Genomic DNA, 115343 nt, shown 5'->3' with positions numbered 1-115343 from the left:
TTCTTTTCAATTTCCGTGTTTTCCGTGACTTCCGTGGTTAGTTGATTTTGCAGGCTAATGCCTCAGCGCTCGATCGAGGTCGGCCCAGAGATCGTCCACCCCTTCGATGCCCACCGACAATCGCATCAGACGATCATCGATGCCGAGCGCCTCGCGCTTTTCGGCTGTGAGCTTGGCATGACTGGTCTTCGATGGCTGCGATACGGTCGATTCCACCCCGCCCAGGCTGACAGCCGGGCGAATCAGTTCGAGCCGATCGAGAAAGCCGTCCGGGTCGATTGAATCGTCCAGGCTGAAGCTGAGCATGCCGCCGAAGCGGCTCATCTGCCGGGCGGCAACTTCGTGACCCGGATGCCCGGCCAGGCCGGGATAGCGCACTTCCTTGATGCGGGAATCACGGTCCAGTCGACCGGCCAGTTCGGCCGCATTCTCCGAGGCCCGCTCTACCCGCACGGCCAGGGTCTTGATCGAGCGCTCCAGCACAGCCAGGTCCTGGCCGTTGAGCGTGGCGCCCAGGCGAACGATGTTGGGGTGGATCCGGTCGATCAGTTCGCACGAGCCGGCGAGGGCGCCGCAGAGAAGGTCCGAATGGCCGCCCAGATACTTGGTGGCCGAGTGCATCACCAGGTCGAAACCGTGTTCGATCGGGCGCTGCAGGATCGGTGTGGCAAAGGTGTTGTCGATAAAACTCACGACGCCGCGTTCGCGTGCGATCGAAGCCGTCCAAGCCAGGTCGACGATCGACAGCAACGGGTTGGTGGGAGACTCGACCATCAGTAGCCGCGTGTGTTCTTCGAACAGGCCGGCCAGCGCATCCGGCTCGCCGTTCCACGTAGTGAATCGCATGCCCATCGGCTCGAGCAGGCCTTCGATGAGGTCGGTCGTGCCGCCGTAGAGCCCGTCGAGAATCACGGCATGGTCGCCAGGCTGGATCAGGCTCAGGAACACGGCGCTGATCGCGCCCATGCCTGAGGCGGTGACGCGGGCGGCCTCGGCTCCCTCGAGTGCCGCGATCTTGCCGGCGGCGACCTCGTGGTTGAGCGCGTTGACGTAACGCGGGTAGCGCACGCCTTCCTGGCGATAGTCGAAGGCGGTGCTGGTCACGATCGGGGTATTGAGCCCGAAGCGGCTATCGCCATGCTGCTCGCCGGCATGGACGCAGGCGGTGTCAATCGAGGATGTGCGGGTCATGGTGTCGAACGACTGGGGTTGCCGGCACTATAGCCAGGGGAGGAAACGAACGGGCTGGGGTACGGTGCTTAAGCACCGTACCCTCGAGTGCTGCTTACTTCCCGCCGCGCAGGGCCATGATGAGACCGACGACCAGCGCCGCACCGCCACCGAGCAGATACCAGGTGGTCTCGTCGGTAAAGCGGCCGGTGAAGGTCTCGTGCATTTCTTCCGTGAACGAGCCGGTGGCCTGCAGGCCGAAGAACAACAGTCCGCCGCCGATGATGATGAGGACGATGCCAATGATCCGATTCGTGCTCATGGGTTACTCCCTGTGATCCTGGAGGCTCTGAGCATAGTCCCGCAGTGCCTCGCTGTACAGTGCGCGGCAATCCTCGGCAACGTCAGTACTTGACGGTACAGCCGTACGGACGCGTGGTTGTCTGCGAAACTTCCTCGCCGGCCGCCAGTTCCTCGAGCGCGACCACCACGTACTGCGTGGCATCGGGGATATCGTCCTGGTCGGCGCTGGGAATGGAGTCGATGCCGCCCATGTAGCGCAGGATGCCGTCTTCGTCGATGATGTACATATGCGGCGTCACGCGGGCGTCGTAGGCGCGGCCCATGTCGCCGGACTCGTCGATCAGAACGGCGTCGGGATAGGCATCGCGCGATTCGGTCAGCTGGTCGGCCTTTTCGGGGCTGACGTGGCCCTGGGAGCCGGGCTTCGATGAGATAACGCTCAGCCAGACCACGTCGTGCTCGTCGCGCGCAATACGCTGCTGCTCCTGCATGTTGCCGGCCCCGTAGTGCTTGGCCACGAAGGGGCATTCATGGTTGGTCCACTCGAGTATCACCTTCTCGCCCGCATAGTCCGACAGCGAGTGCACGTTGCCCTGGGTGTCGACCACGCTGAAGTCAGGAGCAGGCTCGCCGATCTGCGGTGCGGCGACGACCGCGGCGGAGGCCAGCAGCACCAGGGCTGCGGTGAACAACTGGATGCTTCGATGGAACATGTAACTTTCTCCTGATTGGTGGAAAAGTAGATTTCATAGCGCTTCGATGGCGTTGATGACCAGGCCGGGGCTCAGCACCTGCGGCAACACCCTGGGCTCCCCGCCGTCGTGCGGGTACAGCACGTAAAGCGGCACGCCGTTGCGATCGAATTCTGACAGATAGTCGGTGATGGTCTCGTTGCGCCGGGTCCAGTCGCCCTTCATGTAGACCACATCGTTCGTCTCGAGTGCCTGGCGTACGGCATCGGTGCTTAGCGCCACGCCCTCGTTGACCAGGCAAGTCACGCACCAGTCGGCGGTCATGTTGACCAGCACCGCGCGCTCGGGATCGTTGCGCAGTTCGGCCAGCCGTTCCGGCGAATAATCCTCCCACCAGGCGTTCTCCACAGTCTCGGGCGATTCCTGCAGGCGAACACCGGCGCCCAGGGCCGCCACTGAGGCCACCAGGCCGAGTGCAACGGCTGTGTGGCGGATGCTGGCCATGGTGGTCGAGCCGGCGCGCCGACCGCCGAGCCAGAGCACGAAGGCCAGTACAACCAGTCCGGTGAGCACGGCAGCCAGGCCATTGGCACCGACCTGTCGGCCCAACACCCACAGCAGCCAGACTACGGCCAGGTAGAGCGGGAAGGCCATCAATTGCTTGAAGGTTTCCATCCAGGGGCCAGGTTTCGGCAGCCTTCTCGCCAGGCCTGGCGAGAAACTCAGCACCAGCATCGGCAGGGCCAGACCGAAGCCGAGCGCGAGAAAGACGGTCATGGCCAGGGGCCAGGGCATCAACACGGCCGCACCCAATGCGGCTCCCATGAACGGTGCGGTGCAGGGGCTGGCCACGATGCAGGCCAGAACGCCGGTAAAGAAAGATCCGGAAACGCCCGAGCGCTCGGTCAATTCCTGCCCGGCACCCATCAGGCGGTTGCCGAAACTGAAAACGCCCGACAGCGACAGGCCCAGAGCGAACAGTACGTAGACGAGCACGCCAACCACCCAGGGCGACTGCAGCTGGAAGCCCCAGCCGATGGCCTCGCCGCCGGCGCGCAGAGCCAGTAGCGCGCCGGCGAGCACGGCAAAGCTCAGTACCACGCCGGCGGTGTAGGCCAGTCCATGGGCGCGCTGATCGTGCCCGGCACCGGCCACGAAACTCATCGCCTTGATCGAAAGAACCGGGAACACGCAGGGCATCAGGTTGAGCAGCACGCCGCCGGCCAATGCCAGCAGCAGCGCCAGGCTCAAGCCGATTGGCGGTTCGGTACCGGACGACACGGCCGCGCCAGTGCTCTGCAGTGAATCGGCCTCGGCGCTCACCTCGAAGGCCCGGCCGGATTGCTGATCGACGAACACCACCGGCATGGATTCCGGCACCTCGGCCAGGTAGGGCGACAAGGGCTGGCCGGCCTGCAGTACGCCCTCCGCCTGGGCCGTTTCCGCCGGCTGGGCGTGGTCCACCATGTTCTCGGCGCCGACAAAAACCGCCCAATCGTCCGACGCCGGCAGCGCTCCGGACGCCACCTGAATCGCAAGCTGCCCGCCGCTGGTATCGAAGCGTGCCGGCCAGTCCACGATCTCGGGTCGGCGCTGGTCGGCCCAGGCGAAAAGCTCGGCGACGGCATCGTTCGGATCGGGTGGCTCGGCGCGAACCGGCAGGGTCATCGACAGTTCGGCTTCGCCGGGAATGCAGATTTCCTCGCACACCAGCCATTCCGCGGCCAGGGAGACGGGGAATTCACCTCCCGCTTCGAGCGATGGCGGTGGAGTGATGGTGACCGGCAGGAGGTGTTCCCCGCTGTAGCCGTAATTGACCAGGTGGCCCAGGGGTACGCGTTCGGGATAGGGCCAGTGAATGCCAGAGGCGCGAGCGCCCCCCGGCAGCGTCCATTCCATCTCGGTCGCGAGTCCCGAGTCGCCGGGGTTCTTCCAGTAGGTATGCCAGTGTGCATCGGGCAGCATGCGCAGGCCGACCCGGAACGGCTCGCCGGGCTGGACGTGCGTGACCTCGCTGACCAGCTCGACCTCGATATGCGGTTGCTGCACCGGCCCCGGTTGGGCCCAGGCCACGGCGGAAAGCGCCAACAGCAGCAGGACGCTCAACGGGCGGGAAATGCAGTGGTTGTTCATGACCGGCGATGATGCCATCGAAGGGTGGACCGGATGTGGACTCCTTATCGCTGACAACGTGGACAGAAAAAAGTGCTGCGCTGGCCGACCACTTCCCGCCGAACGGGCTCGCCGCAGCCGGGGCAGGAATCACCTTCGCGCCCGTAGACATTCAATGATTGGCCGAAATAGCCGGGCGTACCGTCGCCCACGGTGAAGTCCCTGAGCGAGGTGCCGCCCAGTTCGATCGCGTCAGCCAGGGTGCGACGGATGGTGCCGGCCAGAAGCTGGTAGCGCGCCAGGCTGATCCGTCCCGCCGGCCGGCGCGGGTGGATGCCGGCGGCGTACAGGGCCTCGGAGGCATAGATGTTGCCCACGCCGACGACCGTCTTGGCGTCCATGATGAACAGCTTGACGGACGCCTTGCGGCCACGGCTGAGACGCCACAGCCGCTCGCCGTCGAATTCATCGCCGAGTGGTTCGGGACCCAGCGTGGCCAGGCGCGGATGCTCGAGCGGATCCTCCCCGCCCCACAACAGGGCGCCGAAACGGCGCGGATCGGTAAAGCGGATCAAGTGGCCTCCTTCGATCTGCAGGTCGACATGATCGTGCGCACCCGGCGCGGGCGGATCTTCCCAGCCGCGAAACGAGCCCGACATGCCCAGGTGCCACAACAACGAACCGGACTCCAGTCGCCAGATCAGCCACTTGGCGCGCCGTTCCAGCGCCGTGATCGTCTGCCCGGTGATGGCGTTGACCTCGGCAGGAACGGGCCAGCGCAACCGGCGCTGCCGGATCGCCACCTGGGCGATCTGTCGCCCCTCGACCAAGGGACTCAGGCCGCGGCGTGTGGTCTCGACTTCCGGCAACTCGGGCATGGGCCTATTATGATGGCAGCAGGCTCACAACTGTTTGCGAAGGAGGTTCGACATGTCGATCGAACTCGTCCGGGGCAATATCGCGAACCAGCCCGATCTGGATGCCGTGGTCAACGCTGCCAACGCGCAATTGATGCCCGGCGGCGGCGTGGCCGGCGCCTTGCACAGCGCCGCCGGCCCGCAGCTGGCCGAGGCCTGTCGGCCGATGGCGCCGATTCATCCCGGCGAGGCGGTCATCACCGAAGCCTTCGACCTGCCCAACCGCTGGGTCATTCACGTCCTCGGCCCGCGCTATGGACTTGATGAGCCGGCCGCCCGCCTGTTGGCCGACGGCTACCGCAATGCCTTACGCCTGGCCGAGGAAAACGACATCAAGTCGATCGGGTTTCCGGCGCTGTCGGCCGGGGCCTTCGGTTATCCGCTGGAAGAGGCGGCGCGGATTGCATTTGAGACGGTGAGTGCGCACGCGCCCTCCGACTTGCTCGTTCGTTTTGTTTTGTTTGATCAGCGGGCGCTTGAAGTTTTTCAGCGATTGGCGGAGTGATGGTCACTCCTGGCTGCCGCTAGGATGTGCGTTGCTGCCGCCGCGGCTGGCGGCTTCGACAAGTCAAAGGCGGTTTCGCCCGGCTTGCTTCGCAAGCTCTTTGGGCGAGTAACTTTTGTCAGTCGCGACAAAAGTCACCAAAAACGCTCTTAGAAGACGCGGGTGTTCCGCAGGACCAGATATCTCCCGGGCTTAACGGAGATACCGCTTTTGCCTTCGCGATGGCTCGGTCGTGAAACATGGTGTCTTCGATAAGGCCTGGGCGTAGCCCGCACGCAGATTGCACGGCCTCGATCGGGGCTGGCTTCGGTTGAGGATGGGACAGCGGTCGGGGTGGAACGCCATTCGAAGTCGTAGTGCCAGATGCGGGCCGCGCCAAGCGTAATCGTGAGCCAGCATGTTCCTCAGCCGGGCCAGAGCAATGCCCCAGTCACAGTCCGTGAAGCCGCTCCGCGGCGAGGTTTTCGAGGCGTAACCGCCTGCTTTTAAGCGCGTTTTTTGGTGACTTTTTTCGCGCGGGAAAAAAGTTACCCGCCATCAGCCTGCGAAGCAGGCGGGCGGAACCGCCTTTGAAGTGTCGAGGCCACCACGGCGACCCGTGGCATTAGCCAACCCTGTGGCAGTGACCATGATGAACCCCCGCAATCAGCCCGCGACGCGGGCACCCTGGCGCCCCTGCGCCAAAAAAGAAAAGGCCCGGCGGTGCCGGGCCTTTCTCAGAGTACAGGGACGCGCCTCGCGTCACTCCCCGACGCCGGTCAACTCCGTGTTGTATTCACCACCACCCATCTGGGCCGGCAGTTCGCCCTGCACGCGCAAGACCTTGCGAGGGGTCTCGGTGGTGACCCACAGGGTCATGTCGCCGCCTTCGCCATCCAGCGCCTCGAGACTCACCTTCCAGGCCTCGTATTCTCCGGCCGGGACTTCGACGGTCTCGCGCCCGGTCACTTCCAGGACGAAGTAGCGCACCCGCTGCTGCATGCCGACTTCGGCGACGCGGATCGGGGTGCGATAGCCTGCTTCCAGAGGCAGACCCATGATGGCCGCTTCGAGCGCGGAATCACTGCCGTAGACTGGCGCGTCGAGTTCGATGTTGATCGGGATCTCCTGGCCGGCGCTGATTCGGCCGGTGACTTCCCGATCGCTGTACTCGACCTCGATCGTTGCCGGGCCCTGCGAGAGTGTGCGGCTGATCGGCCTGAGCGTGCGCGCGTCGATCACCATCCGGTCGCTGGCCTCGCCCATCGGCGAAGTGGCGTTCGAGACGATTTCGATTACCGGGCCGGCTTCCTGCTCGGCTTTTGCAAGCGTACGCGTCGTCTCCATGCGAATGGCGTTGCCCTGGACATTCAGTTCGGTCACGTACTCGAGCGTGCCCAGGGCGATGGCGTCGGGGTCGGGCGTCGGCAGTGGGAGGGTGCGCGCCGCGTCGAGTTCATCGGCTTGTTCCGGCAGCTCGACGCTGTCGACATCGACCGTGATCTCGGCGAGTCGCGTGGCGACTTCGTCTTCCCTGCTTTCCTGCTCGCGGCCGCCCAGATGGGTGGCCAGAAAATCTTCGATGCGCGCCATCATCGCCAGACGGTTGGTGCGGCCGCGGAAGCCGTGCCCCTCGTCGGGCGCGACGATGTATTCCACCGGCAAGCCGGCCTCGCGCATGGCGACCACGATCTGGTCGGCTTCAGCCTGCTTGACGCGCGGGTCGTTGGCGCCCTGAATGACCAGTAGCGGTGCGGCGATCTTGTCGACGTGGTTGAGCGGCGACTGGCGCTCGAGCTGCTCACGCCCCTCTTCGGTGCTGGCATCACCCATGCGCAGGTCGAATATCTTTCGGATCGGGCCCCAGTAGGGCGGGATCGAGTTGATCAGCGTGATCAGGTTGGACGGGCCGACGATGTCGACGCCGCAGGTGTACAACTCGGGGGTGAAGGTCATGCCGGCAAGGGTGGCGTAGCCGCCGTAGGACCCGCCCATGATGCATACCCGCTCGGGGTCGACCAGGCCTTTGTCGACGAGGTGCCTGACGCCATCGGTGATGTCGTCTTGCATGGCATCGCCCCACTCGTTGTTGCCGGCGTTGAGGAAGGCTTTGCCGTAGCCGGTCGAACCGCGGAAGTTGGGTTGCAACACGGCATAGCCGCGGTTGGCCAGGAACTGCGCCAGGGAGTTGTAGCCCCAGGTATCGCGTGCCCAGGGGCCGCCGTGGATCAGTGCCACCAGGGCCAGATTGTCGCCTTCTACGCCCTTGGGGGTGGTCAGGTAGGCGGGAATCTCCAGACCGTCGCGGGCTTCATAGCGGATCGGCTGCATTTCGGCCATGTGCTCGACCGGCAGCTCCGGGCGCGAACGGTAAAGCTCGCTGACTTCCATCTCTTCCCAGTTGAACAGGTAGACGGTACCCGGATCGACGTCGCGCGAGAGGCTGACAAGTGCCAGCGAGTCGTCGGCGGTCAGCGATCGCAGGCCGATTTCTCCTTCGGGCAACTGCTCGCGCAGGAAGGCCAGCGCCTGTTCGAACCTTTCGTCCTTGGGATAAATGCGTGGCTTGTCGCCGACGTAGGCCGTGGCGAGCAGTTCGTCGGTGGCGTTGGAGTAAATGGCGCCGCTGAAGTCGACTTCGCCCTCGGGGTCGCGCTCTACGAATTCCATTTCCCCGGTTTCCGCGTCCATCAGGTAGAGACCGACGAGGTCATTGTCCTCGCCCTTGTTGGTCTGGAACCAGACGCGCTTGTTGTCCGAGTGGAAACGGTTCGGGCCGCAGGTTTCCTGCCAGGAGCAGGTGTAGAGCGTCTCTCCCACCTCGCCGTCGCTTACGCGCAGAGTCTCCGTGCCGCCATCCTCGGTCTGACGAACCGCCAGGCGGACGTTGCCTTCCAGGCCCACGACCCAGCCGGCGATGTTCTGGTTGTTCTCGATCAGCAGCTCGCGCTCGCCCGACTCGATATCGACGCGGTACACGTCGTGCAGGGCCGGATCACGGTCATTGAGGCCGACGATGATCTGGCCTGGCGTCGACTTGGGGACCGAGTAGATCTGGGCGCGTACACCGTCCAGGTCGGTCAGGTTGCGTGCTGGCGGCACGGCGCTGTCTTCGGCCGGCTCGGCGTCCGCGTCCACCGCCCAGGCGTGGAAGTTTTCGTCGCCGCCCTTGTCCTGGGCATAGAGCACGTACTCGCTGTCACGGCTCCAGAAGTAACCGGGTACCGGGCGCTCGTCGTCGGTCAGGGGCCGGGCGTTGTCGAAATCCTCGTCGATGCCCTTGATCCAGATGTTGCGCACGCCCTCATAGGGCCGCATGAAGGTCACGAACTTGCCGTCGGGCGAGATCTGCGCGCCGGAAATCTCGGGGTCGCCGAAGAACAACTGGCGATCGAGCAGTGGCGGCAACTCATCGAGATAAGCGAGGGGCTTGGTGGTTTCGGCGGCGGTGGCGGTCAGCGCCACGAGCGCGACCACACCGGCCAGACCGTGGACCAGCAGACGGGGCTTGATCATGTGATGCTCCTTAAGCCTTGGGGATCATGCGAACCATTGGGGGACATTCACCCTATACCCGGGGGGTCGGCCCGCCAATAGCCCATTGGTCACGACTTGTTCGCTGGCGCGCGACTTTGCCGGCACCCCGGACGGGTTCGAAGGCAATGACTGCGTCGACGAACCTCGTTCAGTCCTCATCCGGCTCGAACGACTGCATGTAGGGATTGCTGTCGTTCGAACGGATCTGTATGAAATCGTAACCGGTGGCCTGATGGCAGGCGTTGCAGGCCTCGATCAGGCCGTCGTAGCGTTCGCCGACGCGTTCGTGCTCCCGTGCCTCGACGGCCTGCTCGAAAGCCTCGAAGGCGGGTGCCAGCATGGCTTTGGTCAGCTCGCCGACCCGGATATCGTGATACTGGTCGATCGATTCAGCGGCCTCGATCGACTCTTCGAGTTCATGGGCGTAGAAATCGACCAGTTCGGGGTTCTTCGCCGCCACCGACAGGCCGAGCTTGTGCATGAACCGCTGCATGTCGCCCATCGTGCCGATCATGTCGGGTTCATCTCCTGCGTGGGCCAGGGGCAGAACGATGGCCAGGCTGAAAGCCAGGGTGAGGGCAAGCGGTGACTTCATGTCGGGTCTCCCAAAATAGCGCAGGCGCCATGATGGCAATGGGGTGCCAGAATCGCAAGCTGCGGGTCAGGCCGGCTCGAGCGTCCAGCGCGGCTGCTCCTCGCTGTCACTGACCAGCAGGCAGTCCACGCCCGGGACCGCGCGATCTTTATCCGACCCGTCGAGGGCCAGGAGGGTCAGCGGTGCAAGTTTCAGGGCCCGTTCCCGGATCGCTACGTCTTCGGCCCGGATTTCCAGGCCGACGGCATCGAGCCTCAGCTTCTTGAGGAAGTCGAACATCGAATCCTCGGCGGCATCTTCGGGCAGGTTGACCACCAGCAAATCGTCGCTGATGGCATGCGCACCCTCGCGAAACAGGCACACGGAGTGATGGCCCGGCTTGAGCAGCAGTCTCGGCAGCCGGGTAATGAGATTGCGCGCCGCGCCGGCATTCGGGCTGCGCACGCCGATCACGGCCCGACCCTGGGCCGTTTTCTCGCGCAGGGCGGCCAGGATGGAGGCTGCCGGCAGCTCGACCAGGGTCTGGGCCTTCTCACGGGCCGGTTCGAACAGCAGGTCGTGGCCGCCGGGTCCCGACAGGCTGGTCACCGTGATCGCCGCTGGTGACTGGTCGGGGCGGACGCTGGCCCGCCACTGGCGGCGGCCGTGCGCCGGCAGGATCTGCGACGGCGGCGGTGACAACAGGCGGTCGAGAAACCCGAGCCAGTTGTGCACCAGCCAGTGGCGCTCGATCCGGCCTTCGCGATCGATCCAGCCGGTGACCTGGTTATGGCGAACAGTCAGGCCCCAGCGCGGCGCACTCGGCGAGGTTGCCAGCGTCCAGAAGCCCTCGATCGAGAGGATCTGTTCGGAACGGCGGCGCACCGGCTCGAGTTTGTAGACGCGGCGAATGGCTTCGCGCAGCAGCGGGCCGGAGCACAAGGCGAGTTTGACCGACAATCCGGTGCGCCGGGCGAGATCGTCGGCCAGCCCGGCCTTGAGCGGGGAGTCGACGACCAGCGTCAACCAGCCGTCGTCGAGTTCGACCGGAATGGCGTTGTGGCGCTCGGCCCAGGTGGGCGGCACCCGTCCGGCCACGTCCGGATGAATTTCGTCGGGCTGCGGCACGACGTAGGGCAGGCTGGCCTGGGCGGCCAGGCTGAAATCGAGATCCTCCTGCTCGACGATGCCCAGATCCACCAGCGCCTGGCCGAAATAGCCACCCTGCAGGCGCTGGTGCTCCAGCGCGCGCTCGATGTCTGCCTCGGTGATCCGGCCCAGTTCGAGCAAAACGCTGCCGATGTTTCGATTGCTGGTTGCTTCGCTCATTCTCATGCCCGGGTAGCGTGCTTACCCGGCCAACATAGCAGGAACCGCCACATTCGAAAACTCACCGCAGAGTTGTTCAGGGGCGCCCCGGAGCGGCCGGTTTGCTAGACTCGCTCGATCCGGACCGGGAGAGGGAACCATGATCGACATGCCGATGGCGGTGCTGACCGTGCTGGTTGGGGTGGCCGCCCTGTTCTTCTACCTTGAACAGAAATCCGGCTGGAAGGTATTCAACTATTTTCCGCCGCTCTTGTTCATCTATGCCACGCCGGTGGTGCTCAACAACGTCGGCTTCATTCCCTCGGATTCTCCTGTCTATGCCGGTCTGGGTGACTATGCCCTGCCCGTGTTCATCGCGCTGATGCTGTTCAACGTCAATGTGCCGTCCGCGGTGCGCATCATGGGCAAGGGCGTGCTGGTGATGCTGATGGGTACGGTCGGCGTGGTCGTCGGCGGCGTCGTCTCCTACGCCATTGTCCATGGCGGCCTCGATCCGGAAGCCTGGAAAGGCTACGGGGCGCTGGCTGGCAGCTGGATCGGCGGCACCGGCAACATGGCCGGCGTGGCCGGCGCACTGGAGACGCCGCCGGAGATGCTCGGCCTGGCCGTTTTGGCCGACAACCTGGTCTACGTCGTTTGGCTGCCCATCCTGCTCGGTTCCAAGGCTTTCGCCGATCGTTTCAACCGCTGGGCCAAGGTGCCGGAAGAACGCATCGAACGCATGGAAACGGCGGCCGCTCAGGACGCTCGCAAGGAAGTCGTTCCGCGCATGCAAGACTATCTGTATCTGCTGTTCTGGGCCTTCCTGGTGGCCACTGCCGCAAAAGTGATCGCGCCGCTACTGCCAGAAGTTAGCGAGGTGCTGACCACCTCGACCTGGTCCGTGCTGCTGGTCACCACGTTCGCGCTGGCGCTGTCGGCCACCCCGGTACGCGGCGTGCCCGGCTCCCATGCCCTGGCCATGGCGATCATCTACGTCTTCGTCGCCGGCATGGGCGCACGCGCCTCGCTGGCCGGATTCGACCAGGCCCCATTGTTCGTGCTTGGTGCCTACATCTGGATCTTCATCCACGGCGCCTTTTGCCTGTTCGGCGCCTGGCTGTTCCGCGTCGACGTGCACTCGGCCGCGATCGCCTCGGCCGCCAATATCGGCGGGGCCGCCTCGGCGCCCGTGGTCGCCGCCTACCATCGCGAGGCCCTGGTGCCGGTGGCCATCCTGATGGCCCTGATCGGCTATGCCCTGGGCAATTACCTGGCCATTCTCACGGCCCAACTTTGCCAGTGGATTGGCACTTGAAATCCGGGGCCTGCTGACCCTGTCGCAGCCAGGCGACAGGAGCCGGGTTGGGCCGCGCAGGGCAGGCGGCAGGGCGTGTGTCGGGAGTCCGGCGAGTTGGCTGTGCAGGTGTGTCGCTCACAGACGACAGGTTCGCTAGGCATAACCTGTTGCCAACCGCCCCGTAGTGCCTGACGGCGGGATTGGCATGCACTTTGCTTGATGGTGGGTGAAGCAGCCGATTCGAGTCATTCGGCGGCTGCCCTGGCCCAAAGCAACAAGGAGAGGACGATGAATTGCAGGAAGACAACGACCACCTTGACCGTTCTCATCGCCACCCTGTCCCTGTCGTTCACGGCGCTGGCCGGTGATGACAAGGATATGCACAAGCTGAGCGAAGAACAGAAAGAACTGCTCACTCAGCTGGATACTAACGGGGATGGCGTCATCAGTGAGCAGGAGGCGTTGCGGCACCCTGAACTTGCCCAGCGTTTCCGCCAGCTCGATCGCAACAGTGATCAGATTCTCGAGAAGGCGGAATTCGCCCGTTTCGAGGTCAGGGAAATCGAAGACGAGAACCCGGACTATCCGCAAGATATGCACTAAACGATTCGGGTTCGCCAGGGAGCCTTTGATGGTTACCCTGAAACCAAGACGCACAAAACTGGAGCCGGCCGGACTTCGGCCGGCTCCTTGCATGCGTCAAGCCCTAGCGGCTGCCAGCGATACCGGCCTGGGGTGTTTGGCAGTGGCTGAGTGTCAGCCGGGGTGGGTCGAATGAAAACCCGAAGGGCGCCGCCGGTCGAAGCGCGCTCAGTCCGAGAATATTGCGTGTCTTGCCCGGAAAGACGGCGGCGCGCACATCGCTGAGCAGGCACCGTTCACCGACCATCAGCGACTTGATGTTGTACAACGGCACGATCTGCGTCGAGCCGTCGGCGAGCGTGCCCTCGAGATCCTTCAGGTACTCGACCTGCCGGGCATCAACCAGCTGCGCGAGCAGGCTTTCATTGATGGCGGTATAACTCGAACCGGTATCGATCAGGAACGGCTCGCGTGCGGTACCGATGGCCTGGACACTTACGTAGAAGGTGGATGCGCCGCGATCCGTCATGGGCACGTCGATGGGTGAATCTGATGCGGCGCTCAGGCCGGGTGCCGCCAGTAACAGCAGCGCATATAAGTAATTGTGCAAGGTGAATTTCTTTCCCGTGCGGCGCTGCCGCTCTGTTGAGGGCCCTGGCCCTGCGGGCCCGGCCCGATGCTCATGATGCGGCTGCAGGCTAGCCGATTAATGCCCTGGATTCAAGGGCCTGGCCGGTCCGTCGAAGCGGTGGCGTGCCCCGCATCCGGGTGTCAGCGACGATGCAGAGCGCGTAGCCGGAAGGAGACAATCGGGGTAATCAACACTGCGGCGGCAAAACAGTACAGGCCGATCCTGGGCTCGATACTGGCCATTTCGCCCAGGCGGATCAGCGCGATGCACAAGGCCAGGGCGAACACGTCGACCATGGCCCAGCGCTGGAATTCGATCAGCGTGGCGATGGCGCGTTCGCTGCCGATGCCGAAAAGTTGTAACAGTGACAGCGTCACAAGGGCGAGTTGGACCAGCATCGGCAGCAAGATGACGAACAGGAAAAAGCCCAGTGCCAGCAGGACCTCGCCGTCGGCCGCCAGCTTGAAGGCGCCGGACAGGACCGAATACTCCTCCTGCCACAGCAGCCACTTCTCCACCCGCATCATCGGCAGCAGCAGGCCGGCCGCCAAGAGCACCAGGCTGGCGATCGCCAGCACCGGCAGCATAAAAGAGCGCTTGCGCGGTGATGAGCGATAGCGATACTCGGGCCCGGCGATGGCGGCGATCACCATCACCGTGATCATCGACAGCAGGATCGCCGCACCGAAAACGTAGGCGCCCGACAGCACCGTGGCGTCGGCAATCAGGCCGAGCTTGACCGCGCCGGCGAACAGAATTACCACCAGCACGTCCAGCATCGACCACTTGCCCAGAGGCTCGATGATGCGCAGGCTGCGCCGCCGGTTTTCGCGCACGGTCGGTGCAAACCAGAGCCAACCCAGCGCGACCAGTTTTACGCCCGGGAACACGCAGGAAAACAGCAGGATGATCGATCCAATGACGATATCGCCGTCGCTGAAGTATCCGGCGATGCCGGCCATGATGGAATACGAGCTGTCGGATGCCAGCGAAGAACTGATTCTGACGATTGGCGTGAACAGCCCCACCACCAGCGTGATCGCCGAGGCGGCGATCAGCAGTGGGACGTCGACCCGGCGCGGGCGTTCACGAAACAGCGAACTGCGAGACTTTCCGGACACTTGGCCGAGGCCCTCGGGCAAAACAACCGGCTCAGCTTAGCCGCCCTTTGCCGGATCGCCAAATGCCCGGGTGATCAGGCGCTCGAGGGTTCGGCCACCGGTTCGGGTTCCTCGGCCTCCATGCGCAAGTAGCTGTCGAGTTCGTCGCGAATCTCGGGGATGATGTCTCCGGCGTGGGTGATGCGCATGTAGAAAATCGAGAAGTAGATCACCTTGACCGAATTGGTCAAACGGTCGAGCACCACCGATCCGAGCTTGCCCAGCCAGATGGCGATCAGCAGCGGTAGCCAGGAAAAGTGCATTTCGTCGGGCAGGAAGCCGGCCTCGACGTTATTGAACATTTCACGGGCATCGCCGGCATAGAACGCCGGTACGGCATCACCCACCCACAGGCCGAGCAGGATGGAGCCCACGAAGAGCAGCGCATAAACCGGTGCCATGATGCTGCCCACCGCGCGCGCGGCGATGTCGATGCCGAACACCCCGGCCAGGGTTTCGGGCACATTGTCCCTGAGCGTGCCCATGCGCGAGACCGAGTCGCGAATGCCGTATCCGTCGACCGCCGCCGAAGGCAGCAGGTAGTTGTTAACCAGGTCCCAGACTTCCTCGATTCCGCGCATGAACAGGCGCACCAGCATGCCGGCCTTGTTTGACCGGCGCGCCATCGACATCAGCCAGGCCACCAGGAGGTCGATCAGCGCGATCTTGCGTGCCGTCCAGGCCAGTTCCTTCACCCGCGATTTCGCCTCGTCGGCTGAACGCTTCTCGCCCTGGAGCGCTTCGCTGACCAGCCAGGCCTGGCGCAATTCCTGGCGGGTATCGTAGAAGTACCGGTAGACAAACAGCACGATCGAAGCGAACAGCAACAGCATGCCGGTGGCATTGGCGTCCACGATGAACGCTGTGATGGCGCCGAAGAACAGGCAGGTCAGCACCAGCCCGTAGATCGTCATGCGCACCCACGGCCGCACGATGCCGGGGTCGCGACCGACGATGGTGAAGGTGTGCTTGAGCAGGTAGGCGAGTTGTTTGAGCCGCTCGCCGAAGCCGGGCTTGCGCAGAGTTTGTTGCATGGCTGAATCGGAACCGGTTGAAACCTGCCCCATCCTACGCAATCAGGTCGTGGAATCTGCCACTCGCTGAAGGCCGGATTGTCTTCGGCCGCGCAGGGCCATGCGGCCAAGGATCGCCGCGAGGACCAGCAGCAGCGCACTGATCCCCCAGGCGGCCGGGTTACCGCCGTCGCCGGCAAACTCGAAGGTGTGCCGGACCACCACCAGGACAAGCAGTAGTGCCGTGGCGAGCTGCAGGCGGTTTCGGTCAACCAGACCCGGCACGGTCATGGCCACGACAATCAGGCCCAGTTGCACCGTCCAGAAGAGGGCGATCAGCCAGGCCAGCTGCTGGCTGATCGCCAGGTCGGCGAAGGCCACGGCCGCCAGGGCCAGCGGCGATCCCCACACGGTCGCTGTCCAGGCACGCTCGAAAGCGGGCACCGGTCGGGCTGCCTGGCGACGCTTGACCAGCCAGATGTTGACGCCGCTGGCGACAACCACGCAGGCAGCCAGGCCCAGCAGGCCGTAAAGAATCTTGACCGGCAGGCCGCCGAATGAGCCGAAGTGCAGTGGATAGAGGGCGGCGACCACCTGCTGACCGAGATCGCCATCGGACAGCCCGGTCCAGCCGCCCAGGTTGCCCTCGGCATCGAAGCCGACGTAGTCACCGAAGATCAGGCGGCGCGGGTGGTAGGCCAGGATCTCCACACTTTGACCGGCCGTGGCCGGATCGTGAAAACTGATCACCCAGGCGCGGGTGTCGGGGTGTGTGTTGGCGAAGTTGGTCAACGCAGCCTCGATGTCGGCCAGCGGTGCTGGTGTGTCGGCGCCTTCGGCTTCCGCGCCGAAGATCGGGTCGAAAAAGGTCTCGGTATCACCCTCGTTGACCACCGGCGCGAACACCGCAGCGACCAGCAGCGACAGGCCAATGGCCGCGCCGGTCAGCGCGATCACCAGGTGAAAGGGAAAGGCCCAGACGCTCAGTCGATTGTGCAGGTCGGCCTGGGCCAGGCGAGGCCCGGACTTGAGCCGCAACCGGAAGGCGTCACGAAACAGGCGCGGATGCGCCAGCAAACCCGACAGGCACAGCCCGGCCATCAGTACGCCCAGGATGCCGACCAGTGTCAGACCCGGCAGCATTGGCAGGGTCAGGTAGTAGTGCACCTTCTCCAGAAAGTGCGCGAACTCGTGATCGGCCTCGGCCACGATCCGGCCGTCGGCGTCGGCAAACCAGGTGCGCTCGCTCGTGGCTACCCAAAGCCGTGGGTTGGTGGCGGTAGGCAGGCCCACCCAGAAATGATGTGGCGTCCCCTCCAGTCCGGCCAGTACCGACTTCGCCGCCACCGCTGCGGCAGTCGGGGAAACGCTCTCCATCTCCGGCACCTGCGGCTGCTCCCAGCGCCCGAACTCTTCGTGAAACACCATGGCGGTGCCGGTCAGGCACAGGATGTAGAGCAACACGCTGGCGGCCAGCCCCAGGCTGAGGTGCCCGCCGAGCATGCGCGCGACCAGGCCGGAGGGCAGTTTCGACCACTTCAGGTTCATGCCGCCACCCCTGCCAGGGCCAGGCCGAGCAGGCCCGGCAAGGCGACCAGTAGCGTTCGCGATCCAAGGCTGCCTTCCATGGTCGACAGTACGGCAAGGATCGACCAGACAATCGGCACTGACAACATGGCGACAGCCAGCACGTTGGCGTCGCTCACCCCGATTCGCCCCAGGCCCAGCCACAGGGCCAGGCCGATGGCCAGCGCGGCGGCCAGGGCCAGCGGACCGGCCAGGCAGAAAATCCACAGCCGGCGCAGCAGCAGACTCGCGCCCCGGGTTTCAGCCTTCGGCAGATCATTGCGAGGTGTTGGTTCCCGCTTCCTGCGGATCGGCGCTCTCCAGGCCCGCCAGCCTTCGAACAGCGCCAGCGCCAGTCCGGCCAGCATGACCACGAGCACGGCCAGCGCCACACCGCGATCGCTGCCGCCAGTCAGCACCCACGGCGCCAGCCCGATTGCCAGCAGCAGCCAGCCGGCGCAGCGCAACGGCAGCTGCCGGCGGGGCTGTTGCTGACGACCCCAGTGCCAGGCCAGGCGAAGTGCCAGCACGCCGGCGGTGGTCAGTGCGATTGCGGGAGCGAGCGTCATGGCTGATCCATCTCCTTGAATCAGAACCGGTAGCCGACGGTACCGACCACGGTTCGGCGTTCACCGAAGAAGCAGTCGATGCGGGCCAGGCAGGTCGCCAGGTATTCCTTGTCGGTGACATTGCGGGCATTGAGCCGGAACTGCCAGGGCCCGGTCTCATAGCCGAGCATCACATCGTACAGGGTCTGTCCGGGCGTGCGAATATCGTCGTATCCATCCCAGGACTCGCCCACATAGCGTGCGCCGGCGCCGGCCTGCAGACCGCTGAGCATACCGGTCGGGCGCCAGCCGAGCCAGGTCGAGAACTGGTCTCGCGGCACCGAATCGAAACGGAAGCCGCGGGCGTTCTCGGTGTTCAGGCGGCTGGCATTGGCTTCGACGGTGAACTCGCCGAACTGGAGAATGGATTCGATTTCCACGCCGCGCACCGAAGCGACGCCCTCCTGTTGCGATGGGGCACCCGGGAGGCTGTCGGGGCTCGGCAGGTTGGACTGCTCGATATCGAATGCGGCCACGGTGACCTGTCCGGGAAAGCCCTGCGGCTGGTACTTCACGCCGATTTCGTACTGGCGACCTTCCTGCGGGTCGAAAGGCTCGCCCGTCAGGTTGTCGACGCCGACGACTGGCTCGAACGATTCAGCGTAGCTGGCATACGGGGCGATACCGTTGTCGAAGGTATAGAGTGCGCCGACGCTGAAGCTGAAGGCGTCGTCGTCCTGCGACTGGGTGCCTGTGTCGGTGGTGACATCGTCGTAGCGAACGCCGGCAGTGATGCGCCAGTTGCCGATGCTGATCTGGTCGTTGAGGTAGAGGCCCCGGTCCCGGGTGTGAGCTTCCGGGCCGTCGGTGAAAAACTGGTTCAGCAACTCGTCCGGCGGAACGTTGCCATAGGCCGGATCGAACAGGTTGATCCAGTAGCGGTCGCCCAGCGTTTCGTCCGGCCCCCCGGTGGCGAAGTCGTAGCCGAGGGCGTAGGCATAGGCGAAGTCGTTTTCGGTGGTCACGTCCTGGTACTGCGCGCCCATCATCAGCTCGTGATGGAGCGCACCGGTGCTGAAATCGGCGCGCAGACGTGAATCGACGGCAAATTGTTCCGATTGCGCGTCACTGTCATAGAAGGTGCGCGGCACCATGCCGTCGCGGTAAAACGTACCGTTATCGTTGTAGACATATCGGTCGCCGCCGATGAACGATGGCCAGGCTTGGTGATAGTCGGCCCCACCCTCGGTCCAGCGGCCAGTCACTTCCAGCGACCAGGTGGTATTGATGACATGGTCGGCCAATAGCGTGACTGAGTCCGTATCGGTGTTGTAGCGATCGAACTCGGGCTCGCCGAGGAAAGTGCTGTCCTCGATGAAACGGCCGTTGGCGGCCGGCTCGAGCACGCCTTTGATGGGCACGAACTGGGCGCCGGTGCGCGCGCGCGATTCCTGCACGCTGCCAAGCAGCGTGACATGGGTCATCGGGCTCGGACTCCACATGATCGACGGCGCCACCAGCAGGGTGTCGTTGTGGACGAAGTCGACCATCGTGTCGCTGTCGCGGTTGAGCGCGGTGACCCGATAGGCCAGGCTGCCCGACTCGTTCAGAGAGCCGCCGAAATCGGTGGCCACCTGGACATGATCGTAGCTGCCGTACTGGACAACGACTTCCGGGCGGATATCGCTGCGCGGGCGTTTGGTGACCACGTTGACCAGCCCGCCGGGCGAGCCCTGGCCGTAGAGCACCGAGGCCGGGCCCTTCAGGATCTCCACCTGCTCCAGGGAATACACGTGCGGCCGGGCATTGTTATAAAAACCGAATAGGGCCTGCAGACTGTCGCGATATTCGGGAACGTTCAGGCCCCGAACGCGGACCCAGTCGCCGCGGGTGGCGAAACCGTAGGTCTCGCCGAACACGCCGGCCGAGAACTGGTAGACGTCGGACAGTTCCAGCGCGCCCTTGTCGACGATGTCGCGCTGGGTCTCGATAGAGACCGAGCGGGCGGTTTCCATGATCGGCGTGTCGGACTTGAGTGCCGAATAGCGCGACAGGGCACCGACCACTGTCAGGCGCTCGATCTCGCGCTCCCGCTCGGCAGTCTCTTCGGTGTTTCGCTCGTCGTTCGACTCGGCCGGTTCCTGGGCCGCAAGCGGCTGCATGGACAGAATGCCGGCGGTCAGCATGGCCAGCAGGACGGTTCGTGGGGTCTTGGTTTGGGTTTTTGACATGGTTGTATGCGCGAGTGAGGAGTAAAAAAGCATGCAAATAATAATGCGAATGGTTCGTATATGCAATTCACTTGTGCTTCTGAAGATCTCCATTTCTGGTTGGCCCAACTGAATGGTCCAAGTCATCAGCCTTCCCGGCTCCGTTAGACTGATGCCTCCCAACCCACCCGGAATGCCCTTCATGAACGACTACGTCACCGGCTTGCACTGCAGTCTCGAAGGCGAACCCTACGAGGCTGGCAAGATTCATCGCCTGTCGGAGGCCGGTCGGCCGCTGCTGGTCGACTATGACCTCGAGGCCATCGCCAGGGCCGTCGACCGCGATGCCGTGGCGGCCCGCCCCGGCGGTTTCTGGAAATGGCGCGAACTGCTGCCGGTCACCGACTTCGAGCGGGTGCCCCGCCTGGGCGAGATCGACACGCCGCTGATCGACCTGGCCGAGGCGCCGGGTCTGACGATCAAGGACGAGGGCCGGCTGCCGACCGGTTCGTTCAAGGCGCGTGGCCTGGCCCTGGCGGTGGCGATGGCTCGAGAGCTCGGGCTCGAGAAACTGTGCATGCCGTCCAACGGCAACGCCGGCGCCGCCCTGGCCGCCTACGCCACGCGTGCCGGCCTGCAGTCCCTGGTCTACTGCCCGGCCGATACCCCCCGCATCAACATCGAGGAAACCCGTTTCGCAGGGGCCGAAGTGGTCGAGGTCGACGGCTACATCGACGATTGCGGGCAACAACTGGCCGAACGCGCCGAGCGCGAAGGCTGGTTCGATGTCTCGACGCTCAAGGAGCCCTACCGTCTCGAAGGCAAGAAGACCATGGGTCTGGAGCTGGCCGCACAGATGAATTGGCAGCTGCCGGATGCGATCTTCTATCCGACCGGCGGCGGTACCGGACTGATCGGCATGTGGAAAGCCTTTGCCGAGATGATGACGCTGGGCTGGATCGAAGGGCCGTTGCCGAAAATGTTCGCGGTGCAGGCCGAGGGCTGTGCGCCGATCGTGCGCGCCTTTGAAGCCGGCGAGCGATTCGCTGAACGCTGGGAAAATGCACATACCGTCGCCGCGGGCATTCGGGTGCCCAAGGCCGTCGGCGACTTCCTGATTCTCGATGCGGTGCGCGAATCGGGGGGTTCGGCGATGGCGGTCGGCGAGGACGAAATTGTTCAGTCCTGGCGCGAGCTGTGCCGTGGCGAGGGTGTTCTGATGTGTCCCGAGGGTGCGGCCACCCATGCCGCCTGGCGCCGCGCGGTGGCCGACGGCCAACTGGCCGCCGACGCCCGCGTGGTGCTGTTCAACTGCGCGACCGGCTTGAAGTATCCGCTGCCGGCCTGAGCCGGCTTAAGGAGCCGTCGCGCCCGTGCAGAGTTGTTCAGAGGCTCCTTAAAGACCGCGCCCGGTTTCCAGGTAGACGGCGAAGCTGGCCAGCCAGTGACCACCGGCGTAATGCTCGGCGCTGACCCCTTCGAGGCCGGCGCTGGCGTGTTCGCGTGCCGAGGCCAGCAGTGCTTCGCGCCGACTGTCGTCCTCGGGCAGGCCCGCGGCGATCCCTTCCAGCATCCAGGCGCGCGCCAGGTTGAGCCCGTCGATGTGCGACAGCTTGCCGTCGGCGCGATCGGTGACCACGGCCACCGGCAACCAGTCGTCCTTGCCGATGGTCGGCAGGAAGTGATCGAGCCAGTCCGCGAACTCTGCCGGGGCCATCAGCCGCCGCATGAAATCGGCCTCGGCCAGGCAGGGCGAGAGGAAATCGTGGCCGGAAGGCTCGTAGTGCAGCGGACAGTCGCGATCCTCCGCGTAGAAGCGATCAGCCGCGTCCTCGATTACGTCGATCAGCGCCCCGTCCTCGACCTGACGCGCGTAATCGAGAGCCAGCCCAAAGGCAAAGGCCGTCTGGTCGTGTTCGCCGATGCGGATCGGGTAGTGCAGTTTGGGAATCCAGTCCATCAGGCGACGCACCGCGGTCTTCTCCACCGGGCGCAGCCATTCGCGCCACTGATTGGCCTGCTCGTCGTTCCACTGATCGAGCTCGGCAACCAGCTGCAGCAGCCAGGCCAGCCCGTAAGGGCGCTCGAAACCGTCGCGGTCGGGATGCGCCATGTAGGCAGCCTCGGCCAGCAGGTTGGCCTCGGCAAAGTTGGCTGCCAACTTCTCGCGCGCGCTCCCGGCGAAGTCCGCCTCGGGAAACTGGCGGGCCAGGCGCACCAGCAACCAGTGGCCGTGCACCGACGAGTGCCAGTCGAAGCAGCCGTAGAAGGCCGGCGTCAGTTCTCGCGGCGGGCCGACCTCGTCGTCGCCGGCCATGACGTGATGAATGAGATTGGGATATTCCTGGTCGACGCAGGCAAGCGCCAGCGCGGCAAAACGCCCGGCGGTTTCGGCGTCCAGGGATTTTTCCGGCGCGTTTGCGCCGGCGGTGGCCGTCATCAGGGTTGCGAGCAGTAGGGCCGACAGGGTCGGCAGGCTGGGAAGAATTCGCATTGTGGCTCCAAGGTGTTGCAGCTTGGGTCAGCTTAACCTAAGCACTTTGCGGGGTGGCTCGCCGGGTTTGCTGCCGCTGGATTGGTTGACGCCACAGGTCGCTGTGCGGGCCTCGACACTTCAAAGGCGGTTTCGCCCGGCGCGCTTCGCGCGCTCTTGCGGCGAGGTACTTTTTTGTCGCGCCAAAAAAGTACCCAAAAAATGCGCTTAAAAGATGACGGTCGCGTCTCAGGAATACCTGGTCGGAGTGGCTTCACGGACTGTGGCTGGGGTTTTGCTCTTGCCCGGCTGCCGAACATGCTGGCTTGCGATAACGCCTGCAGCGGCCCGCTTCTGGCACAACGACTTCGAGCGGCATCCCATCCCGCAGGTCTGCCCCCAGCCTCAATCGAAGCCGACCCCGATCGAGGTCGTGCTGTCTGGGTGCGGGCTACGCCCGGACTTTATCGAAATCACCATGTTTCACGACCGAGCCCTCGCGAAGGCAGAAGCGGTATCTCCGTTAAGCCTTGGAGCCTTCTGGTCCTGCGGACCAACCGCGTCTTCTAAGAGCGTTTTTGGTGACTTTTGTCGCGACTGACAAAAGTTACTCGCCCAAAGAGCTTGCGAAGCAAGCCGGGCGAAACCGCCTTTGACTTGTCGAGGCCCGCGCCGCGGCCTGTGGCGTCAGCCCTTCCCGTGCCTGCGCAGCAGGCAGGCGAAAACAATCACCCCTGAAATGAAAAACCCCGCCAGCGGCGGGGTTTCTCAAACAGACAGATTGTGTCGCGGCGCTTAGATAGCGACGACGTTGGCTGCCTGGGGACCCTTGGGGCCGTCGGTCACTTCATAGCTGACCTTCGAGCCTTCCGGCAGGCTCTTGAAGCCCGAGCCGGTGATGGCACTGAAGTGCACGAAGACGTCGGCACCGCCGCCGTCTTGCTGAATGAAGCCGAATCCCTTTGCATCGTTGAACCACTTAACGGTTCCGGTAGAGCTGGACATGATGTCTTTCAACCTTTATTTACAAGTTACTAAGTAATGGTCGCGACCACGCGGCCGGACCGATCGTGCTGTAGAGGAACCGATGGTGGAAATTGAGGGGGTATAACGATGAAGGAATACGTTCAGTTTCGACCACTGCGGTGTTCTGCAGCTGGCGGCCACTATACGCGGGTCCAGCGCAAATAGCGAGCTTTATTTTCTGTTTTATTTTCAGTTAGTTGCGTGGGCCGGCGACGAAATGGTCCGGTTTCGGGCCACTGGAGCCGTGCCGGGGCGGGTGATAAGCTGAAATGCGGATGCCACCAGATCAGGGTCGTGGCCATGCCCGGCGAGTTGACACAATTGCTGCACGCAGCCAGCGACGGCGATCAGCCGGCGCTCAATCGGCTGGTGGCCCTGCTCTATCTCGACCTCAAGCAACTGGCTCATCGATGCCGCAAAGGCTCCCAGGCGGTCGACACCACCAGCCTGGTGCATGAGTGTTACCTGCGTTTTCTCGACAGCGGCGATCTCGCGCTCAACGATCGGGCGCATTTCTTCAACCTGGCCGCACGCGTGATGCGCCAGCTGATCTGCGATTTTGCCAGGGAACAGCTGGCCGACAAGCGCGGCGGCGGTGCGACGCATTTCGAATTGCGTGAATCTGACGCCGTCGAATACCGCGAGGCCGAGCACTGCCTGGCCGTCGACCAGGCCCTGGAACGCCTGGCCGAACTCCATCCCGATCGGGCGCGGGTGGTCGAGTGCCGCTATTTTGCCGGCCTGACCGAAGAAGAAACGGCCGAAGCCGTGGGCCGGTCGTTGCGCAGTGTGCAGCGCGACTGGCAGCACGCCCGCGACTGGCTTGGACGACGGCTCGAGGCATGAACGACGATTCGCTCCGACCCGGTGGCGCCCTGGAGGGCCGGCTTTTTCGCCGCTTTCTCAAGCGGCTCAGCGAGATCCGAGAGCCTGAAGTCGGGGAACGCATCGGCGCCTGGCGTATCGTCAGCGAACTCGGCCGCGGAGGTAGCGGTGTGGTGTTTCTGGCCGAGCGAGCCGACGGGGCGTTCTCCCAGCAGGTGGCGCTCAAGTGGCTGCGCGGCGACCGGCCGGTTCCGGATGGCCGGGCCGTGCTGGCGCGCGAACGCGAACTGCTGGCCAGCCTCGACCATCCCAACATCGCCCGCCTGGTCGACGGCGGCGAGACCGAAGAAGGCATGCTGTGGTTTGCCATGGACCTGGCTGCCGGCCAAAGCATTAGCGAGCACGCGGGTGAGCTTTCGCTCCGCCAGCGCCTGGCGCTGATGCAAACGCTCTGTCGCGCCGTCCACCACGCCCATCGCCGCGGTTTGATTCATGGTGACGTCAAACCCTCCAACGTGCTGGTCGACGAGCGCGGTCAGCCGCGCCTGGTCGATTTCGGCATCGCCCGGCTCAAGGGTGCGGCGCTGGGTCCGAGCTACGGCCTGACACCCGATTACGCCAGCCCTGAGCAGCGTGCCGGCGAGGAACTGACCACCGCCTCGGACATCTGGCAGCTTGGAAAATTGCTCGACGACCTGGTCGGGGGGCAACAGCTTCCGCCTGATCTTCGCGCCGTTATCGCACGGGCAACCGCTGAAACCCCCGACCATCGCTATGCCTCGGCCGAGGCCATGGCGTCGGACATTGCGGCCTGGTTGGCGCGCCGCCCGGTGTCGGCACATGACGGTGGTGCGCTCTATCGATTTCAGCGCCTGGTCCAGCGCAACGCGGCGGTCTCGGCCATCGTCGGACTGGCCGCGGCAATCATCGTCGGTGGCGGCGCCTGGATGGCCTGGCAGCTGGCCGAAGAACGAGATCATGCGCGTACCGAAGCCGAGCGGGCCGAACGTGCGCTGGCTGAATCAGAGGCCGCCCTGGCCCGCGCCCGGGCGCTGAGCGATTTTCTGGTCGATCTTTTTCAGGCCACGCGCCCCGACCGGCCACACGATGAATTGCCGACCACCGAGGAGATTCTCGAACGCGGTGCCGAGCGGGCAATGGATGCAAGCCTGGCGGGTCCGGCAGAACGGTTCGAGATGCTGTCGGCCATCGGCCAGGTCTACCGGTCACGCTCACTCTACGACCAGGCCAAGCCCTTGTTCGAGCAGGCGCTGGCGCTGAGCGAGGAAGCGCCTGCGCTGTCGGCCCGGGACCGTGCCCGGGCGCTCACTCAGCGCGCCCGACTGATGATTGCCGACGGCAGCCCGCTCGAGGCGGCCGAAACACTTCTTTTCCAGGCCGAGGCGGCGTGGGCTGATGCGCCATACGACTGGGAGCTGCTGGCGCGCATCCGCATCACGCGCTCCTGGGTCGAACGTCACCGCGGCCGTCACGACCGGGCGCTGACCATGATCGAGCCGCTGTGGTGGCAGATGCCGCCGCCGGATCGCGCTGATGGCGGTGTTCGGGCGAGTGTTCTCGATGCCCTTTCCGGACTCAAGGCCGCCAACGGACAACTCCGCGAGGCCGCCCGCTTTCGCGCCATGGCCACGGCGGCATTTCGCGAAGAACAGGGAGAGACCGGTCAGGGCTATGTTGTCAGCCTGGCCAACAGTGTCAGCCTCGAACGCAGTCTGGGCCATTTTGAAACGGCCGAGCGTCGGGCGCGCCGCGCACTGGCCATCTACGACCGCATTTATAAGGAGCCAGTGGACTATCGCGCCGCGCTGCGACGAAGCCTCGCCCAACTCCTGTTTCTGCTCGGCCGGGTCGAGGAGGCCTTCGAGGAACTGACCCGATCGAGTGCGGAATATGCCAGGGTCAGGGGGCTCGAGCCGGACGACTGGCCACTGCACTACAGCAATCGCGGCCGGTTCCATGCCCGCCTGGGGCGCCACGATCAGGCCGCCGCCGACCTCGCTCGGGCGCATGAACTGATGCGTGAGCACGACGAGCAATTCGATCAACGCCTGCTCTCGATCGTCGAGATGCTGCGCTCTTGGGCGGATTGCGGGGCGGGCAGGGACCCCGCGAACGCCCTGGCGAGGATCGATCGCCTTGACCCCGAATATTTTGATCACCCTCGGGTCGGCGGGCAATTCAGGGAAGCTCGTGCCAGCTGTCTGCTCCGCGCCGGGGAATTCGGGCGCGCCTGGTCCGAGCTTGAGCCGTTGCTGGCCTCGCCGATACCGCCTGGCAATGTCGTTGACGGCGCCGATCGCCGCATCCTCGCGGCGGACATCCTTGCTCGCCTCGATCGCCGTGAGGAGGCCAGCACATACATTGAAGAGGCCCGACAGGCATTCGAGGCCAATGGCCTGGCTGAGCATCCCGTTCTCGAGCGCGTCGCAAGCCGCGCGGGACAGTTCTAGAGCAATTGCCTGGCGGTTTTGATCGCCGCATTCCGATACACTCTTCGAGACTCATATAAAAGGAGATCGGCATGTTGCGTTGTCTGTGCATCTCACGACCGCTGGCCCTGCTGGCGACCACCCTGCTTGCCTGCCTGGCCTGGCCCGCGCTGGCGGGAGAACGCGCGGTGGTGTATTCCGCGGATGATCCCACCATCGAGTGGGGCCCTTGCCCGGGATTCTTCCCCGAGACCTGCCGCATCGGCGTGCTGAATGGGGATCCGGCCCAGCCCGACGCCGACATTTTCTTCAAGCTCCCGTCGGACACGGCGGTACCGGCGCATACCCACACATCGGCCGAGCGCATGGTGCTGGTGTCGGGCCGACTGGAGGTCGATTACGAGGGACAGGATCCGGTCGTGCTGACCCCGGGGACCTATGCCTGGGGGCCGCCGGAGCTTCCGCATTCGGCCAGGTGCCTGGAGGGCGACGAGTGTGTCCTGTTCATTGCATTCGTCGAGCCTGTTGACGCCTTTCCAGCCGGCGACTAAATTGCGTTGAAGAGGGGGATCTGCATGCGCCCGGGCCAGGCGCCCGGGGAGGAGTCGTCATGAATACACAACCTGAACACCACGGCCGCTGCATCTGCGGCGCCGTCGAAGTGGCCGTGCGCGGCGAACCGGCGGCCATGGGTTACTGCCACTGCGAGTCCTGTCGCCACTGGTCGGCCGGGCCAGTCAATGCTTTTACCCTGTGGCCGCCCGAGGCGGTCGAGGTGGTGAAGGGCGAAGACCAGCTGGCCGAGTACAGCAAGACGCCTGGCAGCATCCGGCAGTGGTGCCGGAAGTGCGGCGGCCACGTACTCACTCGCCATCCGGAAATGGGCCTCGTTGATGTCTATGCCGCCCTGTTGCCGGACCTGGATTTTCAACCCGGCGTACACGTGCATTACCAGGAGTCGGTGTTGAGAATCAAAGACGGCCTGCCCAAGCAGCGTGATGTGCCGAGCGAACTGGGCGGCTCGGGCGAACTGATGGCCGAGTAGCAAAAAACTGGCGGGTCGTCTTGCGGCAGGCCGTTTCTCTGGATGGACCCCACCACCCAGGGAGTGAACAGTCATGCAAAGATTCCTGATTCTGCTGTTCGGGATCGTCGCGTATTTCGTTTTCCTGCCAACGTTCCTCTACTTGATCGCCTTTGTCGGCAATCTCCAGACCACCGCACTGGCCGAAACTCTGCCGGCGCTGACCTGGCTCGTGCCACAGTCGGTGAGCTTTGGCCGCGAGACCGGTTCGGCTGGCCTGGCGATGGCCATCAACCTGGCGCTGATCGCCCTGTTCGGCGTCCAGCACAGCATCATGGCGCGCTCCGGTTTCAAGGCCTGGCTCAAGCGCAGCCTGCCGCGCTCGGCCGAACGTAGCGTCTACGTGTTGATTTCCAGCCTGGTGCTGATCGTGCTGTTCTGGCAGTGGCGTCCGAGCGGGCCGGTGATCTGGTCGGTGGAATCCGGCGCCCTCCAGACGGTGCTGTGGACGGTATTCGCGGTGGGCTTTGGTATCACCTTCATCGCTACCAATCTGATCGATCACCTCGATCTGTTCGGGCTCAAGCAGGTCTGGAGCCAGTTCCGCGGCCGGGAGGCTCAGCCGCCGCGCTTTGTCACGCCGTTGTTCTATCGCATTGTCCGACACCCCCTGTACTTCGGGTTCCTGCTGGCGTTCTGGGCCACCCCGTACATGACGCTCAGCCACTTGACCTTCGCCGCCGGCATGAGCGTCTACATTCTGATCGGCGTTCGCCTCGAAGAGCGTGACCTGGAGCGCTACCACGGCGAGGTCTATCGGCGCTATAAAGAAAAGGTGCCGCAGCTCGTTCCGGTTCCGGGAAAAGCCTGGCGCGAACAACCCGGCCGGGAGCAGGCAGGTGTCGGCAGTCACGGTTAGCTCGAGGGGTAAGCGCTCGTGTCCGGGCACCGCATTGGCTTGATCGCTCTTGCATCAGCCGGCGCGTTGTTCGCCGCAATCGGATCTATAAGGAGATGCGTTATGTCAGAACTTCGCCTACAACGGACTAAACCTTGCAGTGGTCGTGGGCTCTTGATCACCCTGGCGCTCGTGCTGGCGGTGCCGTCGGCTCTGGCCCAGCACGACATGCACGACGAAGCGCCGGTCGCCGCCGAAGCCGATATCGGCACGGTCGATTTCAGGGCAGATTGCGACGAAGCAGTGCGGGCCGATTTCGATCACGCCCTGGCCCTGATGCACCACATGATGTACCAACAGGCGCGCGGCGAGTTCGAGGCGATTGCGGCCACCGACCCGGATTGCGCCATGGCGCACTGGGGCATTGCCACCACGCTGTTTCAGCCCTTGTGGGGCACCACGCCCTCGACTGAGGCTATCGAGCGGGGGCGAAAGGCCATCGAGCGTGCCGCTGAGACCGTTGACAGTGAGCGCGAACAGCGCCTGATCGAGGCCACCGCCGCGTTCTTCGGGCCGGAAACCGACCGGCTCTGGAACCGACTTCCGGGCTGGATCGAGGGTATCGCCGAAGCCTTCCGCGCTCATCCTGAGGACCTCGACATCGCAGCGCTGTACGCACTGTCGTTGTTGACCGAAGCGCAACGAGCCGAGAATGCCGGCGCGCTGCATGACGAGGCGGAATCGGTGCTGGCCGAAGTCTGGAAGAAGGAGCCGACCCACCCCGGCGCGGTCCACTACACCATTCATGCCACCGACGCCGATGGACGGGCCGAAAACGCGCCTGACATCGTCGCCTCATATGGCGAGATCGCGCCGGAAGTCCCGCATGCCTTGCACATGCCGTCGCACATCTACGTGCGCCTGGGCGACTGGCCGGCGGTGATCGACTGGAACGAGCGATCGGCCGCAGCAGCGGCCGGCCACAGGGTTGGCGGCGCGCTGTCCTTCCACTACATTCATGCCATCGACTACTTGGTCTACGGCCATCTGCAGCGCGGCCAGGATTCACGGGCGGAGCAGGTCCGCGACGCCGCGTGGAAGAGGCACCCGCACCAGGGCAGCTTCCCGGGCGCTTTTCATCTGGCGGCCGTTCCTGCCCGCTTGGCCGTGGAGCGGCGCGATTGGCAAACGGCAGCGGCCGTCGAGCCGCGTACGCCCGACTACATTGCCTGGGACGAGTTTCCCTGGCCCGAGGGCATCAGCTGGTTCGCCCGGGGTTTGGGTGCGGTCCACAGTGACGACCTGAAAGGAGCGCGCGAAGCCGAAAGCCGGATGGCCGAGCTGGCCAGGCAGGCCGAGTCCGCCGCCGACCAGCGTTTCGCCGTCTACATCGAAACCGATCGCCGGATCCTGGACGGCTGGATCGCATTCGCCGAGGGCGACGCCGAGCGTGCCGTCGAGTCGATGCGTCGGGCCGTCGAGCTGGAGGCCTCGGTCGAAAAGCACCCGGTCACGCCGGGGGCGCTCTATCCGCCCGGCGAGGCCCTGGGCGACCTGCTGACTGCCCTGGAGCGATACGAGGAGGCGCTGGCAGCCTACGAGCAGTCCGACGCAGTCTGGCCGGGACGCCACAACACGCTGCGCGGCGCGCTCCGTGCGGCGGACCATGCCGGTGACGAAGAGCAAGCGCGCCGGTGGCGAGAACGACTCGCGTCGAGCGCGCCCGACAGCGAGCGCTGGGGTGATTGATGCTATTTCGGGTGTTTACGGCCGTGGTGTCGGCCCTGATAGCGACTGTGGCATCTGCCGGGATCGGCGAGTGGCGGGTCGGACCCAGCGGCGATTCAGCCTGTGATTTCAACGATATCCAGGACGCCATCGATGCAACCGCTGCCAACGACGGCGGTCTTTCGACGATCAATGTGCGGGTTGCCGGAAGTGCCGCCGATCATCGCGGCAACACCTATAGCATTAATGCAGCCGACTTCGACAACGTCGACACCTTTCGGATCATCGGCGGGTATGACTCTTGCGCGGCGAGCAGCCCAAGCGCTGGTGCGCAGACCGTACTCGATGCCGACGGAACCGGCCGGGTCTTTCACCTGGTCTACAACGCCAGCGATACCGATCCGGTTCGCACCATCGAGTTGGAAAATCTCGAGATCACCGGCGGTCTGGCGCCGTTCGCCGGCGGTGGCGTCCGCGTCGAGGGCCATTCCGGCCGTCACCGCATACAAATCCGCAATGTGCTGGTAACCGGCAACAACACGCAGAGCGTGGGCAGCGGTGGCGGCATCAGCATTGAGACCGACCAGGCCAGCGACAGCCCTACGGCCTGGGTCACGATCGGCCAGGGATCGATCATCCACAACAACCGCGCCGACGGCGGCGGTGGGGGACTGGCCTGCTTCAATACTTCCGGTGGCAATAACCCGCCCGTGCTGCTGTTCAACACTGCGGTGATTTCCAACCAGGCGGTATTCAACGGCGGCGGTTTGGCGCTGTCGGGCTGCAAGGGTTTTTCGGTCCGCACGGCCGGATTCGACAATGGTATCCGGCTCAACGTCGCCGGGTCGGAGAATGAATCCGGAGACGGCGGCGGCATTCATGTCGCCAACGGCGGCGAGCTGACTCTGGAGGCCTCGGGCAATGAGCGCTCGGCCGTGGTCTTCGGAAACAGCGCCGACAACGGCGGCGGCCTGGCGCTGATCGACGACGGCTCCACCGCCGAGCTGGTCAACACCCGGATCACGACCAATTCTGCCAACGCAGATGGCGGCGGCCTCCTGGTTCGCGAGGCCGACCTGACCATGGGACGTGTCGGGGGCGTGACAGGCTTTCCCGGCGATTGTCTGCCGCAGTTCGATTCTGCATCGCGCTGCAGCGTCGTCTTCGGCAATACCGCCGGCGGCGACGGTGGCGGCATCGCCGTGTTCGGCCCGGAATTCGGCCGTATCAACCGGGCCACCTTTGACCAGACTCTGATTCACGGCAACTTCTCCGACGGCGGCCTGGGCAGCGCCGCCTACCAATCCGTTGCCGAGGTAGTCATGGAAGGCGCGGCGGTCTTCGAGAACCAGGGCTCGAGCGATCTGTTCCACGTCGCCGACAGCGGGGGTCTTTTCATGAGCTGGAGCACCATTGCCGGAAACCTCGAATCCGATGCCGGCGGCCGCGTGTTCCGGCTCGAAGGATCGTTCGCTACGCTCGACTTCGACGGCGGCATCGTGTGGGAACCGGGTAACGACCTGGTGAGTGCGGGAGCGAGTGGTGCCGAGGCCCGTGCCGATTGCACCATCGGTCATCAGGCCGAGCCCGATTCAGGGTTCGACTCGACCAGTTTTTACAGTCACGTCGATCCAGGCTTGCGTGACCCCGGCGCCGGCGATCTGCGCCTGAACCTGTCCTCGCCGGCCGTCGATTACTGCAACGACGCGGCCACCTCCGCTCCGGCATTCGGGGACATGTTCGACAACGCGCGGGGTATCGCGGTCGATGGCCCGATCAAACAACCGCCCGACGCCCCGGGTGGGCCCTTCGATCTCGGCGTCCACGAGCTCCAGTCGCTGGAACTCGAGATCTTTGCCGACCGGTTCGAAGATAGCTGAAGCCGCGGCATCCCGGGCGGCAATATCAAGCCTGGGTGACGCCAGAAGGGGAACTAGACATGGCGCGACTCCGCCCGACTTCTGCTATTGTCACTAGGGTCTGCCTTCCCCGCCTTTTTTAGGCCCATTTCTGACGTCAAGGCTGAAGCCGTGAATCACACACTCCGATCGATCGACCATTTCCTCCGTCCCGCTCTTTTACTGTTGGTAAGCGCCGGCGCCTTGTTCGCCGCGGCTCCCGTGCACGCGCAACCGGTATTTTCCAAGGCGTTCGCCCCGGCCACGATCGGTGCCGGGAGCACCTCGCGCCTGACGTTTACCATCAACAACGGGGACATGGTGGCGCCGGCGGACGACCTTGCGTTCACCGACGTCCTGCCCGCCGGTGTGACGATCGCCCAGCCGCCCAGCGCAAGCAACACCTGCGGTGGCGTCGTGACCGCGCCCGGGGGTGGGGGAACGATCGAACTGAGCGGCGGCAGCGTGGGCCCTGGCGAGGCCTGCCAGATCGCGGTCGATGTGACTTCGTCGACGCTCGCCACCCACACCAACACCTCTGGCGACCTCACGTCCACCGCCGGCAACAGCGGCCAGGCGACCGCTGACCTGACAGTTGATGCCGAGCTCCCGGGTTTCACCAAGAGCTTCGCGGCCGATCCGATCCAGCTCGGAGATTCGGTCACGCTCACCTTCACCCTCGACAACAGCGCGAGCACATCGGACCGCTTCAATCTCAGCTTCAACGACACGCTGCCCGCCGGACTCGTCGTCGCAGGACCGTCAAACGCGGGCGGCACTTGCCCGGCAGTTGACGCCGGGGCGATCACCGCCGTTCCGGGATCGAGCACGATTTCCTACGGCGCGTTCGGGCCGCTTGCGTCCGGTGCAACCTGCACGATCTCGGTCGACGTGACGGCGGTCGAGCCGGGTCTCCAGGTCAACCGCACGGGCGAGCTGACCTCGACTCCCGCGGGCTCGCTCGAGTCGAGCGGCTTCGCCGTCGACGCGCTCGACGTGACCGTGGAACCGCTCACGCTGGTCAAGTCCTTCATCAACGATCCCGCCGCACCCGGGGAGACCGTCACGCTGCGCTTCACGGTCTACAACTTCACCCGCGACCCGGCGAGCGATATCGCCTTTACCGACGACCTTGACGCCACCCTGTCGGGCCTGGCGGCGACCGATCTGCCGCTGAACGATGTCTGCGGCTCCGGCTCGCAGGTAAGCGGCGCGAGCACGATCGGCCTCACCGGCGGCACGCTCGGCGGTGGTGAATCGTGCACTTTCGACGTCACGCTCCAGGTGCCCGCGGGCGTGGCGCCCGGCAGCTACCCGAATACCACGAGCACGGTCACCGGCGATGTGGCGGGGGAGCCCACCGCCGGCTCTCCGGCAATCGATGACCTGGCGATCGCCCCGGCACCGATCCTCACCAAGACCGTGACCCCCGATCCCGCGCTCGCCGGCGACGAGCTGACGGTCGATTTCCTGCTCGAGAATCCTTCGGCGGATCCGATCACCAACATCACTTTCCAGGACGTCTACACCGACTTCATCCCCGGTTCGACGATCACCGCGCCCGCCGATGGCTACTGCAATGGCACCGGCACGACTGCCGTGAGCACGACGACGATCCAGTTCTCCACGATCGACCTCGCCGCCGGCGCGAGCTGCACCTTCTCGTTCGCCCTCCAGGTTCCGCTCGACACCGATGCGGGCATCTACACCAACACCACGAGCGAGGTTTCCGGCCTCGATCCGGCCGAGGAACCACTGACCGGCCGGCCGGCGAGCGACGACGTGCGCATCATTGCGGCGCCGCGGCTGGAAAAGGCTTTCGTGGGAGATTCAGTCGCGCCAGGTGACACAGTCACGCTTCGCTTTACCCTCACCCGCGCCGAGGGTGCGCCCGGCACGGCGACCGACATCGCTTTCACTGATGACCTGTCGGCGGTAATGGCCGGCCTGTCAGCGATCGACACGCCGATCGCCGATGCTTGTGGGGCCGGCTCCGAGATTTCCGGGACCACGACCCTCGCCTTCACCGGCGGTTCGCTCCCGACCAACTCTTCGTGCAGCTTCGACGTCACGCTCCAGGTCCCCGCCGGTGCGATGCCTGGCTCCTATACCAATACCACCAGCACGGTTACCGCGACGGTCGAGGCGCTCGCGGTGGAGGGAGCGGCCGCGTCCGACGATCTCGAGATCGCCGGCCTCCAGGCGGCCAAGCAGTTCACGGACGATCCGGCAGTGGCCGGCGGCACCGTGACGCTCGAGTTCGTGCTGAGCAATGACGATCCGAGCTCCTCGGCGACCGGCATCAGTTTTACCGATGACCTGAACGCCGTCATCGCCGGCCTTGCCTACAACGGCGCGGCTGTGACGGACCCGTGCGGTGCGGGTTCGCAACTCACCGGCACGACCACGCTCGTGTTCACCGGCGGGACGCTCCCGCCGGGCGGGTCGTGCGCCTTCTCGGTGGTGCTCGATGTTCCGGCAGGCGCTTCCGCCGGAGAGTTCGCCAATACCACCTCGCAGGTATCGGGTACGGTCGACGGCTCGCCAGTGGTCGTGGCGCCCGCAACCGACACCCTGCTGATCGTCGATCCGCTCACGATCGACAAGGAGTTCATCGACGATCCGACCGCAGCCGGCGGCACGGTGACGCTCCAGTTCACGATCAACAACGCGCATCCGACCGAGCCCGCCACCGACGTGGCCTTCACCGACGACCTCGATGCGGCCCTCTCCGGCCTCCAGGCGGTCGGAACGCCGATCGGCGCGTGCGGCGGTACGCTCAGCGGCACCTCGCTGCTGACTTTCAGCGGCGGTAACGTGGCAGCCGCAAGCTTCTGCACCTTCAGTGTCACGCTCCAGGTCCCCGCCGCGGTGCCCAGCGGTACCACCGCCACCAACATCACGAGTTCGGTGACCGGCACGATCGATGGCGTCGGCGTGACCGGCAGCCCGGCGAGTGACGATCTTCAGGTGGAGCAGGCCGGGTTATCCAAGGCCTTTGACGGTCCGACTACGGCTACCGGCACCGCCGTCCTGACCTTCACGATCCAGAACTTCAGCACCGATGCGCTCACCGGCCTGTCGTTTACCGACGACCTCTCGGCGACACTCGCGGGCCTCGCGGCGGTCGGCCTGCCGATGAACGACGTGTGCGGTGCGGGGTCAAGCATCAGCGGCACCTCATTCCTGACCTTCAGTGGCGGCAGTCTCGCCGCGGAGGAAAGCTGTAGCTTCGACGTGACGGTCCAGGTGCCGGCGGGCGCCGCGCCGGGCAGCTACACAAACACGACCAGCGACCTCTCGGCTTCCGGATTCGTGCTCGCGCCGGCGGCGACCGATGACCTGGTCATCGAGCCTGCACCGGGCTTCTCCAAGAGCTTCTTGCCGGCGACAGTCGGCGAGGGCATTCCGAGCACGCTCGAGTTCACGATCGACAATACCGCGAGCGCCGTTGCGGCCACCGGTCTCGATTTCACCGACAACCTGCCGGCGGGCATGGTGGTGGCGGCGGCACCGAATACTGCAACCAGCTGCACTGGTGGCACGATCACCGCTGTGGCCGGGAGCGGGACCGTCTCCTACACCGGTGGGAGCGTCGCAGCCGGGGCGTTGTGTACTGTCTCGGTCGACGTTTCCGCCGACGTGATGGGCACCTACGTCAACACTTCGGGCGAGTTGACTTCGACGTCAGGTTTGAGTGGCACCGCGTCCGCGACCCTGGACGTGCGGCCGCCGCCGACGGTGGCGAAGGGATTCACGCCTGACGTGATCGCGAGCGGCGATTCAAGCACGGTAACGGTGACGATCGACAACACGGCCAACTCGATCGACGCCAGTGACGTCGTGGTGACGGACAATCTGCCCACCGGCGTTGAAGTGGCGCCAACGCCGAACGCCGCGACGACCTGTACCGGCGGCACGCTGACAGCGGTGGCCGGCGCCGGCTCCTTCGACTATAGCGGCGGCACGGCCCCGGCCGGTGGGAGTTGCACCGTCCAGGTCGACGTCAGCGCACCGGATGCCGGCTCCTTCGACAACACGGTCACGGTCACGTCTTCACTCGGCATGAGCGCGCCGGCGACCGACACGCTGGTCGTTTCCGACTCGCCGCTGGTGACCAAGGCCTTCAGCCCGGGCGAGATCGCGGTCGGCGGTTCGACGACCGTGACGATCACGATCGACAATACGGCCAACGCGGTGCCGGCGACCAACGTTTCTTTCACCGATACCTTGCAGGGCGGACTCCTTGTCGCCGACCCCGCCAATGCCTCGACCACCTGCACCGACGGAACGATCACGGCCGTCGCTGGCGCCGGTTCCTTCGGCTATAGCGGCGGCACGGTCCCGGCCAACACGAGTTGCAGCGTCCAGGTCGACGTCACCGCACCGGATGCCGGCTCCTTCGAGAACACCGTAACGGTCACCTCGTCGCTCGGCACAAGCGAACCGGCCATCGACACGCTCGACGTCACCGGGACACCGTTGGTGGACAAGGCCTTCAGCCCGGAAGAGATCCCGTTCGGCGGCTCGACGATGGTGACGATCACGATCGACAACACGGCCAATCCGCTGCCGGCGGACGACCTCTCCTTCACCGATACCTTGCAGTTCGGGCTTGCAGTAGCCGACCCGGCCAATGCCTCGAGCACCTGCACCGGGGGAACGCTGACGGCCGAGCCGGGAGCCACCGAGTTCAGCTACACCGGCGGCTCGGTCGCGGCGGGCGCTTCCTGTACGGTGATGGTCGAGGTCACGGGGACGACTTCCGGAGCCGTGGGCAACCAGGTGACCGTGGACTCCTCGCTTGGACAATCCTCTGCGGCATCCGCCGTCGTCCAGATCGGTGAGGTCAAAGACGTTCCGATCGTGAACTTCTGGGGTCTGCTGATGCTCACCATGCTGCTCGGCCTGGCCGCCATCTGGCGCCTGCGCTCATAAGGGGACCCGCCCGGCTGCCGAGACCGGCAACCGGGCGGCGTTGCTCAGCGTGTGAGGAAGTTCAGTTGTTGCCCGTGCCGTACTCGGCCAGCCACTCGTCGTCGGAGCCTTCGCTGATGTCTTCGAACATGAAGGTCGAGAGGTAGCGCTCGCCGGTGTCGGGCAGCATGGCCAGGATACTTTTGCCCTCCTCGGCCTTTTCAGCAACCTTCAGCGCGGCAGCCACCGTTCCACCGCCGGAGATGCCGGTAAAGATGCCTTCCTTGCTGGCAAGTGCCAGGGCGGTGTCGCGGGCTTCCTCGTCGGTGACCGGCACGATCTCGTCGGCGATGTCGAGCTTGAGCACCTTGGGCAGGAAGTCGGGCGTCCATCCCTGGATCTTGTGTGCCTGCCATTCCTTGCCGGCCATCAACTGCGCCTGGTCCGGTTCGGTGGCGACGATCCTGATCCCGGGACGGGCAAGCTTGAGCATTTCGCCGGCGCCGGTGAGCGTACCGCCGGTACCCCAGCCGGAGACGAAGTAGTCCAGCCGCCTGCCGGCGAAATCGCGCAGGATCTCCGGACCCGTTGTGTTGCGGTGATAGGCGGGATTGGCCTCGTTTTCGAACTGGCGGGCCAGGAACCAGCCGTGCTTGTCGGCCAGTTCTTTCGCCTTCTTGACCATGCCCGTGCCTTTTTCCTCCTTGGGCGTGAGAATCAGCTTGGCGCCCAGTGCGCGCATCAACTTGCGCCGCTCGATCGAGAAGGTTTCCACCATCACGGCCACGAAGGGATAACCCTTGGCCGCACAGACCATGGCCAGCGCGATGCCGGTGTTGCCGGAGGTTGCCTCGACCACGGTCTGGCCCGGCTTGAGCTCTCCGCGCTGCTCGGCGTCTTCGATGATGCCGATGGCCAATCGGTCCTTGACCGACGAGAGTGGGTTGAAGAACTCGGCCTTTACGAATAAATCGACGTGCTTCGGAGCAAGTCGATTGACGCGCACCACCGGCGTTCGGCCGATGGTCTGGAGAATGTTGTCGTGGATCATGTTCGGGTCTCCCGCTTTCGGGTGTAGACGCTTTGACAGCGAGTGTCGACAGTCGTTGTCAGAACCGATATCTGACGTAGCTTACACTTTGGTCGGAAACGCGGGAGTGAACAATACGTGGAAGCCGAAATGCTCGAGCTCGAGCAGCTTGGCGTCGGAACACTCGCGAATGTCGATCTGAAAGTGGCGCCGGGAGAGATCGTGTGCGTGTCCGGGCCGTCGGGCTCGGGCAAGACGCGCCTGCTGCGTGCCGTTGCCGATCTCGAGCCGCACGAAGGTCGCACTCGCCTGGGTGAGCATGAACAGGCGGCGATGCCGGCTCACGAGTGGCGCCGTGCCGTCATGCTGGTCCCGGCCGAAAGTCAGTGGTGGCACGAGCAGGTCGGTGCACACTTCGCCCGGCCCATGCCGGACGCATTGGCCGAGCTGGGCTTCGAGGCCGGTGTCGAGGATTGGCCGGTGATGCGCTTGTCTTCAGGCGAAAAGCAGCGCCTGGCCTTGGTGCGCGCGTTGTCGACCGGGCCGCGCGCCCTGCTGCTCGACGAACCCACCGCCAATCTCGACGATGACAGCGCCGAACGGGTCGAGGGCTGGTTGATGCGGCTGATTCGCGAACGTCACTTGCCGACCCTGTGGGTGGCGCACAGCATGGCGCAGATCGAGCGTGTCGCAGACCGGCATTTTCGCGTGGCCGGTTCGCGGTTGGAGCTGGCGGCATGAGTAGCGTGATCGATCTCAGCTGGTGGCAGCTGGCCCTGGCGGCGGTGCTGGTGTTGGCCCTGGCCGGCAGCATGTGGTTGACCCGCCTGGGTCTGGCCGGCTCGCTGCTGATCGCCGCGGGCCGAACCGTGGTGCAGCTGGCGCTGGTCGGCCTGGTCCTCGAAGCCCTGTTTGCCGTTGGCGCCCTGGGCTGGATCGCGCTGATGGCGCTGGCCATGCTGCTGCTGGCCGGGCGCGAGGTGATGGTGCGCCAGAAGCATCGCTTCACCGGCGGCTGGGCCTTCGGTATCGGAACCGTGTCGATGTTCGTTTCGGCGTTCAGCGTGACCGTGCTTGCGTTGGTGGTGGTGATCGGACCCGATCCCTGGTACTCGCCGCAGTACGCCATTCCGCTGTTGGGCATGCTGCTGGGCAACACCATGACTGGCGTGGCCCTGAGCCTGGACCGCCTGACCGAGTCGGCCTGGCGCGAGCGCGCGCTGATCGAGCATCGCCTGATGTTGGGCCAGACCTGGGTGGAGGCCATTTCCGAGATTCGTCGCAACGCCATGCGCTCGGGCATGATTCCCATCATCAATGCCATGGCCGCGGCCGGCCTGGTCAGTCTCCCGGGCATGATGACCGGCCAGATCCTGGCCGGCAGCCCGCCGGCGCTGGCGGTCAAGTACCAGATCCTGATCATGTTCACCATTGCCGCCGGGACGGGTTTCGGCACCATGGCGGCGGTGTCGATGGGCAGTCGGCGACTGTTCGACAAACGCGAGCGACTGCGCATCGATCGTCTGAGCCGTTGATGCCGGCGATCGGTGTCATGAATGCCTCGGGTTTGTGTGATCAAGTGGACTTGATTGCCCTGCACGTTTACTCTTTGGGTCGAAGGGTCGAGGGAACTGTCAGCAGATGATCTACGGCGTCCGCCGCAATTTCACAGGGCTTCGCGCGTGAGCGACCGCACGGGGCGCCATTGGTTGGCACGCCTGGCGTGCGCCCTGCTCTTGCTTGCGGCTTCCGCCCCCCTCCTGGCACAGCACCGCGCAGACGTCATTCAGCTCCCTGACGAAGGCACCATCGGCGACATCAAGCAGGCCGCGGCCGTGCGCCCGGACCCGGAGGGTGCGCTGAATCCGGAATCCCTGCTTCGCAGCGATGCAGGCTTTGAACGTTACTCCCCGGAGCTGGAGCGCAACGCGCCCCCGCTGTGGCTGAAACTCCAGGTGGCCGCCCCGCCTGCATCCGATGGTCAGTATGTGCTGCGCGTCGCGCGGCGTTTCTTCCAGGCGTTTGAAGTCTACGTCCCGGATGAGGACGGCCAGTTGCGGGAATTTCGCGCGGCCTACGATGAAACAATCACGATGGATACGGTCGGCCGGCAGTTCGTTTCGGACTTCACGGTGCCGTCCGGAGAAGTCCAGACCCTGCTGATCCGTGTCGATACCGTTCAGGACAGTCTCCAGCCGGTGGAGTTGTGGATAGAGAGCCGATCGACTTTCGCCGAATCGAAGACCAACCACTTCCTTGTCTTCGGGCTCGTGTTCGGCATGTTGATCGCCCTGATCTTCCACAACTTCATCCTGTATCTGAATCTTCGCCAGCGCGGTCACCTGTTCTATGTGCTGGCGATGGCCAGCGTCCTGCTGTTGCTGGGTATGGATTCCGGGCTCTTGCAGAACTACGTACTCCCCGACTTTCTTCTGGCGTACGTCGCAAAGCTGTACGCCGTGATCAACATGCTGGCATTGGTGACCATCGGGCTTTTCTTCCTGGCATTCGTGCATCCGCAGCGTCACGCGCCGCGCCTGAGCCGGACCATCCGCATCCTGATCGGCGTGATAGCCCTTATGGCCACCGCCGCGCTGATCCTGCCCGATCAGCGACTGCCGCTGATCCTCACCGCCCTGCAGCCGGTCCAGCTTCTGTTCCAGATCCTGCTGATTGCCGGCGCCTACCTGGCTGGCCGCCGGGGTGCCACCGAGGGCTACATTTTCCTGGCTGCCTGGCTGGTATTCATCATCAGCGGATTCGCGCGGGTGTTCATGTCGCTCGACCTGGTGCCGCGCACCAGCCTGTTCGAATACCTGATCTACTTCGGCTCGGTGGTCGAAGCCAGCATTCTGGCACTTGGGTTGACCTGGCGCGTACGTCAGCTCTACGAGCGCCACGCCCGGGCCATCGAGGAGCAGCACAAGGCCGCCCGCCTGGCCAACCTGGACCCGTTGACCGACGCCTACAACCGGCGCTTTCTGCAGACCTACCTCGACAACGTCATGCCGGGCGCTTCGGCCGACTCCTTTGACCGGGCCGTGCTGATCCTCGACCTCGACAATTTCAAGGAAACCAACGACGAGTACGGCCACGCTGCCGGCGATATGGTGCTGCGCGAACTGGTGCGGCGCTGTCAGCGCGTGCTGCGCGAGGGCGATGTGATTTGCCGGCTTGGCGGCGACGAGTTCGTGATCGTTCTTTCCGATCAGAATGATCGGACCGGCCAGCAGGTAGCCGGTAGGATCATCGACGAAGTCGCCGAACGGCCGTTCCTGTTCGAAGGCGCGGAGATGCCCGTGACCACCAGCATTGGCGTAGTGTCGAGTATCTCGCCGACGTGTACGGTCAGCGACATTCTGCGCATGGCCGACCAGGCGCTCTACCAGGCCAAGCAGGCCGGTCGCAACCGGGCCGTGCTGTTCGATCCCGACAAGGCCACACCCTTCCGGCACGGGCCCTCACGCGCCCCGGCGAGACACGAGGAAGCATGAAACAAGCAAAGATCACGATTATTGGCGCCGGTGTATCCGGCCTGTATGCCGCCTGGCGCCTGCTCGAAGCCGGGCACGATTCTGCCAGTCTGACCGTGCTGGAGGCCACTGATCGCATCGGCGGCCGGCTGTGGTCCCTGCGCATGCAGCCCGACAGCACCCTTCCGGCCGAACTCGGCGGCATGTTCTTCAACGACCGGCAGCCGCTGGTCTATGGGCTGTGCAGCCGGGCGCTTGACCTGCCGAAGGAGCCAGTCGCACCCGAGCCCGACTTTGCCTGGCTGCGCGCAACGCGCTTCCGGATCGCCGAGTTCGCCGACCCGAAGAAGCAGCCCTACAACCTGGCGCCGGATGAGCAGGGGCTGAGCTATTACCAGTTGCTCGATCTGGCCTGCACCCGGATCGCTCCCGACATCAAGAAGTTGTGGCCGAACGATCCCGACGGTAGCCGTGAGCAGACACTCGACTACCTCAAGCAGCACGAGTTCGACGGCCGGCCGCTGTGGCGCTGGGGCTTCTGGAACCTGCTCTCGCGCGTGATCAGCAACGAGGCCTGGCTCGCACTGCGCGGCATGATCAGCTCCAATGCGCTGCTGTCGAACTGGAACGGCTTCGACGCCATGGTCGCCGTCGTGGTCGAACAAAGCGGTCAGTGGTTTCGGCTCACGCACGGCTACCAGCACCTGCCCGAGCGGCTGGCGGAAGTGCTCGAGCAAGCCGGCGTGGCGGTGCTCAAAGGTCATGTCGTCGAGCGTGTCGAACGCGACGGCAAGGGGCTGCGCCTGATGGTCGATTCGAAGGAGGGCACGAGCGCGGTCGGCACCGACCGCCTGGTTCTGGCCGTGCCGAAGCTCGCGCTGAGTGCGCTCGTCGATGCCAGTCCCGATTTGCGTCAGGGTGGTCTGACCACAACCATGGACTCGGTCGACAGCGTACCCAACTGCAAGATCTTCCTGACTTTCGACAAGCCATGGTGGCGGGACGTGCCCGACGGCCCGGGCCGCATCGGGCGCGGTTCCTATGGCGTGTCGCATACCGACCTGCCCATGCGCCAGTGCTACTACCTGGGCGTGGACAAGGGTTCGGGCCAGGCCTTGATGCTGGCCAGCTATCCCGACACCGATGCGGTCAGTTTCTGGCGTGCGCTGACGCCCGACAGCGGGCGCGGTGCCGAGTTGGCGAGTGATCTCAGCCCGGTCGCACTCACCGAAATCCGACGCGAGCTGAGCGAAATGCATGGCGTCGATGTGCCCCAGCCCACGGCCGGGCGCTTCATCGACTGGACGCACTGGCCTTACGGCGGCGGCTGGCACAACTGGCTGCCCGGCTGGAAGAGCTGGGAAGTGACCGAATCGATGTGTGCCCCGATCACCGGACTGCCCGTCCATCTTTGCGGCGAGACCTACAGCACGGCCCAGGGTTGGGTCGAGGGTGCGCTGCAGACCACCGAAGACATGCTGCAACGATGCTTCCATTTATCGGCGCCCGACTGGCTCAATTCCTGACCGCTGGCTCGGCCGCCCAACTTTCCCGCAACCCCCATCAAAGGAGATTCCATGTCCGAGAAAACCCGCAAATTCGTCGCCGTTCTGGGTGAGGATCCGGAAACGCTCGAACGTTTCAAGCAAGATCCGAAAGCCGTCATGGACGAATATGGTGTACCGGAAGAGCACCAGAAGCACTTTCTTTCCGGCGACAAGGATGCCCTGCGTCGTGAAGCCGGCGTGGACGACGCTGCCGTGCAATTACTGATCGTGTGAAACGGGCTCAGGCGGCTGATGTCGGAAAACGCCACAAGCATCGGCCGCCTGAGCGTCGTCGGTACCGGCATTCGCCCGGGCGGCCATCTCACCCGTGAAACGCAGCATGTCATCGCTGCCGCCGACCGCGTCTTCACGGTGGTCGACGGGCTGACCCTCGAGCGCCTGCGAGAAATCAATGCCGGCATCGAATCGCTGCAGGACAGCTACGCCGTCGGACGGCAGCGCGACGACAGTTATGCCGAGATGGTGCGGCGAATCCTCGCTCCGCTCGAGGAAGGCCGGCATGTCTGCGCCGCCTTCTACGGCCATCCCGGCGTCTTCGTCTGGCCGGCCCACGAAGCCGTGCGCCAGGCGCGCGCGGCCGGCTACCGTGCCGTGATGTATCCCGGCATCTCGGCCGAGGACTGCCTGTTCGCCGACCTCGGGCTCGACCCGGCCGTCCACGGCTGCCAGAGTTTCGAGGCCACCGATTTCCTGCTCCACGCGCGCCGCTTCGACCCGACCGCGGCATTGATCCTGTGGCAGCCGATCACCCTCGGCGATCTCGGTCGCAAGGCCTTCGAACACGATCCGGAGTGGGTCCGCGTTCTGGCCGAAGTTCTGGGCGAGACCTACCCGGCCGAGCATCCAGTCACGATTTACGAGGCCGCGGTCTTTCCCCTTGACGAAGCCCGCATTGAGCCCGTGCCACTCAATCGGCTGCACGAGGCGCGCTTCACCCAGGCATCGACCCTGTACCTGCCGCCGGCGGGCGCGCCCGAGTTGAGCGCCGAACGGCTCGAACGGCTTGGTGTGCGAGCTTCCGATCTGGTCCTGGGCGCCTATCAGCAGTATCGGCGGGGCAACTAGAGCAGCCAGACGATCGGTAGTCGTGCCAGGATGGCCACGCCCATGCGCTTCCACGCGCTGGTGTGCGGCTCGTGCTCGTGGCGGACCTTGCCCGACTCGGTTCGCTCGATCCAGTACAGCCCGCCGTGGCCGTCGAGGTGCACCGAGTAGGCGTACTGCGGGACTTCCCCGGCAAAGGTCTCGGCCAATTGCCCGGCCAGTTCCGGGCTGTCGATCAACAGGCCCATCTCGGTATTGAGTTGTGCCGAGCGGGGGTCGAAGTTGAACGATCCGACGAACACGCGTTTGCCGTCTACAGCGAAGGTCTTGGCGTGCAGGCTCGATCCCGAGCTCCCCAGCGGCCCCTTGCCCCGCATCCGCTCCTGTCCCGAGAGACGCTGCATCTCGTAGAGCTTCACGCCGGCCTTGAGCAAGCGTTTGCGATAGCGGCTGTAGCCCGAATGCACGGCGGCGACGTCGGTGGCTTCCAGGGAATTGGTCAGCACGACCACTTCCACCCCGCTTTCGGCCAGCTCCGTGAATAGTTTCGCGCCAGAGCGTGTCGGTACGAAGTACGGCGAGACCACGTAGATCCGATCGGTCGGAAGACCGACGGCTTCCCGCAGCTGCTCGCTGAGCGGACCCTTCGAGCCGGGCTTGTCCAGGATCTTGTGAGGGTCGTCGCTAACCAGTTCCGCTCGCCCCCAGAACATTTCCAGCCGGCCGTCGAGAAAAGCTTCGATGAAAGCCGAGTGCTCGAACTTGTCGAGGTAGGCGATTGTCCGCTCGTCCTGTTCGAACTGGCGGGCTTCCAGGCGCAGGTAGCCGATCGGGTCGTTTTCCGTGGGCTCGATCAGATTCTCGATCGGCCAGGCCGACTCGCTGTTCCAGTAGCGGTCGAAATCGGCCGCGACGTCCTCGATCACCCGGCCGACGGCGATCACGTCCAGATCGGCAAACAGCAAACCAGTGCCGGCGGCAAAGTACTCGTCGGCGATGTTACGCCCACCGACAACGGTAGCCTGGCTGTCGGCAGTGAAGGACTTGTTGTGCATGCGCCGATTGATGCGACGGAAATCGGTCAGGTAGTTGACCCAACGCGGCCAGCGCAGGGCGAAGGGATTGAACAGCCGCACCTCGATGTTTTCGTGGCTGTCCAGGGCCGCCAGCCTGTCGTCCAGGCCCTGGATGCCGTTGTCGTCGAGCAAAAGCCGCACGCGAACGCCACGGTTGGCCGCCTCGAGCAGGGCACTCAGCATCAGCGCACCGGTCAGGTCATTGCCCCAGATGTAGTACTGCACATCGAGCGTGCGTTCGGCGGCGTGTGCCAACAGGTAACGCGCGGCGAAGGCGTCGAGCGGGTCGTTAAGTGGGTGGAGGCCGCTCTCGCCGGGATGCTCGCTGAGCTGCTCGGCGAGCGTCTGGCCCAGCTGTGTTTGTTGCCCGGTTTCGCGCGGCAGCGCGGCCGAATCGGCCGGTGCGGGGCGTTCAGTCCGCCGGAACCAGAAGACCGGCATCAGTCCTCCAAAAGCCGCCGCGAGCAGCCGCTGCCACGCCAGGCACTCTTCGGATGAACCAGCCCGCTTTGCCTGGTCGCGATGAGCCGGCCCAGATGTCGATCACGATCCTGCACGGGCTGGCCGGCTTTCGGCCTGCTCGATGGCCGCAACCAGTCGGGCCCTGAGCGCCGGATCGGCATCGGGACCGGGCAGCATGGCCAGTTCGTGGACGTCGAGCGCGCGTCCGTCGGTACTCAACACCCGTATGCGCTGAATCTCCTCGCCGGTGGCGCGCTCGATGTAGCGCACCGAATGGCAGGGATCGCCAAGGTGTTCCTCGACCCATTGCGACAGCGCGATCAGCACCGGGAACAGGGCACGCCCCGATTCCGTCAGCTTGTACTCGACCACGCGCCGGTCGGTCTGGGAGGCCTTGCGTTTGAGCAATCCGGCCTCGACCAGCTTGCGCAAGCGGTCGGACAGGATATTGCGCGCAATGCCCAGGCGCTTCTCGAAATCGTTGAACTGGCTGCTGCCCAGAAAGGCCTCACGGATGATCATCAGGCTCCAGCCGTCGCCCAGCAGGGCGGTCACGCGGGCGATCGGGCAGTTGCCTTGGCAGGCTTGGTCTTTGCTCATGACACTAGTTTGGCGGATTAGGTTGCATTTTGCAACTCATAGGGGTAGGCTATAACCAGGTTGCAAAATGCAACCTATATCGGAACCCAACGGAGAAACGGAGAACCGTCATGTTGATCCCTGAAAATGATTCCCGCCTGACCGCCCGCCGAATGGTAGCCCTGATTGCCGTCTGGGGCCTGCTCGGCCTGTTCGCGTGGTTGGCCTGATTGCGGCGGCAAGAAAGCCATACCGGCACTTTGACGATGCGTTTCCGGCAACTGGCGTAAACTTCTCCAGGCACGACCCATTCAATGACTGGAGACAGTGATGAGCAGTGAAGAACGCAAGGCTTTCATCGAGCGGCTCAAATCCCATCTTGACGAACTCGACGAGAAAATCGACGAATTCCAGGGCCGCGCCGAAGAAGTCAGTTCGAAATCGCGCGAGGAATACCACGAGCGCATTGCCGAAATGCGGAGCCGACGCAAGGACCTGGCCAACAAGCTCGACGAGGTTCGGGCCGGCGGGGAACTGCAGTGGAACAAGCTCAAGCGCGAAGCCGAATACACCTGGGATGCGCTGCAGAATTCGTTCAACTACTTCAAGTCACACTTCAAGTAAGTCATGCCGTACGCACGCAACGACGACCTGCCCGATTCGGTGACCGACAATCTTCCGCAGGGTGCTCAGACGATTTATCGCAAAGCGTTCAACTCGGCCTGGAAACAGTATGCCGGCAAGTCCGATCGCGAGGGTATCGCCCACCGCGTGGCCTGGTCGGCGGTCAAGGAGTCGTACGAAAAGAACGATGACGGTAATTGGGTCCGGAAGAACGACTGAGAAGGCCTGACGCCCGAACCGCAAGAGGAGAGACGATGACAGGTAAATCAACGCTGCTGTCGGCGCTCGTGCCGACCGCGGGGCTCGCGCTATCGCTATTCGCCACCGGCTTGCCCGCGGCCGAGCAGGGCCGCGTGATCGAATCCGCCGAGCGCGCCGTGCTCAGTTCGCGCGATCGCATCGAGCCGGAAAATGCCATGCTGACCGACCGGCTCGAAAACCTGCTGCCGCGCCTGATGGACGAGGCCGGTATCGACATGTGGCTGGTACTCAACCGCGAATATGCCGAGGATCCGGTCTACTTCACCCTGGTACCGCAGCCGAGCTTTGCCGCCCGGCGCACCACCATGCTGGTCTTTCATCGGAACGAAGACGGCGGGCTCGATCGCCTGACCGTCAATCGCTATCCGCTGGGCGAACCCTACGAATCGGCCTGGGAAGGGGGTTCGCTGGACGAACAGTGGCAGGCCCTGGGCGAGCTGGTTGCAGAGCGCGACCCGGAGCGCATCGGCATCAACGTATCCGACACCTGGCCGGAAGCCGACGGCCTGACCCACGGCCTGCATCGCAAGCTGATCGCCGCTTTACCGGATGAACTCGAAGACCGCCTGGTGCCGGCCGAGGAACTGGTGGTGCGCTGGCTCGAAACGCGCAGCGAGCGCGAGCTGGCCGTCTACCCGCACGTGGTCTCGATTGCCCGTGGCGTGATTGCCGAAGCCTTTTCGGGTCGCGTGATCACGCCCGGCGTGACGCATACCGATGATGTCGCCTGGTTCATCCGCCAGCGCTTCGAAGAGCTGGGGCTCGATCCCTGGTTCATGCCCTACGTCAATATCCAGCGTCCGGGTGGCGAGTGCGCGGAAGACACGCCGTTCTGCGGCACGTCCGGGACCATTCAGCCCGGCGATGTGCTGCATACCGACGTTGGCATCTGCTACCTGAAGCTGTGTACCGACACCCAGGAAATGGGTTACGTCCTGAAACCCGGCGAGGCCGAGGTGCCCGAAGGCCTGGTCGACGCGCTGGCGGCGGGCAACCGCTGGCAGGACGGCCTGACCGACGAGTTCGTCACCGGGCGCAGCGGCAACGAGATTCTCGCGACCGCCCAGGAAGCCATGGCCGACGCTCCCTGGTCGTTCAACATCTATACCCACCCGATCGGTTACGTCGGCCACGGTCCGGGGCCGACCATCGGCATGTGGGACCTGCCCGCCGAGGTCGCAGACACCGGCGACTGGCCGCTGCACGCCAATACCGTCTACGCCATCGAGGGCAGCATCAAGACAGCCGTGCCGGAATGGGACGACCAGCTCGTCAACATCAAGCTCGAGCAGACGGCCGTGTTCGACGGCGAGCGCGTGATCTATCTGGCCGGCCGCCAGACCGAGTGGCACCGGATTCGGTAGCTCGGCCCGAAAGGGTTCCGTTCAACGCAACCAGCGGCGCAGGCTGCGATAGACCTCGGGGTGGTGTAGCAGGCCCACATGACCGGCGCCGGAGATAACCCGGCACCGGTCCTCCGGAATCCCAAGAGCCCGATCCGGATCCGGATGGCGGCCCAGGGCGCTGTCGACCGGCACGAGTTCGTCGCCGAGCAGCCCGCCGGCGAGGCTGCCGGCCCGGGTGCGGGCGGTGGCGGCAATGGCGAATTCCTCGACACCCGCATCTGAAACCGGCAAGCCGCCGTGACGCAGGTCGATGATGCCCGCACTCCGGATCTTGCCCAGTCGCGTGAACGGCGCACTGTAGGGGCTGGTGCCGAGCAGAGTCTCGAAGCGATGGCCCGCCCGCTCCAGCGGCGCGCCATGATGCGGCGTGCCCAGGTAGACCATGCGATCCAGCGATTCTGGCCAGCGATGCCCCGCCCGAAGCCCCTGGTCGAGGGCGCTTCGCGCCAGCAGCCCGCCCATGCTGTGGGCCAGGATTGTGATCGACTCGACCGGCACTGGCCAGTGATCGACCAGCGTCTCGAGCAGCGCGGCGAATTCGCCGCCGTTGTCATCAACCCGCCGGCCGGAGTTGTAGTGCAGGTACAGCGGCGTGAAATCCAAGGCCTTGCCGAGACGGGCCGGCATGCCCCGTTGACGGCCGCTCGCAGTCGCTTTTGCCCAGTGCAGGTCGTTCATACACAGGCCGTGGACGGCGATCAGCAACTTTCCCGACGGTTCATCGATGCGCTCCGACAGCGCCGTGTGCGCTATCTCCAATGCCTCGCCGTCCAGGCGAAACGACATGGGAATGGCCAGCGGATTGTTGCTGGTGGCCAGGTGGTCGCCCAGCACGCCGTTGAGTGCGGCGAGCCAGTGCTCCCGGATCTCGGACCGCCCCGGGCGCGGCAGTCGCGCAAGAACCGGCGCGGCCACCGCATCGATCGAGGCGCCCACCGTTGCGTTGACACCGCGCACCGCCCGATACACCAGGCCGGTAATACCGCGGGTGCGATCCGGCGCTGGCGGACCCAGGGGCGCAGCGAACCCGGCCACGGTGCCGTGCAGGTGCTCCACCAGGTGACTGGTTCCGGCCACGCCGTCGACAGCCAGTCTGGCCAGGCCGTGCAGGTCCGAGGCGTGCAGGTAAGGTGTGGGCGTCAAGTCGATTCCATTCGCGGGGGGGCGGTGAGTTGGACCCACGGTGTCAGAATTGGTTGCTGTCTTTCGGCCGGGAAATTGGGTAAAATGCCCGGCCAGCCTGATCCCGTGGGGCCGTAGCTCAGTTGGGAGAGCGCAGCATTCGCATTGCTGAGGTCAGGGGTTCGACTCCCCTCGGCTCCACCACTTCTTTTTTGACCCCTCCCTGCTATGATCCACGGATATCCGCGGCGTGGAATCTTCGCTGTGGAAGCACAAGGGGTGATAGTTTGCAACAAATGTCGAATGCCACCGAGGCACAAGGCGACCGCGCGCTCAGCAAAAGCGCGTGGTGGCTGCGTATGGCCGCACTCGGCCTGGGCTGGATTCTGCTGTGGCGTGTGTCCGCGCTCATGGAGTACGCGCCGCATGCCAGCATCTGGTTTCCGCCAGCCGGTCTGACGCTGGCGGCGCTGCTGGTGCTCGGCCGTAGCGTGGTGCCAGTGCTGGTGGTGAGCTGCATCGTAGTCAGTCTCTGGGCCGGTCGTATCTACACGATGGAGGAAACGGCCTGGGAGCTCCTGCCCTCGGCCATCCTGTTCGCAGTTTCCCATATCGGCGCCTACGGGCTGGGCGCCTGGGTGCTGATCCGCCTGGTGCTGCGCTCACGCGAGATCAGCGTGCCGTCCCAGATCATCGCCTTTCTGATCACCGGGTCGCTTTCCGCCCTGCTGGCCGCGCTGTTCGGGGTTCAGGCGCTTATTTTCGGCGGCATGATCGGTGCCGAAGAAAGCGCCGGGCTGTGGTTGCCCTGGTGGATCGGCGACATGGCCGCGACGATCGCGCTGGCACCGCTTTTCATCGGCCTGCTGGAACAGGTCTTCCCCCGGCCCAAGCGCTGGTTCGTCCTGCTGGCCCTGCCCTCGCCGTCCATTTCGCGGCAATCCTGGATTCTGAAAACATCGGTACTGCTGTCGCTGCTGGTCGCCGTCATGGTGCTTACGGCCGCCGTCTCCGAGCGTGGCGAGCTGCTGGCCTTTTCGGTTTTCTTCCTGATCATCCCGCAGATGTGGATCACCTACACCGAGGGGGCGCTGCGCGTGGCGACAAGCCTGGCTGCCTTCAGTACCCTGATCGCGATATGCGTCGGAGTGTTCGGCCTGATGGAACAGGCCATGGTGTACCAGTTCGCCATCACGGTGATTGCCGCCAGTACTTATTTCGGTCTGTCGGTGCCGGTCCTGATGGAGCAGAACCGTCAACTGCGCCAGCTGGCCGATGTCGATGAACTCACCGGCGTGATTAATCGACGCTATTTCTTTGAACGTGCCCACCGCGAGCTGGCCGATGCCCGACGATCGGGAGAGCCCGCGACGCTGGTCATCTTCGACATCGACCGTTTCAAGCAGATCAACGACGACCTGGGGCACCTGGTTGGCGACGCCGTGCTCGTGGAAGCGGCCGATCGTGTGGGTCACCATATGCGGCGCGGCGATCTGTTTGGTCGTTTCGGCGGCGATGAGTTCATGCTGCTGATGAGTGGCTGCGATGCCCAGCAGGCGGCCGAGCGCTGTGAGCAGCTACGGCGAACGTTCCATGACATCTCTTTCAATGATCACGCCGAGACCTTTTCGGCCACGTTCAGCGTCGTCGAGATCGGTCCGACCGAATCGGTCACCCAGGCCTTCGATCGAGCGGATGCCGCGCTGCTCGCGGCCAAGCGCGCCGGTCGCGATCGTGTGGCCGGTCCGACGACCGAGGGAGCAACTTGAGCAAGAACATCCTGATTACCGGGGCGAGTTCCGGGCTGGGCGAAGGCATGGCGCGCGAGTTCGCCGCGGCCGGCCACAACCTGGCCCTGTGCGCCCGTCGCGTGGAACGGCTCAAAACCCTGCGCAAGGAACTGATGGCGCAGCACGACGTCCGGGTAGAGTTGCGCGATCTGGACGTGAACGATCACGATCGGGTGTTCGAGGTGTTCCGTGATTTTACCGCTGTACTCGGTTCGCTAGACCGGGTCATCGTCAATGCCGGCGTTGGCGACGGGCGGCGTATCGGCACCGGACACTTCGAGCACAATCGCCGCGTGATGGAGACCAACCTGGTCGCCGCCCTGGCCCAGTGCGAAGCGGCCGTCGAAATCTTCCGCGCGCAGGGTCGCGGGCACCTGGTGTTGGTCTCCTCGATGAGCGCGGTGCGCGGTCTGCCGCGTTCGATGACCGCCTATGCCGCCAGCAAGGCCGGCCTGTCGCACCTGGCCGAGGGGATCCGCGCCGAGCTGATGAACACCCCGATCAAGGTCACCACCCTGCTGCCGGGTTTCATTCGAACCGAGCTCAATGAAGACGCCGACAAGATGCCTTTCGAAGTCGACGCCCAAACCGGCAGCCGCGCCATGGTGCGGGCGATCGAGGCCGAAAAGACCACGGCCTGCGTACCGGCCTGGCCCTGGCGGCCGATTGGCTGGCTGCTCAAGATTCTGCCCCTGCGGATGATTGCGCGCTACGGTTAAGCGGCCGGCGAGGCACTCGCTTCGTCCACACCCACGGCGCGCGCGTGGGCTTCGAGACGGCGAATGCCGCCGCGGAAGCTCCAGGCGCGGAAGCCTTCACGTCGCATGGTCTCGGCCAGCCAGGCGCTCTTGAGGCCGAATTCGCACACCAGCAGGTAATCGCGATCCTTCGGCAGGGCGCCGGCAAATCGGCAGGCACGATCGAAGTCGAGCTGGATGGCCCCGGGCCAGTGCCAGTCGGCGTGGGCCTGCTCCTCGCGCAGGTCGATCACGGCCATGCCCTCGGGGACCCGCTCGAGCGATACCTCGTCGGGCTCGATGCGGCCGAATTCGGATCGTTCGATCACCCGTGCTTCCTCGACCAGTCGGTCGAGCAGGGTCAGATCGAGCGAGCCTTCAAGTCGGTCGAGATCGCGCGCCCGTCCGCTGGTCACCGGCCGGCCGCCGTCGAGCGCGCAGAACTCGGCGTTGCCGGCACTGGCCTCGAAGGTACCGATGGCGCGGGCACGATCCATGATCTCGTTCTTGTTGAACCCCACCAGCGGCCGCAGCACGGGCATGTCGGTGTGGGCAGTGATCGCGCCGAGATTGGCCAGGGTCTGCGAGGAAACCTGGCCCAGGGCCTCGCCCGTGATCAGTGCGCCGGCACCGGTGCGTCGGGCCAGCGGTTCGGCCGCGCGCATCATCAGGCGCTTGAGCAGTACCTGCCAGTACTGTCCGCCGACCTTGTTTCGCAACTCGGCCACGATCGGGCGAAAATCGACCACGAACAGTCGCGCGCGCGATCCGGCCAGCCAGTGTCGGTCGAGTTCGCCCAGCACGCGCTGTACGCCGCTGACCTGCTCCGGCCCGGCCAGGTCGAACAGCACGAAGTCCATGTCCAGGCCCCGAAGCAACATCTGCCAGGCGGCCACGACCGAATCGAAGCCGCCGGAAATCAGCGTCAGGGCCCGGCCTTCGGTGCCCAGCGGCAGGCCACCGGGACCGGGCAGGGGGTTGGCAAACAGCACCGCGTCATGGCGTCGAATCTCGACGTGCACCGCCACTTCCGGGTCGTCCAGGTCGACCTGTCCGCCGCACTCGACCAGTCGCGCGCCCAGGCGACGGGCCAGATCGGTGTTGAAGCCGCGCGGCTGGCCGGAATTGCCGACGCGCCGCGGACGCACGGCGAAGCGCCGACTCTCAACTTCGCCGGCAAACAGCTTGACGCCTGTCTCGACAAGCTCGTCGAGCGAAGACCAGCCCATGGAATGGGCCACGCGCACCGCCTGCACGCCGAACACGCGCGTCAGCACGGGCGCCGCTTCGGCCGGCACCTCGGTGATGTCGATGCGATCGCGGCGGTCGACGATCCGGGGCTCGTAGCCGTGTTGCCTGAGCGCCGCTCCGAGATTGCCGCGCAGCTGGCGGTGAAAGCGCCGGCGAGTCTGCGCCGACTTGGTCGACACCTCGCCGGAGACGCTCAGGGACAGGAGCGGCTTGAGGTCGGACCGGGTGGGCATGGCTCGGGCAAGCGATGAGTCTGCTTTATCAGGTGGGGCGGCGTGAACGAAACGTCAAGGCGACCCGCCGCGCGACAGAGAAATGGACACCTGGGGCGGCTAACATGTATGCATGAATCGGGCGTTTTTCGAAAGCCTTCCATTCCCCGGCCTGCTGGCCGACGTGGTGCTGGTCATCCACGCGCTGTTCGTGGCCTTTGTCATCGGCGGGCAGCTGGCCGTGCTGATCGGCTGGGTGCGTGGCTGGGACTGGGTGCGCAACCTGTGGTTTCGGGGCATCCACCTGGTGCTCATCGTCTACATCGTTGTCCAGACCTGGCTCGGAAAGCTTTGTCCGCTAACCGTCTGGGAGGGGGAGTTGCGGCGGGCGGCCGGGCAGACCTATCACGACCAGGGCTTTATCGGCTACTGGCTGGGCGAGTTGCTGTATCTCGACCTGCCCTGGTGGGTGTTTATCGTGGTCTATACGGCCTTCGGCACGCTGGTGACGTTCAGCTGGGTGCATTTCCCGCCGCGCTGGCGCCGGAAGAATCGGTGATCAACTCAAAAGATCAATCCACGGCCTTCGTGGCCTGCCAGGCAACTGCCCGCCACTGGTCCGAGTCGAGCCGGAACACGCCGGTATTGAAATAGCGGGTTTCCTCGTCGCCGTCGGTGCTCGCCACCAGCGTGAAGGTGATCACCGCGGTATCGCCGAAGACCCGGGTTTCGACCGCCCGAGCTGAATAGGTCGGGCCGGCCTGCTCCGGCTCCGCCGGCGCCTCGGCCAGACCCTGCATGATTTCGGCCTTGCCGAAACGCTTGCCGGACGAACTGGTGTAGACCAGATCCTCGGACCAGAAGCGATCGTGCATTTCCGCGTCGTTGGCCGAGGCCCCGGCCATGAATTCATCGAGCAGCTGGCGCAGCTCGCCCTCGGCATCGGTGTCCTGGGCGGCGGCGGTTGTGGCCAGCAGTGCGAACAGTGCGGCTATGAGACGATTCATGAGGTTTGGGCCTGGTGGAATATGCGTTAGCATCTTAGCCGCCTTTCCAACGCCTTGCACCATGCCGCCCCGGTTGGCCGACTACTCGCCGGTCGATGTCCCCGTCCAGTGGCTGGCGATTCGCCAGGCGCCCAGATAGCAGACCGCGCTTGCAGCGACCGTGGCCGGCTGGCCGAAATGCACGGAGGTCAGCGGAGCAAGCGAGGCGGCGGCGACTGAGGCAAACGCGTTGATGCCCCAGCCCCAGGGCATCCAGCGCGGCTGGTCCGACAGCTGACCCAGGGCCCATGGCAGCGGCCGGCCCATGGCCCAGGTCAGTGGCGCCATCGCGGCGACCAGCACGGCCACCCGCCAGCCGATCGGTAACGCCAGCAGCTCGTCCATGGCCAGCCACAGTACGCCAATGGTCGCCAGGCCACCGATGGCCAGCGCCCCAAATATGCGGGGCACGGCTGGGGCCTTGGGCGCCATGGCGCTGCCGACACCGGCGCCGATCAGAAACACGGCAAAGACCACCGAGGCGGCCAGCACTGGCCGGTCCAGGTAGAGCACGGTGCGCTGGAAGACGGCCATCTCGATCAGCATGAAGCCCAGTCCCAGGGCGAGAAAGTAGCCGGCGACCGAAAGTCGGCGCAGCGGTGGCCGCAACGCCGGCATGCGGCCGAGCGGGGCCAGGATCAGCATCAGCCCGAGTACGGTGACCACCGCCATCGACACCACCGACATCACCAGCGTCCAGTCAAGCAGGCTGGCGGCGCGCTGACCGAGACGATCGAACAGGGTCGGCAGCGTGCTCCAGCGCATGGCGCGCCAGAAATACGGCCGGTCGAGACTGGCCGCATCGGTTTCGAACCAGCGCGCGGTCTCCGGCAATTGGCGTCCGGCAAACAGAGCGGCGGCCGCCTCGTGAAACACCGGTTCGTCGAGCACGTGGTTTCGATTGGCCTGGTCGGCCGTCATGCCCGGCAGCCACACGCGGTCGAAGCCCCAGCGTTCGGCAAACTGCCCAATCCGGTCGATGTCGGCCATCGCCAGAGGCTCGGCAGCAACCAGCACGACCATCGCCTGCATCGAACGCAGCGCGGCCACGTGCGCGCCGGGTTGTTCGATACCGCGCGCCTGGAGCGCGGCATGAACCGTGGCCAGCAGACGCGGCCCGTGGCGCGGCGGATAGCTGATCTCCACGGGCAGGCTCAGCAGCCCGCCCGGTTCGAGCCGGTCGAGCGCCAGCGACAGGCCCTGGCGGGTCATCAGCGCATCCTCGCTGGCGGCATCGCCGGCGCCGAAAGCACCGTCGAAGCTGATCAACGCAAACGTCCGCTCCGACGTGGCCAGGAAACGGAATGCGCCGTCGGTCACCGCCCGAAAGTCCATTCCCCGTGACCCCGCCCGGTCGGTCAGCCGCCGGTCCGGTTCCAGCCACAAGAGTTCGCGGCCGGCCGCGACAAGCGGCATCGACCACACCGAACTGCCCACGGCCAGCACGCGGCCATGCTCGCGCAGGTCCAAGGGGAGGCCGGCCAGTGAAGCTTGCCCGAAGGAAGGCGATTCACCGGCCTGCCGGGCCAGGGGTACCACCCGGTCGCTGCCGATAACCGCGGCATCGCTTACCGGCACCTCGCCGGTGAAGTTCAGGCTCAGGCCCGGGGCGAAGCGCAGGCTGGGTGCACGCACCACGCTCAGCCGGCCCGACAGACCGGGTTCGACCGATACCACTTCCGAGTCCGGCAGATCGGTCAGCCGCGCCAGCGCCTTGAAGTCGGATACCTGCGGGTCGGGGGGGTCGTGGACCATCCAGCCGGCCGTCAGCAGCAGCGCCAGCGCCGCCACCGTGGCCGGGATCATGCGTCGCACCACCGCCAGCATGCCGGCGGCGGCGACCAGTACCACGGCCACCATGGCCAGCGCCGCCTCGGGCGAGAACCAGGCCAGCAGGCCGCTGGCGGCCACCGAACCGAACCCCGAGCCGAACAGGTTGGCGCTATAGAGTTGTGCGGGATGCGCCGGCCAGCGCGGAAACACCTGCCCGATGGCCAGTCCAGCGCCGAAGAACGGCAGGAAGGCGGCCAGGTCCACAGCCAGGATCCGCGCCAGCTCGCCCATGTCCCAGACCGCGAACACCGGCCGCAAGGCGATCTGCGAGTTCAGCCACAGAACGAACAGGAACCCGGCCGCGGCGATCAGCATGCCCCCGGCAAACCAGCGATCACCCGCGGCGACGGCGCGCTCGCCGAGCAGCGTGAGCACCGTGCCGGCGCTGCCCAGCCCCAGCAGGGCCAGCGCAATCGACAGCCCGGCAAAATGATGCCAGTGGCTGAATTCGAACAGCCTCAGCAGAATGACCTCGAAGGCCAGCACCGAGCCCGCCAGCGCGCCCAGCGCGATCAGGTCGAGCGCGCGGGGTCTGGCGGTGTCACGCACGGCGGTGGTCAGTGGTCGCCGGTGAGGGGAACGAACACCACCGCCATCAGGTTGCGCGAACGCGCCTCACCGTCCTCGGTCTTTTCGACCCGGAGCAGGTTTTGCGTCCAGCCGGCGCGGCCGACCGGAATAACCATGCGCCGCTTCGGCTTGAGCTGCTCGACCAGCGGCGGCGGCACGTGTTCGGCCGCAGCGGTGACGATAATGGCGTCATACGGGCCTTTTTCGGGGTAGCCGTAATAGCCGTCGCCGTGGATGACGGTGACATTTCCGAAGTCCAGCCGCTCGAGCTGCGCTGCGGCCCTGCGTGCCAGTGCGCCGATGATCTCGATCGAGACCACCTCCACCCCCATGGCTGCCAGCACCGCTGCCTGGTAGCCGGAGCCGGTGCCCACCTCAAGCACGCGATCCCCGCGTTCGACATCGAGCTCCTCGGACATGAAGCCGACGATATAGGGTTGGGAGATGGTTTGGCCGTGGCCGATCGGCAGCGGCCGGTCGCCGTAGGCGCCCGGCTTCTGTTCGTCCGGCACGAAGGCGTGGCGCGGCACCTTGTGCATGGCCTCGAGCACGCGCTCGTCGCTGACGCCGCGCCCGGCGATCTGCACCTCGACCATGCGTGCGCGCTCGTCGGCGCGGTCATCGGTGAATGAGGCCGGCGCCGAACCACCGCCTTCGAGCAGCAGCTTGGTGTCGGGTGGCTCCGCCGCCGCATTGAACACCAGAGCGCCGGCGGCTATTGCAATCCAGGACAGACGTTTCATCATCGAAGCCTCCGTCGAATCCAGCCCCATCATATAGGCTTCCGGATCGTCGCCGCCCGGACCAGCCAGTGCCCCGGCAGATAGACCAGCAGCGCGGTGGCGATGCATAGGCACACCAGGTAGACCGGGTCGGGCAGCCACACCTGTTCGATGCCTAAGGGTGCCTGCGTGAAATTGAGGTTGCGCTCGGGGTTGCCGAACCACCAGCTGCCGACGATCGCCGCCGTTCCGATCAGGCACTGCAACCACGGGCCGCGGGGATCGTAGCCGATGCGCTCGCTCCGGCACAGCCACAGAACGAACAGCGGCAGCCACATGTGGTAGGTCGATGTCGCGCGCAGGATCAGCGGCAGTTCATCGTTGAACATGTAGGCGGTGGCGCCAGTCGGGCTCTCGCCCAGGACCAGCCCCGCGGCGAAGTCGAGCGTCCAGAAAAGGCCTACCAGCACCACCGTGCCGGCCTGGCTCGAGAGCAGCAGGGGGAGGGGTCGCCACACACACCAGAGCACGATGAACTGGGCCACGTTGCACAGCCACCAGAAGTTCTGCGTGCTGCCGTACAGGATGACGATCGACAGCCAGACGGCCATCCACACAGTAAAGAACAGACGCGCCGGCAGCGGCACGTTGGGTGCTTGTCGGAAGATCGGCCGGTTTGCAGCCATTCTTCCAATGTACAGCAAGGGCTACCGGGCGATGACTGTCGTCCCGGCCGGAGCGATAGCGAAGAGCCGGGACCTCCCACGCATCATTCCGGCACGGCACAACTGACTGCCGCCTGAAAGTTGCGAGGCCCCGGATAATCGCTGCGCGATTTCCGGGGCGACAGGGGGGCGTTCCGGGGCGACGGGGCCGAGTCATCCCGGCCCTGAGCCGGGATCTCGCACGGTCGGCGTAGCACGTCCGGGCGCCATGCCCGCCACGCCTAGCGCAGACCTTTCAACACTTCGGCCAGGGCCCTCAGTCGCTTGCGGGTGGCGCCTTCGTGCTCGCTGGACTGCTCACCGAAGGACTCGGAAAGGGCCTTGAGGGTTTCGACATCGCCGTTGCCGGCCTCGACGGCCGTCAGCGCCTGGTCGAGTCGCGCGCGCTCCGTTTGGTCGAGGGCGCCGTCTCGCGCGAGCTGGTCGGAATAGGCGCGGGCCACCACCGGCTCGTTCGGCCAGCTCAGGCGCGTCTGGGTCTGGGGATTGAACAGGTCGCCGCCGTTGGCAAGTTTCGCGGCGGCGATCTCGTTTTCGCTCAGGTGTTCGCTCGGCTTGAGCGCAAACACGTCCAGGCCGCGGGCGATTTCGGTGCCGTAGATCAGCCCGTTGTACCAGTAGGTCGACCAGTAGCCACCCATCACCAGGTCGTCGCCGTCGATCGGGCCGCGGTCGAAGAAAGCGATCTCGAACGGATCGTTGGAGTCGGTGAAGTCGACCACCGACAGGCCACCCTGGTACCAGGCCTGGGCGAAGAGATCGCGCCCGGGCACCGGGATGATCGAACCGTTGTGGGCGACACAGTTTTCCTGCTCGGTCTGCGGTGCCGGCATCTTGAAATAGGCGCCGTTGACCAGCTCGCCGTCGACGATGTCGTAAAAGGCGTCGGCGCCCCAGTCGAGCGGGTCGGAGGCACGGCAGCGCGGCCGGCTGCCGCCGCCCCATTCGTCGGTGAACAGCACCTTGGTGCCGTCGTTGTTGAAGGTGGCTGAATGCCAGTAGGCGAAGCCGGGATCGACCACCTCGTCGATGCGCTGCGGGTTGTAGGGGTCGGAGATGTCGAACAGGATGCCGTTGCCCGAACAGGCGCCGGCAGCCAGGTTCTTTTCCGGAAACACCGTGATGTCGTGGCAGTGGTCGGTGCGGTTGGTGTCCTGCGTGTCGTCGCCGTGATCGCCGCCGGCCCACAGCCCGGCCAGGTTGCCGGACTCGGGATCGGCGAACACCGCCGGACTGTCGACGATGCGCGCATCCTGCGGGCGGTCGACCGGGATTTCGATGATGTCGATACGGAACAGCGCGGTGCGATCATCGCCATAGCGGCGGGTGTCGACGCAGCCTTCCATTTCCTCTTCCTCACGCACCGGGGACGTGCCGGAGTTGTAGACGATCAGCTTGCCGTCCGGCTCGGGGCCGGTCACGAGGGTGTGGGTGTGCGAACCGCGGCAGGTCTGCACGGCGCCGACCTGGACCGGGTTGGTCAGGTCGGAAATGTCGAAGATGCGCAGGCCCCGGAAGCGATCCTCGCTCACCTTGCCAGCCGTACCCATCAGGCCGCAGTCGAGTCGCGCGCGGTTTTCCTGTACCGACATGATCAGCAAGTCGCCGGCGATGGAAACGTCGCCCTGGCCGCCCGGGCAGACGATGGAACTCATCAGTTCAGGCACCTGGCCGCTGATGTCGTAGACGTTGAAGCCGTGGTAATTGCCGGTCACCAGCACCTGGTCGGTGAAGGCCATATCGGTGTTGGAGAAACTCAAAAGGGCCGGGCGCGGCTCGTCATCGCCCTGGCGCACGTCGTCGTCAGCCGCTTCGGGGTCGCCTTCCTCATCGGCCTCATCCGCAGCTTCCTCGTCGTCGCCCTCTTCGTCATCCTCGTCATCGCGCTCGATCGGCAGGCCGGCGGGATTTTCGGGATCGAAGAAACCGTCCGGCTTGGGCAATGCGGCGACCAGTTCAAGGTTCTCGATCGCCTCGCCGGCATCACGGAAGCCGGCCGCCAGGCCCACGCGCGGGTCGGGCGAGAAGCCGGCCAGCATGGCCGTCATGCGCTCGATTTCGGCTTCCTGGTCATTGGTGACATCGGTGGTGAACTCGTAGAGCACCGGATCCTGGGCCGAGCCGCTGGTGTCGAGCAATTCGTCGACCATCGTCAGCGCGCCCTTGTGGTGCTCGATCATCAGTTGCAGGAAGAGTGCGTCGAAGTCCGGCCCGCTGGCGGCTTCCAGATCGGCCATCTGCTCGGGGCTGGCCATGCCGGCCATGTCGTGATGGGTGTGCATGGCCTGGTGATCGGCCGGATCCGGGACTTCCTCACCATGATCGCGCAGCCATTCCTGCATGAAGGCAATCTCGTCTTCCTGCGAGGCGGCGATACGCTCGGCCAGCTCGGTCATCTCGTTACGCCCGGTGCGCTCGGCCACCAGGGCGGACATCACCAGGGCCTGGTGATGGTGCGGAATCATGTCCGTCATGAAGGTCACGTCGGCTTCCGAGTAGCCGATGCCGGCCAGCTCGGTGGCCTCCTCGGCGCTGATCGTGCGACTGGCCTCGCCCGGCTTGCCGGGCTGGATGATGGGTGTCTGGGCAAGCGCCATGTGCACCAGGCCGCCGGCCAGGGCCAGCGCCATCAAGGGGCGGAAAACCTTTGAAACTGCAGACATCGATGTTTCCTGAAGCTGGGAGGAGCCGCAGAATCTAGCAGATTCGGGGTGATCAGGCGCGCAGAACCCGAAGATTGTCCCTCCCTGATCCCGGCCCGTCCCAAGATCCTGTCGTCCCGGCCCCCGGATCAGGTCCGGGGCAGGCTTTGAGCCGGGACCTCGCACGCTGGAACCCCGCACGGCATGGCGAACTACTTGAAAATCGGTATACTCGGGCCAGGGAACCTTGGAGGGAATACCATGAAAATAAACACGTTGAATACTTTTTTGGGAGTGATCGCAATCGTATTCGGTCTCGCATCCGCCGGCCTCGTTTCGGCGGCAAGCGACACCGCCGATTCTGATCAGGCCGAATCCGCTGTGATGAGCGCTGAATCGAGCTCCGAGAGCGCCAGCAGTTCCGACAGCTCGGAATCGGCGTCTCAGACGAACGAGGGACAAACGAGTTCCGGCCGCTCGGGGCGGCCGGCCGACGACAGTTCTGATCTGGAAACCATTGTCGTCACCGCCACCAAGCGCGAGCAATCGCTGCAGGATGTGCCGTTTTCGATCAATGCCCAGAGCCAGGCCGACATCGAACGTACCGGCGCGGACTCGATCGAGGAACTCTCGCGCAACGTCGCCGGCCTGACCATTCAGAACCTCGGCCCGGGACAGAGCCAGGTCGCGATTCGCGGCGTGTCGGCCGGTCAGATCGTGCGCGACCAGCCCGGCGTCAAGGAACAGGTCGGTGTCTACCTCGATGAATCGGTCATTTCGCTGTCACTGTTTACCCCCGACCTGGACCTGTTCGATCTCAACCGCGTGGAAACGCTGCGTGGGCCGCAGGGGACGCTGTTCGGCTCGGGATCGATCGGCGGCACCATCCGCTACATCACCAACCAGCCCAACCTTGCCCAGCACGAAGCGGCCTTCGAAGCTGAATTCAACTCGATTGACGAGGGTGGCCAGGGTGGTCATCTCAAGGGCATGGTCAATGTCCCGTTCGGCAATGGCAACGGTGCATTCCGGCTGGTGGGTTATCACACCGAATACGGCGGCTACATCGACGCCCTGCGTGAGGGCGGCCGGGTCGACAACGACGTCAACAGCGGAAGCCGCAGCGGCATTCGCGCAGCCCTGACCTATGAGCCGACCGACAACATTTCGCTCACGCCCCGCCTCATTTACCAGGAGATCGAAACCGACGGTTTCAATCGCCAGGAAGTGTTCAACCTGTATGCCAACCCGTACACCACCGAGCGGCCGGCGGTTACTTTCGATGAGCGCGAACAGTTCCTGCTGCTCGATGAAGAGTTCGGGGACGAGTTCATGCTGGCCGACCTGACCGCGACAGTCGGCTTCGACGGCTTTGACCTGACCTCGGTGACCAGCATTACCGAGCGCGACATTCTCGTCAGCCGTGACGCCAGTGCCCTGTCCGGTAGTGTTTCGGTCGACCTGGGCTATCCCGACGAAGCCGTGATGCTGCCTTCGAACCTGCGCGATACCACCGACGTCGAGCAGTTCACCCAGGAGGTCCGCCTTTCGTCCAACGGCGAAGGCGTGTTCGACTGGTTGGTCGGCGCGTTCTATTCCGATACCGAACGCGTGTATGCCCAGCGCCTGCCCACGCCCGGTTACGACGCCTTCACCGATGCCGTACTGGGCGCAGGTACGTCGGCGGCCGTTGCCAACGGCTTCCCGGCCGATTCTCCGTTCAACTCGGATCTGCCCTATGACATCGAGCAGCTCGCGATCTTCGGCGAGGCCAGCTGGTATGTCACCGATCGGCTGACGCTGACGGCCGGCGGTCGTTACTACGACTTCGAGGAAGTCCGCACGATCACCACCGGCGGCCTGTTCGCCGCCGGCGACACCGCAGTGGTCGACGAGACCTCGTCGGACGGTTTCACGCCGCGGGTAATCGCCGACTACAAGTTCAACGACTTCATGTCGGTCAATGCCCAGGTTTCCCAGGGTTTCCGTCTGGGCGGGGTCAACGACCCGCTCAACGTCACCCTGTGTACCCCCGAAGACCTCGAGATCTTCGGCGACTTCCAGGACTATGACGACGAGACCCTGTGGAACTACGAGCTCGGCTTCAAGGCGCAGACGAGGAACGTCACCTTCAATGCCGCCGTGTTCCATGCCGACATCGATGACTTGCAGGTCACGCTGGATGCCGGATCGTGCTCCTCGCGCATTTCCTTCAACGTGCCCAGCGCGCACTCGACCGGTGTCGAGGCCGAGTTGAACTGGGAGCCGATCGACCGGCTCTTCCTGTCGTTCGCCGGCAGCGTGGTCGAAGCCGAGTTCGATTCCACCGTGTTCGACGCCGACGGCAACGTGCTCGGCGGCGTTCAGGACGGCAACCGCCTGCCCACCGTGCCCGAAGAGCAGGCTTCGCTCAGCGGGTCCTACACCTTCCCGGTAGGTTGGGCCGGTTCCGCGGCCGAAGGTTTTGTCACCGCTGCCTGGCAGTACATCGGCTCTCGCTACACCCAGCCGGGCGACCAGGTGCCGGGTGCGGGCGACTTCGCGCACGGCTTGCCGTTTGCCGGCATGACCGGCGCCGAAGTGACCTCGCTCGATCTCGAGCTGCCGGCCTACGACATCGCCTATCTCAGCGGCGGCATCGACTTCGGCGACTACACCGTCACGCTGTTCGTCGACAACGTGTTCGATGAAAACGCGCTGCTGTCGTTCGACCGCGAGCGCGGCGGTCGCGCCCGCCTGGGCTTCCGAACCAACCAGCCGCGCACCTACGGCATCAACTTCCGCGCGCGTTTCTAACGACAACCAATACCTCGCCCCTGCACTACCCGGCGGCCGCGTTCCCTTCCAGGGACGCGGCCGCCGCTTTATTAGCCACCCAAGATGACACTGAAATGTCGTCCCGGCCCCAGAGCCGGGACCTCACACACTGGATATCACTACGGCACCCATGTGTCGTCCCGGCCTCCGAGCCGGGACCTCCCACGCCGAGTCTGGGCACGGCCCGGCTGAGTGCCCGCCTCACCGTGCGAGATCCCGGCTCGGCGCTGACGCGCCGTCCGGGATGACAATGGCGCTGTCGCCCCGGCCCGCCCAAGTGCTGTAATACATTTGTTATACTGCCCGAAACAACCATTCCCGAGCCGCCCCATGACCCGCAAGCTCAAAGTCTCCGCCATCGGCAATTCCACCGGCGTCATCCTGCCCAAGGACGTGCTCGAGCGCCTGCGCGTGGGCCGCGGCGACGAGCTGATGGTGCGCGAAACGCCCGACGGTATCGTGCTCAGCCCCTACGACCCCGAGCTGGCCCGGCAGATGGATGTGGCCGAGAAGATCATGCGCAAGCGTCGCAACCTGCTCAAAAAGCTGGCGGAATAGGTCATGAGCGATCCGGTCTGGCTTTCAACCGAGTTGATCGAGGCAGTCCACGAGCGCCAGTTGATCGAGCATGGGGGCGGCTCCGGTGTGCGGGACCGAGGCATGCTGGAGCCGGCACTGGCGCGTCCGCAACAGAGGCACGTTTACGGTGAAGATGTCGACATGATCTCGTTGGCTGCAGCGTATGCGTTCGGCTTGAGCCGCAACCACCCGTTCGTGGATGGCAACAAGCGAACGGCTGCCGTGGCCTGTGAACTCTTTCTGGAACTCAACGGCTATCAGCTCGTTGCCGATGACAGCGACCTCTATCCTGTTTTCATGGCGCTCGCTGCCGATGAATTGGACGAGGCGGCCTTGACCGAGTGGTTGCGCGGCCACGCCCGCCCCGAACAGGTCAGCGAAACGACTGAAACCTACGCCTGATACCGCGGCGATTCATTCCCCGTTTGCGTCGGCCTGCCGGTCGAAGCGCGACAGCGCGAAGGCCGGCTCGGCCTGCTCGCCTCGCAGCACGGACTCGGCCACCAGCTCGCCCAGCGCCGGGCCGTGCTTGAAGCCATGGCCCGAGCCGCCGCCGACCAGCCACAGGTTGGCGGCTTCGGGATGGCGGTCGAGGATGAAATCGCCATCGGGGGTGTTGGTGTACTGGCAGAAGCGCGCCCCTTCGAGCGCGGCATCGCCCATTGCCGGAAAGCGCCGGCGCATGAATTCGCGCGCCATTTCGACGTGCGCGTGATCGACCTGGCGGTCGCGGTCTTGCGGCTCGACCGGCTCGCCGCGGGTATCGTCGGCCACCTTGAAGCCCCAGCGTCGATTGCCGGGTATGCCGTACCACAGGCGCTCGCCGAAATCGGCCCAGACCGGCAGCTCGTTCTCGGAATGGCCGGGCCCGTCGGTCGGCGGCGAAAAATAGTAGATGTCCTGGCGCGAGGTCTCGAGCACCGGGCCGAGCACTTCGGAAAACAACTCGGGCAGCCAGGGACCGCAGGCGAACACGAAATCGTCGGCGCGAACTTCGCTGCCGTCGGGCAGACGGGCCGATTCGAGACGCCCGGAACGCATCGTGCCTGGCTTGGCCTGGCCGGCAACGACCCGACCGCCGGCGCGCTGCAGCGCGGCATACACCGCCTCGCAGGCACGGCGGGCCATCAGATAGCCGGCTTGGGGCTCGTAGATCGCCTCGTCGAGGCCGTCGACACCGATCTGCGGCCAGCGGGCCGCGATCTCCTCGGGCCCGAGACGCTCATGCTCGATACCCACTTCCGACAGCGCCGGTTTGCCGGCCTCGAAGAATCCGGCCCCGGCCGGCTGGCGCATGAACAGCACGCCAATCGGGTGCAGCAGGCGCTTGTGCCACTCGCGATCGGCCTGGCGGTATAGCGCCAACGAACGCTCGACCATGCGTACGTATAGCGGATTGGTGTACATGTGCCGGATCACCCGTGAGTCGCCCCCGGAACTCGACATGAAATGCCCGGGCGAGAAGCGTTCGATGAGCGTGACCTGCGCCCCCGACTGGGCCAGGCGCAGGGCCGTCCAGCCGCCGAAAGCACCGGCGCCGACCACCACCACCCGGCGGCCGTTATCGGGCCTCGACTCGGCCGCCTGAAGTCCGGCCAGCGGCCAGACCAGCGGCGCGGCCAAAAGGCCCTGGAGAAGTTGACGTCGCTTCATGGCTGAATCCCGTGATCTTCCTACGGCAACTTTGTCCCGGCCTCGCGTCGAGGTCAAGGCATAGCGAACTGCAGGGTGGAAGCATCCGACCGATCGGAGCATAATCGGCCAACGACCGGCGGAGGCTCTGTTGCAATGGATCCGACCCACGAACTGCTGGTGGTTGATGACGACCCGGTCATCCGGCAGCTGATGTGCGACGTTTTCGAGAGTCATGGCAATAGTCACGACTACCACGTCCAGGTAACCGACAGCGCGCAGTCGGCGCGCAGTCAGCTCGACGCTGCCATCCCCGACCTGGTCATCCTGGACATCGGCCTGCCGGGCGAGGACGGGCTGAGCCTGGCGCGTTTCATCCGCGAACACCACGACATCCCGATCATCATCGTCTCGGGCGCCGGTGAGCCCATCGACCGGATCCTCGGTCTCGAGATCGGCGCCGACGATTACCTGGTCAAGCCGTTCGAGCCGCGTGAGCTGCTCGCGCGGGTGCGCAGTGTCCTTCGACGCTACCGCAAGAACGGCCAGCAAGCCCCGGCGGCATCCGCGACCAGCAGCATCGGTCCGCTCAGGCTCGATCGTGAAGGTCGCCGGCTGACGGCCGAAGACGGTACCGACATCGAATTGACGCGCATGGAATTCGATCTGCTGCTCGCGCTGGTCGATCATGCCGGCCGGGTGTTGTCGAGAGACCAGCTGCTCAACATGACCCAGAACCGCGAGTGGGACCCGTTCGATCGCAGTATCGATATCCGCATCGCGAGGCTTCGGCGCAAACTCGGCGCCCACCCCGGCTGCGACGACCTGATCCGGACCGTGCGTGGTGTGGGCTATACCTTCACACCCCGCAAACCCTGATGTTTCCATTCCGTTTCAATTGTTGCCGCCTGGTTTCACGGCCTTTCCGCCGCGCTTCAGCGGGAATAGACTCCGGGCATGAAGCGCCATTCGCCGGCTGAAGCAGTCCCCGCGACCGACTCCGATTCCGGAGTCCTGCAGTGCGCGCAGTTCCGCCAGCTACTCGACAATAGTTCGGTCATCACCGCGGTCAAGGATCTCGACGGTCGCTACATCCACGTCAACCGGCCGTTCGTCGAGTTGCTCGGTGGCACGGCGGCAGACTACCTGGGCAAGAGCGACTCGGACCTCTTTCCGGGCTTTCTAAGCCGGCAGCTTCAGGCCAACGACGCCGAGGTCCTGAGCCTGGGCGCCGGAAAGACGTTTGAAGAAGAGTTCGTGCTCGACGCGCGCCAGCGCACCTTCAGTACCCGCAAGTTCCCGCTCTTCGGCACCGATGGACAGGTGGCCGGCGTGTGCCTGATGGCCACCGACGTGACGGCACAGCGCCGAACCGAATTTGCACTCGAGCGTATTGCCCTGAGCGTCTCCTCAGCCACCGGGCCGGAAGTGTTCGATCTGATCGTCGCCAACCTCGCCGATGCACTTGGGGTGCAATTCGCCTTCATCGCCCGGATCGTCGAGCGCGAGCCCGAAACCCTGCGGGCACTCAGCGCCTGGTACAACGGGGACTTCGTCGAACCCCCCTGCTACACCAGCGCGGGAACGCCTTGCGCCGATGCCCTCGCGGAAGGCTTCACCTTCATTTCAGACGTGCTCGGGCAGACCCATCCCAGCGATGCAATGCTGGCCGAGTTCAAGTTCACGAGCTATGCCGGATTCCCCCTGACCGGTCCGGGCGGCGAGTCGGTGGGTGTGCTGTCGGTCTGCCATTGCGGTGCGTTGCCCGACGCCAGCCTGGTCGAGCACTTGCTCCGCATATTCTCGGTGCGGGCGAGTGCGGAACTGCAGCGGGCCGAGACCGAGTCCGCCCTGCGTGCTTCCGAGGCCAGCTATCGCACGATGTTCGAGTCCGCCGAGGATCCGATCCTGGTTCACGACATGCACACCGGCGCGATTGTCGACATGAACCGCAAGGCCTGCGAGACCTTCGGCTACACGCGCGATGAAATGTTGCAGATTAGCTGCGGCCACCTGAGCTCCGGTATTCCGCCCTATACGAGCGAAGCGGCCGCGGCGCTGCTTCGCAAGGCGGCGGAAGGAGAGCCGCAACGTGTCGAGTGGCAGATGCGAAACCGCGACGGCAGTGTCCACTGGGACGAGGTCACGCTCAACCGGGTCACGCTCTCCGGCGTCGACCGCATCCTGGCAGTGACCCGGGACGTGACCGACCGCCGCCAGCGCGAGGCCGACTTGCGCCGCAGTGAACGCCGATTGCGGGCCACCATCGAAGCGTCGCTCGACGCGATCATCGTGATGGATACGACCGGCCGCGTCCTCGGCGTCAATCCCGCGGCGGTCGACTGTTTCGGCTGGCAGCCCGACGAGATCAACGGCCAGATGCTGGCCGAGCTGATCATTCCCGAACGCTACCGGGAAGACTACCGAAAAGCCCTGGAACAGCATCTGCGCACCGGCAACAGCGAGCTGTTCGGCCGTCGCTCGGAAATCCGGGCGCTGCGACGCGACGGCAGCGAATTTCCGGTCGAGCTGGCCGTGGCCGTGGCGCCGGGGCGCGACGGCAACATCTTCGTCGGCTACCTGCGCGACATCAGCGAGCGCCAGGCCTCGGAACGGCGCCGCATCCAGCTCGAAGCACAGCTGCGTCAGGCGCAGAAAATGGAAGCCATCGGCCACCTGGCGGGCGGCATTGCGCACGATTTCAACAATGTCCTGACCGGCGCCCTGGGCTACCTGGGGCTGGCCCGCGCCGCGCTTGCCGAACCCGAAGCAGGCGGCAAGGACCCCGACCGCCTCGATCGCTACCTGGTGCAGGCGACCGAGTCGGCTTCGCGCGCGGCCGACCTCGTGCGGCAGCTGCTCACCTTCAGCCGCGGTGGCATGGGCAACCCGGAGCCGCTCGACCTGGCCCGCGTCGTGCGCAACGGCGCGACCCTGCTGCACTCCACCATTCCCAGCAGTGTCGAAATCGACTATCAGCTCGAGGAATCCGTGCCGCGCGTCTTCCTCGATCCGGTCCAGGCCGAACAGGTCCTGCTGAACCTGTGTATCAATGCCCGCGACGCGATGGACGGACGCGGCCGCATCCTGATCGGGCTTGCCTCGCGCACCGTCGAAGGGCACAGCTGCGACGCCTGCCATGAAGCGGTCGAGGGTGAATTCGTCGAACTCAGCATCCGCGATTCCGGCGCCGGCATTGCCGAAGACCTGCGGGACCGGGTTTTCGAACCGTTCTTCTCGACCAAGCCGACCGGTCGCGGCAGCGGCATGGGCCTGGCGATCGTCCACGGCATCGTCCACGAACACGGCGGACATATCGACCTCGTCATCGAGCCCGGCCGGGGCACGACCTTCAACATCCTGCTGCCCGTCCACCAGGCGACCGCGGCCGAGCCCGCCGCAGTGCCGCCGCCGGATCTTGCCGCAGCGGGGCAACTGAGGGGCCGGGTGCTGGTGGTCGACGACCAGGCATCCGTGGGTCGTTTCATGGTCGACCAGCTCGAAACCTTCGGACTCGAGGCGATGCATTGCCCGTCGCCGGCCGAGGCGCTGGGCATGCTCGATGGCCCCGAGTTGCCTGCCGACCTGGTGATCGTCGACTACACCATGCCGGAAATGAATGGCCTGGAGTTCATCGAGGGGCTGCGCAAGCGCCAGCCCAGGCTACCCGCGCTGCTCTACAGCGGCTATCTCGAACAGGTTCCCGAAGACACGCTGGCCCGGCTCGACCTGCCGCCGCCGCTGGAAAAACCCATCAACACCGTCGAGCTGTTCCGCGCACTCCGGCGCCTGTTGCCGAACTGATACAAACCTGCTGCATTCCGAAACCGTTGTGACATCCGACGGTTTCCTTCGACCCCCATGCTGGAATCCTCGAACCCATAGCGGCCAAGCCGCTTGCAAGGAGACCCGTCATGGACCTGCTGATCTACTGCGCCAATTTTCTCTACCTGGCCGCCTACTTCGTACGCGACATGTTGTTGCTGCGGGTGTTCTCGCTGCTGGCGGTGCTGTGCCTGATCGGCTACTTCGCTTCACGCAACGAACTGCTGGTCACCGTCATCGGCTGGAACCTGGTGTTCGCGCTCGTGAACATCGTGCATGTCACGCGACTTTCGTGGCAGCGCTTGAATGAAGTGCGCGGCGCCAGAGCCTCGGTCGAGACCCGCTGACACCCACGCCACCTTCCGGTAACCGAGCGGTAACAAAACCCAACGCTGCGGAAATCCTTCGGTTACGCGCAAGCCTCAACCTGGTTGCACAGCCGGTCGACTCACCGCCCGGCCCCTAACAACGGAGAAATGCAATGCACATGCAAGCCCAAGCAGCACAACCTTCATTCACGATCGACGATGAGGCCCGCTACGCGCGCTGCATCGAAGTATCCAAGCGCGTCCGCTGGGACATCGACCGCGATGTTATTGCCGGCCGCGAGTTCGACTTCAGCAAGAGCTTCCTGCCGACCGGCCTGTCGCAGGTCGACCGCCTGACCTTCCTCGACGCCGACGAGCAGCGTTTGCTGAGCCAGGTACAGGGTCGCACCTACGCCAATATCTTCGGCCTGGTCGAGCGCTTCATCAACGCCAAGATCCTGGAAGTCAGCCAGGACCACATCCTGGGCGACCAGGTGGCGCTCGAAGCGCTGGTGCGCTTCAGCGACGAAGAGCTCAAGCACCAGGAACTGTTCCGTCGCATCGACGCCATGATCGGCGCCGGCATGCCCGACGGCTACGAGCTGGCCGCCCGGCCCAACGACGTCGCCCGTGCCGTGCTGTCGAAGTCGACCTGGTCGGTGCTGGCGCTGACCTGCCTGATCGAGCTGTTCACCCAGGCTCACTACAAGCAGAGCATCGAGCCGCAGGACAACCTGTCGGATCTGTTCAAGGACGTGTTCCTGTTCCACTGGCGGGAAGAATCGCAGCACGCCATCCTCGATGAACTCGAGTGGCGCCGCGAGCATGCCTCGCTCGATGCCCAGCAGCGCGACAGCGCAGTCGACGACCTGATCGAACTGGTTGCCGCCGTCGACGGCATCATCGGCGCGCAGGCCCAGGCCGACGCCAGGTACTTCGCCGCCATTATTGCGCGCAATCTTTCGCCCGAAGAGCGGGCCGGCGTGCATGCGGGGCTGCTCAAGGCCTATCGCTGGCAGTACATCGGCTCGGGCGTCGAAGAGCCGCGCTTCGCGGCGATCCTTGCAGAGCTCACCACCCCCGAACAGCAGGCGCGTATTGGTCAGGCGCTTGCCCCGATTCTTTCCTGAACTGACCTTGACTCAAACCGGAGAAAAAGAAATGGAAGCACAACAAGCCAACACGCCGATCATGATCAACGGCATCGACGCCACGGCGCTGAGCGAAACCCGCGAAGTGATCCGTGAAAAGCCGGAAGTCGGCAAGCTGCAGTTCCTGGCCAGCAACAAGTGGATCAGCGGTGGTGAAAACCACACCCGCATCGATGAGCACTTCGCGGCCACCGAAATGCACAAGCGTTCCAAGCCCTTCACCGTCCGCCTGGATGAGCCCGAAGTGCTGCTCGGAACCGACCACGGCCCCAACCCGATGGAAACCGTGCTGGCCGGACTGGCCGGTTGCCTGACCACGACGTTGATCTACCACGCCGCGCTTCAGGGCGTGACGATCCGTGCGATCGAGTCGAGCTACGAAGGCGACGCCAGCCTCGAGGGTTTCCTCGGCCTGTCGAAGACCGTGCGCAATGGCTTTTCAGGCATTCGCGTGAAGATGAAGGTCGAAGCCGACGCCAGCGACGAGAAGATCAACGAGTTGATCGAGCTGGCCCAACAGCACTCGGGCGTATTCGACACCATCAGCAACCCGGTTCCGGTCGCCATCGAACGGGCCTGAACCGCAACCCGACCCCGTCCGCGCCCGCGCGGGCGGGGCCTTGACCAACCGCTGCAGGAGAATCGAGATGTTCATCGATGACAATGCCCAAAACAGCAAACGCCGCATCCTCGCACTGCTCGTCATCTTCGCCGTCTACGGCGCCCTCCTGCTGCTCGCCTGACTCCGCGCGCTCAGCCGGAGGCGTCGGGAAACCACTCCGGATTGGGGTAGAAGTCGGGGATCTCGGCGGCGGGCATCGGACGGGCCAGCAGGAAACCCTGCACCACGTCGCAGCCACGCTGGCGTAGCAGCTCCAGCTGCTCGGGCGCTTCCACGCCTTCGGCGATGACGCGCATGCCGACCGAATGGGCCATGGCGATGATGGCCGAGCTCAGGGCCAGGTCGTCGGGGTCGGTGAGAATGTCCGCGATGAAGCTGCGGTCGATCTTGACGCCGGATACCCGCAGTTGCCGCAGATGGTTGAGGCCGGAAAAGCCGGTGCCGAAGTCGTCGAGCCAGATATTGATCTCGCGCGCCCGCAGCGACAGCAGGATTTCGGAGGCAAGGGCGCGGTCGTGCAGCAGGGTCGATTCGGTCAACTCCAGGCTGATGCTGTTGGCCGGCAGGTCGTTTCGTTCAAGGGCGGCGTCGATCTGTTCGACCAGGTCGCGGCGCAGCAGTTGGCGACCGGAGATATTGATGCCCACCCGCAAATTCGGCCGGCTCCGCTGCCAGGTGGCAGCATCGGCGCAGGCCCGATCAATTACCCAGCGCCCGAGCTCGTCGATCAGCGTGCTCGATTCGGCCACCGCGATAAAGCGCTCGGGATCGATTTCGCCCAGATCCGGATGGTGCCAGCGCAGCAGGGCTTCGGCGCCGGTCACCCGGCCGGTGGCAAGTTCGACCAGGGGTTGGTAGTACAGCTCGATCTGGTCGAGCGCCAGCGATTCGCGCAGGGCCTGTTCCAACTGCAGATTTTCCTCGGCGGTCATCGTCAGGTGGTCGCGGTAGAAGAACAGGCCGTTCTTGCCCTCGAGTTTGGCCTGGTACATGGCCAGGTCGCCGCACTTGAGCAGTTTCCTGGCTGAGCGGGCGTCATCGGGCAAAATCGATACGCCGATGCTGGCGCTCAGGAACAGCTGGCGCCCATCGACGGTGAACGGCTCGTTCAGACCCGACAGGATGCTGCGCGCCAACCGGGTGCAGCGCTGCCTGATGTCGGCGCCGCTCAACAGGGCCACGAACTCGTCGCCGCCGAGTCGGGCGATGATCGGCTGCTGATTCTCCGATTCGCCGGCGAAGTCGCTCGCCTGGTGCTGGAGTCGTTCGGAGAATTCGGCCAGCACCTCGTCGCCGGTATCGTGGCCCAGTGTGTCGTTGATGCGCTTGAAATCGTCGAGGTCGATGAACAGCAGACCGAGGCCGTCTGGCTCGTGTTCCTGCTCAGTCACGGCCTGGTCGAGCAGCTCGCGGAACATCAGCCGATTGGGCAGGCTGGTCAGGGGGTCCTGGTAGGCCAGGCGGCGAATCTCGCGGTCGTGGTCGCGCAAGGCCACGGCCATGCGATTGAACGACTGCACCAGCTTGCCGAGTTCGTCGCCGCGGTCGATCGGGATCTCCACCTGGTCGAACTGGCCGTGCTCGAGTCGGTCGGCCGAGGTGGCCAGCGCGCGAATCGGTCGCAGCAGTTGGCGTGCGATCAGCCAGCCGGCTATTGCGGCGCCGAGCAGCAGCAGGGTGAAGGCGGCCAGCAGCCAGCGGATCTGGGAATCGAAGCGGCCGCGCAGCTGCGTTTCGAGTTCGGCCTGCTCTTCGGCCACGAGCCGGTCGGCAGCCGCGCGCGAGAGTCCGATACGAACACCGCCCAGGGGAACGCTGCCGAGCATGAGCGTGCGGCTGACATCAAGCCGATCATCGCCCCAGTACGCCTGCACCTCGCCGGGTGTGCCGGTTGCGGCGATGACCTGCTCGGCCAGCGCATCGTCCATGCGCTCACCGAAGCGCTCGAGCACGCGCGTGCCGTCATGGATCAGCCGGCCCTCCAGGTCGTAGACGATGACGTACTCGACATCGGGCCGCGCCAGCACCGGCGAGAGCGAATCGCTCAGGCCGGAAAAATCGTAGTAATAGACCAGGTTGGGCAGCACTTCGGCGAGATGTTCCAGCGTGACCTCACCGCGCAGGCGCAGGTCGGCCAACGCGTTGTCGAGGATCGCCTCGCTGCTTTGCGCCACCAGCGCCTCGTTGTTGCGCGTGCCCGTCACCCAGAGCAAGGCCAGCGCGCCCAGCAGGATGGCCGAAGCGACCAGCACGGCGACGGCCAGCTTGGTCCGCAGACTCAGCGCCGGCAGCTTCATTGCAGCTCCCGGCGCACGCGTTTGACCAGCGGCCCGAGCGTCTCGAGCTGGCGCTCGACCGCCGGCGTGACCGGCGTGAAGCGGTCGGTGCGAAAGAAATTGCCCAGTGCCTCTTCGGCCTCCGGGTCCTCGCCGGCTGCCAGCAGCAGTTCCAGCAGGCGCTCACGGATGGGTTGGGGCAGGTCCTGGCGCACCAGTTCCAGCGCACGCGGGTAATCCAGGCTACGGTCGATGATGTGCAAGTCCGACGCATAGTCGGGCACCGGCGCTACCAGGTCGGCGTGATCCTGGTTGCTGATGGCGGCCACGTCGACCAGGCGCTGGTGCACCCAGGCCACCGAATTGGCCTCGTCACCGGTAAAGGCATAGCCGACCAGGTCGGCCGGCGGCCGGTCGAGCGGCGAGAGCAGGCCCGCCAGCGACAGGTCGCGGTCGAGCAGTTCGCCGGCCGGCACCAGGTAGGCGCTGGTCGAGTTCGGGTGCTGAAAGCCGATGGTCCGGCCCTGGAGTTGATCGAGCGAGGTGATGCCGCTGTCGCGCCGGGCGACGAACACGCTGTAGTACTGCTGCTCGCCGCCGCGCCAACTCAGCGCCACCGGCTCGGCCCGGCCGAGCTCGATCAGGCCCAGCGCGGCGCCGGCCGTTTCGGTGACCCAGTCGACCTGGCCCTGGCGCAGGTAGCTGGCCATGGCCGCGGTATCCGGGGCCATCAGCACGCGGCCCTCGCGAATACCGAGATCGGCCATGTGCTCGACCATGTAATCCAGCAGCGGCTTGAGCCGGTCGTAGTGGGCGGCCGGATTGTCGCTGACACGCCCGAGCACCAGCACGTCGGGCGCCGCGCGCAACGAGCCCGCTCCCGGCAAGAGCAGGGCGAACAGACAAATGCTGAACAGGAAACGGGCCGTCGGCATGTTGCGAGAAATACCTTTGACAGCGGGACTGGGCTGCGGCAGTCGTCGAAGAATCAGGCCCGCTACCTCAACATCCGGGCCGCCCCGAAACAGTAGCGAGTGCCACACACCGGGAAAGTCCCGGCTGCGGCGATTATAGCGTCACAGCCCTAGCGGATGTACGGCCTCCGGGCTTCAGGCTAGAATCACGCCGTCAAGGGAGTTTTGCCGATGAAAATGATTTTCCGACAATTCTTTGAGAAAGAAAGCTCCACTTACACCTACCTGCTGGGCGATGTTTCGAGCAGGGAGGCCATACTCATCGATGGCGTCAGGGAAACCATGGAGCGGGACCTGCAGTTCATCAGGGAACTTGGACTGGAACTCAAGTATCTGGTGGAAACCCATATCCATGCCGACCATATCACCAGCAGTGGATTGATCCGGGAAAAGACCGGCGCGAAAATCGTAATCGGCAGCGGAAGCGCCCTGGAAACGGCTGATCGTCTTCTCGAAGATGGCGAGGAGATCGCCTTTGGCGAGCAAACACTCAAGGCGATTGCAACGCCCGGCCACACCGACGGTTGTACCAGCTATTACTGTCCCCCTTACGTTTTTACCGGCGACGCCCTCCTGATTCGGGGCTGCGGCCGTGTGGATTTTCAGCAGGGCAGCAGCCAGAAACTGTTCCACTCCGTGCGCGAGAAGCTCTTCAAGCTCCCCGATGAAACGCTGATCTGTCCCTGTCATGACTACAAGGGCCGGACCCGCTCGAGTATCGGAGAGGAAAAGCAGCACAACCCCCGCTTGGGCCTCGACAAGAGCTTCGAAGAGTTCGACGAAATCATGAAGAATCTGAACCTGCCCCGGCCGAAAAAGATTGACGAGGCCGTGCCCGCCAATATGCAAAGCGGTTTGCACGACTGACTCCATTCCTGCGCCACCTTTAGCCCCACCCACCGCCCGCTTGGGGTAGGATTGCCCGCTTTGCGGTCCCTCGCGACCGCTCGTGCACCCTGGAGAACCCCAACATGAGATACACGCCCATCGCCCTGGCCGCCGCGTTTGCGCTTGCCGGCACCGCTGTTGCCAAGGAAGGCATGTGGACGCCCGACCAGTTGCCGCTGATCGCCGAGGACCTGCGCGCGACCGGCCTGGAACTCGACCCCGAAAGCCTGACCGAGCTGACCGACTTCCCCATGGGCGCGGTGATCTCGCTTGGCGGCTGCACGGCCAGCTTCGTCTCGCCCAAGGGCCTGGTGGTCACCAACCACCACTGCGCCCGCGGCTCGATCCAGTACAACTCGACGGCCGAAGACAACTACCTGGAAGAAGGTTTCTTGGCTGAAAACCCGGACGCCGAACTGCCGGCTGCCCCGGGCACCCGCGTGTACGTCACCGTCGCGGTCGAAAACGTCACCGAGCGCGTACGCGAAGGCATCAGCGCCGAGATGGACGGCCAGGCCGTCCACGACATCATCGATACGCGCCGCAAGGAAATCATCGCCGAGTGCGAACAGCAGCAAGGCCATCGCTGCCAGGTGGCTGGCTTCCACGGCGGGCTCGAGTACAAGCTGATCGATCGCCTGGAAATCCAGGACGTGCGCCTGGCCTATGCCCCGGCCGACAACATCGGCCGCTACGGTGGCGATATCGACAACTGGATGTGGCCGCGCCACACCGGCGATTTCGCTTTCTACCGCGCCTACGTCGGCCCCGACGGCCAACCCGCGGAACATTCCGAAGACAACGTGCCGTTCGAGCCCGAACACTTCCTCAAAGTCTCCGCCGCCGGCCTCGACGACGGTGATTTCGTGATGGCCGCCGGCTACCCCGGCTCCACCCGGCGCTACACGCGCCTGCCGGAAGTGACCAACACCTTCGAATGGCGCTACCCGAAGTTCATCGACATGCTCGAGGGCTGGATTGCGACCATCGAGGGAGCCGCCCCGGAAGGCTCGGACGCGCGCATCAAGTACGAAGCCCGGCTGGCCGGCCTGAACAACTTCTACAAGAACCTCGGCGGGCAGATCGAAGGCGCGCGCAGGGTCGGCCTGGTCGAGCGCCGCCGCGAGCGCGAGGCAGCGCTCAACAACTGGATCGAAACCGAAGCGTCCGACCGGGGCTACGCCGAAACACTGGAGAAACTCGACGCCCTGAGCGAAGAGTCGGCCCAGTCCGCGCGCGACGACTGGTACTACAACAACGCCACTAGATCGAGCTTGCTCTCGGCCGCACAGCGCCTGTACCGCCTGTCAAAAGAGCGCCAGAAACCCGACGCCGAACGCGAATCGGGCTACCAGGAACGCGACATGGCTTTCTTCCGGCAGGGCATGCAGGCGATCGAACGCCGCTACGACCCGGCCGTCGACAAGGCCGTGTGGCTGCATTTCCTCGAGCAGTACATGAACGCGCCCGAAACGGCGCGCGTGGCCGCCCTGGACGAGGTCCTTGACCTGCCCGAGACCTGGGATGAGACGCAGGTCGCCGAAACCCTCGACCGCCTCTACACCGAAACCGAACTGGGCAACGTCGAGCAGCGCCTGGCCCTGATGGAGGCCGACACCGAAGCCCTCGACAACAGCGACGACCCCTTCATCCAGCTCGCCGCCGCGCTCTACGACCACGAGATGGCGCAAGAGGCTGAGTCCGAAGACCGCGCCGGGCGCATGCAGATCCTGCGTCCCGACTACATGGAAGCAATTATCAATTGGCAGGAATCTCAGGGCTACGCCGCCTACCCGGATGCCAATTCCACCCTGCGCGTCACCTACGGCACCGTGCTGGGCGGCTCGCCCAAAGACGGCCTGGTCTACCAGCCCTTCACCACCCTGGAAGGCATTCTGGAAAAGAACACCGGCGAGGCCCCCTTCAACGCCCCCGAACGCCAGCTCGAACTGATCCGCCAGGGCGACTACGGCCCCTACGAACTGGAAAGCATCGGTTCAGTCCCGGTCAACTTCCTCTCCGACCTGGACTCGACCGGCGGCAACTCCGGCTCGGCCACCCTCAACGCCCACGGCGAACTGGTCGGCCTTCTGTTCGACGGCACCATCGAGTCGGTCAACTCCGACTGGGACTTCGACCCCCGCACCACCCGCACCATCCACGTCGACACCCGCTACATGCTGTGGGTGATGGACAAAGTCGACGGTGCCGATGCCCTGATCGAGGAAATGGAGATCGTGGAATAACAGCCCGCCTGCGTACGATGAAGCGTTCACCAGGCAGCCGTTCTCTCCCCCTGAGTCGTCCCGGCCTTGAGCCGGGTCGGCGAGCATACGTTCCGAACCTACCGCCTGCCCGCTGCAGCCTCAGGCATCGGCGTCCAGATACGCCGTGAACTCGATCCGCTGGTCCTTCTCAGGCCCGCAGTACATCGTCCCCTGGATTTCCGCCCGGAACGTATCCTTCTCCTCATCGAAGATCTCCACCGTGGACGGCTGCGGATCCTGCTTCGTGACGTCGAAACAGCGCATGCCGTCGGCCAGTTCGAGCGAGAACGAGACCGTCGGCTCGTCGCCGTAGCGCATGATCGTGGCGCGGATGCTGTGATCGGCCGAGCCCGTGAGATCCTCGTTCATCGCCCCGCCAGCCACCGTCGTGTTCGAGGCGACGCTCACCACGCTCATGATCGATCCGCTGACCTCGCCGTTCAGGTCGCCCGAATACTCGACCCGCCACTTCGACCCGTCCCCGCCGCCGGAGGACGATGAACCGCCCGAGTCACTACCCGACCCGCAGGCTGCAAGCGTCAATACGACCAGAAACAAAAATACCCAGCGCAGATTCATAACGTGACTCCCCGAGATGGATGAACCATCCACCGACAATACCCGCGCCCGGGCGCCACCGCAATCAAGCAATACCCCCAGCCCGGTCAGGTAGGTCGGGGCAACGTCCCCGACGGACAACCGATCAAGCAAGAACACCCATTGATCCGGCCAACGCGGGCGGGGATACTGCCCACATGAGCCGAGACGACCATAAAATCCCACCCGCAGAATGGCCCGAACTGGCCGAATTCAAACAACAATTCCGCCAATTCGTCGCCGACCGCGACTGGGCCCAGTTCCACTCTCCCAAGAACCTCGCGATGGCACTGGCAGGGGAGGTCGGTGAACTCCTGGAACTCTTCCAGTGGCTCACCCAGGAAGAAAGCCGCAACCTGCCCAACGACGCCAAACAAGCCGTCGCCCACGAAATCGCCGACATCCAGATCTACCTGGCCGCCATATCTGATCGCCTGGGCATCGACATCGGCCCGGCGGTGGCCGAGAAGATGAAGCTCAATGCCGAGAAGTATCCGGCAGATCTGGCGCGGGGGACGGCGCTGAAATACAGCAAGCTGAAATCGCCCTGAATCAGAGGACCTGGCAAGCCTTCACTCCTCATCTGCCGGACGCCCAGCCATGTCATGCAGAAAGGCAATGGCGCTTCGCATCGCGCCGCCGCGGATGAGAAACGAAGTGATGTGCCCGCGCAGGCGCATCCGGTAGAGTTCGGCGTGCACGCCGTGTTCGAGCAGTGCCTCGTACAACACCCGGGCATGTTCGTAGGGCACCGTTTGATCCAGCGTGCCGTGGAAGAGGAAAAACGGCGGTGCATCGTCATGCACGTGCGTGATCGGAGAGGCCGCCCGGTAGGCTTCTGGCGCTTCTTCCTGCCTGGCACCCATGAGCTGCCGGAGCAGCTTGCCGCCGGAGAACAGGCCAAAATCCGACGGAATGCCGCCGACCACTACCGCAAAAAAGCCTTCGTCCTCCGGCCCGTATTCGGCATTGAGCGACGAGTCCGTGCCGGCGACCAGCCCGGCCAGCGCCACCAGATGCGCTCCGGACGAAAACCCCAGCCCGGCAATCCGGTCGGCATCGATCCGCAGCCGCGAGGCCTCGTCCCGCATCCAGCGATGCGCGATCTGCACGTCGTGAAGCTGGGCCGGAAAACGATACTCGGGTGCGAAGCGATAGTCGATATTGACCGCCACGAAACCACGATCGGCCAGCTGGCGGGAGATGCGCGTCATATCATCCCGGCTGCGCCGCTCCCAGCCGCCGCCGTGGACCACCAACACCGCCGGCCAGGCCGCCGGATTGCCATCGGGACTATTGCCGTCCGGAATATAGACATCGGCATACAGCGCCTGCGGCCAGTCCGGCGGCGAAAAACGCTGATCGGCCAGCACCACATGACCCTTCTGAGGCAACGAGATGTCACGCCCAGGGTCGTTGAGATGACGTGCACAGCCGACCAGCACCAGGCAAGCCAGCAGCACTACCGAAAAGGCAATCGAGTTGGTCATGCGCGACATCATGACCTCACCCGAGTGACGGTGCCATCAAAGGGTTCGACTGAGAATGTCCAGAATTCGAACTGAACCGGCAAGTGGGCTGCTAGCTTGTTGGCGACGGTTCAACCATGGATACTGACCGCATGGACGATGGAGACTGCCCCTTCTGCGAGCCGCATCCTGACCAGGTGTTCCACGAGGACGAGCTCGTGCTCGCCCTTTGGGATCGCTATCCCGTCAGCCCCGGTCACGCACTGCTGATCCCGCGCCACCACGTCTCCGGCTGGTTCGAGGCCGACCCGGTAACTCAGCTAGCTTTGATCAGCGCACTGCCAATGGCTCGCGAAGTCATCGAAAAGAAGCACAGTCCCGATGGATTCAATATTGGCGCAAACGTTGGCCAGGCGGCCGGCCAGACGGTCTTTCATTTGCACGTACATCTGATTCCGCGTTACAACGGGGACCAGGAGGACCCGCGAGGCGGGGTGCGCAATGTGATTCCTGGGCAAGCGAAATATTGGGAGAGGAGCTGATGTTGGTGGAACTGCCTAATGGCGCTGACTGATCTTACCGAACGCCTTTACGACTTGAGGCGAGATCGCAGCAGTGGCTACGAGAAGCCCTACAAGCCGGCTCTACTGCTGAGCCTTATCGATCTGGTCGAGAAGGGTGAGTTCTCCGGCAATCGGATCTTGCTGACCGATGAACTAATTGGTCGCTATCGCGATTATATTCAGGTAGTTGGCGGACCCGAGGACACGGCACGTATCCAGTATCCCTTCTGGCACCTGTGCGGGGATGGCATCTGGACCATCCTCGATTCCAACAGCCAGCCTCTATACCGCCCTGGTGAAAACGCAAACAAGGCGCCATCTGTTACGGGATTGCGAGCTTCGATGAGCCATGCCGAACTCGACGAAGAACTGTTCAATTACCTCCAGCGGTCGGTCGAACGAGCTGTGCTGCGCAATGCCATCATTAGTCGCTACTTCCCAAGTCAACGCAGCCTGATCGAGGTCATGAGCAGTGAGTTTCTTCATCGTCAACCTCGCGCAGCGGAAGCGCCGGCAAGATACGAGTCGGATCCCGCTCGCAGCCAGGCATTCGCAAAAACCATCAAGCAGGTTTACGATTTCCGCTGCGCCGCCTGCGGTATTCGGGTGCGCTTTCGGGACTTGGCTTTAGTAGATGCCTGCCATCTGATCCCATTTTCTGAGTCTTACAATGACCACCCGACCAACGGCATCGCCCTGTGCAAGAATCATCACTGGGCCATGGATCGCCACCTGATTGCACCAACACTCTTGGAATCAGATCTCGTCTGGCACTCGTCACCGCTTCTGGACGATCGAATTGACGGGCAAAGACCGCTGGTTCAACTTCAGGGTAAAAAGCTGTTATTGCCAAGGGAGAAGAAGTTTTATCCCTCCTCAGAGGCCATTGCCTGGCGAGCCGAACGCTTGGCATCTGCGTAACAAACCTCAGAAGTCCTCCCCCAGTGCTAATAGAGCCCCTTCCCTCGAACTTTTCGCGCTGACGCAGTACCCATTAATCGGTAGCGAAAGATAGAAATGACTCTGGCGACTCTGATCAAGCGGACAAAGGTAAACGTTTACCTAGGCGCGCGTTGACGCTAACCTGGAATTAGGAAAAATCGGGGACTATGGTGCACAGTGTCGAAACCGAGAGCCTGACGCCAAGTGGCAGCATGCGCCGCTGGCCTTATGGTGCCACAATCGGGGATTTCCTTGATGCTGACCCCGATGCGATTATTGGCGCGCTTGTCAATGGCGCCGACTTTCCTGTCGAGACGAGCCAGCGCAACGCGTGGCAGCAGCAGATTGTCATACTTAAGGACGTCCTGACCGACTGTGGAGGACGAGGAGCCGTCTACTTCGAGTACGCTATCCCTCGGTTGGGAAAGCGCGTCGACACTGTCTTGATCCTTAACCATGTTTTGTTTGTGCTCGAATTCAAGGTCGGCGAGCAGCAGCACAAATCAAGTGCGCGTGATCAGACATGGGACTATGCGCTGGACCTAAAGAACTTCCATGAGCCCAGTCACACCATTCCCATTGCCCCAGTACTGGTGGCCACAGAAGCCAACCCGGCGGCCTTTGTTGTCGAAACCACTCAGCACGCTGATCAGTTGCTGATGCCGCTTCCAGCGGGGCGTGCCAACCTGCGCCATGTCATTGACGCGTGCCTCGATTTCCTCGAGGGGCCACCCATCGACGTCAACGCCTGGCAACGAGGGCGATATCAGCCTACTCCTACTATCGTTGAAGCTGCGAAGGCATTGTACGCTGGGCATGATGTAGAGGATATATCGCGCAGCGATGCAGGAGCCGAGAACCTGGGCGTTACATCGCGACGTGTCGCCGAAATAATTCGGACGGCTCGAAGCCGGCAGCAAAAGTCCATCTGCTTCGTTACCGGCGTGCCGGGTGCGGGCAAGACCCTTGTGGGTCTGGATATTGCCACCAAGCACATAAACAAGAACGATGACCTTTACAGCGTATTTCTATCGGGGAACGGCCCGCTGGTCGCCGTGCTGCGTGAGGCCCTGGCACGCGATGAAGTAGCTCGAGAAGCTCAACGGGGAGAAAAGCTCAAGCTGGGTGAGGCGCGCAGCAAGGTGAAGATGTTTATACAGAATGTCCACCACTTCCGAGATGACTGTCTGGCTGACCTAGACCAGGCACCTATCGAGCATGTGGCCTTGTTCGATGAAGCACAGCGAGCCTGGGATCTCCAGCAGACCGCAAATTTCATGCAGCGCAGAAAAGCGGTTCCGGGCTTCGATCAGTCCGAGCCGGAATTTCTAATCTCATGTCTGGATCGCCACGAGGACTGGGGAGTGGTGGTCTGTCTGGTTGGCAGCGGTCAGGAGATTAACACTGGTGAGGCTGGTATCAGTGAGTGGCTCTCCGCCATTCAACGACGTTTTCCGGATTGGAATGTGCACCTCTCACCAAGGCTCACGGAGATTGAGTACCATGCGCAACCCTCACTTGAAGCACTCTCCACTCGTGCTCATGTGCACTACGATGACTCGCTGCACTTGGCAACGTCCGTGCGATCATTTCGTTCGGAATACGTATCGACATTCGTGAACCAGTTTCTGGCACTGGAACTAGAGGGCGCCGAGGCCACCCTTCAGAAACTCCTGCCCACCTACCCGATTCGCCTGACAAGAGATCTATCACACGCTAAGCAGTGGCTCCGTCGATGCGCTCGTGGCAGTGAGCGTTACGGAATGATCGTCTCGTCGCAGGCGCAGAGACTGAAGCCACACGCGATCGATGTGCGTGTAAAGGTAAATCCGGTGCACTGGTTCTTGAATGACAAAGACGATACTCGCTCATCCTACTTCTTGGAAGACGTGGCAACAGAGTTCCAGATTCAAGGCCTTGAGCTCGACTGGTCTTGTGTCGTCTGGGATGGCGACCTACGCTTGGCTGATGGTGTTTGGGACTTTCATGGCTTTGTTGGCAAGCGCTGGCAGCGAATACTGAAGGAGGAGCGTCGGCGATACCTACTCAATGCCTACAGAGTTCTACTCACTCGTGCGAGGCAGGGCCTAGTGATTGTAGTGCCTGAAGGTGACGATACCGATCCCAGTAGAAATAGCGCTCACTACGATCCGGTGTTCCGCCAACTGGACGAGCTTGGTATTCCAACACTGTAAGCACCCGAGGCCTTACGCGTTGAATAGAATGAGCTTGCTTGCCAGACGCTGGGATTCTTTCATGCCCTGGAGCGAGGTATTCAGACTATAGCCTCTTGGTTCCAGCATGGAGATCGGGCGGGTCGTCGGATTGCGTCACCGCATGTAGGACCAGTAGGTTGCTGGCAATCCCATCCGATGGAGGCTGCTCCGGGATAGTCCTGTATGGTGCGGCGTAAACGCCGGCCCAGACAAACAGTGGGCTTCCGGATATGGCGAAGCATGTTCCGCCCCGGTTCGGTCCCCGGTAGCGGCCGTTGACAATTTCGATCTGGTCGGCGTCCCAGTGCAGTGACTCAAGTGACCGGAAGTCCTTTGTGTAGCTCGGACGTGTCCGGGGCTGGTACTTCAACTCCACGATTCCGATGACTTCCCGGGTGTTGCAGATCAGAATGTCAGGGTGCAGTCGATTTTCGCCGCCGTTGACCGACACCATTGGTTCGATGAAAAGCTGCCGTCTCGCACCCCACTCTCCAAAGGCATTCATAAGCCGTGCGGCCAAGTGCACTTGAAGCGCTCGCTCACTATTGATGGCCTGATCGAGGTACGGACCCGACATCGTGTCGCGCCAAGCTTCTTTGAGCTGTCGCCTGAGACGACCACGGTTGTTCTGCTGTTTCATTGCAGCGTGCTGTAGATTCGGATGTTCATTTCCCAGCCGGCGTCGCGGCAATTCCGGTGGACAGGTACTTCTCATAGAGGTCGCAGTGCCGCTTCATTTCAGCTTCGGCCGTCGGGGCCTGCAGGCTTTCGTGGGCCCGGCGCCAGTCAGCACAGTTTTTGGCCAGCCACTTTCCCTGGCTGGTATTGGCACGTTGCTCGCGGAGCGCAAGGTGCTTGCGTTCGGCTTCTCTTCGGTTGCGCTCTGTTGTGGCCCGGAGTTGCGCAGCGCTCGCTTGGACTGATTTTTCTAGGTCGGCCATCATTTCTTTCATCGCCTGATTGGCGCGGTACTCGTGGTACTTCTGGATGCCCCATTCGATGAAGAACACCGAGCAAATGAAGACAACTGCAAAGGCGGCCAGGCGAATTCTGGGGTCTAGCTCTTCTCGCGGCGACTGCCGGGAGTCGAAAAGCGGATCGTGGTCGGCTTGCTTGGATTCGTCCGAATCGGAAAAGTACGGTTCATGTTTCGAGTCTTGATCCCTCATAGCCCCCTCCGAGCTTTTTCGGTCAACGCCAGTTGGAGTATAGTCAATTCGGAAAGCCCATGGCCAAGCTAAAACTTGACCTCCACGACATCTACAACCGCGGCAATGCCATCGACCAGGAGCTTGAGCGCGTGATCCACGAGGCGGTGGACAAGCGCATCCGGGAGGTCGAGATCATTCCGGGCCGGGGCTCGGGGCAGCTCAAGAAGCGGGTCCTAAAGTTAGGAGCCTGCATTACTCACCTGCCACCTACTGCGCCGGCCCAATCGCACGCCCTGAGCGCATTTCACTCGGTCGGAGTGCTCGACGTAGTGGCAACTACGCCTGCGCGCTCCTCGGTCGCGAAATCCACTCATGGCGCACCCTTGAACCGGCTCGCTACGGAGGCAGGCGAGCAATGCAGGCTCAAGCGCGCCCGGACATCAAGCAGCTCTATCACCGCGTGGACAAGGACTCGAAGAATCCGGGGCGCTTGTTCGTGTATTTCCGGTTCTGACTGACGGCCGTCGGGGCCGCTCTTGCGGGCGGTGATCACTCGTTGACGTACAGATTTCTGTACATTAAAATCCCGACATGTCTACTATCAGCTACACCGATCTGCGTCGCCGTCTGGCCAGCGCCATGGACCAGGTCAACGAAGACCACGCGCCCCTGTACATCACCCGCCAGAAGGGCAAGGGAGCTGTCATGCTTTCGGCCGATGACTACGCCTCGATCGAAGAAACGCTGTACCTCATGTCCAGTCCGCGCAATGCCGCGCGGTTGACCGAAGCGATCGAGGGTTTGCGGCGTGGTGAAGGTGAAACGCGTGAACTGATCGAGTGACGATCTGTTTTCATGCGAATGCCTGGGCCGATTACCTCTACTGGCAGAAGGCCGACCCGAAAAAGCTCAAGCGCATCAACGAACTGATCCGCGCCATCCAGCGCGACCCCTTCCAGGGTATTGGCAAACCGGAACCCTTGAGAGGAAACTGGTCGGGCTTCTGGTCCCGCCGGATCGATCGTGTGCACCGGCTGGTCTATGCGGTTGAAGACGCCAAGCTGCTGATCGCCCAGTGCCGGTTTCACTATTGAAGGCCGGTGGTAGGCTTGCAGCATGAGCGACATACACACCATCGACACGCACTATCTTGACCGCCCGGAAGTGGCCGCCGCCTACCTGATCGTGGAAGGCGATCGCGCGGCCTTTGTCGACAACAACACCAACGCGGCGGTGCCGCGGCTGCTGGCCGTGCTCGAGGACCAGGGGCTGGCGCCTGAGCAGGTGGACTACCTGATCATCACGCATGTGCATCTCGACCATGCCGGCGGGACGTCGGCGCTGGCGAAGGCCTGCCCGAACGCCACCGTCGTGGCTCACCCGCGGGCGGCACCGCACGTGATCGATCCGACCAAGCTGGTTGCCAGCGCTTCGGCGGTCTACGGTGAAGACGAGTTCGCACGGCTTTACGGCACCATTGAGCCGGTGGCCGAGGATCGCGTGCAGGTCATGGAAGACGAACAGACCCTGCAGTTCGGCAAGCGCGAGCTGCGTTTTCTGCACACCCGCGGTCACGCCAATCATCATTTCTGCATTGCCGACAGCGCCTCGGGCGCGATCTTTTCCGGCGATGCCTTCGGGCTGGTCTATCCGGCCCTGCAGGGCGAGGGGACCTTCGCCATGCCGTCGACCAGTCCGACGGATTTCGAACCCGAGCTGGCGCGCGAGTCGATCCGCCGGCTGGTCGATGAGCAACCGAGCTGCATCTACCTGACGCACTTCGGAGCGGTAACCGATATCGAGGAAGCGGCCGGCCAGCTCACGCGCCACCTGGACTTCGCCGAGCGCCTGCGTGACGACGCCGAGGCCAGCGACCTGGCCGACGAGGCGCTGGAAGCGTATTGCCGTCCCCGCCTGTACGACTACGTCGCCGGCCTGCTCGACGGCCGCGGCAACCTCGGCCGCAACGACAGCGTCTGGTCACACCTCAAGCTCGACCTCGACATCAACGCCCAGGGCATCGCCTTTGCCGCCAACAAGCGCCGGCGCAAGGCGCGGGCGGCCGGCGGCTAAGCGCCGACCGGCCGAAAAGTCAGCCCTTTTTCAGCTCGTCCCGGATCTCGCGCAGCACCAGCAACTCCTCGTTGATCGCCAGGGGTGTTGCCGGCTTCTCTTCTTCCTTGCGCTTGAGGCTGTTGATGACCTTGACCGCCACGAAGATGGCCAGGGCCACGATCAGGAAGTCGATCAGGGTCTGGATGAAGGCGCCGTAGGCTATGGTGACCGCTTCGGCTTCTTCGGTCGCCTGCTTCAGGACGATGGCCAGGTTGGAGAAATCGACTCCGCCGATGGCCATGCCCACGGGCGGCATGATGATGTCGTTGACCAGCGATTGCACGACGCGGCCGAATGCGATGCCGATGATGATGCCCACGGCCATGTCGACCACGTTGCCCTTGACGGCAAACTCCTTGAATTCCTTGACTGCTCCCATGGCAAACCTCTCCCTGTCTGATGGAAGGCGCAGCGGCCTCCGTGCTCGAAGTATAGATTAGCTGTCCGACTGCAAGGCGCGGGCCATTCGCAACTGGGTGCGGATGATCTTCTCCGGTTGCTGCAGCATCGGAAGCGGGCCGTGGGCTTCTTGCAGCTTCACGCGAACGTTTGGCAAAGCCTCATCGATGGCTTCAGCCATGTTCGCGATTTCGCGCATCACGAACCGGGGGCGCATCCCCATTTCTTTGGCCAGGGCGTGCCAGTGCTCGGTGCGGATACGGCCTGGGTCGGCTTCGCCGCCGACGTTCATCGCCAGGCGCCGGTCCAGGTTGGGCCAGGCGCGTGTGCAGACCAGGTCGTAGAACGGCGCCAGGCGCCAGCGGTTGACGTTGCGCTGTACCTGGACGAGGGCCACGTTCTTGGCATGGCCGTCGGAGTTGCCGGCCAGCCAGTTGAAGATCTGCCAGCGCAGCAGGTTGAGGAGGTCTTCTGCCGGCTTCTCGCTAAGTTCTCGAATCCAGTCTGCGCAATCGGCCAGCCCGGGGCCGCCGTCTGCCTGGTATTTGCGCGTGGCGCGCAGGCCGGCGACCTGGCAGAAGTCTTCCTGGTGCAGGCGATGCCAATGTTTGTCTGTAGCCTCCCGGTCGTAGCGGCGGATGACGAGGTATCGGTGGCCGTGACGTTCTTCCAGTCGGGTTTCGGGCACGGGCAGGCCGACGCCATCGGCGATTCGATTGAGAAAGATTTCGTAGACCGGCACATGCCGCCACTGGGGCAGCTCGAATTTGAGGATGTGCGAGGACGCCGTTACGCCGTGCGGCAGGAAGTATTCGCCATCCCGGATCAGTACGGGGCACTTGGACTGGGCCCCCGCCAGGGAAAGGCGCGGCGGTGCAGGGTCGTTGGGCGTTGGCCGGGGAGCAATGCCCTGCCCCCGCTGTTGCAAAATTCGTTCGAAACGTCGTTCGTCGAGCGCTTCGGCGCCGCCCGGTTTATCGAGGGGCTGGTCAAGCGGCAGGACGTTGAGGGCCCCGGCACAATCACCACCGATCTCGCGCAGCAAGACGAAGTCGTCGTCGGCGACACCCAGGTTGCGCACGATCCGCTCGCGGGCGGCTCCTTCCGGAAGCAGGTTGGAAAACCAGCCGTGGGCCTGGCCGTCTTCCGGTGCGAACGGATCGGGTTGCAGCGGCAGGACGTGACCGATTCTGAAACCGTGATCGAGCCAGTCGGTGGCGTAGGCGAAGCCGATGCGGTCCTGTCGATCCCGCCACAACTCGCCCACCAGCCTTCCGGCGTGCCAGATGTTGAGTCGGTCCGGATCAGCCTGATTCGTCATGGCTGTGCTTTCCTTCGGCCGAGTTCGTTGACGACCGCGGTACGAGGAAGCAGTCGAGACCCAACAGGGCGATGACTTCGAGGGTCTTGCCCAGTTCGGCCGTGGCTTTGCCGCGCTCGAGCTCCGACAGGAATCGCATGCCCAGACCGCTCAGACCGGAGAGTTGTTCCAGTGTGAGTCCCTGCGCCTTGCGCTGGGCACGCAGGGCTGCACCCAGTTCGGCGGGGGTTCTCAGAGGTGCGTTGTGGGTAGGCATTGGATCCATTTTTTACCGATCGGGATAATTTGCATCATTCCGACCAATAATATATCAGATTGTCCCGTTCGGTAAAAATATGCCTTAGCCACGCTCCCAGGATCCCAGTTATCCCGTACGGGCAAAATGTCAGTATTGGCGTGCCTTACAGCTTCCCCGGCTCCAGCGGCCGTTCCCGGTGCACCAGAATCCACTCGGCGTGTTCGTCCAGGGCGGCTTCGCCCAGGGCGCGCAGCAGGTCGCGTTTCTGGTTGGCCGTGGTGCAGCGCGACAGGCGGAAGCGGGCCATGCGGTAGATGTCGAGCATGAAGCTGTACTGCTTGAGCAGCTCCTTTTCGGCGACCTTGTGGGCATAGGCCTCGCGGACGGCTGCGAGCAGGGGCAGCATGCCCATGGCGGCGACCATGCCGGTGAGTGCAACGTCGGTCAGGCGATGCTGGAACAGGGCCAGGGCGACGGTGATGACGATGCCGGCCCACAGGGTGATGGCCACCAGGCGGTCGGTCTGGGCGACGTGGCGGCGGTGGCTGCGGCAGCGGGCCTCGAAGTAGCCGAGCTGGCCGCTGCCCCCGGGCCGGCCGATCCAGTGTTCGATGACGTCGTCGACGTCGCCTGCCCTGCGGGCCTGGAAGTCTTCAGGCGCGCCGGCAAAGCGCATGACGTTGCGGATCCAGCCGATCTCGATGTCCTGCTTCTGCAGGAAGTTGTCGTAGGCGAAGTCGTTGCGTATCTGGCCCGACACGCCGGCCTGACGCCAGTAGAACTGCACGCGCAGCCCCTCGGCCAGGGCGCGATAGTCGAGGAACTTGCGGTGCCACTGCAGTCGCGACACCACGCGGTAGAGCACGAAGCCGACGAAGAACAGGACCAGGTAGGCAGCGATCATTTCCGGGCGGTTGAGGTCGGCATAGGCGATGAAGGCAATGCCCATCAGCGCGGCCAATACGTAGAGCACGCGAAGGGCGATGCGGTAGCGCCATGCATTGCGCGTGGCCAGGTGGTCGGCCAGGGCGAAGTAGCCGGCCGTGCGCGCCAGGTCGCGGTGGCCGGCGAGTTTGTCCTGCCAGCCGGGCAGGACGGCGGCCGGTGATACCGGGTCGGTCACTTTTGCGACGTCGCGATTGAACTCGCCGGTGCGCTCGATCATCCGGTTGAGGTTGGGCGGGATGTCGTCGACCGTCTTGCGGTCGGGGTCGGCGATCAGCCAGCGCGCGCTGCCGGGCCGCAGGTTCTCGGCCGGCGCGCCGTCGTCGCGGTTGCGCGAGCAGACGATGTGGTAGACCAGGTCGGTATCGTCCTTGGCCAGGCCGCGGCGTTCGGAGGGGTCGAGGCCCAGCCGGGCCATGTCGCCGAACTGGTGGTATTCGACGACGTCGGCCGTGCCGCCGCCCTCCTCGGCCGGCTTGCCGTCCCACACCGCGATCAGGATCTGGCAGTGATCGACGCAGTAGATGCCGGCCTGTGCATAAGCCTGGTCGCGGTCGCCCTGGTCGTGCACGCGCGCGGCGTGCACGTCGACCACCGTCGAACCGGCCAGCAGCTCATGGAAGCTCTGCCGGGAATCGGCATCGGCAAAGTCCTGCTCGTAGTCATCGACCGGCAGCGGCAGGGGCACGACCAGATCGATGTCGCGCTCGCGCGCAACTTGCGCAGCGACCCGGTCGCCGCCTTCGGCCAGCGGCGTGATCAGTCGCAGGGGTGTGTCGGGGTAGCGGATCTCGAGCAGGTCGAAGAGTTCGCGAAGCCGGGCCTCGATGGCGGGGATTTCCGCCTCGACCAGGTCGCGGTGGCCGGTCACGCCCAGCGAAAGCGGGACGCGGGGCAGGCCGCCTGACATCAGCGCCGGGCCAGCGCGTCGAGCGCCCGATAGTCGGGCGACTGGAATCCGGCCTGCCGAACGATTTCATCCAGCTGCTCGGCGGCTTCGGCGTCACCATCGAGCCGCGCAAGCAGAGCGGCCAGGTGGCGGTTGGCCCGCAGCTGATCCGGCCGTTCGGCCAGGCGGGTGCGGGCCGGTACTGCGATCTTGCCGCCGGCGAGTTGTTGCAGGACGGCCAGCTCGTAGAACTGGCGCGCGGTGATGTGGTCGTCGGGGGCTGCGGACAGGTTGGCCATCACCAGCGGGGTGATTCGGGTCAGATAGTCGTCGGCGCCGACCGGGTCGTCGTCCAGCAAGCGCACGAGGGCCAGGTCGAGGCCGGCCGAAGCCACCTCCCCCGCCCACATGGAATTGTCACTGTCGTCGGCGGCAATCGCCAGCAACTCGTCGAAAGCGCTGTGGCTTTCGGCCGTTGCGTGCTCGGTCGCGGTGGCGAAGCGGGCGAGCCGGTTCAGGCGGGTGCGCGCACTGAGCCAGTGCACGCGCCATTCCAGGTTGTCGGGGTCGCCCGAAGCCAGGGTGTCGTACAGGGCGATGGCATGCGATTGCGCCTCGAGCGCGGCGTCCACCCGGCCCAGGGCGAATTCGGCGCGAGCGCGCTTGGTCCAGGCCTCCGCTTCGATGCGGCGGTGGAAGGGATGGTCGGTGGCCCGGGTGACTGCGGCGTGGGCATCAGCGGCGGCGCGCCGGAATCGGGCCGCGCCTTCCCAGTCGAAGCCGGCTTCGCGCACCGCGGCCAGCCAGGAATCGTTGGCGGCCACTTCGAACTTCAGGTTGGGGTCGTCCGGGCTGTCGCTGGCTAGCTCGGCAAAGATAACGCCGGCGCCGGTGAAAGCGGCATCGGCGGCGTCCAGGTCGCCCTGGTCAACAGCCAGCGAACCCAGGTTGGACATGGCGTAGGCTTCTTCCAGGCGATAGTCCGGGTTGTCGGCATCGAGGGCGACGAGCTCGGCGGCGCTCTGTGCGTAGCGCTCGAACAGCGGACGGGCGCGGTCCAGTTCGAGGGCCTGGTAGTGGCTGGCGCCGAGCCAGAATTCCGCCTGCGAGCGCTCGAACAGCACTTCGGCGTCTTGCGGGTTGCGCGCGGCCAGGACCTCGAACTGCGCCAGCGAAGCGGAAAAGGCGCGCTGGGCGGCTGCGTGCTGGCCCTGCTGCAGGCGCACCTCGCCGATCTGGCGCAGCGCCAGGGCCTGTTTCTCCAGCGCATGGTCATTGATCTCCCCTGCCGGCAACGAGGCAAAGTAGGTTTCGGCCTTCTCGCCGACGGCGTCGAGCACGTCGAGGCGGCCGACCTCCTGCAATCGCGTGCGCAGGTCGCCCAGCATGAAGCCGATCAGGTCTTCGGCCTGGCCGCGCCGGACCTGTGCGATGTCGCGTTGTTCGATGGCATACAGGGCCGTCAGGCTGGTGACGACCGCGACCAGCGAAGCGGCGACCGCGAAGCCGACCGCGGTGCGTTGGCGCCGCCGTGCGTCACGGCGCTTGATGGCGTCGAAGCCCACGCCCAGCAGGCCGGCGACGATCTTGAGTACGCCGTCGCGCGGGCCGTCGGCATGCGCTCGCAGGTCGCCGGCAATGGGTTCGAGGCCGTCGAGGCCTTGTCCACGCAGTGCCGGGGGAAAGCACTCATCCTCGCCACCGCTGTTGGGCTCGCCGGCGACGATCAGCGGAAAGACCCGAGCGGTGCCGTGGACGGCGACAAAGGTACGGATTTCCTGGTTGACCCACTTCGAGGTGGCGGCCGCCGGGCTGCACAGCACGATCAGCGCGCCGGACTCGCGCAGTGCGGCCTCCAGGCTGTCGCGAAGGTCGCCCGAGCTGGCCAGGTCGTCGCGGTCGCGAAACAGGGGCCGGAGCCTGGCTCCGACCACCTGCCCGGCAATCTCCTGGCCGCGCAGCGAACGGGGCACGCGGAATGACTCGATCCGCCGATGCACCCGGCGCGCCTGCTGCTCGTCAGCGTGCGCGTAGCTTAAGTAGGCCCAGTACTTCAAGAGACCGGCTCTGCCGTCGTCTAGCGGATATCGTAGAGGCGGGGGTCGAGCTTGACGCGCGTGCCGTCCTTGTTCTCCACGGTGATGGTGTATCCGTCGTAGCTGTTGTGGTGGCCGGTTGGAATATTGGAAGCCGTGATCGTGAGCTTGTCAGTGCCGTCGAAGTCCTGGTCGGGCGGGGGATCGAATGTCGCGCCGGGAATGCCCGCTTCGCCCAGGTTCCACTGCACGATCTTGAACTTCTCGCCGGTGTCGTCCTTGAGCTTGATCTTCCACGAACTGCTTTCTTCCGACAGCGCGATTTCTCCGGCCGGCCCGTCGTCGTCGCCCACCGGTTCGGCTGTGATCTGACCGTTCACGTAGCCGTAGCCGCCGGTGAACATGTAGTAGTAGCCGTCCGGGTGCGTGGGCTGGTAGTTGTTCGGTTGATCCTTCTTCAGGTGTGCGTAGATCTCGGTGGCGGACATGGTGAGTACCTCATTGAGTGTCCCCTTTTTTTGTGATCTATATCACATTTCGAGATCGAATATAGCATCGACCCGGCCGGGAGGGAATCACGGTGTTGTGCCGTCGTTGCCCGACTTCACACCGCCCTGCGAGGCTGCTTTCGCCGATTCGGCCCGGTTTTCCTGGTGGACCTGGTTGAGCCGCTGGACGAAGGCGTTGGCGTCCTCGTCGGTCTCGGGATCGAAGCCCAGGGCGGTGACGGTGCAGGTGAGCGTGTACTCGTCGCCGTCGAGGCGGAAGGGGAACTCGGCCAGCACGTCGATCAGGCGCTGGCGGAAGATGTTGGCGCCCTCTGCTTCGGTCATGGGCAGGACGATGAGGGGGACGGCGCGTTGTGATTTCTCGAGCGAGCCGACCAGGTCGAGGTCGCGGGCCAGGCGGACGATGCGGGAGTAGAGTTCGGGCAGGATTTCGTGCATGTCGCTTCTGCCCGGCCGGCGCGGGCTGCCGCCTTCGGTGGGGTTGAGCCTTTCGACCATCACCTTGATGGCCGAAAAGGGGTTGTTGTAGCGCTGGGCGCTCTTGACCTGGTGCTTGAGGAACAGCGCGGTATTGCGCACGCTCAGGACCGTCGGCGGCATGCGCATCGGTTCGGCTTCGCGGTCGAGGCGCTCGGCGAGCTGGTCGATCAGCCGGGCGGCCTGCAGCGGCGTGTAGCCGTGTTTCTTGAGTCGTTCGCTGATGGCATTGGCCATCTCTTCCAGCTCGGGCCGGGTTTCGATCTGGCGTTCCAGCCAGTCGAGCACGAGCGCGTCGTTGATCTGTTTGCTGCCCTTGAGCATGCGTTCGAACAGGGCCACCGTGCTGTGCTCGCGCGTTTGGGGCATGCGTTGCTCGAGTTCCTGCTCGAGCTGTTTCGAGACCTCGGAGGTGAGGCCGCTCTGGTTCATGCGCTCGATCAGTTCTTTCTGAACACGTGCGATCTGCTCGCTCAGGGTGGCGGGGTCGGCCGAGTCGGCGTTGGAGAAGCGGTCGAGCGCCAGTTTCTCGGTGACGCGCTCGATGTAGTCGGTAAAGGCGGCCGACAGCTGCTGGTCGTCGTCGACACCGCCCTGGCGCAGTTCGCTGGCCAGCGCTACCAGCCGCGCGGCCTCGGTGGGGTCTTCCTGGATCTGCCGGACGATCTCGTCGACATCCATGCCGACGCTTTCCGCCCCGCTCTCGAGCGCGCGCACCAGGTGTTCGCCGCGCAGCTCGTTCGATAGCTCGTGGACCAGTTCGGTGTACTGGTCGAGCTTCATGCCCTCTTCCATCAGGCCCTTGCGCAGCCTGGGCAGCAATCGCTTGAGGTCGCCGGCATCGGGCAGCATGCGGTTGATGATCTGGGCCATGCGCTTGACCGAGAAGTTGCCGCCGCGGTATTCCTCGCGCACCAGGCTGACCAGGGTCGAATAGGTCAGTTCGTCGATCTCGCTGACCACCTCCCCACCCTCGGCCATGATGCGCTCGGCGTCCTGCCGCGCCGACATGGACTTGTGCAGTCGCTGGCGCAGCGTGTTCATGGCGGTGAACAGTTCATCCGGCGACAGGCTCTCGACCTCGCCGCTGCCCGTCTCGACTTCGCGCACCAGTTTCTTGAGATGTTCGACCAGCCGGGCGCGGTTCTGCTCGCCCTCGCCGGCCGACGCGGTGAACTGCTCGGCGGCCGCGTCCGGGTCGCCGGCCAGTCCGCTCAGGGAGAAGAACGAATCGAGCTGGTCGAGCACGCGCCCGCTGGCTCTCGAGGCGGGCGTGTGCCGCTTGCTGTCGTAGATCTTGTCGCCCGGGTCCGCGCCGGGGTCGGAACTGCTGACCACCTTCTGGTCGGAAGTGACCTTGCGATAAACGATGTGATTGAACTGGATGGCGCCGGACTGGAGTTTGCCCAGGTCGGCTTCGGCGGCCTCCAGCGACGGGTAGTCGAGCAGCTTCGAGAGCACCGAGATCAGTGCCCAGGCATCGGTGGTGTTGAAGCCCGGCCTGAACGTGACCGATTCCAGGCCCATCTCGTTGAACGAATCGATCAGGCGCCGGGGGTTGAAGCGCGCACCGACCGGGTGCTTCTCGATAAAGAGGGCGCCGCGGTCGAGGATCAGCGACAGCGAGGGGTCGTGCTCGAGCGCATCGGCGAGCGTGGTGTAGAAGATTTCCAGGGCGCGCTCGGTGGTCGGGTGGTCCATGCCGAAGCCGCAGGCGTTCATGAAGGCGGAGTTGATCTGGCGGGCGATCAGCTCGGCCGAGCGGGCATCGAGATTGTGCGCGCCGGGCGGGCTCACGTTGCGGCCTTTTGCCGCTGTGACTGGCGCCAGCGGTTGATCGCCTGGGCGAATGCGCGTGCGCTGACAAAGCGCCTGGCCGGGTCGATGGCGGTAGCCTTGTCGATGATGTCCTCGAGGCCTTCGTCGATCCACGGCGAGCAGGCCGAGGGCGGCTTGAGGAAGAAGGTGTGGGGCTGCCCGATCTTGCGAGCGATCATCTCCTTGCCCGATTCGTTGCGGATGGGCAGCGTGCCGGCGAGCAGCTCGAACAGGATGACGCCAACGGCATAGATATCGGTGCGCCGGTCGGTGTCATCGGCGGCAGCCTGCTCGGGCGATAGGTACTGCGCCGTGCCGACCACCATGCCCCGGGCGTAGAACTCGATACGACGCGTCTTGGCAATGCCGAAATCGGCGATCAGGGCGCCGCCGGTGCGGTTGTCGACCAGGATGTTGGCCGGTTTGAGATCCTGGTGCACCACGCCTTCCTCGTGTGCGAACTCCAGCCCCTCGAGCACCTCGCCCACCAGCCGGATGCTGTGGTGCAGCGGCAGGACGCGCCGCGTGGGTACGGGATGTCGCCGCAGCCTGGAAATGATACGGGCGAGATCCTGGCCTTCGACCAGTTGCATCACCTGGTAGAAGTAGTCCTCGTCCTCGCCGCTTTCGAAAATCGTGATGATGCGGGGGTGGCTGAGCACCGCGATGGTCTCGGCCTCGTCGCGGAATTGCTGGCGGGCGGCCTTGCTGCTGGCAATCGCCTTGGGCAGCAGCTTGATCGCAACCTGGCGCTTGAGCGTTTTCTGATAGCCGATGAACACCGCCCCCATCGCACCGCGCCCGAGTTCACGCACGACCACGAAGTTGCCGAAGCTTCGACCGATGACGCTGGTGTAGTCGTGGTCATTGATATCGCCCAAGGAACCCGCCCCGCAGCGCGTATGTCGACTGCATATTACCCCAGGGGGTATGTGAAATAAATCACACTTTCCCTGCGCTCAGGCCTTGTTTCGCCGCTGGTTTGAAGACCGTTCATTGTTGTCGGCCGCCGGTTCATCTGGACTGTCGTCGAAATCGTCGAGCAGCCACTCGGGTAGCTCGGGCGCGGGGGCCACGATGGTCTGCGGTTCCGATTCATCGTTCGCCGCGTCCAGAATGGCGCGATCTTTTGTCCTGCCGGGATCGGTGGCAATTGCCGAGTGATCGCGGGGGGCGGCCCCTGGCGCCCCTGGTCTGGTGGATCTTGCACCCGGCGGTTCGGATGGCTTGGCCCGGCCGGTCGCCACAGTTTCGGTGTAGCCGAGATGTTGGGCCAGGCGCGTGCGGCGGCGCAGCAGCAGGCCAATCATCATCACGATGACCCCGGCGCAGCCGACAATGAAAGCGTCGCGATTGTTCACGGGTGCGCCCAGTCCCGCCCGGCCCCATTGCAGGACCAGGCTGCTTCCTTCAATGGGGATGCTGTGCGTTGTTGCGGCGCCGCCGCCGCGGGCGTCCAGCACTGTCGAGCCCGGATTGCCCTGCTGGGCCAGGGCGACGAAATCCAGCAGCTCGTCGCGGTGCAGCAGGTTGCCGACGACGCCGACAGTCAGGCGAAGCAGCAGCACACCGCTGTCGCCGGGCATGCGCTGGGCAAAAACCAGACTCTCGGCCGGCGTGCCCGGCTGGAGGACGCGAATGTCGGCGCGGTCATTTTCGATCGCCTCGATAACCATGTCCCTGGCGGCACGGTCGCGGGCGATGTCGGTGCCCGCGGCCAGCTCATCGACATCCGCCGGCAGCAGGCGGACCTGGAGCAGGTTGACGACGCCGCGCTCTCGAAGGGCAGCCCGAAGGCCGTCGCCCGAGCCGCTGCGGGCGGCATCGACCACGCTGGCGTCGCGCAGGCTGGTCTGGATTTCGGAAAGTCGGTCGGCAATGCGGTCGGCCTGCTGCGAGGCTGCGCGATCGGAGCGCTCCAGCGCCAGTTGTTCCGAAAGATTCAGGTAGATCGCCGTGCCGGCGATGACGATGGCGAACAGTCCGATGGCCATGGCGACCAGGCTGCCCAGGCGGAGCAGGTCGGTGACCGCATCCCGCGCCAGAAACGGCTGAGGCGAGTTCAACGCCGTCGCTCCGGGCATCGACCCCGGCAGGCCGCGCTTTCAGGCCGCGACATCACGTGAAGATCATCACGGTCCATGAGTCCCTCTGTGCATCCCTCGATTACCGGCATTATGCCAGCGCCGGCCAAAGGTAACCACCGGGAAGCCTGGCCGGAGGGTGTGCGCGTTGGCCGGAACGATGCTGCATCGAGTTTGGCGGATTCACGTTTGAGTTGCGCTTAAGACTCTTGAGCCCCCCGAGATCGGGAGGTGTATTTGCGCACTTCCACCCTGCGAAATGGCTGGCGGAAACGGAAAGCGCGAGAAGGAAGCAAGGGGACTGTTTGTCGGGAGGTTGTCCATGGCATTTCGTATCGTCCCATCCCTGGCGGGTTCATCATTCGCTGTTTCGCTGGTTTGTTCAGCTGCATTCTGCTGTTCCATGGCAGTGGCCACGGATGCCGGGGCTGAGACCCGGCAAGACGTGCCGCGGGGCGGTCTGACCCGGTACGTCGATGGCATCGCCGGCGACGATCAGGGCGGCGCCAACGACTGCAGTTCGCAGGCTTCCCCGTGCCTGACCATTTCCAGGGCCATCGATGCCGCGGCTGCTTTCGATACCATCCAGATTGCCGATGCGGTGTATACGGAGCTGCTGACCATTGGTCAGTCGCTGACCCTGGTTGGAGAGAGCGAGGAGGGCACCATCGTGCAAGCCCACGCTCAGCCTTCCGAGGCAGTCAATCCGAGCCGGGTGGTGACGATCTCCGGGAGTTCACAGGTCTCGATGGCCGATCTGACGATTCGTCATGGCGTGGCCGGGTCCGGTGCCGGCATCTATATAACTGGCGCGGTCGAGCTTTCGCTTTTACGCGTGACCCTGTACCGCAATGAGGCTGGCAGCTCGGGCGCCGGGATCTACGCTGTCCAGACGGGGTGCATGTTGATCATCGATCAGTCGAGCTTCATCGAGAATGCAGCGGGAACCGGCAACGGTGGTGGTATTCACGGTCAGTTCTGCAGCGTGGGGATCACCGATTCCGCTTTCGTCGACAATTCTGCCAATGTGGGTGGGGGCCTCAATATCGCCGATGGGGTCGGGATCGCAACGCTTGATCGCGTCAGTTTCAGCGGGAACCTGGCAAGAAACCTGGGAGGCGGCATGCATACGCTTCGAAGCACGACCGAGATCGTGAACTCGGTCTTCCGTGGGAACCTCGCTGAATCAGCCGATGGCAGTGGCGGAGCAGGCGGCGGCATTTTCAGCAACGGCGGCAGCGACATCACCCTGGTCAATGCGCTGGTCAGCGGCAATCTTGCCGGGAATGCGGGCGGCGGCATCTTTGTCCAGTCCTCCACTTCGCCGCTTAACCTGATCAATGTGACCGTTGCCGGTAATCGCGCCCAAGCCGGCAACGGGGGCGGCATCAGTGCCGTCTACATCGGAGCGATTCACAACTCGATCGTCTGGAACAACCAGGATCAAACGGGGACGGGAAACGCTTCATCCGCCATACGGATACTCGGCACGGATGACGTGGAATCCAGCCTGATCCAGGGATTCAGTGCCGCCGATCTGGGCGGCAGCGGCAATCTCGACGGCACCAGTGCCGCCAATAATCCCCAATTCACTTTCTCGGCCAGCCCGGCCAGTGCGCCGACCCAGGATGGTGACTATCATCCCGCCGAGTTTTCTCCGGTCGTCAACGCCGGCGACAATGCATTAATAGTTGGATACGACCTGGATCTCGACGGCTATGACCGAATTGTCGAAGGCATCGTCGATCTCGGTCCTTACGAGTTCGGCAACGACTTCCTGTTCAGGGATCGATTCGAGTTCTAGGCGTCCGCCGAGCGACTCTATTCAAAGCTGTCGACAAAGATCACTTCGGGAGGCTCAAGCCGCGGGGGCGGGCAGTCGAGCGAACTCGCGCGGGTCAGTTCCTGCGTGCGCAGGTTAAGGACCAGGAAAGCGGCATCATCCTCCAGGAACATTGCATCGGAAACCGCCTCGAGTGAGCCAATGTCGGGACTATGCGGCACATGGACCGGGAACTCGTAGGAAACGGCTTCAACGTTGCGAGCGCGCAGGGTTCTGCATGACTGGTCGGCAGGGCGGTACACCAGCGTCTCGTCTTCAGCATAATCCTGCATGGCACATGCATGGAGCAAGTTCCGTGACTGGGAGGTCATGGGGCCCGGTAAGCGGATCATGGATTCCAGGCAGCCACGAGTCACCCCGAAACCTTTGAGCAGGAACTCCGACTCCCCGGCAATGAAATTCGCATCGTTGGGAGGCAACAGGCTTGTATCAACAATCTCCTCGACCGCATTGCATCCGCTCAGGTTGCCGCTCAGGATGACATCGCCATTGATATCGGGGATGCCGGCGGCACCGGGGCCCGGGCCCGGCTGCGCATCGTCCACCTCATCCAGCAGGGTCTCAAGGCCAGAGCATTGGTCCAGTTGCGGGTTGTCGGTGACCCAGAGATCTGCGTCCAGGCTGACCAAGGCCGCGAGACCATCGAGATTCTCCAATGATGCATTGTTGTAGATCTCTACTGCAGAATACGCATTACCGATCGTGGTCACGCCTGATAGATTGTCCACATTGGTAATCAATGGATTGGACCGGATTCGCAGGCCTTCCAGGGACGTGATCCCCGACACTCCCTCCAGGCTACCGAGGACCGGGTTTCCCGTGATTTCCAGCCACCCGCTGAAACCGCTCACACCGGAGAGGCCGGCGATGCTGGTCAGCATATCGTTATGGTCTATGCCTATAGAGGAACCGACGGATTCCAACGCGGTTAAATCGTCCAGGGTCGCGAGGGATCCATTATTTCTTATCGCTAGCGATGCGGTGATATTGGTCAAGTTTGATAATCCGGACAGATCACTCAGGTTGTCATTTCCCATCAGGAAGAGGGCGCCCCCGGTCAGATTGGTTACGCCTTCAAGGCCGGTGACATTGGTGAGCGATGTATTGCCATGGAGGATCAATGGGCCACTCACGGACCCGAGGTTGGATAAACCGCTGATGCTGGTCAGGGCCTGGTTACTGTTGATCTCGATCCAATAGACGCTAGCCAGCCCGGAAAGGCCGTCGAGGTTGATTAGCGAGGGGTTGTTCTGGATCAGAATCTTGCTGTTGATTATTCCCGTGGTGATCGCGGACAGGGGAGCCAGGTCAGTGATGTCCCCGCCGGATACGGTCAGCACGCCGACAATGGTGTCGCAGGGCCCATGGTTGGCCTGGAAGCCGTCCACCTCCGACTGCGAGGACAGGGTGATCGAATCCGGGGTGCAGTTCACCGCCAGTAGCGGTGTGGAAACCATTGCCAGGCAGATCAATCCCAGCAGCTTCGCCTTGAATGCACCGCCGTTATCAGGGGAGCTCAAGCGTTCGGTGGCGACTCTCATGGCCGCCGCGGTTGAATTGCAGGTCATGCGTCTCATCGAATGAATGGCCGCTCGGAAAGCTCGGAATCCCGGCACCAGTTACCAGTTGATCTGACCGGTGATTCCGCCCGATTCCCAGATAACGGTCATGGACTCGTAAGTCAGGCTGATGGTCTCGCGAAAGGGCGTATTGACATCTTCGGCCTGGGACGAATGGCCGGGAAGGATGCCCACGATGTAGGCGTTTTCGAGAACGATCGTGACGTGGTTTTCTTCTCCCCCTGCTTGAGTTGGCCGGAAAAACTGCAGTGTCACGCTGAGCAGTTTCTCGCTGTTCTTGAATGCAGTTAGCAATAGCGGACTCGCTTTATCGACATCTTTCAACAGCCTGATCGGCCGGTGCTGCTGATCGGTGCCCGGCAGGCCTGTCGCGGGGTCGTAGTCGGCACTGACGCTGCTGCCGAAGGCCTTGATCACAATCTTGCCCTCATGGGGAGGGATGGCGGAATCGGTCTTAAACTCACCCTGGGTTTCTCCGATGATGACAGCGTAGGCATCCAGCGCGGCGTCGGCAGGTGTGGGCATCAGTACGGCGGCCCACGCGCAAAGCCCCAGGGTAACGGCGGTGATGGATCTGAATTGGGCACGAGGGTTCACAGGCTGCTCCTCTGGGTTGAAGATTGGAAGAGGCCGTCATCGGGACTGGAATCGGTCGGTTGTGCATCGCTGCAGCCGGCCGTGTCGTACCAGTGCGATCCCGATTTACTGGGCGCTTGATAACTCAGAGCGCAGTTCGGCGATAAAACCGCCAGTCAGCGAGAAGTTTTGATGGCGGCGTCGATCAGAGGCGGCAGGCGCTGCGGTAGTTTGGGGCCACCGTCAGTCCGGCCAGCTCGGCTTGGGCCTCGGCCAGCAGGACGGCGCCCTCGGCACCGGCACCCTGATCTTCCAAGGCCAGTGCAACAAGGCATTTGCTCACACCGATGGCATACGTTTGCGAACCCGATGTCTCAAGCAGTTCGAGTGCCTCCCGGGCTGCTTGCTCGGCCGCGGACGGGTTGCCGGTTTGAAGGTGGGCATAAGCGATGGAAATCAGCGGGTAGGCCGTCGTGAAATGGCCGGGGAGCGTTGTGCTGAAGATCTCGTAGGCTTGCCTGTGCAGGGGAATGGCTTCGTTAAAGCGGCCCTGACGTCCGATTACGGTCCCCAGGTTCTGGTATTGGCCGGCGATAGTGCGGTGATCGCGGCCGTATTTTTGCTCAGACAGCCCCAGTAGTTCGGCAAACACCTGTTCGGCGCCTTCCAGGTCCCCTTTTCTGATAAGCAGCACGCCAAGGTTGTTGAGAGCAGTCAGTGTCGCACCGTGCTTGTGTCCGAGCCGGGCCTCGTAGATTTCCAGTGCGGCTCGGAAGGAAGTCTCCGAGCTTTCGAACTCCTGCCGAGTCGACGCGTTCGTGCCTGCCTGTGCATGAATCAGGGCCATCGACAGGCTCTGGTCCCCAAAAAACTCGCTTGCCAGTGTTCTGGCCTCCTCCAGCAGCGCCTCCGCCTCAGCCGGGGCGGTCTGAATGCGCAATCCTGAAAGCGCCACGAGGGCATTGATCAGTGGCCGGGAGTTCTCTGCGGGTGCTTGTCGCAACTTTTCGACCCCAAGTTCGTACAGATGCTCTGCTTCACTGTAGTCGCCAAGGGCTGAACGCAGCGCGGCCATCCGAGCCTGGGATGCACCAACCTGCGGATGCGACTCCGGGTAGAGGCTCCGGGCGGTCGCCAGTTCTTCCTCCCGATAGCGCAACGCAACTTCATGCTCACCCACGATCAGGTAATGGGTCGCGAGAATTGCCAGGATATCGAGTACCTCGCGCGAAATGTCGCCATGGATCTGTCGCTCGATCGCCAGCGCTTCCTCGCCCAGTTCAATGGCCCGTTGATGCTGGTCCAGGCTCGCATAGACGCTGGCGATCGAACCCAGCAGTGATCCGCGCAACCGGGGGTCGTCGAAATCCCGGGACCGTAAGCGCGCCACCCCGAGATCGAGGGCCTCGATAACCGTGATCGAACTGCCGAGTTCGGGATCGGCCGGTGCGAACGGATCGGGGCTGCGCAACAGGTCGACCATGAAAGTTTCTGCAGCCTGCGCGCGCTGCTTTTCGAATTCCAGTTGCCGGTTGTAGAGCGTGATCGTGGTGAGGTAGCCGACTACAGCCAGGAAGCCGATCAGCATCACCGGCACCAGCCAGGGACGGCGTCTTGCCAGCTTGATGAATCGATAGCCCAGCGTGTCCGGCCGCGCGACGACCGGCCGGTGTTCCAGGAAGCGGCGCAAATCATCACGCATGTCCAGCGCAGAGCCGTAACGCCGTGCCGGCTCACCATGCAAGGCCTTGCAGATGATGGCGTCGAGATCGCCGGCTACTTCGCGCTGCTGCTTGCGCTCGATCATCGCCTTGCTGGGCGGGACGGGACCGGCATCGTCGGCCCGGCGGGGTCGGTCGAACGGCCGCTTGCCGGTGATCAGTTCGTAGGCCACCAGGCCCACCTGGTAAATATCCGAGGCTGTCGTGACCTGCTCGCCTGCGAACTGCTCCGGACTGCCGTATCCGGGCGTGAGCAGCGCAACGCCGGTGCGTGTCAGAGTAGTGGCATCGGGCAATGCATCCGGGTCGATCAGCTTGGAAATGCCGAAGTCGAGCAGTGACACGTGGCCGTCGGCGGTGACCAGGATGTTCGAGGGCTTGATGTCACGGTGGACGACCAGATGTCTGTGCGCATGGTCGAGCGCATCGAGCACCTGCATCAGTAGCCTGATCCGCGTGCGGATGTCGATGCCGTTGTATTCACAATAATGCGTGATCGGTACGCCATCGACGTATTCCAGCACCAGGTAGGGCCGGCCGTCGGCGAGCGCACCACCGTCGAGAATCCGGGCGATCGAGGGATGTTCGAGATTGGACAGGATCTGCCGCTCGGCCCGGAACCGGGCCACCACGTCATCGGTATCGAGGCCGCGACGCAGTACCTTGAAGGCGGCCTTCTGGTCGAAGGCGCCGTCCTCCCGGTGGGCCAGGTAGACGGTTGCCAGCCCGCCGCGCGCCAGGCGCTGGACCAGTCGCCACTCATTGACCCGTTGCCCGGACAGGTCCTCGCCAGCGATCCCATCCTCGGTGATGACTTCCCGCCAAAGGGCTTCCCGCGCCGTGGCGAACGGGCCGGAGAGTTCGTCGTCCGGCGTATCGGATGCAGCAAGCAGTTCCAGTACGCGTCGTTCGAGCTCGGGGTCTCCCTTACAGCGGCCCCTGACGAACCGGTCGCGTTCCCGGCGGGGCATTGCGAGCGCCTCGCTGAAGATCTCGTCGACGACCCTGTCTGTCGCCTTGTTCAACGCTCATCCTGTTCCATCATGTTCAACAGGTAACCCTTGGCGCGTTGCCAGTCCCGCTCTACCGTGCGCACCGACATGTCGAGCGCCTCGGCAGTTTCGTGCACGTTCAGGCCCGCAAAGCAGCGGCACTCGATGATGCTTTCGAGGCGTGGATCGATCTCGGCGATATCCCTCAAAGCGTGATCAAGCGACAACACCGCCAGGGTGTTGGCTTCGGTCGCAATACGCTCTTCCTGCAGGGGCAGCGCGGCCTGTCCGGCGCCACGCTTGTCCGCCTTCTTTTTTCGCGCGTGATCGACCAGCAGGTGGCGCATGACAGTGGATGCCGCCCGCAGAAAGTGCTTCCTGTTCTTCCATTTGCCGTCGCCGGAAGCCATCCGCAAGTAAGCTTCGTGGACGATTGCCGTGGTGTTCAGGGTATGCCCGGGGCTCTCCTGGGCCAACTGGAAATGCGCCAGCCGCTTGAGTTCGGGATACATCGCGGAGGTGAGGTGGGCAAGCGCGTCAGGCTCGCCGCGCTCGACTGCCTGAAGCAGTTCGGAAAGATCGGGCCTTTCGTCGGAGGTGGTTTCGGACATGACCGCTCAACCCTGCACATTCCCTCACGATCCAGGAGGGACGAACACCGGTCGCGGTGGATTGCAGAGCCGCGGTAACTGCCCGAGGTCACGTCTCTCGCAAATCATTATGGCACGCCCGGAGGGACTCGAACCCCCAACCGCCAGGTTCGAAGCCTGGTGCTCTATCCAATTGAGCTACGGGCGCGTCAATGCTCATGCTATCGAACGGCCGGCGCGATTGCCATGGCGGGGATCATTCGGGCCGTTCCATCCGCACCAGCCTGAGTTCCAGGCGCTTGACCTCGCGCAGCACGCGGTTGGCCTCGAAGTGAGCGCCCATGAAGCCTCGCAGGAAGGTCGACAGCTGCACCAGGATCACGGTCACGATGCCCCAGCGCAGTACGGACATCAGTTCGTCGCCGGTGAAAGCCTGCACCAGGGCATAGATCGCGCCCAGGAAGAAAACCAGCTGAACGATGCCCACGAACCACATCACCCAGCCCAGTTGCCCCCGGAACAGCGCCATGGCCTGCTTGAAGTAACCGGGTTCGGTGCTGTAGTGCTCCAGCAGGGCCTCGTCCTCTTTCGAGAGAGATTCATTGATCAGGTCGTCGATGTTGCTCATGTTGTTTCTCCTTGCAGTCGGGCACGCAGTTCGTGGCCCTTCAACTGGATAATTGCGGGTTCAGCGTTCCTGTGGCGCTCCGCAGCAAGACGCCGTGCGCAGTCAATGGCCGTAGCCCTTGGCAAGCACGGGAACGCCGCTGCGGAGCGCCACAGGAACGCCCTATGGGTTGGCCTGTCAGCGTCCATGGCGGCGTTGCGGCTCTTGTAAAGGGCTAAGGCCATTCACTGCAAGCCGCGTCTTGCCCTGAACGCTGACAGACCAACTGAATCCGTAATTATCCAGTTGAAGGGCCACCAGTTGCGCGCGTGCATGAGTCGGGTCTTGACGGTGCCGGGGGCGATTTCGAGTGCCACGGCGATTTCGGCGATGCGCAGACCTTCCTGGTAGAACAGGCCCAGCGCTGCGCGTTGTTCGGCCGGCAGTTCGGCCATGGCCCGGCGTACGATGTCGAGCTCGGCGCGGGTTTCGTGGCCAGCCTGGTTGTCGCCTTCCGGGCGGTCTTCGCGGGCCAGCGCCGCACTGCCGGCGCGGCGCTTCTGACGACCGCCAATGGCGCGGGCGCAACGCCGGGTGACGATGCGGAATGCCCAGGCGGGAAAGGCGGCCGCGTCGTCGAGCCCGCCGATGCCGCGAATGATCTCGGTCCAGGCCTCCTGCGTGACTTCGGCGGCCAGTTCGGCTTCGCCGCTCACGCGGTGGGCATGGGCCAGCAGCTTGCGGTGCCAGCGGCCGGCCAGCTTGCCGAGCGCATCGCGGTCGCCGGTGCGTGCGGCGGCGGCCAGGTAGGCGTCGAGTGCTTTTTCCTTTTCGGTTCGCAAAGTCGTTCCCGCATGGTTTCTTCGTTCTTGCCCTAACAGTGCGCCCATTGCCATAAACGGTTCAATCATTCGGTGTTATCTTTTGCTTGGGCTGACGGAAATCGAGCATGGAGCGATGCAGACATGAAACGTGAAGAACTGGTCGACGCGATGTTCAGGGAAGTCGACACCAACGGTGATGGTGTGCTCTCGCGCGGTGAATTCGTCGAGCTGGTGCGTTGCCTGACCGGCGAACACGGTGTGGGCGTGAGTTCGAAGATCTTCGACGAATTCGACGCGGATCACGACGGTGCGATTTCGCGGGACGAGGCGTTGGAGATGATCATCCAGTATGCGTTGTAGGACCTTCGAATGACGCACCGAGAGCGCCCCTGACGGCGTCCGGCGGTACTCGAAATCCTCATGTACATCTAAGTACTCTGCGGTTTCTGCGCTCCGGCGGCCACCGTCAGTCGCGCTCTCGGCACGCCCTTCGAAGGTCCTAGCCAAGTTTCCTAGCTGACAGCAATTGTTGATGTTGTCAGGGGACGGTGGGGAGTGGCCAATGAAACGCATTGTCATCTGCTGCGACGGCACCTGGAGTTCGGCTGATCGGCAGCGTGACGGTGAGCGCGCGCCGACCCATATTCCGCGTCTTGCTGAAGCGGTGGCCCAGGCGGATTCACCCGCGGTCGAGCAGCGCGTCTACTACGGTCCCGGGGTTGGCAGCGAAGGCAACTGGCTGTATCGCTGGTTTGCCGGGGCCACCGGCTGGGGCCTGTCGGACAACCTCAAGGACGCCTATCGCTTCGTCGCCCAACACTACGCGCCCGGCGATGAGCTCTACCTCTTCGGTTACAGTCGCGGCGCCTTCACGGTACGCAGCCTGGCCGGCATGGTCCACAACGCCGGCGTGCTCCGGGGAGAGTTCGCTGACCGTGTCGACGCGGCCTTCGACCTTTACAAGTCACGCTCGCCGCTCAAGCGTCCCGATGCCGCCGAGGCCGTCCGCTTTCGCCAGCGCTTCGCCTGGGCGGACCGTACGCCCATCCGGTTCATCGGCGTGTGGGATACCGTCGGTGCACTGGGCAACCCCCTGATGCTGCACAGCAGCCCGCTGAGCCGCCGTGTGCAGTTCCACGATACCCGGCTCGGGCCGACCGTACGCTGCGCCTATCACGCCCTGGCCATCGACGAGCAGCGCCGGCACTTCAAGGCCACGCGCTGGCGGCGTCATCCCGACGCCCGCCACCAGACCATGGAACAGCGCTGGTTCGTCGGCGCGCATGCCGATGTCGGCGGCGGCAGTCGCCACGAAGGGCTTTCCGACCTGACCTTCGACTGGATGGTCCGGCAGGCCCGCCGGTGCGGCCTGGCCATCGACCAGGTCGCCACGGCACCCGATGTCTTCCAGGGCCCCGCCCGCAGCCGCCGCGGCCTGTTCCGGCTGATTCCGCCCTGGCACCGGCCGATTGCCGAGGACGCCGATGCGCACAGCGGCGAGATCGTGGATGGATCGGCCATTACGCGGCTCGAGGAGGATCCGGACTACCGGCCACCCGGGCTGGTCGCCTGGCGTCTTCACCGGGAACCTGAGTGAACAGCCGTGTTCCCAGTGGTGGCACACTGTAGATCGACTTCCCGACTGAGGCCCAATGAGCGACACCGACACCCGAGCGGAGCGATCCGCGCCCAACGCCTTCGGCATTCGGCTCGACACCGCACTGGCCGCGGTCATCGTGCTGGCCCTGGCCGTGCTCGCCCTGCAGCGCAGCGAACCCGAAGCCCTGCCCGATTTCTCGACCATCGATACGGTCGATTCACGCAAATCGGCCTTCTTCGAATTTCTTGCGCCGATCGTGATCGAGGAGAACGAGCGCGTGCGGCTTCGACGCGAGCGCCTGCTCGAGCTGGCCCCGAAGGTTCGGGATGACGAACGGCTGCCGGTCCGCGATCGCCGCTGGATCGCGCGCCTGGCCGAACGCCACGAACTGGAATGGCCCGGCGAGTCGCGTACGGATACCTTCGAGCGCCTGGTCAATCGAGTCGACATCGTGCCGGTGCCGCTGGCTCTGGTACAGGCTGCCACCGAGTCGGGCTGGGGTCGCTCGCGCTTCGCCCGCGAGGGCAACAACCTGTTCGGTCAGTGGTGTTACACACCCGGCTGCGGCCTCGTGCCGGCACAGCGTACGACCGGTGCTGCGCACGAAGTTGCCGCATTCGAGTCGGTGCGCGAGTCGGTTCGTCGCTACATCAACAACCTCAACACGCACCCGTCCTACCAGCCGCTGCGCGCCATCCGCGCCGAACTGCGCCGGCAGGGCCGGATGCCGCACGCCCTGGCCCTGGCTGACGGCCTGATTCGCTACTCCGAGCGGCGCCAGGCCTACGTCGAGGAGATCAAGCAGGTCATTCGGACCAATCGATTGCTGATCGAAGACGTTGTGCCCAACACCCAGTCTCATGACGGCGAGAGCGAGGGCTGAGCGATGTTCCCGCGACTGTTTCTCACGGCTTTGCTGGCACTGGCCCAAACGGCCTGCGCCAACGATCAGGGTCGTGATCACGGCGTCGTGCTGCTCTACCATCACGTCAGCGCGGACACACCGGCGGTGACCAGTGTGACGCCGGCGCGTTTCGAAGCGCACCTTCAATGGCTCGACGAACAGGGTTTCGAAGTCTGGCCGCTGGCGCGTCTGCTCAGGGCAAGCATCGACGGCGACGAGTCCGTGCCGGAGAATGTTGTCGCAATCACCTTCGACGACGCTTATGAGTCGGTGCATGCCGAAGCCTGGCCGCGGCTGAAGGCGCGCGGCTGGCCGTTTACCGTATTCGTCAATACCGATGCGGTCGATGCCGGCCACCAGCCGTACATGAATTGGGATCAGTTGCGCGAACTGGCCGCGGCCGGTGCGGCGATCGAGAATCACTCGGCCACTCATGCCCACCTGATTGCGCGCGAGGGACGTGAATCCCGGTCGGACTGGCGCGAGCGCGTGCGTGCCGATATCTCAACGGCACGCGAACGCATTACCGAGGAAACCGGCAAGACACCGACGCTGTTCGCCTATCCCTACGGCGAGGACTCGCAGGCACTGGCCGAGATCGTGGACGAACACAATGAGTTCGGGCTCGCCCAGCGATCCGGGGCCGTAGGGCCGCGAACCGACCGCTTGTCGGTGCCGCGCTTCCCCATGGCCAGCGGTTTTGACGGCATGGAACGATTCGCCCTGGCGGTCAACGCGCGCCCACTGCCGGTGACCGAATCCGAACCCGCCCCGCCCGGGGACGGTGTGCGCAGCCCGGTCGAGTCGCTGCGGCTCGAACTGGCCGAAGGCGACTATCGGCACGGCCAGATCGGCTGTTTCTCCGGTGGCGGCCAGCAGCTGGAAATCGACCTGGAAGCAGGCCCGCCGCATGTGCTCCAGATCGAGATCGGCGGCGCCGGCTCCACCGGCCGTAACAAGATCAACTGCACCGCGCCGGCCACCGACGGCAGCGGCGACTATTTCTGGTATTCCTTCCAGTGGGTACAGGATGCAGTGCGTGACTGATCAGCGCTTCTTGCCCACAGCGATGAGGCACTGATGGAAATTCTGCTTGTCGTTGTTGCCGCGCCGCTCGTCTGGTGGCTGTGGGGGGTCTGGCGCCGTCGTCGTCGAAGGCGCATCGCCGAAACGCCCTTGCCGCCCGATTGGCAGAAGATTCTTGAGCGCAATGTGCCGCTCTACCGCGGCCTGCCCGACGACCTCAAGCAGGAACTTCACGGGCATATCCAGCTGTTCCTCCACGACAAGACCTTCGAGGGTTTCCAGGGCCTGGAGGTGACCGACGAGATGCGCGTGACCATCGCCGGCAACGCCTGCATCCTGCTGCTCAATCGGCCGCACGACCAGTATTCCAACTTCTCGACGATCTATCTCTACCCCAGCACTTTCGTGTCAGAGCACACCAGCTATGACGGCCTGGTGCAGTCGGTCGGCCACTCGGCGCGGCTGGGCGAGTCCTGGCATCGGGGGCCGATGGTGCTGTCCTGGGATTCGGCCCTGGCGGGCAGCCGTGACATTGCCGATGGCCACAACGTGATCCTGCACGAGTTCGCCCACAAGCTCGACGGGGCCGACGGCGCGGTCGACGGTGCGCCGATTCTCCACCAGCGCTCGCAATATCTCAGCTGGGCACGCGTGATGCGGCGCGAGTTCGAACAGCTCCAACGCCAGGCCAGTGCCGGAACGCAATGCCTGCTCGACAATTACGGCGCCACCGCGCCGGAAGAGTTTTTTGCGGTACTGGTCGAGACCTTCTACGAAAAACCCGAGCAGCTCAAACGCGAGCATCCGGCGCTGTACGAGGAAATGCAGCAGTGTTTCCGGGTCGATCCGATTGCCTGGCACGAGGCGATTCGCGATCGATGAATTCCTGTCGTCCCGGCCCCCGAGCCGGGACCTCGCACCGGGTCTCATCGTATCTCGCACCGGGTCTCATCGTATGATGAGCAGGTTCGCGGGACCATTCTCAAAAAGGATTGCTGATGAAACGCTTCGTCTTTGCCCTGCTTCTCGCCGGCCTGCTGCCGCTTCAGGCCCTGGCCGAACCCTTCACGCTCGATGACCTGTTCGCCATGGAATGGGTGTCTGATCCGCAGATTGCACCCGATGGCGAGGAAGTGGTCTACGTGCGCAATTTCGCCGACCGCCAGGCCGATCGCTGGCGTTCGAATCTGTGGCGCATCGATGCCGACGGCCAGGGGCACCGTCCACTTACCTCCGGCATGCAGCGCGACCTGTCACCGCAGATCTCGCCCGACGGTGGGCGCGTCGCCTTCGTGCGTGCCGATGAGAACGGGGCGCAACTGCGGGTGTTGTGGCTGGCGTCGGGCCGTTCGACCCAGCTTTCGCAGTTGCCGGCCGCGCCTTCGGGCATCGCCTGGTCGCCGGACGGCCGCTACCTGGCCTTCAGCATGCTGGTCGAGACACCCCAGGAACCGATGGCCAAGTTGCCGCGTAAGCCCGAGGGTGCCGACTGGGCCGAGCCGGCCAAAGTCATCGACCGGCTGCATTACCGCCAGGACGGCGCCGGCTATCTCAAGCCCGGCGACCGACACCTGTTCGTGATTGCTGCCGACGGCGGGGCGCCGCGACGGCTGACGGACGGCATGCATGACCACGGCAGCAATCCGGCCTGGACGCCGGACGGCGAGTCGCTGATCTTTTCAGCCAACCTGGACGATGACGCCGAGAACGAGCCGGTACGCTCCCACCTTCATCGCCTCGACATCGATTCAGGCGAAATCGAACGCTTGACCGACGGCGAGGTCAGCCACGGTTCGCCGACGGTCTCTCCCAACGGTCGCTATATCGCGTTCACGGGATTCGACGACCGGCGCATGAGTTACCACATGTCGCGCCTGTACCTGTTCGATCTCGAATCAGGTGAGTACCGGCAACTGTTGTCCGATCTGGACCGGCCGATCGCCCAGCCTGTCTGGGACCGGCGATCGCGCGGCATCTATTTTCGCTACACCAGCGAGGGCGTGACCCGGCTGGGGCATGTCGAGATCAACGGCGACATGCGTCAGCTCGCCGCCGATGTGGGCGGGGTTTCGAACAGCCGGCCGTATGGATCCGGCACGTTCTCGGTCAGCGAGAACGGTCGTTATGCCTACCCGGTCACCGACGTGACGCACCCGGCCGACCTCGCTGTCGGTCGCAACGGCGAAAACCTGCGCCTGACCGACATCAACGGCGTGCTGTTTGCCGGACGCGATATTGCCGATGCCGAGGAACTCTGGGTGGAGTCGAGCTTTGACGACCAGCGTATCCAGGCCTGGCTGGTCAAGCCGGCCGACTTCGATCCCGCGAAGTCCTATCCCCTGATTCTGGAAATTCACGGCGGACCGTTCTCCGACTACGGTCCGCGCTTCGCCTCGGAGATGCAGCTCTATGCATCGGCCGGCTACCTGGTGCTCTACGTCAACCCGCGCGGCTCGACCAGTTACGGCGAGGAATTCGCCCAGTTGATTCACCACAACTATCCTTCCCAGGACCACGATGACCTGATGAGCGCGGTCGATGCCGTGGCCTCGCGCGAGTATGTCGATGCCGATCGGCTCTTCATCACCGGCGGCAGCGGCGGTGGCGTGCTCACGGCCTGGGCGATCAGCATGACCGACCGCTTCCGTGCCGCGGTCGTCGCCAAGCCGGTGATCAACTGGTACAGCTTCGCGCTGTATGCCGACGCCTCGGCGTTCTTCTCCAAGTACTGGTTCCCGGCCATGCCCTGGGAAGACCCCGACCATTACCTGGCACGCTCTCCGATTTCTCGCGTGGGCGAGGTCGACACCCCGACCATGCTGCTCACCGGGGAAGCCGACCACCGCACGCCCATGCCCGAATCCGAGCAGTACTACCAGGCGCTCAAGCTCAGGGGCGTGCCGGCCGCCCTGGTGCGCATTCCCGACAGCTCGCACAGCCTGAGTAATCGGCCAACGCAGTTGATGAGTAAGGTGGCGCATATTTTGGCTTGGTTTGAGAAGTATGACGAGGGGTGACGGGGGCTGACGCCACGGGGGTGGTTGTTGCCACTGGGCGCAGTGGCGGCTTCGACAAGTCAAAGGCGGTTTCGCCCGGCTTGCTTCGCAAGCGCTGGATTGGCTGACGCCACTTGTCGCCGTGGTGGCCTCGACAAGTCAACTTCTGTTTCGCCCGCCTGCTTCGCAGGCTGATGGCGAGTAACTTTTGTCAGTCGCGACAAAAGTCACCAAAAACGCTCTTAGAAGACGCGGTTGTGCCGCAGGACCAGAAGGCTCCAGGGCTTAACGGAGATACCGCTTCTGCCTTCGCGATGGCTCGGTCGTGAAACATGGTGTTTTCGATAAAGCCCTGGCGTAGTCCGCACCCAGACAGCACGACCTCGATCGGGGTCGGCTTCGGTTAAGGGTGGGACAGAAACTGGAGGTTGGGACGTCATTCGGAGTCGTAGTGCCAGACGCGGGCTGCGCCAGGCGTATTCGCAAGCCAACCTGGCGGCACCTCCAGAAGTCACGTTGTTACTTTCCTCACACCACCTCCACAACACCTTCATGTTTGCTTGATCAAACGTTGATGGGGCTCGCGCATGATGCGCCCATCGCCACAACGGCGAGCCCCAACCAACGGAGATTAAGCATGAATATTCAAAACGCACTTAAGTTCGTAACGGCCGGATTGTTCCTGGCCGCCACCACGGCCGTCGTCGCCGACCATCACGGCGGTGACAAGGACAAGGGCTATGGTGACAAGAAGAACATCGTCGAGACGGCCCAGTCGGCCGGTCAGTTCAATACCCTGGTCACGGCAATCGAGGCCGCCGGCCTGGTCGAGACCCTGTCCGGCGAAGGGCCATTCACCGTGTTCGCCCCGACCGACGAGGCCTTCGCCAAGATTCCCGAAGCCGACCTCAATGCCCTGATCCAGGACACCGACGCCCTGACCAGCGTGCTGACCTATCACGTGGTCGCCGGCAAAGTCATGGCCAAGGACGTCGTCGGCCTTTCCTCAGCCGAAACCGTGCAGGGCTCGAGCGTTGATATCAGCGTCGACGGGGAAACCGTCATGATCGACGGCGCCAAGGTCATCAAGACCGATATCAAGGCTTCCAATGGTGTCATTCACGTGATTGATGCGGTGATCATGCCGTAAGGTTTGATTGTTCTGACCAGCCAATACTGGCGCCCGCTTCGGCGGGCGCTTTTTTTTTGACTGACTTTAGTTGGGATGTGGTTTCCGCCAGGTTGGCGGGCCTCGACAAGTCGAAGGCGATTGCGCCCGCCTGCTACGCAGGCTGATGGCGGGTGGTTTGTGAATTTCGCTGCCGCTGGGTTGTGTGATTGCTACCGCTAGGTTGGCCGGCTTCGACAAGTCAAAGGCGATTTCGCCCGCCTGCTTCGCAGGCTGATGGCGAGTAACTTTTGTCAGTCGCGACAAAAGTCACCAAAAACGCTCTTAG

General features: G+C 64.2%; 98 protein-coding genes and 2 tRNA genes. 51 read left to right on the top strand and 49 right to left on the bottom strand.

Going from position 1 to position 115343, the window contains the following annotated elements; all coding sequences use genetic code 11:
- Positions 1–54 precede the first annotated feature (54 nt).
- The 5 genes from G4Y73_RS09365 to mutM all read right to left on the bottom strand — a co-directional run bounded on the left by G4Y73_RS09365 (position 55) and on the right by mutM (position 5155).
- Entirely contained in the window at positions 55–1191 is a 1137-nt protein-coding gene (locus G4Y73_RS09365) for an aminotransferase class I/II-fold pyridoxal phosphate-dependent enzyme (protein WP_164231370.1), read from the bottom strand.
- 94 nt (positions 1192–1285) lie between these two features.
- Positions 1286–1492: a DUF3185 family protein gene (locus tag G4Y73_RS09360; RefSeq protein ID WP_164231369.1), complete on the bottom strand. Its 207-nt coding sequence runs from the start codon at positions 1490–1492 to the stop codon at positions 1286–1288.
- Positions 1493–1574: 82 nt separating this feature from the next.
- A complete protein-coding gene (locus tag G4Y73_RS09355) occupies positions 1575–2186 on the bottom strand; it encodes a thioredoxin family protein (RefSeq protein ID WP_164231368.1) in 612 nt (203 codons plus the stop codon).
- 33 nt (positions 2187–2219) lie between these two features.
- Positions 2220–4298 carry a protein-disulfide reductase DsbD domain-containing protein gene (locus tag G4Y73_RS09350; protein ID WP_164231367.1) on the bottom strand — a complete coding sequence of 693 codons (2079 nt, stop codon included), beginning with the start codon at positions 4296–4298 and terminating at the stop codon, positions 2220–2222.
- A 44-nt stretch (positions 4299–4342) separates the two neighbouring features.
- The gene (mutM, locus tag G4Y73_RS09345) at positions 4343–5155 is read right to left on the bottom strand and encodes a bifunctional DNA-formamidopyrimidine glycosylase/DNA-(apurinic or apyrimidinic site) lyase (protein WP_164231366.1); all 813 of its coding nucleotides are present in this window, start codon (positions 5153–5155) and stop codon (positions 4343–4345) included.
- Positions 5156–5207: 52 nt separating this feature from the next.
- Between mutM and G4Y73_RS09340 the strand changes: the two genes are divergently transcribed.
- On the top strand, positions 5208–5699 hold the full coding sequence (locus G4Y73_RS09340) for a macro domain-containing protein (RefSeq protein WP_205596584.1): 492 nt from the start codon (positions 5208–5210) through the stop codon (positions 5697–5699).
- Positions 5700–6440: 741 nt separating this feature from the next.
- Here the strand turns inward: G4Y73_RS09340 and G4Y73_RS09335 are convergent.
- From G4Y73_RS09335 to G4Y73_RS09325, 3 genes are all read right to left on the bottom strand, one after another.
- On the bottom strand, positions 6441–9194 hold the full coding sequence (locus G4Y73_RS09335) for an alpha/beta fold hydrolase (RefSeq protein ID WP_164231364.1): 2754 nt from the start codon (positions 9192–9194) through the stop codon (positions 6441–6443).
- A 169-nt stretch (positions 9195–9363) separates the two neighbouring features.
- Entirely contained in the window at positions 9364–9810 is a 447-nt protein-coding gene (locus G4Y73_RS09330; RefSeq protein WP_164231363.1) for a hypothetical protein, read from the bottom strand.
- 66 nt (positions 9811–9876) lie between these two features.
- The gene (locus G4Y73_RS09325; RefSeq protein WP_164231362.1) at positions 9877–11118 is read right to left on the bottom strand and encodes a hypothetical protein; all 1242 of its coding nucleotides are present in this window, start codon (positions 11116–11118) and stop codon (positions 9877–9879) included.
- 139 nt (positions 11119–11257) lie between these two features.
- Between G4Y73_RS09325 and G4Y73_RS09320 the strand changes: the two genes are divergently transcribed.
- Together G4Y73_RS09320 and G4Y73_RS09315 are read left to right on the top strand one after the other, a co-directional pair.
- A complete protein-coding gene (locus G4Y73_RS09320; RefSeq protein ID WP_164231361.1) occupies positions 11258–12415 on the top strand; it encodes a DUF819 family protein in 1158 nt (385 codons plus the stop codon).
- A gap of 201 nt (positions 12416–12616) precedes the next feature.
- Positions 12617–13000, top strand: coding sequence for a hypothetical protein (locus G4Y73_RS09315; RefSeq protein ID WP_164231360.1), 384 nt, complete (start codon positions 12617–12619; stop codon positions 12998–13000).
- Between the two features lie 103 nt (positions 13001–13103).
- On the opposite strand, the gene G4Y73_RS09310 is transcribed toward G4Y73_RS09315, so the two are convergent.
- From G4Y73_RS09310 to G4Y73_RS09285, 6 genes are all read right to left on the bottom strand, one after another.
- The gene (locus tag G4Y73_RS09310) at positions 13104–13589 is read right to left on the bottom strand and encodes a retropepsin-like aspartic protease (RefSeq protein WP_240451269.1); all 486 of its coding nucleotides are present in this window, start codon (positions 13587–13589) and stop codon (positions 13104–13106) included.
- A gap of 161 nt (positions 13590–13750) precedes the next feature.
- Positions 13751–14731, bottom strand: coding sequence for a paraquat-inducible protein A (locus G4Y73_RS09305; protein WP_164231359.1), 981 nt, complete (start codon positions 14729–14731; stop codon positions 13751–13753).
- A 74-nt stretch (positions 14732–14805) separates the two neighbouring features.
- Positions 14806–15804 (bottom strand): hypothetical protein, encoded by a 999-nt coding sequence (locus G4Y73_RS09300; protein ID WP_164231358.1) that lies wholly within the window; start codon positions 15802–15804, stop codon positions 14806–14808.
- Between the two features lie 42 nt (positions 15805–15846).
- Complete coding sequence (locus tag G4Y73_RS09295; protein ID WP_164231357.1) at positions 15847–17331, bottom strand: PepSY-associated TM helix domain-containing protein; 1485 nt, start codon at positions 17329–17331, stop codon at positions 15847–15849.
- Positions 17328–17918: a DUF3325 family protein gene (locus G4Y73_RS09290; RefSeq protein WP_164231356.1), complete on the bottom strand. Its 591-nt coding sequence runs from the start codon at positions 17916–17918 to the stop codon at positions 17328–17330. The genes G4Y73_RS09295 and G4Y73_RS09290 overlap by 4 nt, the downstream gene beginning before the upstream one ends.
- A 20-nt stretch (positions 17919–17938) precedes the next feature.
- On the bottom strand, positions 17939–20128 hold the full coding sequence (locus G4Y73_RS09285) for a TonB-dependent siderophore receptor (RefSeq protein ID WP_164231355.1): 2190 nt from the start codon (positions 20126–20128) through the stop codon (positions 17939–17941).
- A 181-nt stretch (positions 20129–20309) separates the two neighbouring features.
- Here G4Y73_RS09285 and G4Y73_RS09280 point away from each other — a divergent pair, with 181 nt between their 5' ends.
- Positions 20310–21455, top strand: a complete 1146-nt coding sequence (locus tag G4Y73_RS09280; protein WP_205596583.1) for a threonine synthase — start codon at positions 20310–20312, stop codon at positions 21453–21455.
- A 48-nt stretch (positions 21456–21503) separates the two neighbouring features.
- Here G4Y73_RS09280 and G4Y73_RS09275 read toward each other — a convergent pair whose 3' ends face one another.
- Positions 21504–22601, bottom strand: coding sequence for a DUF2891 domain-containing protein (locus G4Y73_RS09275; RefSeq protein WP_205596582.1), 1098 nt, complete (start codon positions 22599–22601; stop codon positions 21504–21506).
- 774 nt (positions 22602–23375) lie between these two features.
- Positions 23376–23585, bottom strand: a complete 210-nt coding sequence (locus tag G4Y73_RS09270) for a cold-shock protein (RefSeq protein ID WP_164231354.1) — start codon at positions 23583–23585, stop codon at positions 23376–23378.
- 321 nt (positions 23586–23906) lie between these two features.
- On the opposite strand from G4Y73_RS09270, the gene G4Y73_RS09265 reads away from it, so the two are divergent.
- The 8 genes from G4Y73_RS09265 to G4Y73_RS09230 all read left to right on the top strand — a co-directional run bounded on the left by G4Y73_RS09265 (position 23907) and on the right by G4Y73_RS09230 (position 37367).
- On the top strand, positions 23907–24452 hold the full coding sequence (locus tag G4Y73_RS09265) for an ECF-type sigma factor (RefSeq protein ID WP_164231353.1): 546 nt from the start codon (positions 23907–23909) through the stop codon (positions 24450–24452).
- Entirely contained in the window at positions 24449–26902 is a 2454-nt protein-coding gene (locus tag G4Y73_RS09260; protein WP_164231352.1) for a protein kinase, read from the top strand. Before G4Y73_RS09265 ends, G4Y73_RS09260 begins: the two co-directional genes overlap by 4 nt.
- Positions 26903–26973: 71 nt before the next feature.
- Positions 26974–27432, top strand: coding sequence for a cupin domain-containing protein (locus G4Y73_RS09255; protein WP_164231351.1), 459 nt, complete (start codon positions 26974–26976; stop codon positions 27430–27432).
- Between the two features lie 59 nt (positions 27433–27491).
- A complete protein-coding gene (locus G4Y73_RS09250; protein ID WP_164231350.1) occupies positions 27492–27926 on the top strand; it encodes a GFA family protein in 435 nt (144 codons plus the stop codon).
- Between the two features lie 73 nt (positions 27927–27999).
- A complete protein-coding gene (gene mddA / locus G4Y73_RS09245; RefSeq protein ID WP_164231349.1) occupies positions 28000–28824 on the top strand; it encodes a methanethiol S-methyltransferase in 825 nt (274 codons plus the stop codon).
- 102 nt (positions 28825–28926) lie between these two features.
- Positions 28927–30552, top strand: coding sequence for a hypothetical protein (locus G4Y73_RS09240; protein WP_240451267.1), 1626 nt, complete (start codon positions 28927–28929; stop codon positions 30550–30552).
- Positions 30549–32411: a hypothetical protein gene (locus G4Y73_RS09235; RefSeq protein ID WP_164231348.1), complete on the top strand. Its 1863-nt coding sequence runs from the start codon at positions 30549–30551 to the stop codon at positions 32409–32411. The genes G4Y73_RS09240 and G4Y73_RS09235 overlap by 4 nt, the downstream gene beginning before the upstream one ends.
- A 150-nt stretch (positions 32412–32561) precedes the next feature.
- Complete coding sequence (locus G4Y73_RS09230; protein WP_164231347.1) at positions 32562–37367, top strand: DUF11 domain-containing protein; 4806 nt, start codon at positions 32562–32564, stop codon at positions 37365–37367.
- Between the two features lie 61 nt (positions 37368–37428).
- On the opposite strand, the gene cysK is transcribed toward G4Y73_RS09230, so the two are convergent.
- Positions 37429–38397: a cysteine synthase A gene (gene cysK / locus G4Y73_RS09225; RefSeq protein ID WP_164231346.1), complete on the bottom strand. Its 969-nt coding sequence runs from the start codon at positions 38395–38397 to the stop codon at positions 37429–37431.
- Positions 38398–38514: 117 nt separating this feature from the next.
- On the opposite strand from cysK, the gene G4Y73_RS09220 reads away from it, so the two are divergent.
- The 6 genes from G4Y73_RS09220 to G4Y73_RS09195 all read left to right on the top strand — a co-directional run bounded on the left by G4Y73_RS09220 (position 38515) and on the right by G4Y73_RS09195 (position 44482).
- Positions 38515–39117 carry an ATP-binding cassette domain-containing protein gene (locus G4Y73_RS09220; RefSeq protein ID WP_346426845.1) on the top strand — a complete coding sequence of 201 codons (603 nt, stop codon included), beginning with the start codon at positions 38515–38517 and terminating at the stop codon, positions 39115–39117.
- A complete protein-coding gene (gene fetB / locus G4Y73_RS09215) occupies positions 39114–39911 on the top strand; it encodes an iron export ABC transporter permease subunit FetB (RefSeq protein ID WP_164231345.1) in 798 nt (265 codons plus the stop codon). The genes G4Y73_RS09220 and fetB overlap by 4 nt, the downstream gene beginning before the upstream one ends.
- Before the next feature lie 147 nt (positions 39912–40058).
- Positions 40059–41870 carry a diguanylate cyclase gene (locus G4Y73_RS09210; protein WP_164231344.1) on the top strand — a complete coding sequence of 604 codons (1812 nt, stop codon included), beginning with the start codon at positions 40059–40061 and terminating at the stop codon, positions 41868–41870.
- Positions 41867–43375, top strand: a complete 1509-nt coding sequence (locus tag G4Y73_RS09205) for an NAD(P)/FAD-dependent oxidoreductase (RefSeq protein ID WP_164231343.1) — start codon at positions 41867–41869, stop codon at positions 43373–43375. Before G4Y73_RS09210 ends, G4Y73_RS09205 begins: the two co-directional genes overlap by 4 nt.
- 51 nt (positions 43376–43426) lie before the next feature.
- Complete coding sequence (locus G4Y73_RS09200; protein WP_164231342.1) at positions 43427–43630, top strand: hypothetical protein; 204 nt, start codon at positions 43427–43429, stop codon at positions 43628–43630.
- An 18-nt stretch (positions 43631–43648) separates the two neighbouring features.
- Complete coding sequence (locus tag G4Y73_RS09195; RefSeq protein WP_164231341.1) at positions 43649–44482, top strand: SAM-dependent methyltransferase; 834 nt, start codon at positions 43649–43651, stop codon at positions 44480–44482.
- Here G4Y73_RS09195 and G4Y73_RS09190 read toward each other — a convergent pair.
- Positions 44479–45978 carry a phospholipase D family protein gene (locus tag G4Y73_RS09190; RefSeq protein WP_164231340.1) on the bottom strand — a complete coding sequence of 500 codons (1500 nt, stop codon included), beginning with the start codon at positions 45976–45978 and terminating at the stop codon, positions 44479–44481. The genes G4Y73_RS09195 and G4Y73_RS09190 overlap by 4 nt on opposite strands.
- 102 nt (positions 45979–46080) lie before the next feature.
- Entirely contained in the window at positions 46081–46599 is a 519-nt protein-coding gene (locus G4Y73_RS09185; RefSeq protein WP_164231339.1) for a helix-turn-helix domain-containing protein, read from the bottom strand.
- Between the two features lie 309 nt (positions 46600–46908).
- On the opposite strand from G4Y73_RS09185, the gene G4Y73_RS09180 reads away from it, so the two are divergent.
- Genes G4Y73_RS09180 through G4Y73_RS09170 form a run of 3 tightly spaced genes read left to right on the top strand, consistent with a single transcriptional unit; the run spans position 46909 to position 48827 of the window.
- Positions 46909–47202 (top strand): hypothetical protein, encoded by a 294-nt coding sequence (locus G4Y73_RS09180; RefSeq protein ID WP_164231338.1) that lies wholly within the window; start codon positions 46909–46911, stop codon positions 47200–47202.
- A gap of 3 nt (positions 47203–47205) precedes the next feature.
- A complete protein-coding gene (locus tag G4Y73_RS09175; RefSeq protein ID WP_164231337.1) occupies positions 47206–47421 on the top strand; it encodes a ChaB family protein in 216 nt (71 codons plus the stop codon).
- A 35-nt stretch (positions 47422–47456) separates the two neighbouring features.
- The gene (locus G4Y73_RS09170; RefSeq protein WP_164231336.1) at positions 47457–48827 is read left to right on the top strand and encodes a M24 family metallopeptidase; all 1371 of its coding nucleotides are present in this window, start codon (positions 47457–47459) and stop codon (positions 48825–48827) included.
- Between the two features lie 21 nt (positions 48828–48848).
- On the opposite strand, the gene G4Y73_RS09165 is transcribed toward G4Y73_RS09170, so the two are convergent.
- On the bottom strand, positions 48849–50012 hold the full coding sequence (locus tag G4Y73_RS09165; RefSeq protein WP_205596581.1) for a hypothetical protein: 1164 nt from the start codon (positions 50010–50012) through the stop codon (positions 48849–48851).
- Positions 50013–50119: 107 nt separating this feature from the next.
- Here G4Y73_RS09165 and G4Y73_RS09160 point away from each other — a divergent pair.
- From G4Y73_RS09160 to G4Y73_RS09150, 3 genes are all read left to right on the top strand, one after another.
- A tRNA-Ala gene (locus G4Y73_RS09160) sits at positions 50120–50195 on the top strand.
- Between the two features lie 92 nt (positions 50196–50287).
- On the top strand, positions 50288–51760 hold the full coding sequence (locus G4Y73_RS09155) for a diguanylate cyclase (protein WP_164231335.1): 1473 nt from the start codon (positions 50288–50290) through the stop codon (positions 51758–51760).
- Entirely contained in the window at positions 51757–52500 is a 744-nt protein-coding gene (locus G4Y73_RS09150) for an SDR family oxidoreductase (RefSeq protein ID WP_164231334.1), read from the top strand. Before G4Y73_RS09155 ends, G4Y73_RS09150 begins: the two co-directional genes overlap by 4 nt.
- On the opposite strand, the gene G4Y73_RS09145 is transcribed toward G4Y73_RS09150, so the two are convergent.
- On the bottom strand, positions 52497–54002 hold the full coding sequence (locus tag G4Y73_RS09145) for a THUMP domain-containing protein (RefSeq protein ID WP_164231333.1): 1506 nt from the start codon (positions 54000–54002) through the stop codon (positions 52497–52499). The two genes, G4Y73_RS09150 and G4Y73_RS09145, sit on opposite strands and share 4 nt — an antisense overlap.
- Before the next feature lie 112 nt (positions 54003–54114).
- On the opposite strand from G4Y73_RS09145, the gene G4Y73_RS09140 reads away from it, so the two are divergent.
- Entirely contained in the window at positions 54115–54540 is a 426-nt protein-coding gene (locus tag G4Y73_RS09140) for a DUF2784 domain-containing protein (RefSeq protein ID WP_164231332.1), read from the top strand.
- Positions 54541–54553: 13 nt separating this feature from the next.
- Here G4Y73_RS09140 and G4Y73_RS09135 read toward each other — a convergent pair whose 3' ends face one another.
- From G4Y73_RS09135 to G4Y73_RS09115, 5 genes are all read right to left on the bottom strand, one after another.
- Complete coding sequence (locus G4Y73_RS09135; RefSeq protein ID WP_164231331.1) at positions 54554–54988, bottom strand: nuclear transport factor 2 family protein; 435 nt, start codon at positions 54986–54988, stop codon at positions 54554–54556.
- A gap of 81 nt (positions 54989–55069) precedes the next feature.
- Positions 55070–57409: a hypothetical protein gene (locus G4Y73_RS09130; RefSeq protein WP_164231330.1), complete on the bottom strand. Its 2340-nt coding sequence runs from the start codon at positions 57407–57409 to the stop codon at positions 55070–55072.
- An 8-nt stretch (positions 57410–57417) separates the two neighbouring features.
- Positions 57418–58176: a protein-L-isoaspartate(D-aspartate) O-methyltransferase gene (locus tag G4Y73_RS09125; protein WP_164231329.1), complete on the bottom strand. Its 759-nt coding sequence runs from the start codon at positions 58174–58176 to the stop codon at positions 57418–57420.
- Between the two features lie 26 nt (positions 58177–58202).
- Positions 58203–58838 carry a hypothetical protein gene (locus G4Y73_RS09120; protein WP_164231328.1) on the bottom strand — a complete coding sequence of 212 codons (636 nt, stop codon included), beginning with the start codon at positions 58836–58838 and terminating at the stop codon, positions 58203–58205.
- A 260-nt stretch (positions 58839–59098) separates the two neighbouring features.
- Positions 59099–61540, bottom strand: coding sequence for a DUF305 domain-containing protein (locus G4Y73_RS09115; protein WP_164231327.1), 2442 nt, complete (start codon positions 61538–61540; stop codon positions 59099–59101).
- 363 nt (positions 61541–61903) lie between these two features.
- Here G4Y73_RS09115 and G4Y73_RS09110 point away from each other — a divergent pair, with 363 nt between their 5' ends.
- The 3 genes from G4Y73_RS09110 to G4Y73_RS09100 all read left to right on the top strand — a co-directional run bounded on the left by G4Y73_RS09110 (position 61904) and on the right by G4Y73_RS09100 (position 65317).
- Complete coding sequence (locus tag G4Y73_RS09110; protein ID WP_164231326.1) at positions 61904–64315, top strand: TonB-dependent receptor; 2412 nt, start codon at positions 61904–61906, stop codon at positions 64313–64315.
- Between the two features lie 351 nt (positions 64316–64666).
- Positions 64667–64894, top strand: a complete 228-nt coding sequence (locus G4Y73_RS09105; RefSeq protein ID WP_164231325.1) for an AbrB/MazE/SpoVT family DNA-binding domain-containing protein — start codon at positions 64667–64669, stop codon at positions 64892–64894.
- A 3-nt stretch (positions 64895–64897) separates the two neighbouring features.
- Positions 64898–65317: a type II toxin-antitoxin system death-on-curing family toxin gene (locus tag G4Y73_RS09100; RefSeq protein ID WP_164231324.1), complete on the top strand. Its 420-nt coding sequence runs from the start codon at positions 64898–64900 to the stop codon at positions 65315–65317.
- 12 nt (positions 65318–65329) lie between these two features.
- Here G4Y73_RS09100 and G4Y73_RS09095 read toward each other — a convergent pair whose 3' ends face one another.
- Entirely contained in the window at positions 65330–66568 is a 1239-nt protein-coding gene (locus G4Y73_RS09095) for an FAD-dependent oxidoreductase (protein ID WP_164231323.1), read from the bottom strand.
- A gap of 135 nt (positions 66569–66703) precedes the next feature.
- Here G4Y73_RS09095 and G4Y73_RS09090 point away from each other — a divergent pair, with 135 nt between their 5' ends.
- The 5 genes from G4Y73_RS09090 to G4Y73_RS09070 all read left to right on the top strand — a co-directional run bounded on the left by G4Y73_RS09090 (position 66704) and on the right by G4Y73_RS09070 (position 72411).
- Entirely contained in the window at positions 66704–67426 is a 723-nt protein-coding gene (locus G4Y73_RS09090) for a response regulator transcription factor (protein ID WP_164231322.1), read from the top strand.
- Between the two features lie 78 nt (positions 67427–67504).
- Positions 67505–70351: a PAS domain S-box protein gene (locus G4Y73_RS09085; RefSeq protein WP_164231321.1), complete on the top strand. Its 2847-nt coding sequence runs from the start codon at positions 67505–67507 to the stop codon at positions 70349–70351.
- Positions 70352–70461: 110 nt separating this feature from the next.
- A complete protein-coding gene (locus G4Y73_RS09080) occupies positions 70462–70719 on the top strand; it encodes a hypothetical protein (protein ID WP_164231320.1) in 258 nt (85 codons plus the stop codon).
- A gap of 134 nt (positions 70720–70853) precedes the next feature.
- Positions 70854–71810, top strand: coding sequence for a hypothetical protein (locus G4Y73_RS09075; protein ID WP_205596580.1), 957 nt, complete (start codon positions 70854–70856; stop codon positions 71808–71810).
- A 31-nt stretch (positions 71811–71841) separates the two neighbouring features.
- The gene (locus G4Y73_RS09070; RefSeq protein ID WP_205596579.1) at positions 71842–72411 is read left to right on the top strand and encodes an OsmC family protein; all 570 of its coding nucleotides are present in this window, start codon (positions 71842–71844) and stop codon (positions 72409–72411) included.
- A gap of 173 nt (positions 72412–72584) precedes the next feature.
- Here G4Y73_RS09070 and G4Y73_RS09065 read toward each other — a convergent pair whose 3' ends face one another.
- On the bottom strand, positions 72585–74750 hold the full coding sequence (locus tag G4Y73_RS09065; protein WP_164231319.1) for a GGDEF domain-containing phosphodiesterase: 2166 nt from the start codon (positions 74748–74750) through the stop codon (positions 72585–72587).
- Positions 74747–75664 (bottom strand): phosphate/phosphite/phosphonate ABC transporter substrate-binding protein, encoded by a 918-nt coding sequence (locus tag G4Y73_RS09060; RefSeq protein ID WP_164231318.1) that lies wholly within the window; start codon positions 75662–75664, stop codon positions 74747–74749. The genes G4Y73_RS09065 and G4Y73_RS09060 overlap by 4 nt, the downstream gene beginning before the upstream one ends.
- A 210-nt stretch (positions 75665–75874) precedes the next feature.
- Here G4Y73_RS09060 and G4Y73_RS09055 point away from each other — a divergent pair, with 210 nt between their 5' ends.
- On the top strand, positions 75875–76570 hold the full coding sequence (locus G4Y73_RS09055) for an MBL fold metallo-hydrolase (protein ID WP_240451266.1): 696 nt from the start codon (positions 75875–75877) through the stop codon (positions 76568–76570).
- Between the two features lie 104 nt (positions 76571–76674).
- Positions 76675–78837, top strand: a complete 2163-nt coding sequence (locus G4Y73_RS09050; RefSeq protein ID WP_164231317.1) for a S46 family peptidase — start codon at positions 76675–76677, stop codon at positions 78835–78837.
- Between the two features lie 120 nt (positions 78838–78957).
- Here G4Y73_RS09050 and G4Y73_RS09045 read toward each other — a convergent pair whose 3' ends face one another.
- Entirely contained in the window at positions 78958–79437 is a 480-nt protein-coding gene (locus tag G4Y73_RS09045; protein WP_164231316.1) for a hypothetical protein, read from the bottom strand.
- Positions 79438–79613: 176 nt separating this feature from the next.
- On the opposite strand from G4Y73_RS09045, the gene G4Y73_RS09040 reads away from it, so the two are divergent.
- Positions 79614–80006, top strand: a complete 393-nt coding sequence (locus G4Y73_RS09040; RefSeq protein WP_164231315.1) for a nucleotide pyrophosphohydrolase — start codon at positions 79614–79616, stop codon at positions 80004–80006.
- A gap of 21 nt (positions 80007–80027) precedes the next feature.
- On the opposite strand, the gene G4Y73_RS09035 is transcribed toward G4Y73_RS09040, so the two are convergent.
- Entirely contained in the window at positions 80028–80945 is a 918-nt protein-coding gene (locus tag G4Y73_RS09035; RefSeq protein WP_164231314.1) for an alpha/beta hydrolase, read from the bottom strand.
- 116 nt (positions 80946–81061) lie between these two features.
- Between G4Y73_RS09035 and G4Y73_RS09030 the strand changes: the two genes are divergently transcribed.
- The 3 genes from G4Y73_RS09030 to G4Y73_RS09020 all read left to right on the top strand — a co-directional run bounded on the left by G4Y73_RS09030 (position 81062) and on the right by G4Y73_RS09020 (position 84624).
- Positions 81062–81466: an HIT family protein gene (locus G4Y73_RS09030; RefSeq protein ID WP_240451265.1), complete on the top strand. Its 405-nt coding sequence runs from the start codon at positions 81062–81064 to the stop codon at positions 81464–81466.
- Between the two features lie 18 nt (positions 81467–81484).
- Positions 81485–82408 (top strand): HNH endonuclease, encoded by a 924-nt coding sequence (locus G4Y73_RS09025; protein WP_164231313.1) that lies wholly within the window; start codon positions 81485–81487, stop codon positions 82406–82408.
- 188 nt (positions 82409–82596) lie between these two features.
- Positions 82597–84624, top strand: a complete 2028-nt coding sequence (locus G4Y73_RS09020; protein WP_205596578.1) for a DUF2075 domain-containing protein — start codon at positions 82597–82599, stop codon at positions 84622–84624.
- A gap of 85 nt (positions 84625–84709) precedes the next feature.
- Here G4Y73_RS09020 and G4Y73_RS09015 read toward each other — a convergent pair whose 3' ends face one another.
- A complete protein-coding gene (locus G4Y73_RS09015; RefSeq protein ID WP_164231312.1) occupies positions 84710–85285 on the bottom strand; it encodes a hypothetical protein in 576 nt (191 codons plus the stop codon).
- A gap of 25 nt (positions 85286–85310) precedes the next feature.
- Positions 85311–85814: a hypothetical protein gene (locus G4Y73_RS09010; protein ID WP_164231311.1), complete on the bottom strand. Its 504-nt coding sequence runs from the start codon at positions 85812–85814 to the stop codon at positions 85311–85313.
- Between the two features lie 59 nt (positions 85815–85873).
- Between G4Y73_RS09010 and G4Y73_RS14070 the strand changes: the two genes are divergently transcribed.
- From G4Y73_RS14070 to G4Y73_RS08990, 4 genes are all read left to right on the top strand, one after another.
- A complete protein-coding gene (locus G4Y73_RS14070; RefSeq protein ID WP_164231310.1) occupies positions 85874–86314 on the top strand; it encodes a Smr/MutS family protein in 441 nt (146 codons plus the stop codon).
- A gap of 73 nt (positions 86315–86387) precedes the next feature.
- The gene (locus G4Y73_RS09000; RefSeq protein ID WP_164231309.1) at positions 86388–86639 is read left to right on the top strand and encodes a type II toxin-antitoxin system prevent-host-death family antitoxin; all 252 of its coding nucleotides are present in this window, start codon (positions 86388–86390) and stop codon (positions 86637–86639) included.
- Positions 86636–86890 (top strand): Txe/YoeB family addiction module toxin, encoded by a 255-nt coding sequence (locus tag G4Y73_RS08995; RefSeq protein WP_164231308.1) that lies wholly within the window; start codon positions 86636–86638, stop codon positions 86888–86890. The genes G4Y73_RS09000 and G4Y73_RS08995 overlap by 4 nt, the downstream gene beginning before the upstream one ends.
- Before the next feature lie 22 nt (positions 86891–86912).
- Positions 86913–87869 (top strand): MBL fold metallo-hydrolase, encoded by a 957-nt coding sequence (locus G4Y73_RS08990; protein ID WP_164231307.1) that lies wholly within the window; start codon positions 86913–86915, stop codon positions 87867–87869.
- A 19-nt stretch (positions 87870–87888) separates the two neighbouring features.
- Here G4Y73_RS08990 and mscL read toward each other — a convergent pair whose 3' ends face one another.
- The 9 genes from mscL to G4Y73_RS08945 form a co-directional block, all read right to left on the bottom strand.
- Complete coding sequence (gene mscL, locus G4Y73_RS08985) at positions 87889–88290, bottom strand: large-conductance mechanosensitive channel protein MscL (protein WP_164231306.1); 402 nt, start codon at positions 88288–88290, stop codon at positions 87889–87891.
- Positions 88291–88347: 57 nt separating this feature from the next.
- The gene (locus G4Y73_RS08980; protein WP_164231305.1) at positions 88348–89631 is read right to left on the bottom strand and encodes a type II toxin-antitoxin system HipA family toxin; all 1284 of its coding nucleotides are present in this window, start codon (positions 89629–89631) and stop codon (positions 88348–88350) included.
- Complete coding sequence (locus tag G4Y73_RS08975; protein ID WP_164231304.1) at positions 89615–89887, bottom strand: helix-turn-helix domain-containing protein; 273 nt, start codon at positions 89885–89887, stop codon at positions 89615–89617. The genes G4Y73_RS08980 and G4Y73_RS08975 overlap by 17 nt, the downstream gene beginning before the upstream one ends.
- Before the next feature lie 145 nt (positions 89888–90032).
- Positions 90033–91724: a hypothetical protein gene (locus G4Y73_RS08970; RefSeq protein ID WP_164231303.1), complete on the bottom strand. Its 1692-nt coding sequence runs from the start codon at positions 91722–91724 to the stop codon at positions 90033–90035.
- Complete coding sequence (locus tag G4Y73_RS08965; RefSeq protein WP_164231302.1) at positions 91724–93760, bottom strand: toll/interleukin-1 receptor domain-containing protein; 2037 nt, start codon at positions 93758–93760, stop codon at positions 91724–91726. Before G4Y73_RS08965 ends, G4Y73_RS08970 begins: the two co-directional genes overlap by 1 nt.
- A 20-nt stretch (positions 93761–93780) precedes the next feature.
- Complete coding sequence (locus G4Y73_RS08960; protein ID WP_164231301.1) at positions 93781–94227, bottom strand: hypothetical protein; 447 nt, start codon at positions 94225–94227, stop codon at positions 93781–93783.
- Positions 94228–94314: 87 nt separating this feature from the next.
- The gene (locus tag G4Y73_RS08955; RefSeq protein WP_164231300.1) at positions 94315–96522 is read right to left on the bottom strand and encodes a hypothetical protein; all 2208 of its coding nucleotides are present in this window, start codon (positions 96520–96522) and stop codon (positions 94315–94317) included.
- Complete coding sequence (locus G4Y73_RS08950) at positions 96519–97424, bottom strand: serine/threonine-protein kinase (protein WP_164231299.1); 906 nt, start codon at positions 97422–97424, stop codon at positions 96519–96521. The genes G4Y73_RS08955 and G4Y73_RS08950 overlap by 4 nt, the downstream gene beginning before the upstream one ends.
- A gap of 78 nt (positions 97425–97502) precedes the next feature.
- Complete coding sequence (locus G4Y73_RS08945) at positions 97503–98609, bottom strand: hypothetical protein (protein ID WP_164231298.1); 1107 nt, start codon at positions 98607–98609, stop codon at positions 97503–97505.
- A 421-nt stretch (positions 98610–99030) separates the two neighbouring features.
- Between G4Y73_RS08945 and G4Y73_RS08940 the strand changes: the two genes are divergently transcribed.
- A complete protein-coding gene (locus G4Y73_RS08940; protein ID WP_164231297.1) occupies positions 99031–100431 on the top strand; it encodes a hypothetical protein in 1401 nt (466 codons plus the stop codon).
- A gap of 17 nt (positions 100432–100448) precedes the next feature.
- On the opposite strand, the gene G4Y73_RS08935 is transcribed toward G4Y73_RS08940, so the two are convergent.
- From G4Y73_RS08935 to G4Y73_RS08905, 7 genes are all read right to left on the bottom strand, one after another.
- Positions 100449–102038 carry a hypothetical protein gene (locus G4Y73_RS08935; protein ID WP_164231296.1) on the bottom strand — a complete coding sequence of 530 codons (1590 nt, stop codon included), beginning with the start codon at positions 102036–102038 and terminating at the stop codon, positions 100449–100451.
- A gap of 51 nt (positions 102039–102089) precedes the next feature.
- The gene (tssD, locus tag G4Y73_RS08930) at positions 102090–102647 is read right to left on the bottom strand and encodes a type VI secretion system tube protein TssD (protein WP_164231295.1); all 558 of its coding nucleotides are present in this window, start codon (positions 102645–102647) and stop codon (positions 102090–102092) included.
- A 184-nt stretch (positions 102648–102831) separates the two neighbouring features.
- Positions 102832–105372: a serine/threonine-protein kinase gene (locus G4Y73_RS08925; protein WP_164231294.1), complete on the bottom strand. Its 2541-nt coding sequence runs from the start codon at positions 105370–105372 to the stop codon at positions 102832–102834.
- Positions 105369–105950, bottom strand: a complete 582-nt coding sequence (locus G4Y73_RS08920) for an ECF-type sigma factor (RefSeq protein ID WP_164231293.1) — start codon at positions 105948–105950, stop codon at positions 105369–105371. Before G4Y73_RS08920 ends, G4Y73_RS08925 begins: the two co-directional genes overlap by 4 nt.
- 110 nt (positions 105951–106060) lie before the next feature.
- A tRNA-Arg gene (locus G4Y73_RS08915) sits at positions 106061–106137 on the bottom strand.
- A gap of 48 nt (positions 106138–106185) precedes the next feature.
- Entirely contained in the window at positions 106186–106557 is a 372-nt protein-coding gene (locus G4Y73_RS08910) for a DUF6768 family protein (protein WP_164231292.1), read from the bottom strand.
- Between the two features lie 224 nt (positions 106558–106781).
- Positions 106782–107378, bottom strand: a complete 597-nt coding sequence (locus G4Y73_RS08905; protein WP_205596577.1) for a sigma-70 family RNA polymerase sigma factor — start codon at positions 107376–107378, stop codon at positions 106782–106784.
- Positions 107379–107501: 123 nt separating this feature from the next.
- Here G4Y73_RS08905 and G4Y73_RS08900 point away from each other — a divergent pair, with 123 nt between their 5' ends.
- The 7 genes from G4Y73_RS08900 (at position 107502) to G4Y73_RS08870 (ending at position 115036) form a co-directional block, all read left to right on the top strand.
- Positions 107502–107720, top strand: coding sequence for an EF-hand domain-containing protein (locus G4Y73_RS08900; protein WP_164231388.1), 219 nt, complete (start codon positions 107502–107504; stop codon positions 107718–107720).
- 202 nt (positions 107721–107922) lie between these two features.
- Entirely contained in the window at positions 107923–108957 is a 1035-nt protein-coding gene (locus G4Y73_RS08895) for a DUF2235 domain-containing protein (RefSeq protein ID WP_164231291.1), read from the top strand.
- Between the two features lie 55 nt (positions 108958–109012).
- Positions 109013–109843: a glucosaminidase domain-containing protein gene (locus G4Y73_RS08890; RefSeq protein ID WP_164231290.1), complete on the top strand. Its 831-nt coding sequence runs from the start codon at positions 109013–109015 to the stop codon at positions 109841–109843.
- 3 nt (positions 109844–109846) lie between these two features.
- Positions 109847–110911, top strand: coding sequence for a polysaccharide deacetylase family protein (locus G4Y73_RS08885; protein WP_164231289.1), 1065 nt, complete (start codon positions 109847–109849; stop codon positions 110909–110911).
- A 33-nt stretch (positions 110912–110944) separates the two neighbouring features.
- Entirely contained in the window at positions 110945–111772 is an 828-nt protein-coding gene (locus G4Y73_RS08880; RefSeq protein ID WP_164231288.1) for a M90 family metallopeptidase, read from the top strand.
- Positions 111773–111888: 116 nt separating this feature from the next.
- Positions 111889–113907, top strand: coding sequence for a S9 family peptidase (locus G4Y73_RS08875; protein WP_164231287.1), 2019 nt, complete (start codon positions 111889–111891; stop codon positions 113905–113907).
- 616 nt (positions 113908–114523) lie between these two features.
- Complete coding sequence (locus G4Y73_RS08870; RefSeq protein WP_164231286.1) at positions 114524–115036, top strand: fasciclin domain-containing protein; 513 nt, start codon at positions 114524–114526, stop codon at positions 115034–115036.
- The last annotated feature ends 307 nt before the right edge of the window (positions 115037–115343 follow it).

Source organism: Wenzhouxiangella sp. XN201, assembly GCF_011008905.1.
Lineage (GTDB): Bacteria > Pseudomonadota > Gammaproteobacteria > Xanthomonadales > Wenzhouxiangellaceae > Wenzhouxiangella.
Note: the sequence above shows the minus strand (reverse complement) of the source record. Positions and strands in the feature narration are given on the sequence as shown.

What these genes read in the sequence shown, in the direction of transcription:
- G4Y73_RS09355 (WP_164231368.1), bottom strand. Translation starts at nt 2,186, where the DNA reads ATGTTCCATCGAAGCATCCAGTTGTTCACCGCAGCCCTGGTGCTGCTG.
- G4Y73_RS09170 (WP_164231336.1), top strand. Translation starts at nt 47,457, where the DNA reads ATGACAGGTAAATCAACGCTGCTGTCGGCGCTCGTGCCGACCGCGGGG.
- G4Y73_RS09100 (WP_164231324.1), top strand. Translation starts at nt 64,898, where the DNA reads ATGAGCGATCCGGTCTGGCTTTCAACCGAGTTGATCGAGGCAGTCCAC.
- fetB (WP_164231345.1), top strand. Translation starts at nt 39,114, where the DNA reads ATGAGTAGCGTGATCGATCTCAGCTGGTGGCAGCTGGCCCTGGCGGCG.
- G4Y73_RS09045 (WP_164231316.1), bottom strand. Translation starts at nt 79,437, where the DNA reads ATGAATCTGCGCTGGGTATTTTTGTTTCTGGTCGTATTGACGCTTGCA.
- G4Y73_RS09065 (WP_164231319.1), bottom strand. Translation starts at nt 74,750, where the DNA reads ATGAAGCTGCCGGCGCTGAGTCTGCGGACCAAGCTGGCCGTCGCCGTG.
- G4Y73_RS08870 (WP_164231286.1), top strand. Translation starts at nt 114,524, where the DNA reads ATGAATATTCAAAACGCACTTAAGTTCGTAACGGCCGGATTGTTCCTG.
- G4Y73_RS09090 (WP_164231322.1), top strand. Translation starts at nt 66,704, where the DNA reads ATGGATCCGACCCACGAACTGCTGGTGGTTGATGACGACCCGGTCATC.
- mddA (WP_164231349.1), top strand. Translation starts at nt 28,000, where the DNA reads ATGCAAAGATTCCTGATTCTGCTGTTCGGGATCGTCGCGTATTTCGTT.
- G4Y73_RS09325 (WP_164231362.1), bottom strand. Translation starts at nt 11,118, where the DNA reads ATGAGCGAAGCAACCAGCAATCGAAACATCGGCAGCGTTTTGCTCGAA.
- G4Y73_RS08890 (WP_164231290.1), top strand. Translation starts at nt 109,013, where the DNA reads ATGAGCGACACCGACACCCGAGCGGAGCGATCCGCGCCCAACGCCTTC.
- G4Y73_RS09050 (WP_164231317.1), top strand. Translation starts at nt 76,675, where the DNA reads ATGAGATACACGCCCATCGCCCTGGCCGCCGCGTTTGCGCTTGCCGGC.
- G4Y73_RS09140 (WP_164231332.1), top strand. Translation starts at nt 54,115, where the DNA reads ATGAATCGGGCGTTTTTCGAAAGCCTTCCATTCCCCGGCCTGCTGGCC.
- G4Y73_RS09265 (WP_164231353.1), top strand. Translation starts at nt 23,907, where the DNA reads ATGCCCGGCGAGTTGACACAATTGCTGCACGCAGCCAGCGACGGCGAT.
- G4Y73_RS09085 (WP_164231321.1), top strand. Translation starts at nt 67,505, where the DNA reads ATGAAGCGCCATTCGCCGGCTGAAGCAGTCCCCGCGACCGACTCCGAT.
- G4Y73_RS08980 (WP_164231305.1), bottom strand. Translation starts at nt 89,631, where the DNA reads ATGACGAATCAGGCTGATCCGGACCGACTCAACATCTGGCACGCCGGA.
- G4Y73_RS09030 (WP_240451265.1), top strand. Translation starts at nt 81,062, where the DNA reads ATGGATACTGACCGCATGGACGATGGAGACTGCCCCTTCTGCGAGCCG.
- G4Y73_RS08940 (WP_164231297.1), top strand. Translation starts at nt 99,031, where the DNA reads ATGGCAGTGGCCACGGATGCCGGGGCTGAGACCCGGCAAGACGTGCCG.
- G4Y73_RS09060 (WP_164231318.1), bottom strand. Translation starts at nt 75,664, where the DNA reads ATGCCGACGGCCCGTTTCCTGTTCAGCATTTGTCTGTTCGCCCTGCTC.
- G4Y73_RS09075 (WP_205596580.1), top strand. Translation starts at nt 70,854, where the DNA reads ATGCACATGCAAGCCCAAGCAGCACAACCTTCATTCACGATCGACGAT.
- G4Y73_RS09035 (WP_164231314.1), bottom strand. Translation starts at nt 80,945, where the DNA reads ATGACCAACTCGATTGCCTTTTCGGTAGTGCTGCTGGCTTGCCTGGTG.
- G4Y73_RS09320 (WP_164231361.1), top strand. Translation starts at nt 11,258, where the DNA reads ATGATCGACATGCCGATGGCGGTGCTGACCGTGCTGGTTGGGGTGGCC.
- G4Y73_RS09180 (WP_164231338.1), top strand. Translation starts at nt 46,909, where the DNA reads ATGAGCAGTGAAGAACGCAAGGCTTTCATCGAGCGGCTCAAATCCCAT.
- G4Y73_RS09135 (WP_164231331.1), bottom strand. Translation starts at nt 54,988, where the DNA reads ATGAATCGTCTCATAGCCGCACTGTTCGCACTGCTGGCCACAACCGCC.
- mutM (WP_164231366.1), bottom strand. Translation starts at nt 5,155, where the DNA reads ATGCCCGAGTTGCCGGAAGTCGAGACCACACGCCGCGGCCTGAGTCCC.
- G4Y73_RS08935 (WP_164231296.1), bottom strand. Translation starts at nt 102,038, where the DNA reads ATGACCTGCAATTCAACCGCGGCGGCCATGAGAGTCGCCACCGAACGC.
- G4Y73_RS09275 (WP_205596582.1), bottom strand. Translation starts at nt 22,601, where the DNA reads ATGCGAATTCTTCCCAGCCTGCCGACCCTGTCGGCCCTACTGCTCGCA.
- G4Y73_RS09110 (WP_164231326.1), top strand. Translation starts at nt 61,904, where the DNA reads ATGAGCGCTGAATCGAGCTCCGAGAGCGCCAGCAGTTCCGACAGCTCG.
- G4Y73_RS14070 (WP_164231310.1), top strand. Translation starts at nt 85,874, where the DNA reads ATGGCCAAGCTAAAACTTGACCTCCACGACATCTACAACCGCGGCAAT.
- G4Y73_RS08990 (WP_164231307.1), top strand. Translation starts at nt 86,913, where the DNA reads ATGAGCGACATACACACCATCGACACGCACTATCTTGACCGCCCGGAA.
- G4Y73_RS09290 (WP_164231356.1), bottom strand. Translation starts at nt 17,918, where the DNA reads ATGACGCTCGCTCCCGCAATCGCACTGACCACCGCCGGCGTGCTGGCA.
- G4Y73_RS09295 (WP_164231357.1), bottom strand. Translation starts at nt 17,331, where the DNA reads ATGAACCTGAAGTGGTCGAAACTGCCCTCCGGCCTGGTCGCGCGCATG.
- G4Y73_RS09015 (WP_164231312.1), bottom strand. Translation starts at nt 85,285, where the DNA reads ATGAAACAGCAGAACAACCGTGGTCGTCTCAGGCGACAGCTCAAAGAA.
- G4Y73_RS09040 (WP_164231315.1), top strand. Translation starts at nt 79,614, where the DNA reads ATGAGCCGAGACGACCATAAAATCCCACCCGCAGAATGGCCCGAACTG.
- G4Y73_RS08960 (WP_164231301.1), bottom strand. Translation starts at nt 94,227, where the DNA reads ATGTCCGCCACCGAGATCTACGCACACCTGAAGAAGGATCAACCGAAC.
- G4Y73_RS09360 (WP_164231369.1), bottom strand. Translation starts at nt 1,492, where the DNA reads ATGAGCACGAATCGGATCATTGGCATCGTCCTCATCATCATCGGCGGC.
- G4Y73_RS09025 (WP_164231313.1), top strand. Translation starts at nt 81,485, where the DNA reads ATGGCGCTGACTGATCTTACCGAACGCCTTTACGACTTGAGGCGAGAT.
- G4Y73_RS09255 (WP_164231351.1), top strand. Translation starts at nt 26,974, where the DNA reads ATGTTGCGTTGTCTGTGCATCTCACGACCGCTGGCCCTGCTGGCGACC.
- G4Y73_RS09300 (WP_164231358.1), bottom strand. Translation starts at nt 15,804, where the DNA reads ATGCAACAAACTCTGCGCAAGCCCGGCTTCGGCGAGCGGCTCAAACAA.
- G4Y73_RS09155 (WP_164231335.1), top strand. Translation starts at nt 50,288, where the DNA reads ATGTCGAATGCCACCGAGGCACAAGGCGACCGCGCGCTCAGCAAAAGC.
- G4Y73_RS09350 (WP_164231367.1), bottom strand. Translation starts at nt 4,298, where the DNA reads ATGAACAACCACTGCATTTCCCGCCCGTTGAGCGTCCTGCTGCTGTTG.
- G4Y73_RS09330 (WP_164231363.1), bottom strand. Translation starts at nt 9,810, where the DNA reads ATGAAGTCACCGCTTGCCCTCACCCTGGCTTTCAGCCTGGCCATCGTT.
- G4Y73_RS09120 (WP_164231328.1), bottom strand. Translation starts at nt 58,838, where the DNA reads ATGGCTGCAAACCGGCCGATCTTCCGACAAGCACCCAACGTGCCGCTG.
- G4Y73_RS09185 (WP_164231339.1), bottom strand. Translation starts at nt 46,599, where the DNA reads ATGAGCAAAGACCAAGCCTGCCAAGGCAACTGCCCGATCGCCCGCGTG.
- G4Y73_RS08900 (WP_164231388.1), top strand. Translation starts at nt 107,502, where the DNA reads ATGAAACGTGAAGAACTGGTCGACGCGATGTTCAGGGAAGTCGACACC.
- G4Y73_RS09250 (WP_164231350.1), top strand. Translation starts at nt 27,492, where the DNA reads ATGAATACACAACCTGAACACCACGGCCGCTGCATCTGCGGCGCCGTC.
- G4Y73_RS09055 (WP_240451266.1), top strand. Translation starts at nt 75,875, where the DNA reads ATGAAAATGATTTTCCGACAATTCTTTGAGAAAGAAAGCTCCACTTAC.
- G4Y73_RS09010 (WP_164231311.1), bottom strand. Translation starts at nt 85,814, where the DNA reads ATGAGGGATCAAGACTCGAAACATGAACCGTACTTTTCCGATTCGGAC.
- mscL (WP_164231306.1), bottom strand. Translation starts at nt 88,290, where the DNA reads ATGGGAGCAGTCAAGGAATTCAAGGAGTTTGCCGTCAAGGGCAACGTG.
- G4Y73_RS09145 (WP_164231333.1), bottom strand. Translation starts at nt 54,002, where the DNA reads ATGCCCACCCGGTCCGACCTCAAGCCGCTCCTGTCCCTGAGCGTCTCC.
- G4Y73_RS09000 (WP_164231309.1), top strand. Translation starts at nt 86,388, where the DNA reads ATGTCTACTATCAGCTACACCGATCTGCGTCGCCGTCTGGCCAGCGCC.
- G4Y73_RS09270 (WP_164231354.1), bottom strand. Translation starts at nt 23,585, where the DNA reads ATGTCCAGCTCTACCGGAACCGTTAAGTGGTTCAACGATGCAAAGGGA.
- G4Y73_RS08970 (WP_164231303.1), bottom strand. Translation starts at nt 91,724, where the DNA reads ATGTCAGGCGGCCTGCCCCGCGTCCCGCTTTCGCTGGGCGTGACCGGC.
- G4Y73_RS09070 (WP_205596579.1), top strand. Translation starts at nt 71,842, where the DNA reads ATGGAAGCACAACAAGCCAACACGCCGATCATGATCAACGGCATCGAC.
- G4Y73_RS09095 (WP_164231323.1), bottom strand. Translation starts at nt 66,568, where the DNA reads ATGAAGCGACGTCAACTTCTCCAGGGCCTTTTGGCCGCGCCGCTGGTC.
- G4Y73_RS08885 (WP_164231289.1), top strand. Translation starts at nt 109,847, where the DNA reads ATGTTCCCGCGACTGTTTCTCACGGCTTTGCTGGCACTGGCCCAAACG.
- G4Y73_RS09200 (WP_164231342.1), top strand. Translation starts at nt 43,427, where the DNA reads ATGTCCGAGAAAACCCGCAAATTCGTCGCCGTTCTGGGTGAGGATCCG.
- G4Y73_RS08920 (WP_164231293.1), bottom strand. Translation starts at nt 105,950, where the DNA reads ATGTCCGAAACCACCTCCGACGAAAGGCCCGATCTTTCCGAACTGCTT.
- G4Y73_RS09285 (WP_164231355.1), bottom strand. Translation starts at nt 20,128, where the DNA reads ATGTCAAAAACCCAAACCAAGACCCCACGAACCGTCCTGCTGGCCATG.
- G4Y73_RS09190 (WP_164231340.1), bottom strand. Translation starts at nt 45,978, where the DNA reads ATGCCGGTCTTCTGGTTCCGGCGGACTGAACGCCCCGCACCGGCCGAT.
- cysK (WP_164231346.1), bottom strand. Translation starts at nt 38,397, where the DNA reads ATGATCCACGACAACATTCTCCAGACCATCGGCCGAACGCCGGTGGTG.
- G4Y73_RS08910 (WP_164231292.1), bottom strand. Translation starts at nt 106,557, where the DNA reads ATGAGCAACATCGACGACCTGATCAATGAATCTCTCTCGAAAGAGGAC.
- G4Y73_RS08975 (WP_164231304.1), bottom strand. Translation starts at nt 89,887, where the DNA reads ATGCCTACCCACAACGCACCTCTGAGAACCCCCGCCGAACTGGGTGCA.
- G4Y73_RS09195 (WP_164231341.1), top strand. Translation starts at nt 43,649, where the DNA reads ATGTCGGAAAACGCCACAAGCATCGGCCGCCTGAGCGTCGTCGGTACC.
- G4Y73_RS09105 (WP_164231325.1), top strand. Translation starts at nt 64,667, where the DNA reads ATGACCCGCAAGCTCAAAGTCTCCGCCATCGGCAATTCCACCGGCGTC.
- G4Y73_RS09080 (WP_164231320.1), top strand. Translation starts at nt 70,462, where the DNA reads ATGGACCTGCTGATCTACTGCGCCAATTTTCTCTACCTGGCCGCCTAC.
- G4Y73_RS09335 (WP_164231364.1), bottom strand. Translation starts at nt 9,194, where the DNA reads ATGATCAAGCCCCGTCTGCTGGTCCACGGTCTGGCCGGTGTGGTCGCG.
- G4Y73_RS09260 (WP_164231352.1), top strand. Translation starts at nt 24,449, where the DNA reads ATGAACGACGATTCGCTCCGACCCGGTGGCGCCCTGGAGGGCCGGCTT.
- G4Y73_RS09205 (WP_164231343.1), top strand. Translation starts at nt 41,867, where the DNA reads ATGAAACAAGCAAAGATCACGATTATTGGCGCCGGTGTATCCGGCCTG.
- G4Y73_RS09365 (WP_164231370.1), bottom strand. Translation starts at nt 1,191, where the DNA reads ATGACCCGCACATCCTCGATTGACACCGCCTGCGTCCATGCCGGCGAG.
- G4Y73_RS09280 (WP_205596583.1), top strand. Translation starts at nt 20,310, where the DNA reads ATGAACGACTACGTCACCGGCTTGCACTGCAGTCTCGAAGGCGAACCC.
- G4Y73_RS09175 (WP_164231337.1), top strand. Translation starts at nt 47,206, where the DNA reads ATGCCGTACGCACGCAACGACGACCTGCCCGATTCGGTGACCGACAAT.
- G4Y73_RS09315 (WP_164231360.1), top strand. Translation starts at nt 12,617, where the DNA reads ATGGTGGGTGAAGCAGCCGATTCGAGTCATTCGGCGGCTGCCCTGGCC.
- G4Y73_RS09340 (WP_205596584.1), top strand. Translation starts at nt 5,208, where the DNA reads ATGTCGATCGAACTCGTCCGGGGCAATATCGCGAACCAGCCCGATCTG.
- G4Y73_RS09240 (WP_240451267.1), top strand. Translation starts at nt 28,927, where the DNA reads ATGTCAGAACTTCGCCTACAACGGACTAAACCTTGCAGTGGTCGTGGG.
- G4Y73_RS08880 (WP_164231288.1), top strand. Translation starts at nt 110,945, where the DNA reads ATGGAAATTCTGCTTGTCGTTGTTGCCGCGCCGCTCGTCTGGTGGCTG.
- G4Y73_RS08875 (WP_164231287.1), top strand. Translation starts at nt 111,889, where the DNA reads ATGAAACGCTTCGTCTTTGCCCTGCTTCTCGCCGGCCTGCTGCCGCTT.
- G4Y73_RS09125 (WP_164231329.1), bottom strand. Translation starts at nt 58,176, where the DNA reads ATGATGAAACGTCTGTCCTGGATTGCAATAGCCGCCGGCGCTCTGGTG.
- G4Y73_RS09115 (WP_164231327.1), bottom strand. Translation starts at nt 61,540, where the DNA reads ATGTCTGCAGTTTCAAAGGTTTTCCGCCCCTTGATGGCGCTGGCCCTG.
- G4Y73_RS08895 (WP_164231291.1), top strand. Translation starts at nt 107,923, where the DNA reads ATGAAACGCATTGTCATCTGCTGCGACGGCACCTGGAGTTCGGCTGAT.
- G4Y73_RS09020 (WP_205596578.1), top strand. Translation starts at nt 82,597, where the DNA reads ATGGTGCACAGTGTCGAAACCGAGAGCCTGACGCCAAGTGGCAGCATG.